The 112,283-nt window shown below is 60.6% G+C and carries 106 protein-coding genes and 16 pseudogenes (1 of these 122 only partly in view); 75 read left to right on the top strand and 47 right to left on the bottom strand.

What is annotated here, in order from left to right:
• Positions 1-46: 46 nt before the first annotated feature.
• The 5 genes from ACVWW6_RS43260 (at position 47) to ACVWW6_RS43240 (ending at position 5,242) form a co-directional block, all read left to right on the top strand.
• A protein-coding gene (locus tag ACVWW6_RS43260; protein ID WP_456682935.1) for an IS3 family transposase occupies positions 47-1,242 on the top strand; the annotation gives its coding sequence in 2 pieces (ribosomal slippage) (positions 47-299 and positions 299-1,242; 1,197 coding nt in all).
• Positions 1,243-1,287: 45 nt separating this feature from the next.
• A protein-coding gene (locus ACVWW6_RS43255; protein ID WP_172645944.1) for an IS3 family transposase occupies positions 1,288-2,390 on the top strand; the annotation gives its coding sequence in 2 pieces (ribosomal slippage) (positions 1,288-1,549 and positions 1,549-2,390; 1,104 coding nt in all).
• 913 nt (positions 2,391-3,303) lie between these two features.
• Complete coding sequence (locus ACVWW6_RS43250; protein ID WP_245570233.1) at positions 3,304-3,492, top strand: hypothetical protein; 189 nt, start codon at positions 3,304-3,306, stop codon at positions 3,490-3,492.
• 182 nt (positions 3,493-3,674) lie between these two features.
• Complete coding sequence (locus ACVWW6_RS43245) at positions 3,675-3,917, top strand: hypothetical protein (RefSeq protein ID WP_161536434.1); 243 nt, start codon at positions 3,675-3,677, stop codon at positions 3,915-3,917.
• A gap of 521 nt (positions 3,918-4,438) precedes the next feature.
• Positions 4,439-5,242: an effector protein NopP gene (locus ACVWW6_RS43240; RefSeq protein WP_271553145.1), complete on the top strand. Its 804-nt coding sequence runs from the start codon at positions 4,439-4,441 to the stop codon at positions 5,240-5,242.
• Between the two features lie 634 nt (positions 5,243-5,876).
• Here the strand turns inward: ACVWW6_RS43240 and istB are convergent.
• Entirely contained in the window at positions 5,877-6,686 is an 810-nt protein-coding gene (gene istB, locus ACVWW6_RS43235; RefSeq protein ID WP_456682934.1) for an IS21-like element ISBj11 family helper ATPase IstB, read from the bottom strand.
• Positions 6,683-8,197, bottom strand: coding sequence for an IS21-like element ISBj11 family transposase (gene istA / locus ACVWW6_RS43230; protein WP_039228609.1), 1,515 nt, complete (start codon positions 8,195-8,197; stop codon positions 6,683-6,685). The genes istB and istA overlap by 4 nt, the downstream gene beginning before the upstream one ends.
• Positions 8,198-8,935: 738 nt before the next feature.
• On the opposite strand from istA, the gene ACVWW6_RS43225 reads away from it, so the two are divergent.
• A complete protein-coding gene (locus ACVWW6_RS43225) occupies positions 8,936-9,769 on the top strand; it encodes a reverse transcriptase domain-containing protein (protein ID WP_442868780.1) in 834 nt (277 codons plus the stop codon).
• Complete coding sequence (locus ACVWW6_RS43220) at positions 9,739-10,257, top strand: maturase (protein ID WP_246740368.1); 519 nt, start codon at positions 9,739-9,741, stop codon at positions 10,255-10,257. Before ACVWW6_RS43225 ends, ACVWW6_RS43220 begins: the two co-directional genes overlap by 31 nt.
• Positions 10,258-10,355: 98 nt before the next feature.
• On the opposite strand, the gene ACVWW6_RS43215 is transcribed toward ACVWW6_RS43220, so the two are convergent.
• Positions 10,356-11,321: an IS481 family transposase gene (locus ACVWW6_RS43215; RefSeq protein WP_456682933.1), complete on the bottom strand. Its 966-nt coding sequence runs from the start codon at positions 11,319-11,321 to the stop codon at positions 10,356-10,358.
• A 1,188-nt stretch (positions 11,322-12,509) separates the two neighbouring features.
• On the opposite strand from ACVWW6_RS43215, the gene ACVWW6_RS43210 reads away from it, so the two are divergent.
• From ACVWW6_RS43210 to ACVWW6_RS43185, 6 genes are all read left to right on the top strand, one after another.
• Positions 12,510-14,921: a 2-aminoethylphosphonate--pyruvate transaminase gene (locus ACVWW6_RS43210; protein ID WP_456682932.1), complete on the top strand. Its 2,412-nt coding sequence runs from the start codon at positions 12,510-12,512 to the stop codon at positions 14,919-14,921.
• A 31-nt stretch (positions 14,922-14,952) separates the two neighbouring features.
• On the top strand, positions 14,953-16,011 hold the full coding sequence (gene rtxC / locus ACVWW6_RS43205) for a dhydrorhizobitoxine desaturase (protein WP_097669827.1): 1,059 nt from the start codon (positions 14,953-14,955) through the stop codon (positions 16,009-16,011).
• Positions 16,008-16,826, top strand: a complete 819-nt coding sequence (locus tag ACVWW6_RS43200; RefSeq protein WP_456682931.1) for a gamma-glutamyl-gamma-aminobutyrate hydrolase family protein — start codon at positions 16,008-16,010, stop codon at positions 16,824-16,826. Before rtxC ends, ACVWW6_RS43200 begins: the two co-directional genes overlap by 4 nt.
• Positions 16,827-16,955: 129 nt before the next feature.
• Entirely contained in the window at positions 16,956-17,858 is a 903-nt protein-coding gene (locus ACVWW6_RS43195; protein ID WP_456682930.1) for an EamA family transporter, read from the top strand.
• Positions 17,855-19,135, top strand: coding sequence for an ATP-grasp domain-containing protein (locus tag ACVWW6_RS43190; RefSeq protein WP_456682929.1), 1,281 nt, complete (start codon positions 17,855-17,857; stop codon positions 19,133-19,135). Before ACVWW6_RS43195 ends, ACVWW6_RS43190 begins: the two co-directional genes overlap by 4 nt.
• Positions 19,135-20,472 carry a glutamine synthetase family protein gene (locus ACVWW6_RS43185; protein ID WP_161536427.1) on the top strand — a complete coding sequence of 446 codons (1,338 nt, stop codon included), beginning with the start codon at positions 19,135-19,137 and terminating at the stop codon, positions 20,470-20,472. The genes ACVWW6_RS43190 and ACVWW6_RS43185 overlap by 1 nt, the downstream gene beginning before the upstream one ends.
• A gap of 304 nt (positions 20,473-20,776) precedes the next feature.
• On the opposite strand, the gene ACVWW6_RS43180 is transcribed toward ACVWW6_RS43185, so the two are convergent.
• Positions 20,777-21,406, bottom strand: coding sequence for a hypothetical protein (locus ACVWW6_RS43180; RefSeq protein WP_456682928.1), 630 nt, complete (start codon positions 21,404-21,406; stop codon positions 20,777-20,779).
• 244 nt (positions 21,407-21,650) lie between these two features.
• Here ACVWW6_RS43180 and ACVWW6_RS43175 point away from each other — a divergent pair, with 244 nt between their 5' ends.
• The 4 genes and pseudogenes from ACVWW6_RS43175 (at position 21,651) to ACVWW6_RS43160 (ending at position 24,282) form a co-directional block, all read left to right on the top strand.
• Positions 21,651-22,028, top strand: a complete 378-nt coding sequence (locus ACVWW6_RS43175; RefSeq protein WP_456682927.1) for a helix-turn-helix transcriptional regulator — start codon at positions 21,651-21,653, stop codon at positions 22,026-22,028.
• Complete coding sequence (locus tag ACVWW6_RS43170) at positions 22,015-23,298, top strand: type II toxin-antitoxin system HipA family toxin (RefSeq protein ID WP_456682926.1); 1,284 nt, start codon at positions 22,015-22,017, stop codon at positions 23,296-23,298. Before ACVWW6_RS43175 ends, ACVWW6_RS43170 begins: the two co-directional genes overlap by 14 nt.
• A 13-nt stretch (positions 23,299-23,311) precedes the next feature.
• A pseudogene (locus ACVWW6_RS43165) lies at positions 23,312-23,938 on the top strand (transposase); the annotation flags it as partial.
• Positions 23,938-24,282: a hypothetical protein gene (locus tag ACVWW6_RS43160; protein ID WP_456680068.1), complete on the top strand. Its 345-nt coding sequence runs from the start codon at positions 23,938-23,940 to the stop codon at positions 24,280-24,282. The pseudogene ACVWW6_RS43165 and the gene ACVWW6_RS43160, both read left to right, overlap by 1 nt.
• A 293-nt stretch (positions 24,283-24,575) precedes the next feature.
• On the opposite strand, the pseudogene ACVWW6_RS43155 reads toward ACVWW6_RS43160, so the two are convergent.
• Positions 24,576-24,881, bottom strand: a pseudogene (locus ACVWW6_RS43155) (IS110 family transposase); the annotation flags it as partial.
• Here ACVWW6_RS43155 and ACVWW6_RS43150 point away from each other — a divergent pair.
• Positions 24,861-25,343 (top strand): annotated as a pseudogene (locus tag ACVWW6_RS43150) (transposase); the annotation flags it as partial. The pseudogenes ACVWW6_RS43155 and ACVWW6_RS43150 sit on opposite strands and share 21 nt — an antisense overlap.
• A gap of 224 nt (positions 25,344-25,567) precedes the next feature.
• Here the strand turns inward: ACVWW6_RS43150 and ACVWW6_RS43145 are convergent.
• A complete protein-coding gene (locus ACVWW6_RS43145; RefSeq protein WP_097670001.1) occupies positions 25,568-25,774 on the bottom strand; it encodes a cold-shock protein in 207 nt (68 codons plus the stop codon).
• Between the two features lie 888 nt (positions 25,775-26,662).
• Complete coding sequence (locus ACVWW6_RS43140) at positions 26,663-27,055, bottom strand: avidin/streptavidin family protein (RefSeq protein ID WP_097670005.1); 393 nt, start codon at positions 27,053-27,055, stop codon at positions 26,663-26,665.
• A 425-nt stretch (positions 27,056-27,480) separates the two neighbouring features.
• Between ACVWW6_RS43140 and ACVWW6_RS43135 the strand changes: the two genes are divergently transcribed.
• Positions 27,481-28,098 carry an N-formylglutamate amidohydrolase gene (locus ACVWW6_RS43135; protein WP_456682925.1) on the top strand — a complete coding sequence of 206 codons (618 nt, stop codon included), beginning with the start codon at positions 27,481-27,483 and terminating at the stop codon, positions 28,096-28,098.
• Between the two features lie 185 nt (positions 28,099-28,283).
• Complete coding sequence (locus ACVWW6_RS43130; protein ID WP_456682924.1) at positions 28,284-28,805, top strand: hypothetical protein; 522 nt, start codon at positions 28,284-28,286, stop codon at positions 28,803-28,805.
• A 116-nt stretch (positions 28,806-28,921) separates the two neighbouring features.
• On the opposite strand, the pseudogene ACVWW6_RS43125 reads toward ACVWW6_RS43130, so the two are convergent.
• A pseudogene (locus tag ACVWW6_RS43125) lies at positions 28,922-29,352 on the bottom strand (transposase); the annotation flags it as partial.
• A 527-nt stretch (positions 29,353-29,879) separates the two neighbouring features.
• Here ACVWW6_RS43125 and ACVWW6_RS43120 point away from each other — a divergent pair.
• Positions 29,880-31,015, top strand: a protein-coding gene (locus ACVWW6_RS43120) for an IS3 family transposase (protein WP_456682923.1) whose coding sequence is annotated in 2 segments (ribosomal slippage) — positions 29,880-30,138 and positions 30,138-31,015 — 1,137 coding nt in all. Because the reading frame shifts where the segments join, the coding sequence is not laid out codon by codon here.
• Between the two features lie 63 nt (positions 31,016-31,078).
• Here ACVWW6_RS43120 and ACVWW6_RS43115 read toward each other — a convergent pair.
• Positions 31,079-31,945, bottom strand: a complete 867-nt coding sequence (locus ACVWW6_RS43115; protein WP_456682922.1) for a host specificity protein — start codon at positions 31,943-31,945, stop codon at positions 31,079-31,081.
• Positions 31,946-32,300: 355 nt separating this feature from the next.
• Between ACVWW6_RS43115 and ACVWW6_RS43110 the strand changes: the two genes are divergently transcribed.
• Positions 32,301-33,326: an IS110 family RNA-guided transposase gene (locus ACVWW6_RS43110; protein ID WP_456682921.1), complete on the top strand. Its 1,026-nt coding sequence runs from the start codon at positions 32,301-32,303 to the stop codon at positions 33,324-33,326.
• 627 nt (positions 33,327-33,953) lie between these two features.
• Here ACVWW6_RS43110 and ACVWW6_RS43105 read toward each other — a convergent pair.
• Positions 33,954-35,295: pseudogene (locus tag ACVWW6_RS43105) on the bottom strand (IS1380 family transposase).
• A 1,032-nt stretch (positions 35,296-36,327) separates the two neighbouring features.
• On the opposite strand from ACVWW6_RS43105, the gene ACVWW6_RS43100 reads away from it, so the two are divergent.
• Together ACVWW6_RS43100 and ACVWW6_RS43095 are read left to right on the top strand one after the other, a co-directional pair.
• Complete coding sequence (locus ACVWW6_RS43100; RefSeq protein WP_161536421.1) at positions 36,328-37,110, top strand: hypothetical protein; 783 nt, start codon at positions 36,328-36,330, stop codon at positions 37,108-37,110.
• A gap of 4 nt (positions 37,111-37,114) precedes the next feature.
• Positions 37,115-37,327 (top strand): hypothetical protein, encoded by a 213-nt coding sequence (locus ACVWW6_RS43095; RefSeq protein ID WP_456682920.1) that lies wholly within the window; start codon positions 37,115-37,117, stop codon positions 37,325-37,327.
• Here the strand turns inward: ACVWW6_RS43095 and ACVWW6_RS43090 are convergent.
• On the bottom strand, positions 37,316-38,281 hold the full coding sequence (locus ACVWW6_RS43090) for an IS481 family transposase (protein ID WP_161533310.1): 966 nt from the start codon (positions 38,279-38,281) through the stop codon (positions 37,316-37,318). The genes ACVWW6_RS43095 and ACVWW6_RS43090 overlap by 12 nt on opposite strands.
• A gap of 108 nt (positions 38,282-38,389) precedes the next feature.
• Here ACVWW6_RS43090 and ACVWW6_RS43085 point away from each other — a divergent pair, with 108 nt between their 5' ends.
• The 5 genes and pseudogenes from ACVWW6_RS43085 (at position 38,390) to ACVWW6_RS43065 (ending at position 42,584) form a co-directional block, all read left to right on the top strand.
• Positions 38,390-38,812: a M12 family metallopeptidase gene (locus tag ACVWW6_RS43085; RefSeq protein WP_456682919.1), complete on the top strand. Its 423-nt coding sequence runs from the start codon at positions 38,390-38,392 to the stop codon at positions 38,810-38,812.
• 110 nt (positions 38,813-38,922) lie between these two features.
• Positions 38,923-39,987, top strand: a complete 1,065-nt coding sequence (locus ACVWW6_RS43080; RefSeq protein ID WP_456682918.1) for a S1 family peptidase — start codon at positions 38,923-38,925, stop codon at positions 39,985-39,987.
• A gap of 12 nt (positions 39,988-39,999) precedes the next feature.
• The gene (locus ACVWW6_RS43075; RefSeq protein WP_456682917.1) at positions 40,000-40,917 is read left to right on the top strand and encodes an alpha/beta hydrolase; all 918 of its coding nucleotides are present in this window, start codon (positions 40,000-40,002) and stop codon (positions 40,915-40,917) included.
• A 33-nt stretch (positions 40,918-40,950) separates the two neighbouring features.
• A pseudogene (locus tag ACVWW6_RS43070) lies at positions 40,951-42,046 on the top strand (IS3 family transposase).
• The gene (locus tag ACVWW6_RS43065) at positions 41,985-42,584 is read left to right on the top strand and encodes an alpha/beta hydrolase (RefSeq protein WP_456682916.1); all 600 of its coding nucleotides are present in this window, start codon (positions 41,985-41,987) and stop codon (positions 42,582-42,584) included. The pseudogene ACVWW6_RS43070 and the gene ACVWW6_RS43065 overlap by 62 nt, the downstream one beginning before the upstream one ends.
• A 50-nt stretch (positions 42,585-42,634) precedes the next feature.
• Here the strand turns inward: ACVWW6_RS43065 and ACVWW6_RS43060 are convergent, their stop codons facing one another.
• On the bottom strand, positions 42,635-43,531 hold the full coding sequence (locus ACVWW6_RS43060) for a LysR substrate-binding domain-containing protein (RefSeq protein WP_456682915.1): 897 nt from the start codon (positions 43,529-43,531) through the stop codon (positions 42,635-42,637).
• 108 nt (positions 43,532-43,639) lie between these two features.
• Between ACVWW6_RS43060 and ACVWW6_RS43055 the strand changes: the two genes are divergently transcribed.
• The 5 genes from ACVWW6_RS43055 to ACVWW6_RS43035 all read left to right on the top strand — a co-directional run bounded on the left by ACVWW6_RS43055 (position 43,640) and on the right by ACVWW6_RS43035 (position 49,365).
• Positions 43,640-44,389: an SDR family NAD(P)-dependent oxidoreductase gene (locus ACVWW6_RS43055; protein ID WP_271574918.1), complete on the top strand. Its 750-nt coding sequence runs from the start codon at positions 43,640-43,642 to the stop codon at positions 44,387-44,389.
• A 24-nt stretch (positions 44,390-44,413) separates the two neighbouring features.
• The gene (locus tag ACVWW6_RS43050; RefSeq protein ID WP_456682914.1) at positions 44,414-45,265 is read left to right on the top strand and encodes a transketolase; all 852 of its coding nucleotides are present in this window, start codon (positions 44,414-44,416) and stop codon (positions 45,263-45,265) included.
• Complete coding sequence (locus tag ACVWW6_RS43045; protein WP_456682913.1) at positions 45,262-46,275, top strand: transketolase family protein; 1,014 nt, start codon at positions 45,262-45,264, stop codon at positions 46,273-46,275. Before ACVWW6_RS43050 ends, ACVWW6_RS43045 begins: the two co-directional genes overlap by 4 nt.
• A 136-nt stretch (positions 46,276-46,411) precedes the next feature.
• Positions 46,412-47,476 (top strand): TRAP transporter substrate-binding protein, encoded by a 1,065-nt coding sequence (locus tag ACVWW6_RS43040; RefSeq protein ID WP_456683240.1) that lies wholly within the window; start codon positions 46,412-46,414, stop codon positions 47,474-47,476.
• A gap of 35 nt (positions 47,477-47,511) precedes the next feature.
• On the top strand, positions 47,512-49,365 hold the full coding sequence (locus tag ACVWW6_RS43035) for a TRAP transporter large permease (protein WP_456683239.1): 1,854 nt from the start codon (positions 47,512-47,514) through the stop codon (positions 49,363-49,365).
• A gap of 44 nt (positions 49,366-49,409) precedes the next feature.
• Here the strand turns inward: ACVWW6_RS43035 and ACVWW6_RS43030 are convergent, their stop codons facing one another.
• The 7 genes from ACVWW6_RS43030 to ACVWW6_RS43000 all read right to left on the bottom strand — a co-directional run bounded on the left by ACVWW6_RS43030 (position 49,410) and on the right by ACVWW6_RS43000 (position 56,372).
• The gene (locus tag ACVWW6_RS43030; protein WP_456682912.1) at positions 49,410-50,300 is read right to left on the bottom strand and encodes an SMP-30/gluconolactonase/LRE family protein; all 891 of its coding nucleotides are present in this window, start codon (positions 50,298-50,300) and stop codon (positions 49,410-49,412) included.
• 34 nt (positions 50,301-50,334) lie between these two features.
• Positions 50,335-51,438, bottom strand: a complete 1,104-nt coding sequence (locus ACVWW6_RS43025) for an ABC transporter ATP-binding protein (protein WP_456682911.1) — start codon at positions 51,436-51,438, stop codon at positions 50,335-50,337.
• A 10-nt stretch (positions 51,439-51,448) separates the two neighbouring features.
• Complete coding sequence (locus tag ACVWW6_RS43020) at positions 51,449-52,288, bottom strand: carbohydrate ABC transporter permease (RefSeq protein WP_456682910.1); 840 nt, start codon at positions 52,286-52,288, stop codon at positions 51,449-51,451.
• Positions 52,285-53,148, bottom strand: coding sequence for a carbohydrate ABC transporter permease (locus ACVWW6_RS43015; protein ID WP_456682909.1), 864 nt, complete (start codon positions 53,146-53,148; stop codon positions 52,285-52,287). Before ACVWW6_RS43015 ends, ACVWW6_RS43020 begins: the two co-directional genes overlap by 4 nt.
• 122 nt (positions 53,149-53,270) lie before the next feature.
• Positions 53,271-54,035, bottom strand: a complete 765-nt coding sequence (locus ACVWW6_RS43010) for an extracellular solute-binding protein (protein ID WP_456682908.1) — start codon at positions 54,033-54,035, stop codon at positions 53,271-53,273.
• Complete coding sequence (locus ACVWW6_RS43005; RefSeq protein ID WP_456682907.1) at positions 53,978-54,706, bottom strand: ABC transporter substrate-binding protein; 729 nt, start codon at positions 54,704-54,706, stop codon at positions 53,978-53,980. The genes ACVWW6_RS43010 and ACVWW6_RS43005 overlap by 58 nt, the downstream gene beginning before the upstream one ends.
• Before the next feature lie 853 nt (positions 54,707-55,559).
• A complete protein-coding gene (locus ACVWW6_RS43000; RefSeq protein ID WP_202633059.1) occupies positions 55,560-56,372 on the bottom strand; it encodes a FadR/GntR family transcriptional regulator in 813 nt (270 codons plus the stop codon).
• A gap of 173 nt (positions 56,373-56,545) precedes the next feature.
• Between ACVWW6_RS43000 and ACVWW6_RS42995 the strand changes: the two genes are divergently transcribed.
• The 6 genes from ACVWW6_RS42995 to ACVWW6_RS42970 are packed head-to-tail and all read left to right on the top strand — an operon-like array spanning position 56,546 to position 63,754.
• Positions 56,546-57,511, top strand: a complete 966-nt coding sequence (locus ACVWW6_RS42995; protein ID WP_161536407.1) for a dihydrodipicolinate synthase family protein — start codon at positions 56,546-56,548, stop codon at positions 57,509-57,511.
• Positions 57,512-57,533: 22 nt separating this feature from the next.
• Positions 57,534-58,646: a BMP family ABC transporter substrate-binding protein gene (locus ACVWW6_RS42990; protein ID WP_202633058.1), complete on the top strand. Its 1,113-nt coding sequence runs from the start codon at positions 57,534-57,536 to the stop codon at positions 58,644-58,646.
• Positions 58,647-58,655: 9 nt separating this feature from the next.
• Positions 58,656-59,732, top strand: a complete 1,077-nt coding sequence (locus ACVWW6_RS42985; protein ID WP_456682906.1) for an ABC transporter permease — start codon at positions 58,656-58,658, stop codon at positions 59,730-59,732.
• A gap of 3 nt (positions 59,733-59,735) precedes the next feature.
• Positions 59,736-60,662: an ABC transporter permease gene (locus ACVWW6_RS42980; RefSeq protein WP_161536405.1), complete on the top strand. Its 927-nt coding sequence runs from the start codon at positions 59,736-59,738 to the stop codon at positions 60,660-60,662.
• A 40-nt stretch (positions 60,663-60,702) separates the two neighbouring features.
• On the top strand, positions 60,703-62,217 hold the full coding sequence (locus tag ACVWW6_RS42975) for an ABC transporter ATP-binding protein (protein ID WP_161536404.1): 1,515 nt from the start codon (positions 60,703-60,705) through the stop codon (positions 62,215-62,217).
• A gap of 37 nt (positions 62,218-62,254) precedes the next feature.
• Positions 62,255-63,754, top strand: coding sequence for a CoA-acylating methylmalonate-semialdehyde dehydrogenase (locus ACVWW6_RS42970; protein WP_161536403.1), 1,500 nt, complete (start codon positions 62,255-62,257; stop codon positions 63,752-63,754).
• 232 nt (positions 63,755-63,986) lie between these two features.
• Here ACVWW6_RS42970 and ACVWW6_RS42965 read toward each other — a convergent pair whose 3' ends face one another.
• On the bottom strand, positions 63,987-65,900 hold the full coding sequence (locus ACVWW6_RS42965; protein ID WP_456682905.1) for a diguanylate cyclase domain-containing protein: 1,914 nt from the start codon (positions 65,898-65,900) through the stop codon (positions 63,987-63,989).
• 179 nt (positions 65,901-66,079) lie between these two features.
• Here ACVWW6_RS42965 and ACVWW6_RS42960 point away from each other — a divergent pair, with 179 nt between their 5' ends.
• Positions 66,080-66,232: a hypothetical protein gene (locus tag ACVWW6_RS42960; RefSeq protein ID WP_456682904.1), complete on the top strand. Its 153-nt coding sequence runs from the start codon at positions 66,080-66,082 to the stop codon at positions 66,230-66,232.
• An 846-nt stretch (positions 66,233-67,078) separates the two neighbouring features.
• Here the strand turns inward: ACVWW6_RS42960 and ACVWW6_RS42955 are convergent.
• The 6 genes and pseudogenes from ACVWW6_RS42955 to ACVWW6_RS42930 all read right to left on the bottom strand — a co-directional run.
• Positions 67,079-67,966: an alpha/beta fold hydrolase gene (locus ACVWW6_RS42955; protein ID WP_456682903.1), complete on the bottom strand. Its 888-nt coding sequence runs from the start codon at positions 67,964-67,966 to the stop codon at positions 67,079-67,081.
• 435 nt (positions 67,967-68,401) lie between these two features.
• Positions 68,402-68,989, bottom strand: coding sequence for a DUF2934 domain-containing protein (locus tag ACVWW6_RS42950; RefSeq protein WP_456682902.1), 588 nt, complete (start codon positions 68,987-68,989; stop codon positions 68,402-68,404).
• Positions 68,990-69,693: 704 nt separating this feature from the next.
• On the bottom strand, positions 69,694-70,176 hold the full coding sequence (locus ACVWW6_RS42945) for a response regulator (protein WP_456682901.1): 483 nt from the start codon (positions 70,174-70,176) through the stop codon (positions 69,694-69,696).
• Positions 70,173-70,715 (bottom strand): sensor histidine kinase, encoded by a 543-nt coding sequence (locus ACVWW6_RS42940; RefSeq protein ID WP_456683238.1) that lies wholly within the window; start codon positions 70,713-70,715, stop codon positions 70,173-70,175. The genes ACVWW6_RS42945 and ACVWW6_RS42940 overlap by 4 nt, the downstream gene beginning before the upstream one ends.
• 36 nt (positions 70,716-70,751) lie before the next feature.
• Positions 70,752-71,528: pseudogene (locus ACVWW6_RS42935) on the bottom strand (PAS domain-containing protein); the annotation flags it as partial.
• A gap of 48 nt (positions 71,529-71,576) precedes the next feature.
• A pseudogene (locus ACVWW6_RS42930) lies at positions 71,577-72,464 on the bottom strand (PAS domain S-box protein); the annotation flags it as partial.
• 181 nt (positions 72,465-72,645) lie between these two features.
• Between ACVWW6_RS42930 and ACVWW6_RS42925 the strand changes: the two are divergent.
• On the top strand, positions 72,646-74,097 hold the full coding sequence (locus ACVWW6_RS42925; RefSeq protein WP_456682900.1) for a carbohydrate porin: 1,452 nt from the start codon (positions 72,646-72,648) through the stop codon (positions 74,095-74,097).
• On the opposite strand, the gene ACVWW6_RS42920 is transcribed toward ACVWW6_RS42925, so the two are convergent.
• The 3 genes and pseudogenes from ACVWW6_RS42920 to ACVWW6_RS42910 all read right to left on the bottom strand — a co-directional run bounded on the left by ACVWW6_RS42920 (position 74,094) and on the right by ACVWW6_RS42910 (position 76,190).
• Positions 74,094-74,531, bottom strand: a complete 438-nt coding sequence (locus ACVWW6_RS42920) for a DUF3147 family protein (RefSeq protein ID WP_456682899.1) — start codon at positions 74,529-74,531, stop codon at positions 74,094-74,096. The genes ACVWW6_RS42925 and ACVWW6_RS42920 overlap by 4 nt on opposite strands.
• A gap of 5 nt (positions 74,532-74,536) precedes the next feature.
• Positions 74,537-74,878, bottom strand: a complete 342-nt coding sequence (locus ACVWW6_RS42915) for a DUF3147 family protein (protein ID WP_456682898.1) — start codon at positions 74,876-74,878, stop codon at positions 74,537-74,539.
• Between the two features lie 20 nt (positions 74,879-74,898).
• Positions 74,899-76,190, bottom strand: a pseudogene (locus ACVWW6_RS42910) (NRAMP family divalent metal transporter).
• A 380-nt stretch (positions 76,191-76,570) separates the two neighbouring features.
• Here ACVWW6_RS42910 and ACVWW6_RS42905 point away from each other — a divergent pair.
• On the top strand, positions 76,571-77,221 hold the full coding sequence (locus tag ACVWW6_RS42905) for a phosphatase PAP2 family protein (protein WP_456682897.1): 651 nt from the start codon (positions 76,571-76,573) through the stop codon (positions 77,219-77,221).
• A gap of 2 nt (positions 77,222-77,223) precedes the next feature.
• Positions 77,224-77,832: a cysteine hydrolase gene (locus ACVWW6_RS42900; RefSeq protein WP_456682896.1), complete on the top strand. Its 609-nt coding sequence runs from the start codon at positions 77,224-77,226 to the stop codon at positions 77,830-77,832.
• A gap of 264 nt (positions 77,833-78,096) precedes the next feature.
• Here the strand turns inward: ACVWW6_RS42900 and ACVWW6_RS42895 are convergent, their stop codons facing one another.
• Together ACVWW6_RS42895 and ACVWW6_RS42890 are read right to left on the bottom strand one after the other, a co-directional pair.
• Positions 78,097-78,591 carry an inorganic diphosphatase gene (locus tag ACVWW6_RS42895; RefSeq protein ID WP_456682895.1) on the bottom strand — a complete coding sequence of 165 codons (495 nt, stop codon included), beginning with the start codon at positions 78,589-78,591 and terminating at the stop codon, positions 78,097-78,099.
• A 59-nt stretch (positions 78,592-78,650) separates the two neighbouring features.
• Positions 78,651-79,166 carry a YciE/YciF ferroxidase family protein gene (locus ACVWW6_RS42890; RefSeq protein ID WP_038958320.1) on the bottom strand — a complete coding sequence of 172 codons (516 nt, stop codon included), beginning with the start codon at positions 79,164-79,166 and terminating at the stop codon, positions 78,651-78,653.
• A gap of 205 nt (positions 79,167-79,371) precedes the next feature.
• On the opposite strand from ACVWW6_RS42890, the gene ACVWW6_RS42885 reads away from it, so the two are divergent.
• Positions 79,372-80,877, top strand: coding sequence for an FAD-dependent oxidoreductase (locus ACVWW6_RS42885; RefSeq protein ID WP_456682894.1), 1,506 nt, complete (start codon positions 79,372-79,374; stop codon positions 80,875-80,877).
• Between the two features lie 184 nt (positions 80,878-81,061).
• Positions 81,062-82,147 (top strand): NAD(P)/FAD-dependent oxidoreductase, encoded by a 1,086-nt coding sequence (locus ACVWW6_RS42880; protein WP_456683237.1) that lies wholly within the window; start codon positions 81,062-81,064, stop codon positions 82,145-82,147.
• On the opposite strand, the gene ACVWW6_RS42875 is transcribed toward ACVWW6_RS42880, so the two are convergent.
• Both ACVWW6_RS42875 and ACVWW6_RS42870 read right to left on the bottom strand, forming a co-directional pair.
• Positions 82,144-82,344, bottom strand: coding sequence for a hypothetical protein (locus ACVWW6_RS42875; RefSeq protein ID WP_161536401.1), 201 nt, complete (start codon positions 82,342-82,344; stop codon positions 82,144-82,146). The two genes, ACVWW6_RS42880 and ACVWW6_RS42875, sit on opposite strands and share 4 nt — an antisense overlap.
• Before the next feature lie 471 nt (positions 82,345-82,815).
• Complete coding sequence (locus ACVWW6_RS42870) at positions 82,816-83,043, bottom strand: hypothetical protein (RefSeq protein ID WP_071910996.1); 228 nt, start codon at positions 83,041-83,043, stop codon at positions 82,816-82,818.
• A 213-nt stretch (positions 83,044-83,256) separates the two neighbouring features.
• Here ACVWW6_RS42870 and ACVWW6_RS42865 point away from each other — a divergent pair, with 213 nt between their 5' ends.
• The 3 genes from ACVWW6_RS42865 (at position 83,257) to ACVWW6_RS42855 (ending at position 84,937) form a co-directional block, all read left to right on the top strand.
• Positions 83,257-84,363: a DUF1236 domain-containing protein gene (locus tag ACVWW6_RS42865; protein ID WP_161536400.1), complete on the top strand. Its 1,107-nt coding sequence runs from the start codon at positions 83,257-83,259 to the stop codon at positions 84,361-84,363.
• A gap of 24 nt (positions 84,364-84,387) precedes the next feature.
• Entirely contained in the window at positions 84,388-84,705 is a 318-nt protein-coding gene (locus ACVWW6_RS42860) for a hypothetical protein (protein ID WP_071911000.1), read from the top strand.
• Between the two features lie 61 nt (positions 84,706-84,766).
• Positions 84,767-84,937 (top strand): hypothetical protein, encoded by a 171-nt coding sequence (locus ACVWW6_RS42855; protein ID WP_202633057.1) that lies wholly within the window; start codon positions 84,767-84,769, stop codon positions 84,935-84,937.
• Positions 84,938-85,331: 394 nt separating this feature from the next.
• Here ACVWW6_RS42855 and ACVWW6_RS42850 read toward each other — a convergent pair.
• A pseudogene (locus ACVWW6_RS42850) lies at positions 85,332-85,763 on the bottom strand (ATP dependent DNA ligase); the annotation flags it as partial.
• 100 nt (positions 85,764-85,863) lie between these two features.
• On the opposite strand from ACVWW6_RS42850, the gene ACVWW6_RS42845 reads away from it, so the two are divergent.
• From ACVWW6_RS42845 to ACVWW6_RS42825, 5 genes are all read left to right on the top strand, one after another.
• A complete protein-coding gene (locus ACVWW6_RS42845; protein ID WP_161536399.1) occupies positions 85,864-86,073 on the top strand; it encodes an SH3 domain-containing protein in 210 nt (69 codons plus the stop codon).
• Positions 86,067-86,201: a hypothetical protein gene (locus tag ACVWW6_RS42840; protein ID WP_256380432.1), complete on the top strand. Its 135-nt coding sequence runs from the start codon at positions 86,067-86,069 to the stop codon at positions 86,199-86,201. Before ACVWW6_RS42845 ends, ACVWW6_RS42840 begins: the two co-directional genes overlap by 7 nt.
• A gap of 13 nt (positions 86,202-86,214) precedes the next feature.
• Entirely contained in the window at positions 86,215-87,330 is a 1,116-nt protein-coding gene (locus ACVWW6_RS42835; RefSeq protein WP_161537157.1) for a glycosyltransferase family 4 protein, read from the top strand.
• 90 nt (positions 87,331-87,420) lie between these two features.
• On the top strand, positions 87,421-87,840 hold the full coding sequence (locus ACVWW6_RS42830; RefSeq protein WP_271573382.1) for a CopG family transcriptional regulator: 420 nt from the start codon (positions 87,421-87,423) through the stop codon (positions 87,838-87,840).
• Positions 87,841-87,845: 5 nt separating this feature from the next.
• Positions 87,846-89,018 (top strand): extracellular catalytic domain type 1 short-chain-length polyhydroxyalkanoate depolymerase, encoded by a 1,173-nt coding sequence (locus tag ACVWW6_RS42825; protein WP_456682893.1) that lies wholly within the window; start codon positions 87,846-87,848, stop codon positions 89,016-89,018.
• Between the two features lie 109 nt (positions 89,019-89,127).
• Here the strand turns inward: ACVWW6_RS42825 and ACVWW6_RS42820 are convergent, their stop codons facing one another.
• The 5 genes and pseudogenes from ACVWW6_RS42820 to ACVWW6_RS42800 form a co-directional block, all read right to left on the bottom strand.
• Positions 89,128-89,481, bottom strand: a complete 354-nt coding sequence (locus tag ACVWW6_RS42820) for a response regulator (protein ID WP_161536397.1) — start codon at positions 89,479-89,481, stop codon at positions 89,128-89,130.
• A gap of 101 nt (positions 89,482-89,582) precedes the next feature.
• On the bottom strand, positions 89,583-89,939 hold the full coding sequence (locus ACVWW6_RS42815; RefSeq protein ID WP_038958306.1) for a PRC-barrel domain-containing protein: 357 nt from the start codon (positions 89,937-89,939) through the stop codon (positions 89,583-89,585).
• 382 nt (positions 89,940-90,321) lie between these two features.
• Entirely contained in the window at positions 90,322-90,642 is a 321-nt protein-coding gene (locus tag ACVWW6_RS42810; RefSeq protein ID WP_456682892.1) for a hypothetical protein, read from the bottom strand.
• Positions 90,643-90,714: 72 nt separating this feature from the next.
• Entirely contained in the window at positions 90,715-91,206 is a 492-nt protein-coding gene (locus tag ACVWW6_RS42805; protein WP_161536395.1) for an Hsp20/alpha crystallin family protein, read from the bottom strand.
• Positions 91,207-91,289: 83 nt separating this feature from the next.
• Positions 91,290-91,750, bottom strand: a pseudogene (locus ACVWW6_RS42800) (Hsp20 family protein).
• A 367-nt stretch (positions 91,751-92,117) separates the two neighbouring features.
• Here ACVWW6_RS42800 and ACVWW6_RS42795 point away from each other — a divergent pair.
• The 5 genes and pseudogenes from ACVWW6_RS42795 to ACVWW6_RS42775 all read left to right on the top strand — a co-directional run bounded on the left by ACVWW6_RS42795 (position 92,118) and on the right by ACVWW6_RS42775 (position 93,921).
• The gene (locus tag ACVWW6_RS42795) at positions 92,118-92,357 is read left to right on the top strand and encodes a hypothetical protein (RefSeq protein ID WP_161536393.1); all 240 of its coding nucleotides are present in this window, start codon (positions 92,118-92,120) and stop codon (positions 92,355-92,357) included.
• A 199-nt stretch (positions 92,358-92,556) separates the two neighbouring features.
• Positions 92,557-92,821 (top strand): annotated as a pseudogene (locus ACVWW6_RS42790) (hypothetical protein).
• Positions 92,787-93,158, top strand: coding sequence for a hypothetical protein (locus ACVWW6_RS42785; RefSeq protein WP_456683260.1), 372 nt, complete (start codon positions 92,787-92,789; stop codon positions 93,156-93,158). The pseudogene ACVWW6_RS42790 and the gene ACVWW6_RS42785 overlap by 35 nt, the downstream one beginning before the upstream one ends.
• 101 nt (positions 93,159-93,259) lie before the next feature.
• Entirely contained in the window at positions 93,260-93,445 is a 186-nt protein-coding gene (locus ACVWW6_RS42780; RefSeq protein ID WP_246740360.1) for a hypothetical protein, read from the top strand.
• Positions 93,446-93,618: 173 nt separating this feature from the next.
• Complete coding sequence (locus tag ACVWW6_RS42775; protein ID WP_028154436.1) at positions 93,619-93,921, top strand: hypothetical protein; 303 nt, start codon at positions 93,619-93,621, stop codon at positions 93,919-93,921.
• Positions 93,922-94,155: 234 nt separating this feature from the next.
• On the opposite strand, the pseudogene ACVWW6_RS42770 reads toward ACVWW6_RS42775, so the two are convergent.
• Together ACVWW6_RS42770 and ACVWW6_RS42765 are read right to left on the bottom strand one after the other, a co-directional pair.
• A pseudogene (locus tag ACVWW6_RS42770) lies at positions 94,156-94,581 on the bottom strand (PPC domain-containing DNA-binding protein); the annotation flags it as partial.
• Positions 94,582-94,586: 5 nt separating this feature from the next.
• A complete protein-coding gene (locus ACVWW6_RS42765; protein ID WP_148770279.1) occupies positions 94,587-95,147 on the bottom strand; it encodes a type 1 glutamine amidotransferase domain-containing protein in 561 nt (186 codons plus the stop codon).
• Between the two features lie 142 nt (positions 95,148-95,289).
• Between ACVWW6_RS42765 and ACVWW6_RS42760 the strand changes: the two genes are divergently transcribed.
• The 9 genes from ACVWW6_RS42760 (at position 95,290) to ACVWW6_RS42720 (ending at position 102,889) form a co-directional block, all read left to right on the top strand.
• On the top strand, positions 95,290-96,057 hold the full coding sequence (locus tag ACVWW6_RS42760; protein ID WP_161536391.1) for a meso-2,3-butanediol dehydrogenase: 768 nt from the start codon (positions 95,290-95,292) through the stop codon (positions 96,055-96,057).
• Between the two features lie 136 nt (positions 96,058-96,193).
• Positions 96,194-96,658 (top strand): PPC domain-containing DNA-binding protein, encoded by a 465-nt coding sequence (locus tag ACVWW6_RS42755; protein ID WP_161536390.1) that lies wholly within the window; start codon positions 96,194-96,196, stop codon positions 96,656-96,658.
• Between the two features lie 184 nt (positions 96,659-96,842).
• The gene (locus ACVWW6_RS42750) at positions 96,843-97,919 is read left to right on the top strand and encodes a flavodoxin family protein (protein ID WP_161536389.1); all 1,077 of its coding nucleotides are present in this window, start codon (positions 96,843-96,845) and stop codon (positions 97,917-97,919) included.
• A gap of 68 nt (positions 97,920-97,987) precedes the next feature.
• Entirely contained in the window at positions 97,988-98,947 is a 960-nt protein-coding gene (locus tag ACVWW6_RS42745; RefSeq protein ID WP_161536388.1) for a cation diffusion facilitator family transporter, read from the top strand.
• Positions 98,948-99,349: 402 nt separating this feature from the next.
• Positions 99,350-100,234, top strand: a complete 885-nt coding sequence (locus ACVWW6_RS42740; RefSeq protein WP_161536387.1) for a hypothetical protein — start codon at positions 99,350-99,352, stop codon at positions 100,232-100,234.
• Between the two features lie 323 nt (positions 100,235-100,557).
• Positions 100,558-100,782: a hypothetical protein gene (locus ACVWW6_RS42735; RefSeq protein ID WP_456682891.1), complete on the top strand. Its 225-nt coding sequence runs from the start codon at positions 100,558-100,560 to the stop codon at positions 100,780-100,782.
• Positions 100,783-100,865: 83 nt separating this feature from the next.
• The gene (locus tag ACVWW6_RS42730) at positions 100,866-101,417 is read left to right on the top strand and encodes a DUF4142 domain-containing protein (protein WP_456682890.1); all 552 of its coding nucleotides are present in this window, start codon (positions 100,866-100,868) and stop codon (positions 101,415-101,417) included.
• 220 nt (positions 101,418-101,637) lie between these two features.
• Positions 101,638-102,528: an SDR family oxidoreductase gene (locus ACVWW6_RS42725; protein ID WP_202633224.1), complete on the top strand. Its 891-nt coding sequence runs from the start codon at positions 101,638-101,640 to the stop codon at positions 102,526-102,528.
• 112 nt (positions 102,529-102,640) lie between these two features.
• Positions 102,641-102,889 (top strand): hypothetical protein, encoded by a 249-nt coding sequence (locus ACVWW6_RS42720; RefSeq protein WP_456682889.1) that lies wholly within the window; start codon positions 102,641-102,643, stop codon positions 102,887-102,889.
• A gap of 481 nt (positions 102,890-103,370) precedes the next feature.
• Here ACVWW6_RS42720 and ACVWW6_RS42715 read toward each other — a convergent pair whose 3' ends face one another.
• Positions 103,371-103,610 carry a hypothetical protein gene (locus ACVWW6_RS42715; protein WP_161536383.1) on the bottom strand — a complete coding sequence of 80 codons (240 nt, stop codon included), beginning with the start codon at positions 103,608-103,610 and terminating at the stop codon, positions 103,371-103,373.
• Positions 103,611-104,389: 779 nt separating this feature from the next.
• Positions 104,390-104,614, bottom strand: a complete 225-nt coding sequence (locus ACVWW6_RS42710) for a hypothetical protein (RefSeq protein WP_371740556.1) — start codon at positions 104,612-104,614, stop codon at positions 104,390-104,392.
• A 144-nt stretch (positions 104,615-104,758) separates the two neighbouring features.
• Here ACVWW6_RS42710 and ACVWW6_RS42705 point away from each other — a divergent pair, with 144 nt between their 5' ends.
• Together ACVWW6_RS42705 and ACVWW6_RS42700 are read left to right on the top strand one after the other, a co-directional pair.
• Positions 104,759-104,935, top strand: coding sequence for a DUF2934 domain-containing protein (locus ACVWW6_RS42705; protein WP_161536382.1), 177 nt, complete (start codon positions 104,759-104,761; stop codon positions 104,933-104,935).
• A gap of 60 nt (positions 104,936-104,995) precedes the next feature.
• Positions 104,996-105,079, top strand: a pseudogene (locus ACVWW6_RS42700) (PLP-dependent transferase); the annotation flags it as partial.
• A gap of 174 nt (positions 105,080-105,253) precedes the next feature.
• Here the strand turns inward: ACVWW6_RS42700 and ACVWW6_RS42695 are convergent.
• Positions 105,254-105,658 (bottom strand): hypothetical protein, encoded by a 405-nt coding sequence (locus tag ACVWW6_RS42695; protein WP_161536381.1) that lies wholly within the window; start codon positions 105,656-105,658, stop codon positions 105,254-105,256.
• 15 nt (positions 105,659-105,673) lie between these two features.
• Positions 105,674-105,874: a hypothetical protein gene (locus tag ACVWW6_RS42690; protein WP_161536380.1), complete on the bottom strand. Its 201-nt coding sequence runs from the start codon at positions 105,872-105,874 to the stop codon at positions 105,674-105,676.
• A gap of 176 nt (positions 105,875-106,050) precedes the next feature.
• Between ACVWW6_RS42690 and ACVWW6_RS42685 the strand changes: the two genes are divergently transcribed.
• The 5 genes and pseudogenes from ACVWW6_RS42685 (at position 106,051) to ACVWW6_RS42665 (ending at position 110,325) form a co-directional block, all read left to right on the top strand.
• Positions 106,051-106,293, top strand: a complete 243-nt coding sequence (locus ACVWW6_RS42685; RefSeq protein WP_161536379.1) for a hypothetical protein — start codon at positions 106,051-106,053, stop codon at positions 106,291-106,293.
• 367 nt (positions 106,294-106,660) lie between these two features.
• A protein-coding gene (locus tag ACVWW6_RS42680; protein WP_456682888.1) for an IS3 family transposase occupies positions 106,661-107,826 on the top strand; the annotation gives its coding sequence in 2 pieces (ribosomal slippage) (positions 106,661-106,915 and positions 106,918-107,826; 1,164 coding nt in all).
• Positions 107,827-107,900: 74 nt separating this feature from the next.
• Positions 107,901-109,003 (top strand): IS3 family transposase gene (locus ACVWW6_RS42675; RefSeq protein ID WP_172645944.1). Its coding sequence is split into 2 segments (ribosomal slippage): positions 107,901-108,162 and positions 108,162-109,003, totalling 1,104 coding nucleotides; the frame shifts between segments, so codons are not numbered across the junction.
• Positions 109,004-109,699: 696 nt separating this feature from the next.
• A pseudogene (locus ACVWW6_RS42670) lies at positions 109,700-109,901 on the top strand (hypothetical protein).
• Positions 109,902-109,920: 19 nt separating this feature from the next.
• Complete coding sequence (locus ACVWW6_RS42665; RefSeq protein WP_456682887.1) at positions 109,921-110,325, top strand: hypothetical protein; 405 nt, start codon at positions 109,921-109,923, stop codon at positions 110,323-110,325.
• 48 nt (positions 110,326-110,373) lie between these two features.
• Here the strand turns inward: ACVWW6_RS42665 and ACVWW6_RS42660 are convergent, their stop codons facing one another.
• Both ACVWW6_RS42660 and ACVWW6_RS42655 read right to left on the bottom strand, forming a co-directional pair.
• Positions 110,374-110,562 carry a hypothetical protein gene (locus ACVWW6_RS42660; protein ID WP_161536377.1) on the bottom strand — a complete coding sequence of 63 codons (189 nt, stop codon included), beginning with the start codon at positions 110,560-110,562 and terminating at the stop codon, positions 110,374-110,376.
• 922 nt (positions 110,563-111,484) lie between these two features.
• Positions 111,485-112,283: pseudogene (locus ACVWW6_RS42655) on the bottom strand (IS701 family transposase) (its annotated part continues 325 nt past the right edge of the window); the annotation flags it as partial.

The following is a 112,283-nucleotide window of genomic DNA, read 5'->3' as shown; positions in this document are numbered from 1 at the left end:
TTTCCTCCAGAAGGAGTTAGAGTCCGGCCTGAAGAAGGACGGACAGATGAAGCGAGCAAGGTTTACGGAAGAGCAGATTATCGCGGTGTTGAAGGAGCATGAGGCCGGGGCGAAGACGGCCGATCTGGCTCGCAGGCACGGGATCTCTGAAGCGACGATCTACAATTGGAAGGCCAAATTCGGCGGCATGGATGTCTCCGAGGCCAAGCGGCTGAGGGCCCTGGAGGAGGAGAACGCGAAGCTGAAGAAGCTTCTTGCCGAGCAGATGCTCGATGCAGCCGCCCTTCGCGAGCTCCTTTCAAAAAAATGGTAGGGCCCGCCGCCAAGCGCGCTGCTGTCGCGCATCTGCAGGCCGTCATGAGCCTGTCGGAACGGCGGGCCTGCTCGATCGTGGGCGCGGATCGGAAGATGGTCCGTTACCGCTCCAGCCGTCCGCCGGACGCTGCTCTACGCGGCCGGCTGCGTGACCTCGCCAACGAGCGGCGACGTTTTGGCTACCGCCGGCTGTTCGTCCTGCTGCGGCGAGAGGGAGAGCCCTCGGGGATCAACCGGATCTACCGGCTTTATCGGGAAGAAGGGCTCACCGTCCGCAAGCGGCGGGCTCGCCGCAAGGCCGTGGGGACCCGTGCCCCGATCCTGGTCGAGGCGAGGCCCAATGCGCGCTGGTCGCTGGATTTCGTCCACGACCAGTTCGCCAACGGTCGGCGCTTCCGCATCCTCAACATCGTCGACGACGTCACCAAGGAATGCCTGGGCGCCATTCCGGACACATCGATCTCGGGGCGGCGCGTGGCCCGCGAACTGACGGCGATCGTCGAGCGGCGCGGCAAGCCAGGAATGATCGTGTCCGACCATGGCACCGAGTTCACCTGCAACGCCATGCTCGCCTGGTGCAAGGACGCAGCCATCGACTGGCACTTCATCGCACCAGGAAAGCCGATGCAGAACGGCTTTGTCGAGAGCTTCAACGGCCGGATGCGCGACGAACTGCTCAACGAGACCTTGTTCTTCGAACTCGACGATGCTCGCGCCAAGATCGCCAACTGGGTTGCCGACTACAATCTCCAGCGGCCTCACTCGTCGCTGAAATACCTGACCCCCGCGGCCTATGCCGCCCACCTCACCGCAACGGACGACCGGCTGCGCAACCCCGACCAGCTCCGCCGATCGTCCGTTGCTCCACCCGCGCCACTTGGCGTACAAAATGATCTGAGGCCGGAAAACTGGACCAATTTTGGCTAGAGTCTGCGCTGCGTAAATCCCCTCGGCTGGGAGGAGCGGACGACGATGAAGGCCTCGAAGTTTTCGGACGCCCAGAAGGCGTTTATTTTGAAGCAGGGCAATGACGGGGTCCCGGTTGCAGACATCTGCCGCAAGGCCGGGATCAGCCAAGCGACCTATTTTAATTGGAAGAAGAAGTATGACGGGCTGTTGCCGACCGAGATGCGCCGGCTGAAGCAGCTCGAGGACGAGAACGCCAAGCTGAAGAAGCTGGTGGCGGATCTGTCACTCGACAAGGAGATGCTGCAGGACGTGATCCGCCGAAAGCTGTGAAGCCTGGCCGGAAGCGCAAGCTCGTCGATGAGGTTTGCGGTGAGTGGCAGGTGTCGATCCGCAAGGCCTGTGCGGCCCTCGAGTTCGACCGTTCGACCTACCACTACAAATCTCGTCGCTCCGGCCAGGCGACCCTCGAAGCTCGGATCAAGGAGATCTGCCATGTGCGCGTTCGCTACGGCTATCGCCGTGTCCACGTGTTGCTACGCCGCGAGGGATGGCGTCACGGGCAGAACAAGACCCGTCGCATCTATCGCGAATTGGGCCTGCAATTGCGCAACAAATCGCCCAAGCGCCGGGTCAAGGCCAAGCTGCGCGACGACCGACGGCCCGCGACGCGCGTCAACGAGATCTGGGCGATGGACTTCGTTCATGACCAGCTGGCCACCGGCGGCAAGCTCCGGGTGCTCACGATCGTCGATATCTTCTCACGCTTCTCGCCCGCACTGGAGCCGCGGCTCACCTTCCGCGGCACCGACGTCGTGGAGGTGCTGGAAAGGGTTTGCAATGAAGTGGGACTCCCGGCGACGATCCGGGTCGATCAAGGCAGCGAGTTTGTGTCGCGCGATCTTGACCTCTGGGCCTACCAGCGCGGCGTCACGCTGGACTTCTCACGACCCGGCAAGCCGACCGACAACGCCTTCATCGAAGCCTTCAACGGCCGCTTCCGGGCCGAATGCCTCAACGCCCACTGGTTCCTGTCCCTTGCGGATGCCCGGCAAAAGGTGGAGAGTTGGCGCAGATACTATAACGAAGAACGGCCCCACGGGGCGATCGGCAATCGGCCGCCGATTTTGCTGCAAAATCACGTCGGCGACACCAGCCCGCCAACGTGATCAGAGGCGCAAAACTCTAGTTCCGGGTGGTCCAAAGTTCGGTCTCGCTGCAAAAACCCCGAGACTCTAACCGCCACCGGATGAAAACTCAGTGGCAGGTCAAAATCCGGAAAAAACTCGCGTAGAGTCTTTAAACGACTGTTGCTTCGATGTCACCAAATGGATGAGCCGGCGATCTACGCTCGTGTCAAACGAGGGACGGCATGTTCGATATTTATTTGAACGGAAGACACGATCTTTTGGTCGTTCCGCGAGGCTTTGCGATCCCCGCGGGATTGGACGGCAATTGGAAGCGAAAGAAGCGGGCGGTGCGCTCAGTGAGCGATCTCATTCGCCAAGATGTCCAACAGCGCGGTTACCACCGACGTAGTTTGATCTCAAATAGGTCGAAGGCGGCAGTTGAGACCTCGTCACACGCGTAGCCAACGCGGCGATCTACGCTGATCCATTCTTCGAAACACTCTGGGCAGGATGCCGTCGAGAACCTTGCTTACCGCGTCGACGGCAACGGGTATCTCCCTTCATTAGGGTTAAGGAGCAAGGTTTCTTTTGAAAAGCGGCCGCACGGCGCTGCGGCTTCCTCAGGATAAGTATTGGAGCTTTTCCTTGGGTCGATTGCCCCGAGTTGGAGCTGTTCAGGTTCATCGCGCTTGGCTCGCTCATTCCAGAACATGTTCGTTTACGTGCTCAGCTTCGAATAGAAAGGCGTCGATTGGGGGCCGCATTCAAGAAGCCTCTCAACACGGCGTCTGTACGAAGTTTACAATTCCACAGCTGCACTAGTCCAGACTCCTTGTCTTCGGAAAACATGACCGAGCTTATATCCTGGCGCGAGTTCCTATGATTGCCTCTTTTTTGCGGTGTCGCTCAGAAAAAACTATGTTACAAGCCGCTCCTCTCAAAAGGAACATTCATCGTGAAAAAAGCAACCAAGAATCGCGTTAAGCGGCGCGAGTGGACGAAGGCAGATATCAAAGAGCTCAAAGTCCACTCGAAGGCTCGGACCCCGGTCATAAAAATAGCAAAAATGACCAAACGCAGTGTCGGTGCGCTACGCCAGAAGGCCTTAAATCTCGGAATCGGACTCGGACATCAGCGGTAATTTTCAGCAGCGCTGGCTACTGGCGCGGTAGGGCGGCTCGCGGGCCGCCCTCTATGGCCATAGAAATTTTGTCGCACATCAGCTTTGCCGATCCGCGCTGAGACGTTTTTCACGCACGTGCTGGATGGCCTCCCAATGTCGCGGAACGGGCTCCAGCGCCTCCTCATCTTTGATGAAGTTTCTTGGAAGACGGTTTCGACGGCGAAGACCGCTTGCGATTTATGATCGCGAGTGAAGACATCGTCTTAGCCACAGCCCTGTCTCGAAGATTTCCCGGCTGGAAATTGTCTCGCAGGGCGCTCGGCGCCGTTGATTGTTCAAGAAAAACTTTTAATTGCGGTTTGTTGTCAAGCTTTCCTTTTGATCTCGCCAACGGCACGACGGTAGCGCTCGTGCCGATGGAGCCACGGCGCCGGCGCGGCTGAGGTATGATGGTTAGTCAGGCATCGGACCGGTCTATAGTTGAACCTTTGATGCCAGCTGGGGTCATGGTTCTTTCCGAGGTCGCGTAGCGCCTCATGATGATGTCCGGGTCGGGCGCCTCAACGTATGCAGCGGGACCAGCCGCCAACAGCCGAATGACCGAGGTACTTGCGCTCCGTCAGCCACGGCACGCTCACCGCGGCGATGATTGATCCGTGAGACTTTTTCTCCGCCAAGCGGCGTGCAGAACCGAGAGATGCTGCCAGCCGAACGATCGCGCTCACAGAGGCACACGTGCCACTATCTGGAATCGGCTCGACGTGGACTAGGGTCTGTTTGGATTCAGGATTGAACTTCCAAGCCGGAACGATTCAAACTCAATCCGCTGCAGAAATGCCGGGGCCAAACACCTAGTTTTCCGTTAATTTCTCGGCGTCAGCTTACGGACAGCTAAGCTGCTTATCTGCGGAGTCCGGTCTAACGACCTGAAACACAATGCAATCGCCATAGGAGTGTGGTCGTCATGGACGATCGAGTTAACAATACGTCGCATGTTCCATCCTACGATGAGTATCATTACGCTAGCTCCCCGGAGCACAGGAATGCCGACGATTTTGCGGACGCGTTCCGTAGAATGGGATTGCAGGACTCGGGTGCCAGCTCATCCTCGCAGCCGAGTTATTACCTCAACTCAAGACCTCCCGTTATTGAGATCAACCGGGCCGAATTCCGGGAGCGGGTGAGGAGCTTTCATGGTGAAGAAATCGATCGTATCGCCAACAATCCGCAGGAATACTCAGAATTTGTATCCGAAAGAGCTAATCGCACCGCGGATACCGCCAGAAGTTTCGCGATCCGAAGGGATTCCGATGCCGCGCGATATTACAGCTACCAACTAGGAAATACGAGCGTCGGCCTCCAAAGAACGGAAGCCGGATTTCCTATGGCGACTGAGTTCACCAGCCAGCGGTGGCGAGAACTGTTTCCCGGACGGACTGATGTCACATCAATCGTGGATTTTCAGGTTGCACATCCGCTCGTCGGTAACGCCGGCGATATTCTGCTCGAGCACCAACTACGGCAAGACGGCGAACGGCCGCTAGTGAACTGGCGTCCTGCCAATGACGAAGCGAGAGCCCGTGCAGAACAACTGGGCTTCGTTCATGTGGATCCCGATGATATGGTACTTGATCCCACCCAGTCCAGCCAGTGGAGATATAGGGATGGTGAATGGCAGCGCGCAACCAATTCTTCGATGTATCTCTCCAAAGCGTCGAGCGATGATGAACCTTCATCAGAATCCGACTCGGATGGAGACTTCATGTGACGTGAGATCTCTACCAATCCATTTGAGGTGGAGCAGGAGCGCAGACCAACCGACACCTGCGGCTTACGATCGAGCCTTGGACGGAACGAAGCCCAAGCCAATTCGGCTCAAGCCGTGAGGTGCACTGTACTGGCGGCGGTTTACGAGAGCTGGTGCCTATAATAGCACAAAGAAAACTCCGGCTTCCAGCCGGAGTTTTCGACTCCCGCCCGGGCGGGAGGAGCGGATTGCCTATGGCAGGCGCCAGCGTCATTGTGTCCTCGCCATCAGAATGGCTCGGGATCTTTCCGGGTTGCCTGGGTGAGGAGGGTCTTCGTTGGCCGTTTTCTTCGTAGGCGGTAATCTCGAGAAGTGTCGGGCCAACTCATCGAGTAACGAGACCATCCACCCGGGCTCGCCGGCATTGGATGCGAAGATCAAAATGGAGCAGATGTCAGGACAACTACCTTGCCTTCGTTCAACTCGTGTCAGTCAGGCTATGGCTGCGCCTTAATGAATCCGCTATAGCGCGACGATCTGGGTCGGAAGAGCGCGGCGATCAGGATGGCGAGTCAGTGTCGCGGCGCGATGATGATCGCCGCGATGATTGTCGCGCGCAAGAGTTTTGTTTGCTTTGATTGTCGCGGAGCGTCAATCAAGCGAGCGTTTTTTGTGTCGCGTGCTCCGGTGGCCGCCCTGGACCACGCTTTCGCTCGAGGGCAGTCCGCCTGCGATAGCTCTCGACGTTCATCTCGACGATGGTGGCGTGGTGAACAAGGCGATCGATCGCCGCGAGGGTCATAGCTGGGTCCGGAAAGACCTTGTTCCATTCTCCAAAGGGCTGATTGGCGGTGATCAGCAAAGAGCGTCGCTCGTAGCGTGCGCTGATGAGCTCGAACAGCACACTGGTCTCGGCCTGGTCCTTGGTGACATAGGCAAGATCGTCCAAGATGACGAGATCGAAGCGATCGAGGCGGTTGATGGCGCCCTCGAGGTTGAGCTCGCGGCGAGCCACCTGGAGCTTCTGCACGAGATCGGTGGTGCGGGTGAACAGGACGCGCCATCCGTTCTCGATGAGGGCCAAGCCGATTGCTGCCGCCAAGTGGCTCTTGCCTCCACCGGGCGGACCAAACAGCAGCAGATTGGCGCCCTTGCCGAGCCAGCCGTCGCCGGCGGCGAGTGCGGTCATTTGCGCCTTGGAGATCATCGGCACGGCCTCGAAGTCGAAGCTGTCAAAGGTCTTTCCGGTAGGCAGCCGCGCCTCGACGAGATGGCGCTCGATGCGGCGGCGGCCGCGCTCAGCGATCTCGTGCTCGGCAATGGTGGCGAGGAAGCGCGCCGCCGGCCAGCCTTCTTTATCGGATCGCTCGGCAAATTGCGGCCACAGCGCCTTGATGGCGGGCAGCCGCAGCTCGTTGAGCAACAGATTGAGGCGCGCGGTGTCGACTACGTTGGTTGTGCTCATGCGGCGCCTCCGATCTCGGCGGTACCGATGAGGCATTCATAGGTGGCGAGCGGTGCGAGGCGTACCACGACGTTCGGCACCTGGGCGGGATCCGGGGCGAAGTGAGTACGTAGCCGGTTGAGGTCGGGCAGCCGGCCGTCGTTCAGGTCGGCCGTGAGCTGATTGGCGAGTTCGGCCTCGCAACCGCGCTCATGGGCGAGTGCGAGGAGATCGACCATGATCCGGCAGGCCTTCTTGTCCGGTAAGCGTTTGCGCAAGACGTCGAAGGCTCGGCGGTAAGCTTCCCGGGGGAACAGCTGGTCGCGGTAGACCAGGTTGAGGAGCGCCATCGGCTTGCGCCGCAAGGAATGGATCACGTGCCGATAATCGACGACCTGATCGTGCTTGCCATTGGGATGCGGCCGCCCGCGCGGCAAGGTGAGGAGATGCGTGCCGCCGACAAACACGTCGAGGTGATCGTCATACAGGCGCACCCGCAGCCGATGGCCGATCAAGCGCGACGGCACCGTGTAGAACACCTTGCGCAAGGTGAAGCCGCCGGACGATGTCACGTGGACGATCACCTCTTCATAGTCCGACGTGCGGCGGTCCGGCAGATCCTGAAGTGCGCTACGTTCACTGTCGATCCGCTTGGCGTTGCGGGCATTGCGGCGGCTGGCGATCTCATCGATGAAGCCACGATAGGCAGCCAGATCGTCGAAGTCGGCGGTGCCACGCAGCAACAGCGCGTCGCCGATCGCTCGCTTGAGATGACCATGCGAACTCTCGATCGCCCCGTTCTCGTGGGCGATGCCACGATTGTTGCGGGAAGGCCGCATGCCGTAATGGGCACAGAGGTCTTCGTATCGCCGCGTCAGATCGTCTTTGGCGTCGCGGTCGAGATTGCAAAAGGCGGCCGACAGGCTGTCGGTGCGATGCTCCCGTGGCGCCCCACCGAGTGACCACAAGGCATTCTGCAGGCCTTCGGCCAGAGCGACGAAGCTCTCACCGCCGAGCACGACATGGGCGTGCTCAAACCCGGAATAGGCCAGCCGGAAGTGATAGAGACGATGGTCGAGCGGTACGCCCGCGATCGTGACACCCAATTCGCCCATGTCGGTGAAGTCGGACAGGCCGCGCTGACCGGGTTCGTGGGTCTGGCGGAAGATGACCTCCTGCTCCTCGCCGTGGATCGCCCGCCAGGCCCGGATCCGGCGCTCCAGCGTGCGACGGATGCCGGCGCCGAGCTCGGGATGGCGTCGGAGCAACTCCTCGAAGATCGTGACCGGCCGCACACCGGGGGCGGCCTTCAGCATCGGCGCGATATCTGTCTCAAATACGCGGGCCAAGGGATCTGGCCGGCGACGGCCGCGGGGAGCCTTCTTCTGCGACGGAAGGCGTCGATCCTTCTCGATCCGGTAAGCGGTCGAGGTGCTGAACGACGCCTTGGCGGCGGCCACGGGTGGGCTATCGGTCTGACGGTACTTCATGTAGAGCCTCATTTGGTGATCGGTAATGTGTCGGCCTGGCACGCGAGTGATTCCTCTTGGCGGAAGAACCACTTGCATAACCAGCCGGCCGCGATCACCAGTCGGCGCGGTCCGCTGTGGATCGCGCCGACGCCGGGCTCGTAACTCCGGTCGGGCTACGCCCTCCCTGCGTCACGAGCCCGGCGTAGCCCTCTCATCATGGTCGACGCTCCACTTCCATCCTGTTCGCCGCGCGGCAGAATCCGCGCCCTAACACTACTTTGGGTGCGCCGGGAGACCGGCAAGGAATAGATGGTGGAAGTCCATTGCGATGAAGGTGTAGCGAACCACATCGGCCCCGAGCCGTGCGCAGGCGTCCGCGAGGGTGTCGGCGAAGCGTCGGTAGGGGAGCATGCAGGCCAGCCATTGAGCCGCGAAACAGTGTTATCTCGGGAGCCGACGCTGTCCAAAGAGCGGAAGGCAATATGGGCGAGTGCGCAAACGCGAGCACCCGTCCAACCCGGCGTGGTCGTAGACCCTGGCATGTATGGAAGCTCCTTGTACGGGAACCGGGATATCTCCGGGTCGGCCATCTTCCTTCTCGGAGGAGATGGTCCGCAGCGGGAAGGCGAGGAGCTGTAGCCGCTGATGCACGACACGGAGAAGTCTGACTCTGGCATAGTAGCTGAGAAGCCAACGAACAAAGCCGGATTACTGGCGGCGGAGTGGGCGGAGCCAAGGCCGAGGACCAAGGGAAACGCGGAACAGCAGCGCATGCACCGGACACAGGGCCGGGCTCGCATGACCCAGTCGCTGGACCGCGTACGGACAGCCGCAAGGCTGAGGAAGAAGGACCGGTTCACCGCGCTCTTTCACCACATCAATGTCGATACACTGCGGGCGGCGTTCTTTGCGCTCAGGCGTAAGGCTGCTCCCGGAGTGGATGGCATGACGTGGGAGGACTACGAGGAAGATCTCGAGCCCCGGCTCGCCGATCTGCACAAACGGGTCCAACGAGGAGCGTATCGCCCGCAACCGTCTCGCCGGACGTACATACCAAAGGCAGACGGCAAGCAGCGCCCGTTAGCGATCGCGGCTCTCGAAGACAAAATCGTCCAGGGCGCCACCGTCATCGTGCTCAACGCCATCTACGAAGGAGACTTCTGTGGCTTTTCCTACGGGTTTCGGCCCGGCAGAGGACCACATGATGCGTTGGACGCGCTCTGCACAGCGATCGAGACGCGGCACGTGAACTGGATCATTGACGCCGACATCCAAAACTTCTTTGGCGCAGTCAGTCAACCTTGGCTGGTTCGCTTCTTGGAACATAGGATCGGCGACAAGCGCATCATCCGCCTCATTCAGAAATGGCTGAAGGCGGGTGTTCTCGAAGACGGCGTCGTAGCCGCTGATGACAGGGGAACGGGTCAAGGTTCGGTGATTTCACCGCTTCTCGGCAACATCTACCTGCACTACGCTCTCGACCTGTGGGCCAAACGCTGGCGACAGCGCGAGGTCTCCGGCGGCATGATCATCGTGCGTTACGCGGACGATGTAGTAGTCGGCTTTGAGCGCGAGGATGACGCACGTCGTTTCCTGACGCGATGCGCGCGAGACTGGAGGAGTTCGAGCTGACGCTCCACCCGGCCAAGACCCGCCTGATTGAGTTTGGTCGCCATGCGGCGGCTCAACGCAAGCAGCGCGGACTCGGAAAGCCGGAAACCTTTGCGTTCATGGGGTTCACGTTTATCTGCGGCAAATCACGCCAAGGGCGCTTCCAGCTTCAACGGAAGACCCGTAGCGACCGCTTGCGAACCAAACTCCGCGAAATCAAGGAGGAGCTAAGGCGCCGAATGCACTGGCCGATCCCTGCACAAGGGAAATGGCTGAGGCAGGTCTTGACCGGCCACTTTGCGTACTTTGCTGTCCCGACGAATGGCCGAGCGCTCAATGCGTTTCGGTTCTATCTGACCGATCTCTGGAGGCGGACGCTTCGGCGGCGCAGTCAGCGGACCTGTCTGACCTGGGATCGCATAACGCAGATCACCGATGACTGGCTCCCCAAGGCTCGCATCCTTCATCCATGGCCGAAGCTGCGCTTCGCCGTCAAACACCCGAGGTAGGAGCCCGGTGCCTTAATTGGGCTCGCCGGGATCTGCGCGGGGGGCGCCCAGTGATGGGTGTCCCTACCGCGAACAGATTGTTAGAATTTGGCTTTTTATTAGGTGTTTAGTCCCGGCATTTGCTGGAGCGGATTAAGTTTGAATCGTTCTGGCTGGGAAGTCCAGCATTTGCAGATGTATTCGTAGGGCGTGAGGCCCTTCAGGGTCTTCAGCCGTCGAGCGTAGTTGTAGGCGTTAATGAAGTCGGCAAGGTGTGCTTCGAGCTGATCGTGTCGATCGTAATGGTAGCGTTGGACGGTCGCTTCCTTGATCGTGCGGTTCATGCGCTCGACCTGGCCATTGGTCCAGGGATGCTTGATCTTGGTCAGCCGATGTTCGATGCCATTCTCTTGGCAGCGGATATCGAACATATGTGTCGTATATCTTGCCGTCGGGCCGTCCGCGTAGCGCGGCGGGAAAGTGAACTGGATCCCATTGTCGGTGAGAACCGTGTGGATCTTGTAGGGGACAGCCGCGATCAGGGCTTCGAGGAAGGCCGAGGCGGAGGTCCTTCCCGTCTTCCTGACCAGTTGCACAAAGGCGAACTTGCTGGTGCGATCGATGGCGACGTAGAGGTAGAGCTTGCCTTCAGCGGTCTGCAGCTCGGCGATGTCGATGTGGAAGTAGCCGATCGGGTAAGCCTTGAACTTTTTCTTCGCAGGCTTGCTGCCTTCGACCTCCGGCAATCGGCTGATGCCGTGGCGCTGGAGACAGCGATGCAGGGATGATCGCGTCAGATGCGGGATGGTCGGTTGGAGCGCATAGAGGCAATCGTCGAGCGGCAATAGCGTATGCCGCCGGAAAGCGACGATGATCGCCTCCTCCTCGATGGAAAGCACTGTCGACTTGGCGTCCCTGGGGCCTGTCGGGATATCGGCGACCGTCTCGCGATCCTTCCACTTCGCGACAGTCTTCTGGTTGATCCCGTAGCGCTTGGCGAGCGCCCTCAGGCTCTCTTGACTATTTTGTATTGCTCGACGGACTGCCTCCGTCGTGGTGGCGCAGCCGTGTAAAACTTGTCCCATAGCGCATCCTTCGAATCGTGCGATAAGAATGCACCATCAAAGCCTGGGACTAAACACCTAGCAAAGCAGGACGACATGTTCTGCTTCACGGCGACTCGCCGAAAGGTATGGAACTGATCGTTGCTAAAGGGTCAGCAATCGCAAGGTCGCTCAGATTGCCTTCGAGCCGGACTCGACCAAGGCCGCTCCATTCAAGCGCAACGACGTGATGCCGGCAGTCATGTGCGACGAGGGCGTACACTTTCCAGGCATGAGCCTCCAGGCGGATCTCGCCGGCACGGCGGAGAAGCTCGGTACCTCCATCTGGGGGTATGGCGAGGATCGTACGTGAACGGGAAGATTGGGCCATCACTTACCTGCAGATATCGCGCTCGCAGGCGGAATGCCGACGGTCCTGATATCGAACTATCAAATTCTTCTAGCTCGCTGTGAATCTCCGCACTCTGCCGCCCACGTCGGCTTGTCGCCGCCAGATGGGAGGACGTGTCAGGAAAAATTCACGCAAGAAAATCCTGGAGAGGGTTGAAACGCCCCTAACGTCAAGTTGTACGATCTTGAAATGGACAACGGCAGTCATCAGCGTCCCAAACCCTCCAACGAGCGACGGTGTGCGAATGCATCAAGTCTCAAGCCCACGCATCAGACTCCCGCTGCCAACGACGATTATCAAGTGTGCCATGCCTTGATCTGCATCCGGGCGCGATGATTTGCATCGATTTCCAAACGTCAAGTTTGCCTGAATGGCGCAGGTTCACACGTAAGTCGGTCGGCCGACCTGCCGCTTCGCGACGCAAGAAGGCGACCACGCTAAAACCTGCGCATGCGTGATGGCTGGGTGAGAGCGCGCGTCGGCGCCAATTGCGTTCGAGGGCGCGGTCGCAAAGCCAATTTCTAGGAGGTCTGAATGGCATCGGTGAGGAGCTTTGAAGATCGCTCTGCATCTGCGATGAGATATGGAGGTTGTCATCCGGCAGGCTTTTCGGACGCCGACCAGAAACGCGCCCGCGATCTATGACGTTCCTAAGCTGTTGACCGAGGAAGTCGACGCTCGCCACAGGGGCTCCCCTGTTGGGGTGGGCGTACTTCAGATCCATTGACGAATACAACTTGAGGAGGAATGGTTTGACAAGACAGCGCTCTTTGCTGACGCCTGGTCCATTGTCGTTATCGCTGGCGGTCAGGAGCCAGATGCAGCTTGATCTCGCATCGCGCGATTGCGAGTTCAAGGAAGTGACCGCCTGCATGAGGCGGCTGATGCTCAACTTGCTGGGAAATGCTGGCGACCATTCGGTGGTGCCTATTCAGGGAGGCGGCTCCTTTGCAATGGAAGCCGCTCTCTCTTCATTTGTGTCCCGAGCCCACAGGCCGCTCGTTTGCATAAACGGCATCTATGGCGAGCGCATTTTAGAAATTTTGCGGCTGTGGGGCGTCGAAGCACTGAAGCTTGTCAAGCGAGCGACCGATCCTTTGGATCCTCAAGAAATTGGCGAGCATCTGAGCCGAAACCCTGGCGTTACGCACCTGTGTCTCGTGCACTGTGAGACGACCACCGGGATCGTCAATCCGCTGGACGCGATCGTGGAGGAGGCGAGGCGACGTGGCGTAAAGACCATCATCGATGGGATGAGTTCTTTCGGCGCCCTTAATATCGACCTGAGCCAGCGTGGACCTGACGTCCTGGTTACGTCGAGCAACAAGTGCATAGAAGGGCCGCCGGGAGTAGCGTTTGTCATCGCGTCTCGCGAGCTGCTGGAGAATGCGGTTCAAGAACCGAGGTCGTTTGTGCTCGACGTGAGAGATCAATGGCTCTCACTCGAGCGCACCGGCGAGTGGCGATCGACCCCTCCCACCCACGTCGTTCAGGCAACGACAAAGGCCTTGAAGATTCTGCACGAGGAGGGCATTGATGCCAGGCGCTGCAGATACGAGAAGGTCAGGGACGATCTCGTCAAAGAACTCGAAGGAGTAGTGTCTCCGCTGCTGTCCGCGGACTTGCAGTCGCCGGTCTGCGTCGCGTTCAGTGCGCCGTCCGGAATCGTGGACCAGGCAGGATTCGATGGGCTGTATCGCCACTTGGCGGCCCACAACCTTTACATCTACTCGAAGCTGCATCTTGCGACGCGGAGTTTTCGAGTCGGTTGCATCGGGGAAATCCAATCCAGCTGGATCGAGCAGTTGGGGTGCGCTTTTCGTACATATTTCCTGTCCGGTCAGGCTCGGTCAGCGGGCCCGATATCGGGCCAAGAGACATGCGGGGCTCGCGTAAAGATGCCGGCTCGAGCGGCTGCGGACCCGCAGCTGTCGTTCTCTGCCGAGACTGCTGTTTTGCATGCGGGCTATCGAAGCGACCCGGTGACGAAAGCCGTCGCAGTGCCGATTTACCAGAATACGGCTTATGAACTCGATGGCGATCTAAACCACATTGCTGACGTCTACAACGTTAAGGCTGATGGGTTCACCTATACGAGGATCATCAATCCGACGACCCGCGCGCTGGAAAGACGCTACGCCGCCGTCGATATGGGAAGCGACTCGCTCGCCGTTGCGTCAGGTCAAGCGGCGACGTTCCTTGCTATTGTCAACCTGTCAAGTGGCGATGTGGGGGACAATGTCGTCGCCTCTCCGTATCTATATGGCAATACCTGGAACCTGCTCCACAACACATTAAAGCGTCTTGGGATCAGCGTGAGGACGGCAGATCCTCGAAGGCCCGAGACGTTCGAACGTGCCATTGATGATCGCACGATATGCCTGTTCGGAGAGGTGATTTCGAATCCCTGTCTGATTCCGCTCCCCGTCAAACAGCTGGTGGAGATCGGCCGAAAGTACGGCGTGCCTTTGGTCGTGGACAATACGACGACGCCACTGGTATGCCGGCCATCAGATCTTGGCGCTGCGATTACGACGTACTCCGCAACGAAATATATATCCGGCCATGGCACGACGCTCGGCGGACTGATCGTTGACAACGGCGAGTTTAGCTACCGGGGAGCCTCTCGCTTTCCCTTGTTCAACCGTCCCGACGATGCGCATGGCGGAATTGTCTGGCATAACGCGGTGCGCGATGTCGACGATCTTGGAAAGAGCGAGTTTCTCCTCAAGGCTCGCATGACCTGGTTGCGCGATACCGGCGCGGCGATCGCCCCGTTTGCGAGCTTTCAACTGATCCAAGGGCTTGAAACGCTGCCCCTTCGCATGAAGCAGCACTGCGCGAATGCCAGGATCGTGGCCGACGTTCTCAAGGAGCATCCTAAAGTGCGCCGTGTCTTCTACCCGGGGCTCTTTGAAGGCGCCGATCGGGAAACCGTCGACCAGACACTCAATGCCGCATACGGGCACGGGGCGATGGTCATGTTCGAAGTGGAGGATGAACAGGCTGGGCGCAAGTTCATCCAGAACGTCGACTTGATGTATCACGTTTCGAATGTAGGGGATGCCCGCACGCTCGTGACCCATCCTGTCTCGACGACCCACACCACCGTCCCGCGGGAAAAGCGCGAAGCCGCCGGCATATTTGGCGGCTCGATCCGACTTTGCGTCGGCATAGAAGATGTCAGCGACATCGTACGCGATCTGGACAAGGCGCTTTCCGCAATCTGACAACCCGCAAGGCGATCAGGAAGAGGTTCTCATGAATCAGGCAGAGGCTTGGAAATTGAGGTCATCACGCTATGAGGCCGTTCAATTCAGCCGAGAGATCAATAGGCAGCTCTCCGAGTTGAGGCCCGACAACATAACGGGAGCCGCTTATATTGCTAAAGATTACGCTGTGATCACAGCGTGCACGCTCGCGACTGTGTCCGTCTCATGGTGGCTCTACCCGCTGGCCGTTCTTCTGATTGGTGCCTATCAGCGCGGATTGACAACTATCGCTCATGATGCGGCTCACCGCACGCTCGCAAAGAACACGACCTGGAATTATGTGCTCGGCATTCTGTTCGCGGCCTATCCCTTGTTCCAGCGCCACTGGGCCTACCGGATCTCGCACGTCTATTTGCATCATCCCTATCTCGGCGACCCGGACAAGGATCCCGACCTGAAGTTCTTCCTGGCCAGCGGCGTTTACGACGTGCAGTCTCCGGAGCGGTACGCTTTCAACATCATCTGGAAGCCGATCTTCGGCGGCGCAACAGTGACGTATCTGAAATATCTTTGGACGAATCGGTTTTCGATCACAAATGCCGAGGATCAGAGCCGCTCAGCCATACTTGTCGACAAGTATGGCTTCTATCTCTTCTGGATCAGCATCCTGGCCGGGTCATATGCTCTTGGGCTGCTCCATATCGTCGTCCTGTTTTGGATCGTGCCCTATCTTACCACGTTTCAGGTCCTCGGCTGGTTTATCGAGCTCGCTGAGCACTCACCTATGTGCGAAACCGAGACGCAAAACGTCTATCTCACCAGGAATCGGAAAGGAAGTTTCCTCGAGCGGGCCATCCTTGGACAGAATCTGGATGAATACCATCTTGAGCATCACCTTTCGCCGGGTATCCCGTTTTGGCTGTTGCGCAAAGCTCAGAAAATCCGAATGCAGGATCCGAACTACGCGAAGGTTGCCGCTACCTGGGGCGGGCTCTTTGTCAAGGGACCTCAAGGTCAACCTAGCGTCATAGCTCAGTTGAAAGAGCGAAATCGACGGTTGTATGAGCAGTCCGTTGCCGACGTTCGCACGCGAGGGCAGGGGGCGTGACGTTGTTTCGGCCAGAGCGCGCCCGAGCCGTGGTCGGCGTCACCTCGAACCGTCTTTTGGTCGATGGTGTGCATCGCGACTGGTTGCGGCGCAAGTACGTGCAGGCACTCCATCGGCATGCGGGAGTGGCTTGCGTCATATTGCCGACGGTCGACGCCGAAGACGCGCGGGAGGAGATCGCCCCGGCGATCATGCGCCGGCTCGACGGCCTGGTGTTGACTGGTGATGAATCGAACATCGACCCCGCCGTCCTGAGAGCGCCTGCGTCCTTGACGGAGGCTGATCCGCAGGACGTTGAGGTTGGGATCCTTGACCGCCCGCGGGACAGGCTCTCTGCCGTAACCATAGAGAGCGCCATCGCGCTCGGAATGCCTATTCTGGGCATCTGCCGTGGGCTTCAGGAACTCAACGTCTATTTCGGCGGCACACTCCGCCCATCGCTTGCGGAGTGGAGGCCGGAAAGTGGCGCGATGCATGCCGAGAAGTCAGATCGTCCTAGAGACCGTCAGTACGACGCCGCGCACAGCGTCAGCATATGTTCCGATGGCGCGCTCTTTCCAGTCGCGCGGGCGATCGAAGCGCAAGTCAACTCGCTGCACAATCAAGGCATCGAGGCGCTTGCCCCGGCGCTGAGGCGGGAGGCGTGGGCGCCTGACGGTCTGGTCGAGGCGGCCTCGGTCATTGGCGCGCCGACGCTGCAAATCGGTGTGCAATGGCACCCCGAATGGCACGTCTCAACCGATCTCCTCAGCAAGCAACTGTTCAAGGCATTTGGAGAGGCGTGTGTTGGGTACTGCCGAACTAAGAAGCACTAGAGGCGGATTGTGACATTTCAAACCAAACGTGGTCCGTGCAGGTCGAAACGAGAATCCGTCGGAGCCGATGTACGCGTCTGGTCCTGCGAGGGCCGTGCGCCGCCGCGCGGGCACAGGAAGAGTGCGCGATTGACGAATCGCTTCGCTCCAGGAGTTTTCTTTGTGGCGCTTTATGTCGTCGTGAGCGCGGCAGGCGAGGTTTATGCGGCATCGTATTTTCAGCAAGCAGATGTGTTCGTCGCGCTCCTGCTGTCCTTCGCTGTGATTTGTCTGACGTTCAATCTCCTGGCTCACCACGAGGGAGGCGAAGCAAGGGTGGCGAAATGGTCGCTCCTGATCTTCGTCGCGCTCAATGCCGTGACAGCGATCAGCTGGATCGGCCTGTTTATCGGCCTGAAATACGCTGAACCTGCGATCGTCGTCGCCTTTATGGTGGCGTTGGGGCCCACTGCAACAGTGTGGTTAAACGCACTGATCAGGCGCCAGGGCGCCCCTCCAGCATCCGATATTGTCGTGAGCGTTACGATCGCGACGATCGGGAGCTACATGATTTGGATCTCGGCCAGCGGCAACGCGGGCGTGGAGTGGGGGGCTCGATCGTCCTTTGGCATCGTCTTGGCCATCGTGGCCGGCCTATCGCTGGCCGTTACAAATATACTTGTTAAACTGCTGTTCGACCGTGGCTTTTCTGGCCGACAAGTGCTGGCGCATCGCTTTTATGGAACGATTCTCTTGCTGCTGGGACTGGTCGACCATTCATCTATGGTGATCGAGATCTCGCAGCATTGGTTTGCGATCGCAACAACTGGGCTGTCGACGATCATTGTTCCTTTGCTCTTGATCCAGCAGGGCATTCGCCGCCTAGAGCCCTTCACCGTCAACATGGTCCTGTCCACCGCCCCTATCATCACCTTCCTGTTCCAGTACTTCGATTCTCGCATCGTGCCTTCGTCACATACGTTCGTTGGAAATGTTCTCATTACGGCTGTCTCTGTCGGCAGCATCTACTTGCAGTATCGGAGATCCGCATGAAAGAACGGAACTGTGTAATCGTAGACGCATACTCTACCGGCCGCTACCTACCGGAAGAATTCAAGCGCTATGGAATTGGAACGGTGCATGCGATGTCGGCTGCACAGATTCCACCCATATTCCAATCGCATTTCAATGCGGATCTGTATGATGAAGTCATTCGCCCCAGCGAGCACATGGGGTATGACGACATCGTTGAATATCATCTTCAGGCTCTCCATGGTAGGGAATTGGATTTCGTTATCGCGGGCTGCGAGACCGGAGTTGAGCTCGCCGATTCTTTGTCGGAGCGGCTGGGCTTACCTTCGAATGGCACCGCGCTATCGGCTGCTCGGCGTGACAAAGCGCGGTTGTCTTGCGCGCTGACCTCTGCAGGCGTGCGATCGATCAGACAAGTCGTGTCCGACAGTGCTGTAGAGTTCGCAAGTTGGAAGCATGAAGCGAAGTTCGACGAGATCGTGATCAAGCCTCTGAACAGTACTGGTACCGAGGATGTATTCTTTTGCTCGACAGATGCTGATATTCAGCGGGCTCTAAGCGCAATTGTCGGGAAGACGAACCGTGTCGGAGCGTTGAATCGCTTTGCCCTTGGGCAGGAAAAAATAAACGGCCAGCAATACACCGTAAATGCCGTCTCGATCGACGGGGAAGCCTTCGTTACGGAGGCCTGGACCTATGACACCGTTCCTATTCAGGGGGCATCATCGGTCTGCTCACTTGAGAGGTTGTTGGGGGGCAGCGAACCACTCGTTCAGGAGTTGTCCGACTACTTGGTGCGTGCGTTGCAGGCGCTTCAGATCGTCGACGGACCAGCTCATGCTGAGATCATTGTCGATCGTCGGGGGCCGGTTCTGGTGGACTTCGGAGCGAGGCTTCAAGGGACCATGTCGGCAAAAGCACGAACCATGGCGTTGGGGCACAACCATATGACGCTGACGGCCTGGCGCTACGCAGATCCCAAGAGCTTTGGTGAGTACATGAGGCTGCGCGGGCCATACAAGCGGCAAGCTCACGCACTATGCGTCTCGCTGATCTCCGATATGGGCGGTGTCGTTGTCGGTTACCCGGGACTCGAAGCTATCCGCAAGCTCCCGAGCTTCGCGGATGCCATTGCATTCGTTCCGATTGGTCAAGAGCTGGTTCCGACGATCGACTTGGCGTCGACACCAGGCATCGTTTATCTCGTGAATAGCGACTTGACGCAGCTTGAGGATGACTATGACAAGTTGCGAGCAATGCGGATGGATCAGGTGTTCGATTTAGTGGATCGCGACTAATGCCAACTAATGCCAGGTTGACCGGGGCGAATCCAGCCCGCGCGGCGATGATCGGCGTAAGCGACTTCGATGGCGTCCTGCGAGGCAAACACGTCTTAGGTGAAGATCTGTCGGATGGCGATAAAGTTATCAAGTTCTCTGAAGCGGTGCTGGCGTGGGATTGCTCGGACCGGGTCATTCCGGCCAGTTTCACGCAAAAGCCGCTATCAGCGTTCGGAGATGCTGATCTGCGTATTCTGTCAGGCACCGGCCGTTCAGTGTCTTATGTCGGCGATCAATATCTCTACCTGGCCGAGTTCACGGGCGCACATGAGAACATCTGCCCGCGCGGTATTCTGCGTAAGGTCCTGAGAAGGGCCGCTGACCACGGATACGGCTGCGCTGCCGGGTTCGAGTTTGAATTTATGCTGTTCAAGGAGAACGCCGACACAATTGAAGATAAGCCGTTCGGCGAATGGGCTCCTTTAACACGGGGCCCGTTCGGCTACTCGATTGCGCGCTCTGTCGCGCAACATGAGCTGTTCGATGAGATCTTGGCGCTTTGTGAGAAGGCTAGAATACCTCTCAGCGGACTGCACTTTGAAACGGGGCCTGGCGTGGTCGAAGCGTCACTTCGTCATTGTGATGCGCTGGAAGCTGCCGATCGAGCAACCATATTCAAGTCGATGATAAAAGCCTGGGCGCAAACGCGAGGCATGATGGCTACATTCATGGCCAAGGTTTCCGAGAAATGGCCTGGCCAGTCCGGCCATATTCACATCTCGATGTCCGCGGATGGTCAGAATGCGTTTTACGACAGCGATGCGTTCGGCAACGTCTCGAAGCTTATGAGGCAATTCATCGCCGGACAACTGGAATACATGAATGATTTCTGTGTGCTCGCAGCGCCGAACTTCAATAGCTACAAGAGATTGGTACCCGGCTGCTGGGCACCAATCTGTCCAAGCTGGGGAGTTGACAACCGCTCCTGCGCGGTTCGTGCGATTCCGGGAGATTCGTCGGCCCATCGCCTGGAGTATAGGCTGGCTGGCGCAGACGCGAACCCATATCTCGCGCTCGCATGTGCCATTGGTTCCGGAATACTGGGCGTCGAGACGGATGTGGCACTACCGGCTTCGATCGTCGGTGATGCAGGCGTGGAGATGTGTCGTCCGTCCGCGAGACTGCCCCAAAGCCTATCAGAGGCAACATCACGGTTTGCACAGTCTCCAGCGGCCAATGATGTCTTCGGAGAAAGGTTTGTTGAAGCCTTTTCTTGCTCCCGCCGTTGGGAATGGGAAGCCGTTCAACATCGGGTCACCGACTTCGAACGTCGGAGGTACTTCGAGATCATTTAGCTTGAGCGCCTCGACAGTCTGCACCTCAGTCCTGTAAATGGCGCCGGAGAGCTGGTGCGACTATCCGTGCTGCCGATGTTAGACTTCAAGCAAATGTGGGTCACTCGTTAACTGTGCGGACCTTGGCGATTGCTCGAAGATGCGGCGCTGAGCAGGACGCTCTTCACCAATTGGCAACTGGCGTCGGTTCCAGGATTCCTGATTGCTGACGATATCGAGCGAGCCATAGCCGCTTGCGACGGCGAAATCCGTTTCCACACGCATCGGCGCTGTTTGGGACGTACACATCCGGTCAAGCTTTCAATTACTCACAATTTCTGCCCAACGACGGCGCCCAACCCGATGTCAGTAAGGCGTGACAGTCCGCGCCACATAACCGTATTGCCGGGCGGGGGATCATTGGAGCGCGCGAGGTACCGCCGAGTCGTGCGATCTTGGTCAGGTAATGAGACAGTGATTTTTGTCGGAACGACCTTTGGCCTTTATCCTTTACAAGATGATCAAGCAGGTCGATCTCGATGTCGGACAGCGCAAGGCTCGGTGGCGCATCTGGAGCCGAGCGGTTGAGCTTCGTCATCCAGAAGACCCGCCAACTCAGGATGCAAAAGACCGAGATCAGATTGGCAAGCCGTTGGGCGGTCCTGAGCTTCGACTCGTCAGCTTTGCAGCCCGATTTGAGGATCTTGTGGAACACATCGATTTTCCACCTCAGCGCATACCATTCGAGCTTCTCAATGGCGTCCTTGCGTGACTGAACGGGCAGGTCGGTGATCAGTTTCCACTCGATTTTCTTTCTGTTCTTCGGTATCCCGCGTTCTTCGGCATGGATCACCGTTAATGTCAGCGCGAAATATCGCTTCTGCTTTCCGATCGGCGGGAGGACTCGAATCTTACGATTCGGATCTCGAGAGACATGAACGTGTAAGCGCTTCATCGTCTGTCGTTTCAGGCTGGGACTTTGGTGTGCTTCAGCCCGGGTTTGCAGGTGGCGGGGGTGCCTGGAGCTGCAGCAGTTTTCGTTCACAAACCCGAGTGGCGAGATCGGCTATACGCAGTCGGTTGATTGCCGCTTCAAACTCGGGCTCCGCAAGGCAAGATGATCCATTAACGAACCATATGAGTGGATTTGGTTCACAGATGGACCAGAACTTGACATGATCCTCGAGATTGGTTTATAAATGAGCCATAATAACCACAATGGTCTATTAATGGATCGTGAGATGCCCAAGAAAACGAGACCATACTCTCGATATGCCAAGGATGCGGCTGCACTTCTGGGGCAGCTCATCCGCAAGGCCCGCATCGATCGCAAGATGACGACCGAAGAGCTCGCCGACCGGGCGGGCCTTTCCCGTGGACTCTTGCGACGTATCGAGAATGGCGATCTTGGCTGCACACTTGGCGCCGTTTTCGAAGCCGCCACCATCGCGGGCGTACCGCTGTTTGAAGCGGATGAACGCACGCTGACCAGCGCTCTCGCATCGAATTCGGCCGTGATGAGGCTATTGCCAAAAGCCGTCCATGCCCCGCGCGTGAGGCCCGATGACGACTTCTGACAAGAAGCCGGCCGAGGCCTTCGTATGGGTCTGGCTACCCGGTAAGACCACGCCGGTCGTGGCCGGCCGCTTGTTTGCCTCTGGCAATCAGTTCCTCTTCAACTACGGACAGACCTATCTCGCGCGCAACAACGCCATTGCGCTCTACGATCCGGAACTGCCGTTACGTCGTGGGGTCCTTCCCCTGACGCCGGGATTGATGATGCCTAATTGCATTCGCGACGCGGCTCCCGACGCCTGGGGACGTCGCGTAATCATCAACCGCAAATTCGGGAAGAGCAGCAAGGAGGTCGACGCTGCGGAGATCGACGAACTGACCTATCTTCTCGAATCTGGCTCCGACCGCATCGGAGCCCTCGATTTCCAGTCGTCGGCAGAAAAGTACGTGCCGCGGGAGGCTTCGGCTGCATCGCTCGAAGAACTTCAAGCCGCGACCGCGCTCGTCGAAAAGGGCCTGCCGCTGACGCAGGACCTCGATCGCGCGCTTCTGCACGGAAGCTCGATTGGCGGTGCCCGGCCCAAGACGATGATCACGTCAGACAGCAAGAAGTACATCACCAAGTTCTCTTCACAGAACGACCTCTACAATGTCGTGAAAGCCGAGTTCGTGGCAATGCGGCTGGCCGCCAAAGCAGGACTTGCCGCCGCTTCCGTCGCTCTCGAGCGCGCCGCCGGCAAAGAGGTGCTGCTGATCGAGCGTTTCGATCGGCAGAAAGTCGATGACGGATGGCAGCGTCGCGTCATGGTATCAGCGCTGACCTTGCTCGGGCTCGACGAGATGATGGCGCGTTACGCAAGCTACGAAGACCTTGCGACTATTATCCGTCACCGGTTCACTTCGCCCAAGGAAACGCTCAAAGAATTGTATGGCCGGATGGTGTTCAATATCCTTTGCGGCAATACAGACGATCATGCCCGCAATCACGCGGGCTTTTGGAATGGAAAAGATCTCGCGCTGACGCCCGCCTATGATATCTGCCCGCAAGTCAGGACGGTCGGCGAGACAACCCAGGCAATGCTCATTGTCGGCGAGCAACGCACAAGCCAAATCTCCGTTTGCCTGAAGGCGGCGCCGCTCTTCCTGCTCGATACCAACGAGGCCACGGATCTCATTGCTCGACAGATCAGGGCGATCAAGACATTCTGGAATGACGTATGCGACGCCGCGTCACTTACAGAGGTCGATCGCAATTTCCTATGGGGGCGGCAGTTCCTGAACCCGTTCGCCTTCGTTGACGCTCCCAAAATACTCGCCAAACTCGTCAAATGACGTCGGGCTTGCGGCAACAATGAAGAGCGTCAAACCCAAGGACGGCTCGGGCGAGCCGCCGGCGCAAGGCGGCGGGCGCAATGCTGATGCGGACTTCCACGGCAAGAAACGCTCGAACGACACCCATGCTTCGACGACTGATCCCGATGCTACGCTCTACCGCAAGGGTAAGGAGACGAAGCTGTGCTTCATCGGGCATGGGCTGATGGAGAACCGCCACGGCCTGCTGGTCGACGCCTGCCTGACGCGGGCCGATGGGCATGCCGAGCGAGTGGCCGCGCTGCACATGATTGAGCCTCGTGCCGACCGGCCGACAGCAATCACGCTTGGCGCCGACAAAGCCTACGACGCAGAGGACTTCGTCAACGAGCTGCGCTCGATGAACGTAACGCCGCATGTTGCGCAGAACACCAGCGGCCGCAGCTCTTCGATCGACGGGAGAACGACCCGGCACAGCGGCTATGCCGTCAGCCAGCGCATCCGCAAGCGCATCGAGGAGGCGTTCGGCTGGATCAAGACGGTCGCCGGTCAAGAGAAGACCAGCTTCCGTGGCCGTGATCGCGTCGCATGGGCCTTCACCTTCGCTGCCAGCGCCTACAATCTGGTGCGGCTGCCCAAGTTGATCGCGGAGACCGGCTGATGGGCAAGGTGCCCGGCTTCGCCAAGGCCTTTGTCGGACGTTGGCGCATCGTCGAGATGGACGTCTGGGACAGCGACTTCCTCGATCTTGTCGAAGAGGCGCATCTCACCTTCCAGGGCAAGTCCGATGGCGAAATCGCCTTTGGGGCTCTTAAGGGCTTCTTGGACGTGCGCTACGGCACCCGCGACGGTTCGCCTTGCGCGGAGTTCTCATGGGAAGGGCACGATGAGAATGATCCATCCTGCGGTCGCGGATGGGCTATGATTGGCACCGCGGGCAGGCTCGTCGGCCACTTCTACATCCACAACGGCGACGATTCCGCCTTCGTTTGCGAACGCGGCTGAGTTTTTCAACACCCTGCTCTCATGTTTGCTGTCAAGCGACTCGATCAAGCGGAGCCGCTTCCGGCTGAGCGCCCGGACGCTGGACTTCGAAGGTGCCCACGGTAGGAGGCAGGGCTAAAGACGACGGTTGATCAAGCTCTCATGCGCGGGTTGGCTACCGCATGACCGTGGTTTCGTCTTGGGGCTGCCTCGGTCTAGAGGGCGAGCGTCGGCAATGCCGGCTCATAACAGGCCACGAGGATTCCCCACCGCGCCCTGCCTCCTGCCCTGGGCACCGATATGGTCGGCGCTCTTCAGGCGGCCGGCCCGAGTTGTACTTGACGAGTGATCGCCCACAGGAAGCCGACCATCTCACGTGCAATGGCGGTGGTGACGATCACCTTGGGTTTGCCGGCCGCCGACAAGCGCCGATAGCGAGCGCATAGCCTGACCTGGGCCTTCCAGGCGATATCGCGGATAACTTGAGGCAGGCGCTCGTTACGGTCATGGAGCTTGCGACTGACGCGGGCTTGCATGCGATAGGTCCATGCCCCCTCGATCAGAGCCCGCCTGGCCAGAGCGTTGCCAGCCTTGGTGATACCGCCGCGTCGGATGGTGCTTGGCGCAAGATCACGTGGCGTGAAGGGACGGCAGAACGCTTATCCTCGCGCTTTGCCCGTGTGCGCATCCGTCCGGCACATCGAGATTACTGGCTTGCCGAAAGCCGGCCGCAGGAATGGCTGCTGATCGAGTGGCCGGAGGGCGCGGAAGCACCCACCAAATATTGGTTCTCGACGCTTCCGGAGAACATTGGATTCCGTCACCTGGTTGACACGGCCAAGCTGCGTTGGCGCATCGAGCGCGACTACCACGAACTCAAACAGGAGATCGGTCTTGGCCACTTCGAGGGACGAGGCTGGCGCGGCTTCCACCATCATGCAACGCTGTGCATCGCGGCCTACGGATTCCTGGTCTCCGAGCGGGAGACGATTCCCCGCTCAGCAACAGGTTCGGCCGGGTTTTTCAAAGAGGTTACAATTCCCGAAACTTATCGCCCGAGGGGTTCCGCCATTGCGGCCTGAACGCCACGTTCCAAATTCGATCTCGACTGTCCGGCGGAAATTGAGCGCCGCTCTCGCGTCCACACTATCTCGATGCCCTTGTTGTATCAGAGCAATCTCAAGACAAAGCAGTCATCGAAATTTATGATGCAGTAAGACTAGCTCTCGACCCCAGGGATGATCGCTTGAGCCGCGCAGGCATTGCTCGGCTTACACAGCGACGGCCGCGAAGCTGATGGCGCAAATCAACCAAAACGCAGATTTTCTGCGGACACCTTACCCGAGCTACCCATCTTGACATCGAAGCTGATCCGCGCCCCCTCCGCAAGAGCGGTGTAGCCGGCCTTCTCGACTGCTCTGATGTGCACGAATACGTCGGCTCCCCCATCATCCGGCCTAATAAAGCCGTAGCCCTTCGTCGCGTTGAACCACTTTACTATACCGGTTGCCACTATAATATCTCCATGCAAATGACCGCGATCTATCTACTGTTCGCAGAATGATCAAGACCCTCCTCGTAGGTCGCGTGCGATGTTGCCCCGCCGCTCACTATTGAGCGACATCGGTCGTCGCTCTGAGCTTCACAGAGCCGTTAGGCCGATCGATCGTCCCGCGTCCTCGGCTGTTTCTGGCCGCGACGCCTGCGGCTGGCGCTGCGGCGTTGCAGCGCGGGTGGAAGCACGGGAAGCTTACTTGCGAGAGGCGTCTCACGCGATCCTTCGAGCGCTCGCTCTTGAGTGGTCGGCATGGCCATCTGTTCCAGCGAACCAAGAAGGGCCCTGCCTTTTTCCGTTATGATCCACTGTCCGGATTCTCGCGCAACCAGCTTCTGTCCGAAAATATTGAGATCCGGGGCCCGCTCTGCCAATCGCTTCATACGAGCCGTCCACTCCGGACCGCTGGTGTAGAATACCGCTAGGTAATCCTTCAGGACAGCGAGACTCGCACGGCCCTCCGGTTGGCCGGCGAGAATCTTAAGTATCGAGAGCTGAAAACTCACATTCGTTAACCAAACGCAGTGGCACGATCGCCGCACACATTAGCGGCCCCTAGCGGACCCCGCGCTGGGCTTCAAAACAAGAACCTGAAAACAAATGCTAACGCACGGATCGTCCGACAAGTTTGGACGCAAGCTTATACTGTCCTTTCGGATCTGGGGAGGCCCTTCGATGCAATTCCTCGGCCGTTCCAACAGGGCTTGCGGGAAGCATCGAACCTGCTGATCGTGGACAGCCCAGAGCATTGCGAAACGGAGCTTACGCGTCTCAAAGAGACGCAGTCCGAAACTCGCGAGAGCGAATTATCGATCTAAGGTCGCCACGTTGCAAGAAGATTGAAAACTACCATACGCGCGTGAATGTATCCGCGCCCTTCAACTTGCCGGGCTTTCCGTTCTTATCAACGTAGAACAGCGTCCATGACGTTGGCATTTGAGCCCCGTTAATTTTTCCAACCCACCGGGTGAACGAATTGCACTGGGCAAAAGTAACAACAAAATACAGTCCGGTTGGACCGACTGCTCCCGATGCAGGATAAGGGATACCCTGGCAAGCAAACCCTTGAGCATGGTTCGTGAAAGTCCCTTGGATTGCCCTGCCATTAGTGGACCAAACATACAGCTCTGAACCCCGTTCATTCTTCCAGTATGAGGGAGCAGGAAGCCCCTGCGCCCTGGCCTCGGCGAAAAGCAAGAAGAACTGAGCGATCAACAAAAATCCCAGAAATCTCTTCATATTGAAGCCCCAAAAGAGTTCGCTTAGAAGTCGCATCTTGGATCACTAATTTGGTGCAACTTGAGGTGACGTTCGCTGCTGTTATCCCGCATTCGGCAACGGAATGCGGCGCAAAAGCGCAAGATCATGCTGGATCGCGGCGAAGGCGGTGTCCCTCGATTGCTTCCCCGCGTCGGTTCGCCTGGGGCGGCCGAGCTCCGAGCTGATGCTCGGTTATTGTGAGTGAGGCGCGCTTCCCATGAGCTCCATCGTCCGCGGACATACGCAGACCAGAGGGCATTGCCCACAGCTGTATCGGGTCGGGCAACCTGCGCCAGGCATATCCATTCCGGTGATTGCTAGTGTCCCCACAGCGGCACCTTCGTTCCGCCGTCGATTGCGGCCGCTTTCACTCAACTTCACCGAACATGGCTAAGAAATAACGAATGGCATCTTCCAGAGGTTGCCAGATCTGGGAATCACGAGCATTGCGGCGACACACAGTCGATACGTGCCGATTTAAATCGCGATCCCGAAGGGCTGCTATTGGTCCTTTCCAGGACGCTGTCATTTCCGTGTCTATGTTCGACGGGACATCGATTTATCAGGAGCGGCCGGACCCAACGACTCTTTCGCAAAGATTGGCCGAGTACCACTTACCTTATCACCAGGCGCTATCTGACATCATCCGCCGTCTCCGAAAACTGTGCGGGCGCGTCCTGCTTCTCGATCTGCACGCGTTTTTACGGACCCATCGAAGACGATGTATGAATCGGCGACTTGCGGGTGCGTCGTGTCAACCGGCCACAACAGCGATCGCCGTGATCGCGTTCGAGCGACGGGGCTTCCGGGCAGTTTCCAATGAACCGTTTGCCGGCGGCAGGAAACACTACAGCGCTTCGACCAAGGCGTTGCAGATCGAATTGCGCTTCACAACCTATATGGATTGCGGTCGTATCGATGATCCTGTCCAGCCAGAGATCGACAACGCGCGGCTCCAATTTTTGAAGCCCCGCCTTCGTGGTGCGCTCACGGAGATGGTTGATCGATGGTGCCGAATCTAGAAGAACGCTTCACCTGCAGCTGCGTGCCGACCTCCAATCGCGACATCGCACCGCGATTGCTGACATGGCGATGGCGAGATTGCCGGGGAAATTGCGGTCAGCACCCGGATCTCGCCGCAGCTCTTGACCGTTGCGAGTTATCCCGTCAACGAGAAAGGCCGATGAATGGGAATGACAGGCTGAGGATGACGGATGTGATTGATCAAGCGAACGCCTCGGAGTTGCCGCCCGTCTCGCGCAAATCGCCAAGGCGCGTTTCTTGGATTCTCGCGCTCGTGGTCATCTCCGTTGGTCTGTGCGCCGGGGCAGCCTACTATTGGAGTAACATCGAGACAGTTTTCGCGACGTCATCGGCGCATGAGCCTGTCCCGATTACAGGCTTGTCACCTGAGGATAGGGAAGCTCTCCTCCAGATTCGATCAGGACAACAGAAGGCGAGCGATGAGATCGCAGAGCTCAATCGCAACATCGGTGCCCAGCAAACCGATTTGAAGCGGATGGCGGACCAGATCGAGGCGCTCACGGCGAAGATCGAATCTTTGCAGAAATTGCCCGTTCCCGCCCCTACGCCCCCTGTTCCTTCTCCGCCGGCCGCCCATTCCGCTTTGAAGCCGGCCAAGCGAGTGGTCCAACCTTCTAAACCAGAAGGGCCAATCTCAATCGGGGGCGCGCCGCTGATCCCGGAGCGAGGTACTGACCAGCGTTGATGCAGACGACGACTTTGTCGTCGACTGCTTTTCGTTGTGGCAACGCTCCCGGCCTTACGAGCCCTTGACCATGGCTCGCTTGATGGATCTCGCGCCTAAAGTCCGCGCGGAGATGAATAGCTATCCATCCATGCGTCGACCAAAATGTAGGTCAGTCGGATCACGTCGCGCAGGCGCGGCCCATTCTCTAGGCGTGACAGTGTCGGTTGGGAACAAAGATCGCGACCGCTGTCCGGCAGCCGTCCGCAGGCCAGCTTGAATGCGGGATCGGACCGCAGATGATCGAGGTCGTCGGCGTCCTCGTAGCCGCAGCAGATCGCGAACATGCGCGCGCGGAACATATCGACCAGGCTGTGCACGACCCGCGTCGGATCGCGCCGATCCGGGAACACCCGGGCCAAATTGTCGGCCAAACCAAGACGCCGCTCGGCCATCGCCAGAAGCATCACCCCCCCTTTCGAGGTTAGGCGCCCACCATCGAGGCAGCTGTGACTTTCTTGGCGTGAACGGCTGGAAACGAAAAGGGCAGAATCGTATCGTCGGTCATGGCGGACGTGGCGTTCGCGGTTGAAGGTGATGGGTTGCAACCGAATCCTACGCCGCATCAACGCTTTACACCACGCTCGCCAGCCCCTCAGGCGCACGCTTTCGAATAAGACGGGCTAGCTCGACGCTGAAGAAGATGGTCAACGGCGAGTTCGACTTGCGCCGTCTGAACGACGTCACCCAACAGCTTCTCGAGTCCAAGCAGATCGAGCAGCGGTTCGCCTCGACCAAGACCGGCGGTCGCCCCTCGCATCGGTGGTTCGCACTGTGACGGAGCGGAGTGCCTTTTTACATTACTTTCTGAATAGGATAGGCAGGCGAATGGGGCGCACGCTGCTAACGTACGCCCCCCTCGTTTAACGCTAGGACCTTCGCGGCGCCGCGTCCATTCACGAAACAGCCGTTATTTCCTGCCCAGGTCTCTCTTTATTGCGGCTGTTCAGAGCTGGCTCCGGAAATCTGGACAGGGCGATGAGTGGAGTTTCTGCCTGACGGCGGGCAAGATTGTCCCGCGAATCAGGAGAGACGATGAGCAGACGAGCCCGCCGGCAGCACGCACCGGCATTCAAGGCCAAGGTGGCGTTAGCGGCGATCAAGGGCGAGATGACGCTGGCCGAGCTGGCTGAGCATTTCGACGTGCATCCGAACCAGATCACGCAGTGGAAGTCCCAGCTTCAGGAAGCGGCGGCCGAGGTATTTGGTCCTGGCGGTGGCAACAGAACGAGCGAGCCCGCGGTGGACGTGAAAACGCTGCACGCCAAGATCGGGGAGCTGACGCTTGAGAACGATTTTTTAGAAGGCGCGCTCAGCAAAGCCGGCCTGCTGAGCGCAAAGCGATGATTGACCGTGAGCACGACCTGCCGATCACGAAACAGGCGGAAATTTTGAAGATCAGCCGTGGCAGTGTCTATTATCTACCACGTCCGGTGTCGCCCGCCGACCTCGCGATCATGCAACGGCTTGACCGGCTGCATTTGGAGTTTCCTTTCGCCGGTTCGCGAATGTTGCGAGACCTGCTGGCTGCCGAGGGATGCAAGATCGGCCGCCGGCATGCCAAAACGCTGATGCGGCGGATGGGGATAGAGGCGCTCTACCGCCGGCCGCGTACCACCAAGCCCGAACCCGGGCACAAGATCTATCCGTATCTGCTGCGCGGGATGGAGATCACACGCTCGAACCAGGTCTGGGCGATGGACATCACCTACATCCCGATGGCGCGCGGCTTCGTCTATCTCGCGGTGGTGCTCGACTGGTTCAGCCGCCGGGTGCTGTCGTGGCGCGTCTCGATTACGATGGAAGCCGCATTCTGCGTCGAGACGCTGGAGGACGCTCTCGCTCGCCACGGCAAGCCGGACATCTTCAACACCGACCAAGGCTCGCAGTTCACGGGCGCCGCGTTCTCCGGCGTGCTCGCCAGTCATGGCATCGCAATCAGCATGGACGGCCGGGGCGCCTGGCGCGACAACGTGTTCGTCGAGCGGCTGTGGCGCAGCGTCAAATACGAAGAGGTCTATCTGCGCGCCTACGACACCGTGTCCGACGCCCGCGCCTCGATCGGCCGATACCTCGCCTTTTATAATGGCCGGCGTCCCCACTCGAGCCTTGACGGGGGCACCCCGGATCAAGCTTACTTCAGCCCGCTGCCGTTCCGCGCGACAGCTTAACTCCGGCAGAAGCTCCACTTATCGACGCGGAATTGCTGTTCAGACAACCGAGGCCAGCTCTTTCTACTCCATGCGCAATCGTGCGAAGTGCTGGTCCAAGAGGGATGCCGGATCACCACCTGAAGAGGTCGTTTCGGCACTTTCGACACTTGCTTCAGAAGCGGTGTCACTAGAAGCGGTGTCACTATCCTCGACCTTAGTAAGATACTTCGTAGGTTTGTCTACTCGCTGCCACTCGTTGCTCTCGTTCTTCGTCCACACTTCGGGATGCTGGTTAGGATCAAGCGCCCAATCATTACCACCCATGTGGACAAAACCCATTTTTTTCAGACGGGGTTCCATGCCCTCCATGCCAGGACGTGACAAGACCAAGGGATGGTCGCCGTCCAGTCGCAGTTGATGCTCCAGCAGAATATCGCCCGCGTTATCGACCAACGGATGAGTAACCCGAAGCTCAACCACGGACGTGATATCGTTGCGTCCAAACTGTTGCCAAAACTGCTCCCCCTCGATTTGAGTCGGCCCACCTGCTTTTAAAAGCCCGACGGTTTCGTCACCTAACTGATAGCTGTAGAATCGTCCTGGCTTGATTGAATATTCGGGAGTGTTGAGGTAGCTTCCAGCAACCGCTCCTGTGCGCCAAGCCTTCTCGGACACGTGATCCGAGTACTCTTCTGGGTTACCGGCGACGTGCCTGATGTCGCCGCCCAAAAATCTCCTCAGTCCGTTTTCGAAGGAATTTTGATCGATCTCTATGATCGGCGGCTTGGAAGCCAGAGAGTATGGCGTCGTTGTCACCGACGACGACGTACTGGGCTCCATGCCCGCAACTGTGTCCGCAAATCGGGGACTCTCTCCCTCATCTCCAGATTCATCAACATGGCTGGCGCTTCCAGGCTGGCTGGACGATCCGACGATTCTACCATACATCAGATTCGCTCTCCTCTCGGCACAATTGCACGCTGGAGCTCGTGCCGCGCAAGCTCCGTGCGGAGGAGGATATACAGCTTGGCTGACCACAACCTGACGCATAGGCGGCCAATTTAGGCTCATTCCCAATCCTCAAGGGAGCAGTGCAAACAAATAAATAAAGAGTGCTCCGTGAAAAACGCGGACGAGCGATGATTTAAGCAATCTTTTGAGCCGGGACAGTTTCGGCGAAGGCACGGATGATGGCACGTCTGCGGGCCATCGCAGGAGCAGGCCGAAGTTGATGGGGTGGACGCCCCCCGACGGCATCGATGTGCCAAAGTGGAGACGTTGAAACCACTTGAAGGAGGCGTCCATGGTAACTGTTAGCACAATTGGCTTGGATTTGGCCAAGAACGTATTTCAGGCGCACGGTGCGGATGCGAGTGGCGCGGTCGTTTTCAGAAAGAAGTTGCGGCGAGATCAGGTGCTTAGGTTTTTCGCCGTTCAACCGGCTTGTATAGTTGCGATGGAGGCCTGTGCCAGTGCCCACTACTGGGCGCGCGGAATCGCAAAGCTCGGTCACACTACAAGGCTGATTGCGGCTCATTACGTGAAGCCGTTCATTAAACGCCAGAAGAATGATGCAGCTGACGCGGAAGCGATCTGCGAAGCTGCGCAACGCCCGACTATGCGCTTTGTGACAATCAAGAGCGAGGAGAAGCAAGCATCCGCGGTCGTGTTCCGAACTCGCGATCTGCTGGTGCGCCAGCGTACCCAGGTCATCAATGCGCTACGCGGTCATCTCGCCGAGTATGGCGACGTCGTGCGACACGGCCCGGCACATGTCGCCAAACTGATCGCACTTGTGCAAGATACCCGATGCGATTTGCCGGAGGCGGCGCGCGCGATTCTTACGATCTTGGTCGAGACCCTGCAGGCGCTCGAGGCCAAGCTTAAAGTACTTGATGCCGAGATCGCAAGGCGGGCCAAGCAGGACGACGTTGCCAGGAGACTGATGGCGATCCCGGGTGTAGGCGCCGTGGTTGCGACAGCGATTGAGGCTCTCGCGCCGCCAATGGAGGTATTTAGAGCGGGGCGCGACTTTGCCGCGTGGTTAGGCTTGACGCCATTGCAGCGCTCTACCGGTGGCAAACAGCGCCTCGGCAAGATGTCGAAGATGGGCGAGCGGACGCTACGGAGGCTTCTAATTATTGGAGCCAGCAGCGTAGTCCGCCAAGCGGTCAGCCGCGGCGCCCTGGCTGGCTCGTGGCTCACGCGCATGCTCGCCAAGAAACCGAGAATGCTTGTGATTGTCGCACTCGCCAACAAGATGGCGCGTGTCGTCTGGGCGCTGATGGTGAAGGGTGGAATTTATCGAACTCCGACCGCAGCCGCGTGAGCGAGATTGCGGATCTGAGGCGGTCGAAGATGTGAGAAGGTCAATGGAGGTATGGCGCAACGGTCGGTGAGACGAGGTCGGGAAAACCAGTCCAGGCTATATGTGCCTTGAGCACGGGAAGTTGATTTGGACCCGATCCGCTTACTCCCATACGGGCCCGCGGCATGTGAAAGGCCGCATCAGAGGTCGGACACATGTCAGCACCCGATCACACGCCGCACCATCCAAAAGATTCTTCTTGCATCGAAGGGGGCGTCCACACATGTAGCCGGCCGACTCGCTCTTCAAGTCGCTCCCGCAAAAACATGGCGAGCCAAAGCACCTAAGCCGTACAATATCGCGCACGGTACGCTACTGCCGACCACCATGATGACCAAATAGACCACGCCGCGCTCTTTAAGGCCAACGCCCGCAGCGCGTGGATTGACCAAGAAGAAAAGGACGGTCGCTGCCGCGCCTAGCCCGTCCTATTCGTGAGAGTGCGGCTTTTTAGTCCGATTGATGCGGCCGCACATCTTGTCTGACGAGGCGCACAGGATTTCCTTCGGCTATTCACCGCCTGACGACCCGTACTTTGCAACGCGCTTGAGGGATGGGGTGGGCGAACGGGGGCGCACGCCCCGCCGGTCAAGGACCGAGTGGCAGCAGCGCGCCTGGCAAGCCGCGGATCAGGTCGGCTTCGGGACATGCCGCGGCGAACGCAAGGCGAATGCGGCTCGTGGTCTCGACGACACGGGCAGCGATTTTCAAGAGCCGAAGACGCAGCGTCGCGAACTCGGCAGCGGCCAATTCCCGGACTTTGGGAATCGCCTCGCGCACGGTCAGCATCAGCCAATAAGCGGCCGTATGGAGCACGAGACGGACCTGGTTGGCGAGCGCCGAACGGCAGCTGGTGCGGTGAGGCGAGCTGCGTCTTATGCAGCTTGATCAGATTCTCGGCTTGGCCGCCCGCGCAATACAGGCTGTCGTAGATCCACTCGGCCGAACCGACATCGAGGCTGGTGACGACGAAGCGGATGTCGAGGCCGAGCATCGTCGCCTCGATACGGGCGACCATGCGCCGTTCGCGATCCGAGGACTTTGCCTTGTGGCGCGTCTCGGTATAGCCACGCAGAACCGGCAGGTTCTCGATGGCGCGTCGCGTGCGGATGTCGTCGGCGACCTCGTCGACTTTTCTGGCGAGCGGCTTGGTGCCGGACAGACCGAGGATGTAGTCGATGCCGTTGGTCTCGCACCACGCCATTGCCTCCGGCCGGGCATAGTGCCCGTCGCCACGGAACGTAATTCGCGTGTCGTGCCATCGCGTGCGGATGTGCCGTACCAGGCGGCGCAGATGGGCACACACCTCGACGCCGCCCGGCGTCTTGCCGGGCCGCAGCACGACTGCCACGGGCCGGCTCTTCTCCGTGTCGTAGACGTGGATCGGCAGAAAGCAGCGCTCGTCATAATGAGCGTTGAACAGCGAGAGCTGCTGATGGCCGTGGACGACGTCGCAGGTATCATCGATGTCCAGCGTGACGGATGCCGGCTGGTGGGGGTAGCTATCCATCCATGCATCGACCAAAATGCAGGTCAGTCGGATCACGTCGCGCTGGCGCGGAGCATTCTCCAGGCGCGACAGCGTCGGTTGGGAACACAGATCGCGACCGCTGTCCGGCAGCCGTCCGCAGGCCAGCTTGAATGCGGGATCGGACCTCAGATGATCGAGGTCGTCGGCGTCCTCGTAGCCGCAGCAGATCGCGAACATGCGCGCGCGGAACATATCGACAAGGCTGTGCACGACCCGCGTCGGATCGCGCCGATCCGGGAACACCCGGGCCAAATTGTCGGCCAAACCGAGACGCCGCTCGGCCATCGCCAGAAGCATCACGCCCCCATTCGAGATTAGGCGCCCACCATCGAAGGCAGCTGTGACTTTCTTGGCGTGAACGGCCGGAAACGAGAAGGGGGGAATCGTATCGTCGGTCATGGCGGACGTGGCGTTCGCGGTTGAAGGTGATGGGTTGCAACCGAATCCTACGCCGTATCAGCGCTTTACACCACGCTCGCCAACCCCTCAGGCGCACTCTTGCGAATAAGACGGGCTAGCTCGACGCGGATACGGGGCGGTCATATGTGGAATTTCAGTCGAGCCGCGGCTTGCGTTGGTATTTGCCTCGCCATGGGCGGGTGTACCAGTCTGTATTATATTCATGAACCGCAGACAGGCGTGATTACGGCCGGTGGGCTGCCGTATTTCCTCAAGTCGATCCGATGTGAGGTCGTGACTTTCTACCAGATCGAACGGGAGCGGCGGAAGGAATACCTCAAAATCTAGAAGTCACGCCCTGAAGAGGCGTTCGACAGGTACGCTCATTTCGACATTGATCCGTTCCTGTATGGCACTTTCTTCCTGGAGTTGAAGGTGACCGATACCGGCGGGCTCGGCTCCGGTACAGCGTTTGATTACAAACGGATTCTGAGCGCGACCAGTAGTGAAATCACCCATGGGGTCCCACTGCTTCAGCCCAGGATACCTATGACCTGATCTGGTCATTCCTGATGAAACAGAACGCACAACTTGCGTCCGATACGACGCCAGCGGCCGCGGGACCGGCAACGTATGAGCGCGGCTGCTATCATGGAACGCCGGCGGACCTGATCGAGCTCGAGGGGCGTGCTGAGAACAAGTACCCGGACCGAGCCGCCTATAAGCGCATCATTGTCGACGCGTCCAAGCCACAGGCAGCCTGGTGCGGGACAATGCTATTCTCATCGCCGCTAACAATCTCACGCCGGCGATGCCTACCGAGAGCGCGGAGCCGGCGCAAATGACATACACTTTTCTCCATCCAGGCTTGGATCAAAGGATAATCCGATTTACACGGCTCCCTCGCCGGGAGGAGAGAAGCGGAAGGAATACCTGAAGATCTACAAGGCCAGGCCTGAAGAGGCCTTCGACAGGTACGCTCATCTCGACATAGACCCGTTCCTGTATGGCACCTTTTTCCTGGAGTTGAAGGTGACCGATACGGGCGGGCTCGGATCCGGTACAGCGTTCGATTACAAGCGGATTCTGAGCGCGACCAGTAGTGAGATCACCCATGTGGGTCCCACTGCTTCAGCCCAGGACACCTATGACCTGATCTGGTCATTCCTGATGAAGCAGAACGCCCAGCTTGCGTCCGACTCGACGCCGGCTGCCGCGGGACCCGCAACGTACGAGCGTGGCTGCTATCGAGGAACGCCTACGGACCTGATCGAGCTCGAGGGACTCGCCGAGAACAAGTACCCGGACCGCGCCGCCTATAAGCGCATCATTGTCGATGCGTCCAAGCCACTGGCGGCTTGGTTGCGGGACAATGCTATTCTCATCGCCGCTAACAATCTCACGCCGGCCATGCCTTCGGAGAGCGCGGAGCCGGCGCAGATGACGTACACCTTTTCGATCCAGGTTACCGGCGGCGTCGAGGCAAAGTACTCCCTCACGTCGTCGCGTTGGACGCCTGCTGCAGTTCAGGCCTCTGCCTCCGCTCAGCAGTTCAGCAATCTCGGTATCTACATTAACGGTCCGAACGCGGTGCTTGCCAACGGAGCCAAATCCGGGTCCGCCGGCTACGCGGCAAAAACGCCGCCGCTTGGATCAAAGGACAATCCAATTTACACCGCTCCCTCGCCGGGAGGAGAGAAGTCGCAGGAATTCCCGGGAGGCGCCGGACGCCGTACGGGCGGCGGACCCCGGACAAATGGTTTCATCGTGGCGCCGGTGCCTGTGTTCCCGCCGACCCCAACCCCGACGCATTAGGACAATGATTCGCCTCTGGTTACCCAGACTCGTTCTGCTGCTCGCGCTCTTGATCTCTTGGGGCGCGAATGCTCAGCCCGCGCTTCCTTCGGGCGTGTCCGAAATGGAGCTGTACGGCACGGTCATTCGCGGATCGAAATGGGAGATTAAGGAAATCCCCGTCTGCTGGGAGAATCTGCAGCCGAAGGATCAAAAGTATGCCGACCTAGGTGTTTAGTCCCGGCATTTGCTGGAGCGGATTAAGTTTGAATCGTTCTGGCTGGGAAGTCGAGCATTTGCAGATGTATTCGTAGGGCGTGAGGCCCTTCAGGGTCTTCAGCCGTCGAGCGTAGTTGTAGGCGTTAATGAAGTCGGCAAGGTGTGCTTCGAGCTGATCGTGTCGATCGTAATGGTAGCGTTGGACGGTCGCTTCCTTGATCGTGCGGTTCATGCGCTCGACCTGGCCATTGGTCCAGGGATGCTTGATCTTGGTCAGCCGATGTTCGATGCCATTCTCTTGGCAGCGGATATCGAACATATGTGTCGTATATCTTGCCGTCGGGCCGTCCGCGTAGCGCGGCGGGAAAGTGAACTGGATCCCATTGTCGGTGAGAACCGTGTGGATCTTGTAGGGGACAGCCGCGATCAGGGCTTCGAGGAAGGCCGAGGCGGAGGTCCTTCCCGTCTTCCTGACCAGTTGCACGAAGGCGAACTTGCTGGTGCGATCGATGGCGACGTAGAGGTAGAGCTTGCCTTCAGCGGTCTGCAGCTCGGCGATGTCGATGTGGAAATAGCCGATCGGGTAAGCCTTGAACTTTTTCTTCGCAGGCTTGCTGCCTTCGACCTCTGGCAATCGGCTGATGCCGTGGCGCTGGAGACAGCGATGCAGGGATGATCGCGTCAGATGCGGGATGGTCGGTTGGAGCGCATAGAGGCAATCGTCGAGCGGCAATAGCGTATGCCGCCGGAAAGCGACGATGATCGCCTCCTCCTCGATGGAAAGCACTGTCGACTTGGCGTCCCTGGGGCCTGTCGGGATATCGGCGACAGTCTCGCGCTCCTTCCACTTCGCGACAGTCTTCTGGTTGATCCCGTAGCGCTTGGCGAGCGCCCTCAGGCTCTCTTGACTATTTTGTATTGCTCGACGGACTGCCTCCGTCGTGGTGGCGCAGCCGTGTAAAACTTGTCCCATAGCGCATCCTTCGAATCGTGCGATAAGAATGCACCATCAAAGCCTGGGACTAAACACCTAGTTCGAAAAGCGGTTGCGGAGACTTGGCAGACTGCGGCGCAAGGCGGAGTGTGGTTTTCGAAGACCTGGTCGTTGTGTACCGACGGCGCGCCCGGTGTGCACGTGCGGGTCGCTGATGAGGGCGCTCACACCGATGTCGTCGGAAAATACCTTGACCGCAAGCCATCGGGCATGACTCTCAATTTCAGTTTCAATCATTGGAGCAAAGGCTGTCGAGATAGACGCGAGTTCTGCATTCGTGCGGTTGCGGTCCACGAATTCGGACATGCGCTTGGTTTCACGCATGAACAGAACCGCGACGATGCGCCGGAGCAGTGCCGCAACGAGAAAGCGTCTGGCTCGGTCGGCGATTATAAAGTCACCAAATACGACCCCAATTCCATCATGAACTATTGTAATCCAGCATGGAACGGAAACGGACAACTCAGCCCGCTCGACATCGCCGCTGTCAGAACATTCTATCCTTCCTGACATTTGGCCTGTCTCTATTCTTCTGCCCGCCGGCGCAAGCGGACCGCGCGGCGGTGCAGGTTGCTGCGCGGTACAATGTCAGGACGGTTCACGTCCAGTATGTTGGCGTCATGTACAACGACAAGCAGGAGGTCGGCGGCGGCTCCGGGCTGCTGATCGGCGACAACCTCGTGCTGACCAACAGCCATGTGATCGGACGCGAGGAGAACTACAAGAGCTTCGAAGTCAATGCTCGTCTCGGATCGCGCAATGCGAACCCGATCAAAGTCACCGCGATTCATCGCGATGATGCCAGGGACCTGGCGCTCCTCGAATTGTCTCAGCCCGTCAACAACAGCGGTGGCGCATCGCGTTGCCCGATGCCGGTGATCGACGACAACCAGCAAGCCCCGATGGGGACTCAGCTGTATCTGCTCGGATATCCCCTCGATCTGGATCTCAGCATATCGAGCGGTCTGATAAGCAACCAGACTAGCCCGAATGGTCGCTGGCAGACCGACACGGTCATGAACGTCGGCAACAGCGGGGGACCCGCATTCAACGAGTTCGGCGCACTGCTGGGGATTGCGGTCGGTGGCATTATTAAGTGGAACGATGCGCAGGTTTCTGGCGTCAACTTCATCATTCCAGCCACTGTGATTACCGCCAGCCCGCTCTACAGCATGATCACGGCCATTCCCCAGCCCTCTGTTTGCTGGACGAAGTGGGTCGACACGACGATCTCGTTTGAGAACTGGAGCAGGCTGAATTCTACGCATGTGCAGACGCAAGCCAATGCCGGCGTGAAAATTCCCGAAATTCTTGCCGGAGCGATCCACACTCTTCTGCCGGAGGACCGGCGACTGATAGTGAACGTTCCGGTATCGCAACTCGTCGAGCCAAAGCAGATCGAGCGGTCGTTTACGGTGGACAAGACCAAGGACGATCACCCGGTCGTATTTGCGGAGCACTCGGCTGATTACGCTGAGACCTTCGCGGCTGAACCTGGGTACCGAATCACGGGGTGCTCCTGGCACGTGGAGACCGCCAATGGTGCCGGCAATATTGCTTGCGCGATAAACGGCAGCGGGGCACAGGCTCGTTTCACCTACAGGCTCACCAGCGGACCTGCCGTCGACAGGTATCGCGGATGGCTGGGCGCGACCGTCAATCTTTCCCAGATTCTAGCGAAGTAGGTAACGGACCGGATGGTTATGCTCGCCCTGCCAACCCACGCTTCGAACCGGTTACATTGGCTCCGCCACGCGTTCCAGCACGTTCGGACAGGGCTCGTTATCTTGTTCTGCGCGCTCGCCACCGGTTGCGCCCACCAAGGTCCGGTCTCACAGCCTGCCAAGCCGCATGTTCACAAAGCTCCGCAGAAACATGGGAGCGCGTTCAAGAGATTCTGCTATGGCCCCGGGTATTACCATCATGTCCGTCACTATCATGGCTATCGGCCGTGGCGACCGACAACCGGTGAGGCGAGCCAGGAGGCGCCGCCTGACAAGAGCACCACCGGTGCCGAGGTTGTGGTCAACAAGTCGGCTATCAAGGGTCTGGTGCCGGTCCACTTCGCCACGAATCGCATGGTGACGGGCGGGCCTGGTCTCGAATTGAGCCAGATCTCCTATGCTCGTTCTGCCACCAACACTTTTGGTTACGTGACCGTCAGTATTCCCGTCGTTCACAAGATGGGCGAAGTTGAGACGCCGAAGACGAGCTGGTTTGGGCTACGCAAGGAGGCGGAAGACGACAGAAAGCATTTCCGAATCCAGAAGCTATATCGTCTGTCTCGCGAAGAGTTCGCTTCCGCTATCGCAAATCCCGCCGACAGCATGATGCTCTTTGTGCATGGCTACAACGTCGGTTTTTCCGACGCTGCATTTAAGGCAGCGCAGATTGCTTTCGATGCGAACTACAAAGGTCGCGTCATGATGTATTCCTGGCCGTCCAAGGGCGGGCTGCTCGATTATGACTACGATCGCGAAAGCGCACTCTATGCGCCGGACGGCTTGTTCGATCTCCTTCAGCTCATCAAGAAGGAAGCGAAAGTTTCCAGGATTATCGTGATCAGAGCCGGCTCCACAAATTTGGACAGGACGATAAGTGGAATTTCTGCCTGACAGCGGCGATAATCGCCGTGAACAGGAGAAACCATGAGCAGACGACCGCGCCGGAACCACTCACCGGCCTTCAAGGCGAAGGTGGCGCTGGCCGCCGTCAAGGGCGATCGCACGATAGCCCAGTTGGCGGAGCATTTCGACGTTCATCCCAATCAGATTACGGCCTGGAAATCCCAGCTTGAGGGCGGCGCCTCCGATATTTTCGGACCGGGAGGCGGGACACCGGCCACGCCCGCGGTCGATGTGAAGTCGCTGCACGCCAAGATCGGAGAGCTGACGCTGGAGAACGATTTTTTAGAAGGCGCGCTCACCAAGGCGGGATGGCTGAGCGCAAAGCGATGATCGATTGTGAACACGATCTACCGATCACCAAGCAAGCAGAGATTTTGAAGGTCAGCCGCAGCAGCGTGTACTATCTGCCGCGTCCAGTCTCTTCAGCCGACCTCGAGATCATGCAGCGTCTCGATCGGCTGCATCTGGAGTATCCCTTCGCCGGTTCGCGTATGTTGCGAGGCCTGCTGGCTTTGCAGGGGTGCAAGATCGGCCGCCGGCATGTGAAGACGCTCATGCGGCGGATGGGGATAGAGGCGCTCTATCGCCGCCCGCGCACCACCAAGCCCGAGCCCAGTCACAAGATCTATCCGTATCTGCTGCGCGGCATCGAGATCACGCGGCCGAACCAGGTCTGGGCCATGGACATCACCTACATTCCAATGGCGCACGGCTTCGTTTATCTCGCCGTGGTGCTGGACTGGGCGACACGCCGTGTTCTGTCGTGGCGGCTGTCGATCACGATGGAGGCGGCCTTCTGCGTCGGGACGTTGGAGGATGCTCTCGCTCGTCATGGCAGGCCGGAAATCTTCAACACCGACCAGGGTTCGCAGTTCACGGGCGCGGCGTTCACCAGTCTGCTTGCCAGCTACGGCATCGCCATCAGCATGGATGGCAAGGGGGCATGGCGGGACAACGTGTTCGTCGAACGGCTGTGGCGCAGCGTCAAATACGAGGAGGTCTATCTGCGAGCCTATGAAAACGTCAGCGAGGCCCGTAACTCGATCGGCCGAGCCTTGACGACCGCACCCCGGATCAAGCCTACTTCGATCTTCCTCCGCTCCGCGCGGCGGCCTAACCCCGGCAGACGCTCCACTTATCGACGCGGAAGTTTTGTTCAGACAACCGGGACCAGTTCAATCGCACACAGCTTGGGCAGCGAGGTGGTATTGGGAGCTTTGCAGCAAGCCGCGCTGAGCCAGACGACGCTAGGCATTACCGAGCTGATTTTTGCGGCGCCGGATGTTGATCGCGACCTCTATCTGGAAAGAGCTAACCAGATCAAATCAGCAGCAGGCGCGGTCACCCTATACGCCTCCTCAACGGATCTCGCCTTGCTCGCCTCCATGAAGAAGGCGCAATCCACCTCGCGAATGGGGTTCGTATCCAAGAGTGGGCCGACTCTCGTGCCCGGGATCGAAACGATTGATGTTTCCGCGGTGGGGAGCGAAATGTTTGCTCTAAATCACAGTACGTACTCAACCAGCCGCGCGGTTCTCGATGATATAGGCCGGATCATCTCTTCTTCGACGCATCTTAAACCCCCGCAGCGGACCCCGACCTTGCGATCGATGCCCGACGATTCCACCACGACTTATTGGATGTATCCCTATTAAAATTGGCTCTTCGGCTGTGCTTAAGCCAAGAGGCTGGGCCATGGTTGCAGTCACTCTGAGGAGCGCGTGTTTTGCCCCTCAAGTTGCGACACGAGCCAATCTGCAAACGCTCGCACGGCTGTTCGCTGTCGGCTGGCGCGCGGGTAGATCAGGCGGTGACCGATGTAGCGGATATCGTTAGCGCGTCCTGCCAGTGGAGCTACCAAGCGCCCGCTCGCCAGTTCGCGTTCGGCCAGAAGCGTTGATTCCAAGGCCACGCCCAATCCCTCCGCAGCCGTCGCAATCGCAAGAAAGCTCCGGTCGAATCTCATGCCGTGAAGCGCAGGTGCTTCCAACCCATTCGCGGTGAACCATTGGTGCCACTGCACCCGCTTCACGTCGGAGCGGATGAGTGTCTGATCGAGGAGATCGGCAGGCTTCCTTATCGATTTTGCGAGGGCAGGGGAGCAGAGTGGAGTGACCGTCTCCTCCGGCAGAGGGACAATTTCGACACCTTCCGCGCGCGGCGGACCGTAGACGATGTCGATATCGAAATCATCGTTGCTGAAGCGCGCATAGTCCGTGCTTGCAGCCAGTCGAACCTCGAGCTTCGGGTAAGCAGCGAGAAACTGTGCGAGCCTTGGCGCCAGCCATTGCGCAGCAAAGCTGGGTGCGGAATGGACGCGCACCAATTGTGGTCCGCGCGCGGCAACTTCCTCAAGGCCACGGCGGAGCTGATCGAATGCCGCTCCCGTGTGACGCATGAGGTTCTCGCCGGCCGGCGTGAGCCGCACGGACCGCGCGCTGCGCTCGAACAGAACGGTCCGAAGCGTGCCCTCCAGCTTGCGGATTGCGTGACTGACGGCGCTCGGCGTCAGGTGAAGCTCATTCGCCGCATCGCGAAACGATCCGGTGCGGGCAGCGGCTTCAAAGGCACGAATTGCCGATATGGGGATATTCGACAGCATGCCATAAGTGAACCAGATTCATCGATCCGTGACAACTGCGCGTTTGTCCGTTGGCCGTCGGCGGGTCATTCCTAAGCGCCAAGGAAGAACAATTTGCGGGAGGAACTGATGCTGCTCAGCGGTAAGACGGCCATCATTTCGGGCGCGGCCTCGCCGCGCGGGATCGGGCTTGCCACCGCCCGGCGGTTCGCCGCCGAGGAAGCTCGGGTCGCGATTCTCGATATTGACGCCGGCGCTGCGGCGGATGCTGCGGCATCGCTCGGAAACTCCCACATCGGACTAGGGTGCGACGTCGCCGACAAGGCGTCCTGCGAGCAGGCGGTGGCCCGCGTGATCGAATCCTTCGGCGCCATCGATGTCCTGATCAACAATGCCGGCATCACCCAACCCGTCAAGTTCCTGGACATTTCGGCGGCCGATTGGGATCGCATTCAGGACGTCAATCTCAAGGGCATCCTGTTCCTCTCCCAGGCCGTGATCCCGCATATGCGCGCACGGAGGTCCGGATCGATTGCATGCATGTCGTCCGTCTCGGCCCAACGCGGCGGAGGAATTTTTGGCGGCCCCCACTACTCCGCGGCGAAAGCCGGCGTGCTTGGTCTCGCCAAGGCGATGGCCCGTGAGTTCGGCCCGGACGGCATCCGCGTCAATTGCGTCACGCCCGGCCTGATCGGCACCGATATCACCGCGGGCAAGCTGACCGATGAGATGAGGGCGAAGATCCTGGAAGGCATTCCGCTCAATCGTCTCGGCACGGCGGAAGACGTCGCCGGCATCTACACCTTCCTGGCCTCGGATCTCTCCGCCTACGTGACCGGCGCCGTGATCGACGTCAACGGCGGCATGCTCATCCACTGAGCCAGCGAGACAAGGGCCAGATCGATGGAAACCTCGACCAAGACGCTTACGAACACGCCCAAGCTGGCGGACCGCGCCTACAATATTCGCCGCAATGCCCTGCGCATGGGTGAGGTCCAGGGCCAGGGCTATATCGCACAGGCGCTGGACATCTCCGACGTTCTCGCCGTGGCCTATTTTCATGCGATGCGCTATCGGCCCGAAGATCCCTCTTGGGAGGAGCGCGACCGCTTTTTGCTCTCCAACGGGCACTATGCCATCGCGCTCTACGCGGCCTTGATAGAGGCGGGGATTGTCCCCGAGGAAGAGCTCGAAACTTATGGCAGCGACGAGAGCCGCCTGCCGATGTCGGGCATGGCCTCCTACACACCCGGCATGGAAATGTCGGGCGGCTCGCTCGGGCTCGGACTCAGCATCGCGGTCGGCATGGGCCTGGGACTCAAACGCAAGAAATCCGAGGCGCGGGTGTACACCTTGTTCTCCGATGGCGAGCTTGACGAAGGCTCGGTCTGGGAGGCCATCCAGTCGGCGGGTCACTACAAGCTCGACAATGTGATCGGCATTGTCGACGTCAACAATCAGCAGGCGGACGGCCCTTCCACGCAGATGATGGCATTCGAGCCGCTGGTGGACAAGCTTCAGGCCTTTGGCTGGTTCGTGCAGCGCGTCAACGGCAACGATCTCGATGCCGTGATTGCCGCCTTCGACGCCGCCAAGTCCCATCCCGAGCCCAAGCCGCGGATGATCGTCGCCGACACGCTGATGGGGAAGGGTGTTCCCTTCCTCGAGCAGCGCGAGAAGAGCCATTTCATCCGCGTCGAGCAGCACGAATGGCAGCTCGCGCTTGCCGCGCTGGAAGCCGGGAGGCAGGCATGAAGACCGTCAGATCAGCACCGCAGCCGGGCAAGCCGCGCCTGACCACCTCAGCGATGATCGCATCGATCGCGGCCGAGGGGCAGAAGACGAAGCCTGCGCCCTTTGGACACGCGCTCGTCGAACTCGCACGCCACCGCCCTGAGGTGGTCGGCATGACGGCCGATCTCGGCAAATACACCGATCTGCACATCTTTGCGAAGGAATTTCCGGACCGTTATTACCAGATGGGCATGGCCGAGCAGCTTCTGTTCGGCGCAGCCTCCGGCCTCGCCGCCGAAGGTTTCATGCCATTCGCGACAACCTACGCGGTGTTCGCGTCTCGGCGGGCTTACGATTTCATTCACCAGACGATCGCGGAGGAAGACCGCAACGTGAAGATCGTCTGCGCATTGCCCGGCCTGACCTCGGGCTACGGCCCGAGTCACCAGGCCGCGGAGGATCTCGCGCTGTTTCGCGCCATGCCGAACATGACGGTCATCGATCCCTGCGATGCCCACGAGATCGAGCAGTTGGTGCCTGCTATCGCGGCGCATCACGGGCCGGTCTACATGCGCCTGCTGCGCGGCCAGGTGCCGGTCGTGCTGGACGAATATGACTACAAATTCGAGCTCGGCAAGGCCAAGCTGATCCGTGACGGGAAGGACGCCCTGGTCATCTCGTCCGGCATCATGACCATGCGCGCGCTCGAAGCCGCGCAGACTTTGAAGGACGACAGCGTCGATATTGCGGTGCTACATGTTCCAACCATCAAGCCGCTCGATACTGAGACGATCTTGCGTGAAGCCGGCAAGTCGGGCCGCCTTGTCGTCGTTGCCGAGAACCATACAACGATTGGCGGTCTCGGCGAGGCGGTTGCCGCACTTCTGATGCGTTCAGGCGTCCATCCGTCTTTCCGTCAGATTGCATTGCCGGACGAATTTCTTGACGCCGGCGCACTTCCGACCCTGCACGACCGCTACGGGATTTCAACCGCAGAGGTCGCACGGCAGATCAAGCAGTGGCTTCGCTAAGCGCCAATCGAGCCAAGCCCAGGTGAGGAGCTACGCCCGTCGCATGTTGCGGCGGCGAGTGATCGCTCCTGCTCAAATGCCGGTGGTCGAGAGCCGGCAACAAAAAAACCGGAAAGCTGCACGCCAGCGTGCGCTGATGCAGCGGGCAGCAACGTCAATGAAGGACCAGGAGGAAAACATGACATCTAAGCCCGGAAGCATCAGCCGCCGTTCGCTGTTGATGGCGGCCACGACTGTACCTCTCTGCGGGATTCTGACCCGTCCGGTGTCTGCCGCCGAGTTCGTGTACAAGTTCGCGACCGGACAGGATCCGACGCATCCGGTGAATGTCCGAGCCCAGGAGGCCATCGACCGCATTCGCGAAGCGACAAGCGGCCGCCTGGAGATCAGGCTTTTCCCGGCCAACCAGCTCGGCTCCGACACCGAGCTTTTGACCCAGGTTCGCAGCGGCGGCGTCGAGTTCTTCAACCAATCGTCTTCGATCCTTGCCACCCTGGTCCCAAGTGCGGGCATCGTGAACACCGGCTTCGCATTCGCCGACTACGACAGCGTATGGAAGGCGATGGACGGCGACCTCGGCACCTACATCCGGGCGCAGATCGCCAAGACGCCGATCATGGCGGTGTCGAAGGCCTGGGACAACGGCTTCCGTCAGGTGACCTCGTCCGGCCGCGAGGTGCGAACGCCGGATGATCTCAAGAACTTCCAGATCCGCGTGCCGCCCGCGCCATTACTGACCTCGCTGTTCAAGGCGCTCGGAGCCGGGCCGACGCCGATCAACTTCAACGAGGTCTATTCCGCGCTGCAGACCAAGGTCGTCGACGGCCAGGAGAATCCGTTGCCGATCATCGCGACCGCGCGTCTTTATGAAGTGCAAAGCACGTGCAGCCTGACCGGGCACGTCTGGGACGGTTACTGGGTCCTGGGTAACAAGCGCGCCTTTGAGCGCCTGCCCAAGGACCTGCAGGAGATCGTGACGCGCGAGCTCGATCGCTCCGCGGTCGATCAGCGGGCAGACATCGCAAAGCTCAGCGAGTCCCTGCGCGCCGATCTGTCGGCCAAAGGGCTCAAGTTCATCGGCGTCGATCGTGCCGCTTTTCGCCAGGCGCTGTCTAAGACCAGCTTTTACGCCGACTGGAAGGGCAAGTTTGGCGAGGAGGCATGGTCTCACCTTGAAAGAGCCGCGGGCCAGCTATCATGACCAGCGTGAGCCATACGCCGCATGTCGATGCCGGGATGGCGGCCGGTACGTCTCAAGCGACCCCGCGCAGATGGGTGGTGCGGGCCAACACATTACTGGGCCACGTCGTCGCAGTCCCGGCGGCATTGCTCGTGCTGGCAGAGATCGCGGTCCTGTCCGCGGGCATTGTGGGCAGATACGTGTTCCGCTCGCCGATCGTCTGGTCCGACGAGCTCGCCAGCATTCTCTTTCTCTGGCTTGCCATGCTAGGATCCGTGATTGCGTTCCAGCGCGGTGAGCATATGCGCATGACCGCCATTGTCGGCGTTCTCAGTGCGGAGCTCCGCGCGTTCCTGGATGTCATAGCGGCCGCGGCGTCGCTGGCATTTCTCGTGCTCGTCGTTTGGCCGGCCTATGAATTCGCCGCCGACGAGGCATTCGTCACGACCCCGGCGCTCGAGATCGTCAACACCTGGCGTGCGGCGGCGCTGCCGGTCGGCATCGGGCTGATGCTGATCGCAGCCGTCCTCCGGCTCATCCGCATCGCGAGCCTGCGCAGCTTGCTGGCTTCGCTCGCGATCGTCGCAGGCATCATCGGGACGTTCATTCTGCTGGCGCCGGTCTTGAAGCCGCTTGGCAATCTGAATCTTCTGATCTTCTTCGTTTTCGTGGTCGGCGCGATGGTCTTTGCGGCCGTGCCGATCGCGTTCGCATTCGGCCTCGCCACGGTCGGCTATCTCGCCCTGACAACCAACACGCCCGACGTGGTGATGATCGGACGAATGGATGAGGGCATGAGCCACCTGATCTTGCTCGCCGTGCCTCTCTTCGTCTTTCTCGGCCTTCTGATCGAGATGACGGGCATGGCGCGGGCCATGGTCAGCTTCCTTGCAAGCCTTCTGGGCCACGTGCGCGGCGGACTGCACTACGTGCTCGTCGGGGCGATGTATCTGGTCTCGGGCATTTCCGGCTCCAAGGCGGCGGACATGGCTGCGGTGGCGCCGGTGTTGTTTCCCGAGATGCGGCAGCGGGGGGCCAAGCCCGGCGATCTCGTTGCGCTCCTGGCCGCGACGGGGGCGCAGACCGAGACGATTCCCCCGTCACTGGTTCTGATCACGATCGGCTCAGTGACCGGTGTATCGATCTCGGCGCTGTTCACCGGCGGGTTGCTTCCGGGCGTGGTGCTCGCGGTCATGCTCGCGGCCGTGGTGTGGTGGCGATACCGCCGCGAGGACCTGTCTCACGTCAAACGAGCGACGGGGCGGCAGATCGGCCGCGCCTTCGTGATCGCGATACCGGCGATCGCGCTGCCATTCGTGATCCGGACCGCCGTCGTCGAAGGCGTTGCGACGGCAACGGAAGTCTCGACCATCGGGATCCTGTACTCGGCCTGTGCGGGACTCTTCATCTATCGGCAGTTCGACTGGCGCCGTATTTATCCGATGCTGGTCGAGACGGCTTCGCTGTCGGGGGCTATCCTGCTCATCATTGGCGCCGCGACGGGCATGGCCTGGGCGCTGACCCAGTCGGGATTTTCTGCCTCTCTTGCAAGGTTCATGACCAGCCTTCCCGGCGGAGTTCCTGTCTTCCTGGCGGTGACAATCGTGACCTTCGTGATCCTGGGCAGCGTTCTGGAAGGGATCCCGGCCATCGTCTTGTTCGGCCCACTCCTGTTTCCGATCGCGCGGCAGGTCGGGGTGCACGATGTCCACTACGCAATGGTGGTCGTTCTCGCCATGGGCATCGGCCTGTTCGCGCCACCGTTCGGCGTCGGCTACTACGCGGCTTGCGCCATCAGCCGCATCAACCCGGACGAGGGCATGAAGCCGATCGTGGGCTACATGATCGCGCTATTGATCGGCACACTGATCGTCGCGGCCGTGCCCTGGCTATCGATCGGCTTCCTTTGACGCTTCTGCGGGCGCCTCGCGGGACAAAACCGCGAGGCACCTCGTCAGGCGAACTTCGGCAGATGCAGCGGCAGGCCCTCGCAGGGCAGATCGATCTCTTCGACCTGCCCCTTGCCGACTTCAGTCACGCGTAGCTTCTTGCCCTCGAGCGTGAAGGCGCAATTCGTCGGCTGCGGCCCATCCAGGATCAGCCGGTCGACGACTTCACCCCGTCGGTCCAGCACCGTGACGTTCTTCTGGTTGTAGACCGTGCAATAGAGGCGGCCATCCGTGCCGAAGGCCATCCCGTCCGGACCTTTGAAATCGGGATTGGCATCCGGTTGCAGGACGTTGCCGAAGACCTCGCGTCTAGGCGAGGCTTCGCCGAGCACGTCATATCGGTAGATCTCGCCGGTGAAGGACGCGTTGGCATAGAGGTGATTGTCGGGACCGAAAGCAATGCCGTTGGTGAAGCGGATCTTGCGATCGAGCACGCGTAGCACCTTCATGGCCGCCGGATCGATCTCATACACACGGCCGTCCCAATCAAGGTCCATATAGCCGTCGACGAAGGCCTGGCCGTTGATGAAATCTTCGGCCGCCATGCCGGAGTCGGTCAGGTAGAGGAGTCCGTTCGGGCCGAAGCAAAGATCGTTCGGAAATAGAAAGCGGTCCGTACCTTCGCCCTGCATGCGCCGGATCTCGTTTCCGCCGTCGTCGATGCAGATCAGCGCCCGGAGGCCTGCTTCCGCGATCCAGATCCGGCCGTGGCCATCAGTCGTCAACCCGTTCGGACGCGCGCCAGTCGTCCGGATCACCCTGCGATTGCCGCGAGAGTCAAGCCGTGTGATGCAAAGGGTCGACGCGGACATTTCGGTCACATACATCGATCCATCGGGCAGGCACACCGGCCCCTCCGGAGCTCCAATTCCGGTGGCAAACAGTCTCGACGCCATTTTTTCCTCCCGTTCTCCAGATTGCCGGCGCTCGTTACGAGATGACCAGGCCGCTGGTCGGATCGATCAGCACCACGCGATTGAGGTCGATGGCGAGGTCGATCCGCTCGCCATGGCTGCCGACGTCATGAGCCTGGAGCTCCGCGACCGCATCGACGCCGCCGATCTTGATGGTGGTGAATGTACGGGTTCCCGTCGGCTGAATGAGATCGGCAACGGCCGAATAGGCGACCACCCCGTCGCGCAGAGGTCCGCCGCCAGCCCGGCTGAAGTGCTGGGGTCGAATGCCGACGAGAACTTCTTGGCCATCCGCACCTGTCAGCAATTTGGCTCTTGCGCTCGGAAGCGTCAGCGCACCGCCGGACTGAAACACAACTGCTGCGCAGCCGCCGTTCGTCTTGAGGGTCGCCGGGACGAGATTGATCGACGGAGACCCGAGGAAGCCGGCCACAAAGCCCGTACGGGGCTGCTCGAAAAGTTCAAGCGGGGCCCCTTGCTGCTCGATCTTTCCATCGCGGAGCAGCACGATGCGGTCAGCGAGCGTCATCGCCTCGACCTGATCGTGGGTGACGTAGATCATCGTCGTCGTGATCTCGTGATGCAGACGCTTGATCTCGGTCCGCATCTCATCGCGCAATTGAGCGTCGAGATTCGACAGCGGTTCGTCGAACAGGAACAGGTCCGCCTTGCGGACGATGGCGCGTCCGATGGCGACCCGCTGACGCTGTCCGCCGGAGAGCTGACGCGGATAGCGCTGCAAGAGATTTCCGATGCCGAGCATGTCCGCGGCTTCGCTGACCCGCTTCCTGATCTCCATTTCTGGAGTCTTGCGGGCGCGCAGACCGAACGCGATGTTCGCGTTGACCGTCAAATAGGGGTAGAGCGCGTAGTTCTGAAACACCATCGCGATGTTGCGCTCGCGCGGGCGCAGATCGTTGACCACCGCGCCGCCGATGGTGATCGTTCCGTCGTCCGGGTCTTCAAGACCGGCTATCGTTCGTAAGAGCGTGCTCTTGCCGCAGCCGGACGGCCCTACAAGCACTGCGAATTCGCCATCGGCGATGCTGAGATCCACACCTCGAACCGCGTGCACGTTGCCGTAGTATTTATGCACCCCGGACAGTTTGACATCGGCCACTCCGCTCTCCCTAACCCTTGACTGCGCCCAAGGAGATGCCGCGCACGAGATAGCGCTGCATCACCGAGACTGCGACGAAGATCGGCAAGGTCCCCAATACGGACATCGCCGCGATCTTTGCCCAGAAATTCGATTGTCCGCCGAAGTAGTGCGTCAGCATGACGGGAAACGTGATGACTTCAGTGCGCGTGAGCACCAGCGCGAAGAGGAAGTCATTCCAGGCGAAGACGAAGGTGAAGACCGACGTCGCCATGAGCCCCGGACGGACCATCGGAAAGACGACTTTCCAGATCACTTCCCACCGGTTCAGGCCATCGACGAGAGCGCTTTCTTCGAGCTCCAGCGGAACGTCGACGATGTAGCCGCGCATCATCCAGATGACGTATGGGAGATTGAACGCCGTGTAGAGCAGGATCAGCCCGAAGTAGCCGTCGACGAGACCGAAATACACGTAGATCAGGAAGATCGGGAAGACGACCGCGATCGGCGGGATCATGCGCTGGGAAATGATCCACATCGCGAGGTTTTCGCCGCCGGTGCCGAACCGGGCGAGGCTGTAGGCGCAGAGCGTCCCAAGAACGATCGCAATGCCGGAACTGACGCCGGCGACGATCAGACTGTTCAGGATGGCAAGGACGTCACCATCCTTGAACAGCACGTAATAGTTCGAAAAATGGATTTGTCCGGGGACCCATAAGGGCGGGACATGATAGATCTCGTCCGGCGTCTTGAACGAGATCATGAACAGCCAGTAGACCGGAAACAGGAACAGGAGGGTTACGACGCCCGCGCCGAGATAGCGAAGCGCCAGGATGCGGGCTTTTCTCGCTGGAAGTCTGCCGACCTTCATCGCGCAAGCTCCATGCGCTTGAGGACCAGGGTGGTGATAACGGTGAGCAGCGCAATCACCAAAAACGAGATCGCGGCCGTATAGCTGGTCTCGAATTGCGAGAAGCCCTGGACGTAGGTGTAGAGCGAGACGGTCTCGGTCATCGACCCCGGGCCGCCTTCGGTAAGAGCCCAGATGATGTCGAAGATGCGGACGAGGTCCAGGCCCCGGATCAGGCAAGCGACGGCGACCACGGGGGCGATGGCCGGCAGAACGATCGCGCGGAGCACGCGCAGGTATGATGCGCCATCAATCTCCGCAGCTTCGAGCTGCGACTGGTCGACATTTGACAGCGCTGCAAGCAGCAACAGAAACATGAACGGCGACCACTGCCAGACCTCGCAGATGATGATCGCGGGATAGACGTAGGCGGGATTGACCGTCCACAAAATCCGGACCGGCTCGCCGGCGATGAAGCTCAGGATCTCGCCGATCGGACCGAAGCGGACGTCGAACATCAGACGCCAGGTCGCTCCCGCGACAATCGGAGAAATCACCGTGGGGAGGACCAGCAGCGCGACGAAGATCTGGCGACCGGGCATACGATCAATGAAGAGCTGCGCCATCAGGAAGCCGATCAGCAGCTCAAGCGGCAGGGCGATTGCCGTGATGATGGCTGTGTGGCCGAGCGAAGCCGAGAGGCGAGCATCCCGGAAGAGCTCCGCATAGTTCAAGAGGCCGACAAAGGATGTGTCGTTCTCGGTCATCGTGATGCGCTGGAAGCTCACGATCAGCGAGTAGATGAGGGGGAACAAGCCGACCAGGAGAAGGATCAGAATGGCCGGTGCGACGATGAGATAGGGGAGGCGGTCCTCGAGCATGCGCCCGAGGCGTCTCGGGCGGCGTTGCTCGGCACCATTGAGACTTGCGGAAAGCGTCATCATCAGTCCAGGAAACGACGCCGCACGGGAGGGCGACGCCTCCCGTGTGGTGTCCAGGGCAGCTATTGCGGATAGGCGCCGGGCTTAGCCGCCCAGACCTTGTAGACGGCCTTTTGATTTTCAATGCCAACCTTCTCGGTGATGGCGTCGAATTGTTGCGCCATGCGGTCGAGGATGGCCTTGGGATCTTCGCTAGCCCAGAGGATCGAAATCGCCTTGGTCATCGCCTCGTCGTATTTGTCCTGCTGCAGCAGGGAGAGATCGAGCAGGCCCTTCTCACCGGATGTCTTGATCGTATCGAGATAGGCAGGAGCCTCAGGCCAGAGCGCACGGTATTTCTCGCTCGCGTAGTGCGACAGGCGGAACGGATCGCGGAGCGTATAGGGGAGCTGGACGCGCTCGAGGCTGGTCTTCTTGCTGTTCAGCCACTGGATGAAGAGATAAGCGGCCTCCTTGTTCTTGCTGGTGGCCGACACCGACAAGTCGAAGCCGACGCCGAGTTCGGGGCGGCCGAGAGGCGTGAGCGCGTAGCCGACCTTGCCGGCGACTTGGGATTTGGGAACCCACTTCAACGCTTCCTCGCCCGAACCGTAGCCGGCGGCCCAACGTCCGTAAGGCGGCCACGAGATCGTCATCGCGGTTGTGCCCTGAAGAAATGCCGCGAGGTTGTCGACGAAATTCCACTGCTCCACGCCCGGCGGCATGAACTTGTTTTCCGCCAGCATTTGTTTGAACACCTTGAGGCCGACGTCGCCATTCACCGTCGTCTTCATGGTGTCCGCATTGAAGAACTTGCCGCCCTCCATGCGGAAGCGCTCCTGGAACATGTATTGCGGATAGGGCGCTGTGCGGAAGAAGCCGGCGCCGTAAACCTTGGGTGCATCTTGTCGGTGATGAACTGGCCGATCTGGTCGAACTGTTTCCAGTCCTTTGGCGGAGCGAGTTCGTAGCCGAACTTGGCCTTGAATTCGTCCTTCATCTTCGGATCATCGAAGATGTCTTTCCGGTAGTAAAGCAGCATCACGTCGCCGTCGTCCGGAAAGCCTAAAATCTTCCCGTCATACTGCATCTGGTTGTCGCGGTAAGCGGCCGCGATGTCCTGCAACTCGTCGCGATAGCTGAACTTGTCGACGTACTTGTCGAGAGGCTCGAGCGCGCCGGCGCGCGCAAGATCAGGCATCCAAGACGGAATGACGTTCAGCGCGTCGTAGGCTCCGGCGCCCGATTTGAAATCCTGCATGATCTTGGTGAACATCTGGTCGGTGGGCACTTCGACAACCTTCACCTTGATGCCGGTCAGCTTCTCCCACTTGGGGCCCGAGTAATTCAGTGGGTCGAGCGATTGGAGGCCGGCCTCCCAGACAATGCTGATCGTCGTGCCCGCGTACTTCTTTGCTGCTTCGACCGCAATGTCGGCGGCATCTTTATCGGCCGCTGGCGCCGAAGCACCGGTGAGCGCTAGGACAACGACCGCGCCGAGAAACGTCCTGAACTTCATCCCCTTTTTCCTCCTCTTCTGGGCGTCCGCAGACCGCCAAGGCGGCTTTGGAGCGCTTCTCACGTGACTTTTTCTGATCAGCAGGTTGGGGATATCGCCTCGCGGCGCGAGCACGGTCGGGCGGTACCGATGCCGCGGGCAAATCGATTCATCTGTGGCGAGAATTGCCACTCATCTTTCGGCCAGGTCTGCATCAGCCAGACTGGGCTTCCCGAATGAACGCGATTTGGCTTCCTTGAAGCACGCATCCTTCCCAAAACGCTGTTAAGGTCTGATTTTGCGGCTAGTCTGCGTTGTCGCAGAACTCTTCGACAAATGAGAACTTTGCATGCATGCGTGAGCTGTATTCACCTGTCTAGCCTGCGGCTCTCAGAAGCAAGAACGGATGCGCTCTTCCCGCCTAGCTCTATCTGCGAGCGGCGGTTGAAACAGGAGCAGCTCCTGCGCACATCGTATGCTGAGCATGCGTGATACGGACCAAGTGTTGCTGCCACCGGCCGTCAAGCTCAGCGCCGTTGCCGTGTGCAGACCGCGGGCATCATCGACCCCACTGCAATGTCGGCGGCGCAGTGCGGGCTCAGTCCACCACCGCGCCTGTGGCGATCACCGCGCATTGATGTTGGTCAAACGCTCGAAGATGATAGCTGTTGATCGTACGTCGCAGTCGACTCGTCAATTGCTTGCGCGCAGTGCCAGCGCACAGATCGAGATCGCCGCCGAGCATAAAGATCCGCCCGCGGCAATCACGATACTGCCGACGTACGGGCGTTCGCATTTGTCGCCATTACAGAGACAGGTGGCTAACGTCGCAAAAGCGCGACCTCATCGGGTGGTGCTGCGTCGGCAAACCTCGTTAGGAGAGCGGTCGCAGGCGCGGCGCCATCTCCGAGTCGAGGATCAGTCGTCCATCGAGTCGGCCATCCAGACGCTTCACGTACTCAGAAGCCTCTTCCATATGCGCCTTCATGAGCGCTCGCACGCGCTCGCTGTCTCGCGCACGGGCGGCTTTCGCGATCTCCGCGTGAATCTTGACGTTGGCGCACCCGAATTTGGTGTGTTCTTCCGGAGGTGTCTGCGTGCTGAAGACAACCAGACGACGGAGCATCTCGTTGATCAGCTCGCATGCGAAGCGCAGGAAGGGATTGGGATTCGCAGCAGCCAGGATGTCGTGAAAATCCAGATCTGCCTGGCGTTGACGGACCAGAAGAGCAGGTTCTTGCGAGGTCGGTTGGCAGGTCTCGATGTTGTGCTCCAGAGCGTCGAGCTGCTCGTCGGAAAGGAATGGCACTGAGCCGGCAGCCAGTTCCGGCTCGAGCAATCGGCGCGCTGCATAGATGTCCTCCATGCTGACTTCCTTGAAGAACAGATAGTTCTGTAGCAGTTGAAACGTCCGCGCGAGCGGCACCTCGATAATGGTTGCGCCGCCGGTCGGACCGGTGCTGACCGTGATCAGTCCTTGCACCTCAAGCGATTTTAGCGCCTCGCGGATGGTGCTCTTGCTGACCGAAAACAGCCGCTGAAGCTCCTTTTCCATCGGGAGCTTGGCGCCGGGGCGCAGGTTCTTCTGTGTGATCAATTGCTTGATCTCTTCGGTAACGAGATCCGCCCGCTTTTGAATTTTCAGCCGCCCGGGCTGCTTCGGCATTTTTTCCAGTTCCACCGTCATCTGAATTCTCCAGAGCCATCAATGGGTTCCTGTGCATGCTCCGGGCGGATCAAGCGCGGGCCCGCGAAAAAGAACCGACTCGTCGATTGACACTTCTCCCACAACGGGCATATTCATGCAAATCCGGTTTATCATGATAAATAGAATGAACCGGTCAATAAGCGGAAACGGGCATGGTGATTGGGCAGAACATCCCTGAAATCTGGGCGGCGATTCACACGCCTTTCGACAATTCCGGAGCTATCGACGAGGCCGGGGTTCGCCGGAATGTCCGCCACTACATCGCAACTGGCCTTGCGGGAGTGTTCTGCAATGGACTGATCGGCGAGGTCTGGTCGCTCACGTTGCAGGAGAGGAAGCGCGTTATCGAAGTGATCGCCGATGAGGCCGGAGGCCGTCTCGGGATCTCAGTGGTGATCTCGGGTCCTTCGGTTGAAGAGACCATCGAGCTTGGCGAGCACGCGCGTCGACTCGGCGTCAGTCACGCCGTGCTGATGGTCCCGACCTCAGGGCCGCGATCCCCTGCGCAGCAGTTCGAGTATCTGCACCACATCTGCACACGTCTGGAGATGCCGATCGTCATCTTCAACGCCCGAACCGCTGCAGCCAGCCCGTTGGATCCTGCCGTTTTCACGCAGCTTTGTTCGCTGCCCAATCTCAAGCTGCTGAAGACGACCGGCACTACAGCCGAGAACGCTGCGCTTCGCCAAGCCGCGCGCAATGGCGTGCTCGTCTCCGATCCTTTGGAAGAAAACTTCTTCGTCAACATGCAGGGCGAAGGTCAGTCGATCCTGTATGCCGACCCTGAGCCGTATCTTTACCAACGCGGGGACTTTCGTCCGATCGCGAACTACGTGACGCTGCTGGCGTCCGGACAAACGGATGAGGCGGCGCGCATCTGCGCCTCACTCGCACCGCAGCGGGTCGTCTTCAACAAGTGGATCATGGACCCGCTGAAGAGCGGTCATATGCCGAACGCGGCGGTCAAGCACTGGTGCGATCTGATCGGCATTGCCGGTGGCGCCGTGCGCTCGCCCGTCACGCCTCTGTCCGCCGCCGAGCGGAGAGAACTGGAAGCAGATCTCGTCGCATGTCATGCGCCAGGCCTGCTCTCTGCTGCCGAACGATTCTCGTCATAGCCTGATCATCCAGGAGAGAAAAATGACCTTGAAACCCTTCGACCGTCGCTCGTTCCTTCAGATGCTTGCCGCTGCCGGCTCCGCACCATTCGTTCTCGATATTCCGGCTGCGCACGCTGAAACACCCCTTACGGTTGGGATCCTCTACTCCGGCTCCAAGCAGGATTACGGCTTCAACCAGTCCCACGCGCAGGCCGCCGCCGCGCTCAAGAAGCTGCCTGGCATCAAGGTCGTCGAAGAGGAGCGCGTGCCGGAAACAATCGCGGCCCAGCGCAGCATGGAAGGGATGATCCGCCAGGATGGCGCTCAGCTCATCCTGGCGACGTCCTTCGGCTACTTCAAGCCTCACGTTCTGGAGATGGCGGCCAAATATCCGGATGTCACCTTCGCTCACACCGGCGGCGTCTGGACGGCAGGCATGCCCGAAAACATCGGCACATTCTACGCCTACATTTTCGAGGCGCAGTACATTTCGGGAATCGTCGCGGGCCACATGACAAAGAGCAAGAAGCTCGGCCTCGTCGCTGCGAAGCCGACGCCCAATCTTCTTCGCAGCATCAATGCGTTCGCAATCGGCGCACGTTCGGTCGATCCGGCCATTCAAGTGCAGGTCATCTTCACGGGCGATTGGGTGCTTCCCGTGCGCGAAGCAGAGGCGACGAATACGCTCGTCGACCAGGGCGCCGACGTCATCGCGGCCCAGGTGGACAGCCCGAAGGTGGTGATCGAGACGGCCGAGAAGCGCGGCGTCATGTCGTGCGGCTACCATTCGAGCCAGGCGGATGTCGCTCCCAACGGCTATCTCACGGGAGCCGAATGGAATTGGATCACGCCTTATCTTGTGTATGCCGGAAGCGTGCGTGGCGGCAAAAAGCCGGAGCACTACCTGCGTGCCGGCATCTCCGACCATTTCGTCAAGAACAGCCCTTTCGGAAAGCTCGTCACGCCCGAGGCCCGCGCGGCGGCCGATAAGGCAAGAGCAGACCTTATCGGCGGCACGCTCGTGATCTACAGCGGCCCGCTCAAGGACAATAAGGGCAACGTCATTGTTCCTGCCGGCGTCATGCAGAACAGCAACGACCGTGTCCTCGACGGCATCAACTACCTCGTCGAGGGAATCATCGGCCAAGTCTAGGAGGCGATCTTGTCTTCGATCTCGGGAATCGAGTCCGTGCCTTCGAGACAGCCGCGAACCGCAGCCCAGCTCAGCGTGGCTTTGCCCGTCCTGGCGGTGCTGCTTGCATCGGCGGTCTTTGCAGCCTTCGTCGCCTTGTATGGTCAGAACCCTTTCACGGTATTCGGCCTGATCGTTCAAGGCGGCTTCGGCAGCAGCTTCGCCTGGCAGGATACCTTGTCGCGGGCCGCACCGTTGATCTTGGTTGGCTTGGCCGTTGCCATACCCGCACAGGCAGGGCTGGTGATCATCGGCGGCGAGGGCGCTCTGGTGCTCGGAGGACTTGCAGGGGCCGTCGTGACGTTGCCGTTTGCGGGGGCGCACGCACTTCCGATGCAAGTCATCATGTTAGCTGCAGGCGCTCTCGCCGGAGGACTCTGGTTCGGTTTGGCCGCTGTGCTCCGGCAATATCGCGGTGTGAATGAAACGATCTCGAGCCTGCTCCTGTCCTACATCGGGATCGCGATTTTTCACCATCTGACGGAAGGACTGCTCCGGGATCCGGCGAGCCTGGACAAGCCGTCGACCCATCCGATCGATCCGTCCTACATGTTGCCCATGCTGCCGGGCGTTGGCGTTCATGCCGGGCTTGCGGTCAGCCTGGCGCTGGCCATCATCGCCCACGTCGTGCTGCGCTACACACGATGGGGCTTTGCGCTGCGCGTGGTCGGCGGTAGCGCCAGGGTCGCGAAGATGGTCGGCCTGGCCGTGAACCGCTGGGTCATCGGTGCGACATTTGTGGCGGGCGGAATGGCAGGAGTTGCCGGCGCTATCGAAGTGGCGGCCGTGCAGGGGACGGCCAACTCCTCACTCATCGTTGGCTATGGCTACAGTGGAATCCTGGTCGCGTTCCTGGCGCGCCACCAGCCGCTTGCGATTGTCGCAGTCGCGCTCTTGATCGGCGGCATGCAGGCGAGCGCCAGCCTGCTGCAACGGCGCCTCGAGCTTCCCGACGCGACGATGCTGGTGTTTCAGGGCTTGATCTTCGTTTGCGTCCTCGTCGCGGATGCAATTGCGCAACAACTCCGAGAAAACACACGGAGGTAAGGCATGGACGTGACATCAATCGGCTGGCTCACGCTGCCACTCGCAATTCTGGGAGGAGCGATCCGTGTTTCCACGCCCTTCATCTTCGTCAGCATCGGCGAGCTCATCACCGAAAAATCGGGGCGCATTAATCTGGGTCTCGAAGGCACGCTCATGCTGGGCGCCATGGCGGGATACGGGGTCTCCTATCTTTCTGGTTCGCCCTGGCTCGGCGTGCTCGCAGCGGGACTGGCCGGAACCGCTTTCGGCCTGCTGCACGGTCTCCTGTGCAGCGTGAAACGCGTCAACGATACGGCGATCGGTATCAGCCTCATCGTGCTCGGCACAGGCCTGGCGTTTTTCTTCGGCAAACCCTTGATCGAACCCAAGGCGCCAGCGCTTCCTTCGATATCTCTAGGATTCTGGTCGAGCGTGCCGCAAGTGCGAGCAGCTTTGGACGTGAACGCGCTGTTCTTTGTCGGAATTTTACTGGCCTTTGCCGTCTATGTCTTCCTGAACAGGACTGGCTGGGGACTGATGCTGCGCACCGTCGGGGACAGCGAGGATGCGGCACGCGCGCTTGGCTTTCCGGTATTGCGGGTGCGCATCCTGGCGACGATGGCCGGCGGCTTCCTCGCAGGCATCGGTGGCAGCTTCCTGTCGCTCTCATATCCTGGGAGCTGGAGCGAGGGGCTGTCCAGCGGGCAGGGCATCATGGCGGTGGCGCTCGTCATCTTTGCGCGTTGGCGTTCCATCAACGCCCTCGGCGCATCACTTCTGTTCGGCGGTGCAGGCGCCCTCGGGCCGGCGCTGCAGGGTGTTGGCGTCACCGGCTATTACTACCTGTTCAACGCGGCTCCCTACATCCTGACCCTGGCGATCATGGTGGCCTCGACGTCGCGCGCGGCGCCGTTCGCCGATGCGCCCGGCGAACTCAAGCTGCACCGATGAGAAGCGCTGTGACGGGAATACATCCTCTGAGGATCGTCCGATGACCGCTCCGCAAGTCGAACTCAAGAACATGACGAAGCGTTTCGGAGCGAATCTCGCTCTGAACAACGTGTCGCTGCTGATCCGGTCGGGCACCGTCCATGCGCTGCTCGGGGAGAACGGAGCCGGGAAGAGCACGTTGGTCAAATGCCTCGTCGGCTTTTACCATCCGGACGACGGCCACATCCAAGTGGATGGGCACGAGCACCGGCTGAACTCGCCCAAGGATGCCGACGCGCTCGGCATCGGTATGGTGTACCAGCATTTCACGCTGGTTCCGTCCATGACGGTCGCGCAGAACCTCGTTGTCAGCGGCGCGAGACTGCCGGCCTACATCAACTGGCAAAGCGAGCTGAAGCGGCTGGCCGAAGTCACCAAGAAGCTTCCGTTCCACGTCCCGCTCGACGTGCGAGTCTCGCAGCTCTCTGCGGGCGAGAAGCAGAAAGCCGAGATCGTCAAGCAGCTCTATCTCGGGCGCAAGCTTCTCATCCTGGACGAGCCGACGTCCGTACTCACGCCGGCAGAAGCCGATGAGGTGCTCGGCTATGTTCGCAGCCTGACGCGGGCGGGCGAGCTCAGCGCCGTTCTGATCAGCCACAAGTTTCACGAAGTGCGCCGATACGCCGACGACGTCACGGTACTGCGGCGTGGCGCGTCAGTTCGAACCGGAGCGGTCGCGAATCTGTCAGACGATGCCCTGGCCGAAGCAATGATCGGAGAACCCGTCAGCAAGGCCGTGCAGCACGCACCGAAATTGCCGCCGAAGAGCAATATTGTCCTTTCCATGAAACAGGTGTCCGTGAACGGGGACAACGGACTACCAGCCGTGAAGGATCTCTCACTGGAGGTTCGCGAAGGTGAAATTGTGGGAATTGCTGGGGTGTCCGGGAACGGACAGTTGGAGTTGGTCGAGACCTTGATGGGCCAGCGCGATCGCAGCGGTACGATCGCCGTATCCGGCGCCGCGTTCAACGGCACGCGGAAGGAAATTGCCCGCCTCGGCGTCTACGGGTTGCCGCAGGAGCCGCTCAAGAACGCCTGCATCGATCGGATGTCGCTGGCGGAGAACCTTGCCTTGCGCAACTTCGATCGGGCGCCGCTCTGTCGCGGTATTGCAATGAATTATGGAGCGCTCACGGAGCAGGCCAAGAAGCTCGTGAAGCAATTTCGTGTCAAATCCCCTGGCTTGACGGCGAGCATGAGCGCGCTGTCCGGAGGCAACGTGCAACGGGCGGTTCTGGCGCGAGAACTCACTCAAGATGTCCGATTGCTGATCGCGTCCAATCCGACCTTCGGACTCGATTTCGTTGCCTGCGAAGAGACCTACCGCCGGATCGTCGAGGCACGGAACGGCGGCGCTGCTGTGCTGCTCATCTCTGAAGACCTCGACGAACTGCTTGGCCTGGTCGACAGGATCCTCGTCATGAGCGGGGGGCGCATTGTCCATGAGGTTTCGGCTGACGGCGCCGACAAGCGCGTGATCGGAAAATATATGGCGGGAATGAAAGCGGCCTAACTTAAGGCGCGTATCGGAACGTACAAGGAGGCTGCTCGTGGTTACGCAGATAAATCATTTCATCAATGGCAGGCGAGTGCCAGGCGGTACGGAACGCAGGTTGCCTGTCTTCAACCCGGCAACCGGCGAGCAGACGGGATCTGTCGCGGCCGCCAACGCGACCGATGTGGCGGACGCCGTGGCTGCAGCCAGCCGGGCAGCGCAGGGCTGGGCCGATACGACGCCCTTGCGACGGGCGCGGGTATTGAATCGCTTTCTACGGATCCTTGAAGACCGCGCAGGACAGCTCGCCGACGTGATCGTATCAGAGCACGGCAAGGTTCATTCCGATGCCCTCGGGGAAGTTCAGCGCGGGATGGAAGTGGTCGAGTTTGCGACGGCTGCCCCGCAGTTGCTCAAGGGCGAGCTCACCGAGAATGTCGGGACCCGCGTCGACAGCTATTCCACGCGTCAGCCGCTCGGGGTAGTCGCCGGAATCACGCCTTTCAATTTTCCGATCATGGTCCCGATGTGGATGTTTCCGGTCGCGCTCGCCTGCGGAAACACCTTCATCCTGAAGCCGTCGGAGCGCGTTCCCTCGGCATCCCTCGTCATGGCGGAATGGCTGAAGGAAGCGGGCCTGCCGGATGGCGTCTTCAACGTCGTGCAGGGCGACAAGGAGGCCGTGGATGCACTGCTGCATCACCCTGATGTCTCGGCGGTCAGCTTCGTAGGGTCCACGCCCATCGCGCAGTACATCTATTCGACCGCCGCGAACACCGGGAAGCGTTGCCAGGCGCTCGGCGGCGCCAAGAACCACATGATCGTCATGCCCGATGCCGACATGGATCAGGCGGTCGATGCGCTGATGGGCGCCGCCTATGGCTCCGCCGGTGAGCGCTGCATGGCGATCTCGGTTGCCGTGCCGGTCGGCGAGGGGACCGCGGACAGGCTGATCTCCGCGCTCGAGCCCAAGGTTCGAGGCCTGAAGGTCGGGCCGGGTACCGATCCCGAAGCCGAGATGGGTCCTCTCGTCACGAAGCAGCATCTGGAGAGGGTCCGAAGCTACATCGATGCGGGCGTCGCGGACGGTGCAAGACTGCTGGTCGACGGACGCAGGTTCAGGATGCAGGGTTATGAGCGTGGCTATTACCTCGGTGGGACCTTGTTCGATCATGTCAAGCCGAGCATGAAGATCTACATGGAGGAGATCTTCGGGCCGGTGCTGTCCGTCGTTCGTGCGCCGGACTACGCGACAGCCGCGAGGCTCATCAATGAGCACGCGTTCGGCAATGGCACGTCGATCTTCACGCGCGACGGCGATGCCGCGCGTGAATTCGCTCACCAGATCAAAGTCGGCATGGTCGGCATCAACGTTCCGATTCCGGTCCCGATGGCGTTCCATTCGTTCGGCGGCTGGAAGGCTTCCATCTTTGGCGATCACCACATGCATGGACCTGAAGGCGTTCGCTTCTACACGCGAATGAAAACGGTCACCAGCCGCTGGCCAACCGGAATACGAGCCGGGGCGGAATTCGTCATGCCAACCATGTCATGATGGCGCCCGGATACTGCCGTCGGCGCAAACCGGACCGCTGCCTGCACCACGTGATCGGCGGCGTCCTAGGATCTGTTTTGACGCAGATGGCCCGAGATGCCGTTTTCTCCGTCGGGATGGCTTGTGGAATTCGGGAGCAGTCGCGGTCGGGCCAGGTAGGTCGCGCGCTCTCGCTGCTAGGGAGCCGGGTTCTATCGGCTTCATTTCAAAACTGCCGGAGGCCGCGGCAGTCTCAGGCGCTTCTGGCGCCGGGCCAGGCGACCACCTGTCCCGACATCACGAGGCGATCACGGCCGCTGTCCTTGGCGGCATAGAGCGCGCGATCGGCCGCTGCCACCAGGGAGCCGCAGTCCATCGCGCCCTGAGAGGGCATGTTGGCCGCGCCACCGAGACTCACCGTGACGATCTTGGACGGGGGGTTCAGCGCGTGCAGCATGCCGAGGTCGCCGAGCGCCCGGCGCACATTCTCACCGACTAGCTCGCAGCCCTCTGCGTCGGTGTTCGGCAGGAGCAGCGCGAACTCCTCGCCGCCGTACCGGGCCGCTAGATCGGCCGGCCTGCGCACCTGCGCAGCAAGGATCCGCGCCAGCGCACACAGGCAGGCGTCGCCGGCCTGATGGCCATACTGATCGTTGAATTTCTTGAAGTGATCGACGTCCACCAGCAGCAATGAGAGGGGCGTGCCGTCGCGCTTGGCCCGCGCCCATTCCTCGGCGAGGCGGTCGTCGAAGTGGCGGCGGTTGGCGATGCCGGTGAGGCCGTCGGACGTGGCGAGCGCGGCGAGCTTGTCCTGCAGGTCCTTGTGCTCGGTCATGTCGCGCGAGATCGCCACCACGCCGTCGATCTCATGGGTTTCCGACGACCGGGTGACCCGCAACGCCGTCTCGACCCAGATATCCTTCTTCTGGCGATGATTGGCGCGATAGATGATGCGCGCCTCTTCGGCCTCTCCGGCCTTCAGTGCCGCAACGACCTGCTCCAAGCGCGGTCGATCCTCCGGATTGACGCCGTCGAGCGCCGAGGTCCCCAGCAGCCTGGCGGGGTCCCAGCCGAGGATGCGGGCACATGACGGGGACGCGTAGAGAATACGCTCGTCCAGCCCGACCCGCATCACCACGTCACTACACTGTTCGGCGATCAGGCGAAAATCCCCCTCCTTGGCGACGAGGGCCGCGGCCATGCGCTGCCCCTTCGAAAGGTAACGCACCAAGAAGAAGCCGATCAGGGCGATCGACAGGGTCAGACCGGTGACGATGCCAAAGCGCGTGAACGCTTCCTGCCACCATGGAGAGAGGACGTCGCTCTGCGCCTTGGTCGCCAAAACCAGGATCGGATACCGGCTGCTCTTCTGGTAGAAGCTCAGTCGCTCCTGTCCGTCCAACGGAGACTTGAAGTAGTAGGCGCCGGCATCGGGCCGCCGGCCCATGGTCCGGAACAACGGCGAGCCCGACATGTCGCGCCCGACGTAGGCGCCGTCGTCGTCGCGGCTCCTGGCCAGCATGATGCCGTCGGCGGTCAGCAGCGAGACCGCACCGTTCGGTCCGATGTCGAAGCGGCGGTAGAACTCGGTGAAGTAGCCCACGTCGACGCTCGTCAGCACCACGCCGGCGAAACTGCCGTCGGGGTGATTGAAGCGGCGGGACGCGGTGATGATCCACTGTCCGCCGGACCGGCTCTTGACCGGCCGACCTAGCAATGTCCCGCGATCAGCCGTGGCGCGATGACGCTGAAAGTAGTCGCGGTCACTGTTGTTGAGGCCGGCGAAGTCGATCTCCTCGGTCGTAGCGAGCCAGTGACCTGTTTCGTCGTAGACAAAGATTCCGCGGACGCGTTGCCTGTTGTACTTGCGGGCTTGCAGGAAGTTTTGGATCTTCGCGACCGCGGCCGGGCTCGTTCCGCCGACCTCCATCCGGTCGACCATTCCGGCAAGAATGGTGTCCGCGAGCTCGAATGTGTCTTCGGCGTGCTGGGTCAGCGACTGGGCCAGATTGGCCATGTCGACTTCCGCATTGCGCAGCTCGACCTGGCGGGACTCCCACTCGCGCCATCCGCTCAGCGCCAGAATGGCCACGCAAGCCAACGCGACGAAGGCCGCGGCCCACAACGGGAAGCGAGCTTTCTCGACCTCGCGGCGGCTGCTTGGCATCGGACCGTGGCTCCTTTTCGCGCAAGGTCCCACCCAGGCCTTAATGGTCGATTGCGACCGCGGCAGGATGCGGCCATCGGGTAAGGGTTGCCTCATCATGGTGTCCGGGATCTTACGCGTTACGGTGAGCGTCCATTAACCAGGGAGCAACCGGACCGCCAGCAGCGGGTTGGATGCCTATGGAAGACGAGAAGACCCGATTGCTCGCGGAGGCCCAAAGGTGCCAGCGCCTGGCGGCTTCGATCAACGATCCGGAGACCGCCGAGCGCCTCAATGCGCTGGCTGATGAATACGAACGGCGCGCTCAAGCCGCCAAGGACGAGGAGGGGTGAGGTCCCGCAAGCCTTGCCCGATCCGGGTAGGGCGGTGGCCGGCGGAACGGTGCGCAACGGCAACGCATTCCAGCGCCATGGCGAGTCACCCCACCAACGCTACCGACGGATGAAGTTGATAACATCGGCGGCGCAAGCGGCATCGTTCGCTGTGGCGTGCTTCGCGATTTCCCTTGAGCGAGCGCTCGTTGCGGCACTAAGCTGGGCGTGGCAGGAAAATTCAGATGTCCGAGCTGCACCGCACCCGGAAGCGGTGTCCGCAATGCGGGAAGGCGATGAAGCTCGTCCCCGACGAGACGGGCCGAGGCGGCGAGCGATACGTCTGTCCCGCCTGCGAGGAGGATCCGCTGTACGACCCCGCCGCCCCAAAAATGGGCGGACGGCCCGCTGCGCCCGCCGGCTAAGTAGCTTCCGAAGAATCCGGCGCCGAGGCCGGTTGTCCATCCGTCTTCCATTCAGGGTTTGTGGCCGTCCAACCCGCGGTGGGTCATCCGTGCCGGCAACAGGACTGGCGGGATCGTCGCCGGCGCACCAACTTATTTGAATGGTGCCGCTGCAGAACATCGGGAGGGCGCCGCTATGTCGACCTTCGCGAAATTGCTTGCGAGGAAGGAACGGCTCCTGGCGCAACTGGCGAGCGATCCCGGGCCGAATGAGCGAGGAAATCGAAAGGTTGCTCGCGCAGATCGAGACCGCACTGAACTTGTTCGAGCCGAGAGATGTCGTCGGTCAGTGCGACGAGTGACCCGGATTTGCCGGCGGTCAGAGTGCGCTCAGATCGTCCGGCACGTCCCCAAACTTCCAAGCGGCAGTCCGCCGGAACACGTCGGCGAGCGCGCCGCCAGTTCAGGACAAGAGAAACGCTCGCAACCGATTGGCGGTATCCTCAGGATTCTCCTCCGGGAAGAAGTGACCACCGGCAACGGGACCACCCTCTACGTTGTCAGCCAACGCCCTCCAGATCGCGAGCGGGCCCCCCTCGTCCAGATACCAGTTATTTAATCCTCCCATTTCGCTCCACAACGCGAGCAGCGGGCAAGCGATTCGTCTGCGGGCTTTCATATCCTCTCGGTCGTGGTCCCGGTCGATCGATGCTGCCGCACGATATTCCTCACATATCGCGTGAATGTGGGCGGGGTCGCTCAGTGCCTCGACATAGGCGGTTCTTATGTCCGGTGGGAAGACGTGGGGCGGCGATCCCCAGTTGGCGAGCGCATTGTCGATCACCGCTTCTGGGCAGGAGCCGATCAGCCGCTCTGGCAATGGCTCTGGCTGGGCCAGAAGCGAGAAAGGCCAAAAACTGAGCGTCAGGCGCGCATCGGCTCGGTCCCACAGCATCCCTGTCGGGATCACGTCAAGGACGACGAGTTTGCTTACGACATACTTGCGGTCGAGCGCCATCCGATACGCGACACGACCACCACGATCATGTCCCACGACCGCAAAGCGATCGTGGCCAAGTGTAGCCATTGCCTCGACCAGCGCCTGGGCCATCGAGCGCTTGGAGTATCGCGTACGCGGCTCGTCGGGCAGACAAGCACTCCGTCCATAGCCCGGAAGATCGGCGCAGATCACTGAAAAGTCGACAGCGAGCAGCGGGGCAATGGTGCGCCACATCATGTGTGTTTCGGGGAAACCGTGAAGCAGAAGCACTGGAGGTCCCGCTCCGCCTCGGAAGACGAAAATGTCGCCAGTCCGACTTTCGATCAGATGTGAACTGAATCCCAGGAACATTACTTACCCTCCGCCGGGAGACATGTCAGATAGTTCCCCTGCCATAGGCTATGGCGCAAGTGTCGGAAATCGGGCGACCTTCGACCTTCCCTTACGCCGAACTGCGGGGCGGTAATGTCGACTAGTCACGTTATTGCCTCCGTGGATGGCGGCCCCGTCTACTATCAGTCATTCCCAAGGACGATGGCGGCCCGCACTTCCCGACATGCCTTCATTTTTTTGGCCCTTATTTGACCTAATCGGTCAACTGGAGGGTCTGGCCTTTCCATCAACGCCACGTTGATTTTGCGCAAATCTAACGCACTTCAGTCTTCTCGCGCGGGCGCCTAGCTCCTTCAGCGCAGACAATTGCTCACTTGCACGTGCGAGCGCATTGGAGAAAGTGCGGAGCGTCGAACCGCAGATGCGCGAGACAATCGCGCCCGGGCGACGGAATCAGAGAGTATCGGGCGTCTTCAATTCGTGCCGGACCTGCTCTTCCTTGAACTGGCGTTCGGCCTCATGCCAGAACTCGTCGATGCGCCCTTCAGGGTGGCCCGCATCTTCCCAGAGCTTGTAGGCGCGTGCGCGGATACCGTCCTCGTAAACTTCAGGCATGCGGACCTCCCGACCAAGCACGGCCTCGCCTTGGGGGGCATTTGGGGATAGAGGCAAGGGCCGTGCAGACCGGCAATCGGCGGGAAAACCGGCCCGCGGATTCAAGTCGTCGGCCCGCGAGCGGTTCCAAACGGGCGCTGTCGCGTCCCATAGATTGCGGCTCTCGCCCGGCCCCTCGCTTTCAGCGCGCAGCCAGAATTCCAGATCACGTCCTTCCGGCCGGCCGGCTTCCTGCCATAGCGCATGGGCGCGTCTGCTGATTTTCCCCCGCGCCACTGCCGCCCGCAAATCCGCGAGCCTCTCTCTGATCTCGCGGGCGAACGTTTCCAGTCGCTCCACGGTTTCCCGGTCGCCAATCAACGCGATCGCTCGATTGGCCAATCCAAGCTGATGCTGCAATCTTTCAAGTTCGGCAAGGTGGTCCATCACGCCGCTCCGCAATGGAAGACGCCGGACGTCGAGGATTGTTCGCTTTAGGGGTCCTTGTCTGGACCGCCCGCAAGACTCAGGAAGCATGCGGAATGAACCTCAAGGCTCGCGAGCGACGGAGCGTTCAGGCGCAGAACGTCAGCGCTGCTCATATCGTTCAGATCGGGCGTGGGATTGGAGCGACAGCTTCGGTGTGAATGACCCTCGCTATAACGAGCGGCCCTACAATGACCACGCCAAATGAAGGTGCAGGGGGCAGTATTCTCCCAAGCAAGATGAAGATGAAAGCCGCGCAATCAAAGCTGACAATCATGCCTGACCTTGATCGGGACAACCGGGCGCCTGTTTCCTCAATTATCCAATGAATTTGGCTGTGGCGTGGGTCTGAGTTATGTGCAAAAGTGCACGGAACTCGACCGGGAATGCGCGCGTTAACGAACCATCACCGTCCGGGCCGCGGCTTCCATCGGTGACGAGATCGCCGGTTGCGCTCCCGCCAGTAACCCAAACTGGAGCAGCGCCACGCAGCGACGCCGTTTCAAGAACTTCCTTTCTTTTCCAGATCGTCTCGACCAAGAAGCAGAGCGCCTTCGAGCTGAGGCTAAAAAAAGGTACCGCAAGGTCACGAGCGCGAGTTGCTTATGCGTCGGCTGGAGACGACCTGAACTGTTCAGCACGCGGAGGCAGACGCCGCAGAGACATCACCTTGAACTCGATTTCGCGATGGCTTCGCGAACCTGATTGATCAGCGACATCATAGTGTAGGGCTTCGACAGCCAGCCGAGTGGCGAAAATGGCGTGGCTTTCTCCCGCGTCTGCTGATCGTCATGGGCCGTTGCAAACAGGCAGCGCACGCCGACTTCGCGATAGAGATCGCCGGCAGCATCAATGCCGTCGCGGCGGCCGGCCAGGCGGATATCCATGATGGCGATCGCGGGTTTATGCGCCCGCGCAAGCGAAATGGCTTCTTCGGCCGTGGCGGCGATGCCGCTGATCTGAAATCCGGCCGCGATCAACGCGCTCTCTGCCTCCATCGCAATCAGGAAATCATCCTCGACAATAAGGATCGCGGGCCTTTGCTGCGCCGCTTTCGCTACCTTCCCGGTCTCCGAAGCCACCGGCTGATCACCGGCCGCGCCAGACGTGGTCGCGTTGACCTGTTTCTCGGATTCCGAAGGCGTCATGAGCTGGTGATCGCGAAGCGCAGGCGAGCGCGCGAAGGCGCGCGGGTCACCTCGAATTCCCCGCGCAGCTGGCGGGCTAAACCCTGCACAAGACGTAAGCCTGAGGAGTTCTGTTGAACGGCGCTCAACTCAAAACCAGGGCCGTCATCCTCCACTTCAAGCTCGTACTCTCCATCCCGTTCATTCAGCGTCACCCGGATGCGATCCCGTTTCGGATCCTTCATGCCGTGCTTGGCAGCGTTCGTCAGCAGTTCGTTGAGGATGAGAGCGAGCGGCATGGCGATATCGTTGGACAGCACGCCCGTCGCCGGAGAGCGCTCGATCTTCACATTGTTCGGCAATGTCTGCTGTACCGTTTCCACTACCGCTCCGAGAAACTGCTCGGCGGAGAAGCGGGTCGCATCCGTCGTGCCATAAAGCACGCGTTGAGCCGCGGCCATCGCGGCGATGCGGCGGGAGGCTTCCTCGAGAACCTGGCGCGCTTCCTCACTGCGTGCGCTCCGCGCAGCACCCTGCAATAGACCTTGCAGCACCTGCATGTTGTTCTTGGTACGGTGATTGAGCTCATTCAGCAACAGCCTCTGCTGTGTCTCGGCCTGCTTGCGCTCGCTCAAATCCACCAGCATGTTGATGGCGCCGGTGACGTTTCCGAAGGCATCGCGCAAGGGGGTCGGAAACGGGATGAAGGGAACTCGCGTCCCGTCCGGTTTCTCGGCAACCGCTTCGACGCCCCGTACAGATCGGCCTTCCTTCAAGGCAATGGCCATCGGACATTGGTCGTGAGGCAACGGTGTTCCGTCCGGCCAGTAAAGTTTCCAGGTGACACACCATTCATCGGTGCCGAGCTCCGGCGTGCGGCCTGCGAGCTCGACCGCCGCCTGATTGAAGTAAGTGATCTTGCCGGCCGCGTCTGTTGTATAGATTGCCGCCGGTATCGCCGCGAGCAGCTCCTGCAATCGCCGTTCGCTTTCCCGGAGGCGCTCTTCCGCGAGTTTCCGTCCGCTGATATCGCGTGCGATTTTCGAGGCCCCCACAATGCGACCGTTGCGATCGCGTATCGGCGATATTGTCAGCGAGATATCGACCATGCCTCCATCTTTGCGACGGCGCACGGTTTCATAGTGGTGAATGGGTTCGCCACGCCTGATCCGAGCGAGAATGTCGGCCTCTTCACCCTCGCGATCTTTGGGTATCAGCAGCATGATCGACCGCCCGATCACCTCCTCCTTGCGATACCCGAACAGCCGTTCAGCGCCTTCGTTCCAGGTCTGTATAATTCCGTCGAGATTTTTGCTGACGATCGCATCGTCGGAAGACTCGACAATCGCCGCGAGTTGCCGCGCATCGCGTTCAGCCACGCGTCGCGCTTCCTCGCCGGCGAGGCGAGCAAGGCTGAAGCCCAGCAGTCGCGCAAGGACCAGTGCGACATCGATCTCGCCCTCGCTGAAGGAATGAGGAAACCTGTGATAAGCCATGAATTTTCCGGTGAGGCGGCCATCCTGCAGTATGGGAATAAAGGCGGCTGCCTGAATGCCTTCTTCAAGGATGGTCCGCTTTAACGCGTCCGGCAGATCTGCTTTCGCGACATCCTCGATGCCTATGGGGTGCGGATCATGCGCGTCCGGCGTCCAAGGCGAATGCCCCTCGACCGCCTGTCGGTAGCTTTGCGAAAGACCGCGCCAGGCCGCAAACCGCATTATCTGCGCCTCGTCAAACAAGAGGATTGATGCCCGCTCGCAAGCCAGGGCCCGTGTGATGGCATTAAGGGCGGCCTCGTAACAATCGGTGGACGAGGTGCAATGCTGCAATCGCTCTGAAAAGGCAAACAGCGCTGCCTGTTCTTCCATGCGACGTGCGAGTGCCTCTTCAGCTCGCTTGCGATCGGTGATGTCGTGCTGAACGCGAACCGCATAAAGAAAGCGCCCGTCAGCATCGCGGACGCTCGACGACGTCACCTGGGCCCAGAAATGGCCGCCATCCTTGCGGGCAATGCGCTTTTCGATGCTGTAACGCTCGAACTCGCCCGCGAGCTGTCGCTGGAATTGATCGCGATCCTCCGACACATCTTCCGGATGCGTCTCCCCGAAAATTGTTCGGCCCAGCAGTTGGGCCGCCGAATAACCTGTGAGTTCGCAGAGCTGCTGATTGACCCGCAACATGCGGCCATTCTCGTCCACTTCAACGATGCCGGCGCCGACATGCTCGTAGGTCGCGGCAAGACGTGCATCGAGGGGGGGCAATGGCTCCAGATCGTCACGGCCGGACGGCGCCCGATTTTGGATGTTCATTGGCCTCGTCCCTCCCGCGCCGCGGCATGTCGCCTGACTTCCTCGCCGCCTCGGCCTGCCGAGGCCGGGCAAAGCGTTATGAAACGCACTTTTGGAACAAGAGTTCCTTTGGAGGGCACCGCGACGCACAAAACAACCGTTGGCGAATCAGTGTGGGGCGACTTGAAACCAGCCTCCGAACATGCCCATCCTCGAAAAGGGTCTCCTTGGCTGGGCTTACCAAGTGTCGGCATTACTTCAAATCCGTCACCTCTGCAGTCTGACGCTGGTTGCCGCGTGCCTTCTTGCAGCCGGGAATGTCTTCGCACAAGAGGACAAAAAGACGGATGACGACAAGCCGGCGGACCCAGACACGGGCGAGAGCACCGTTGAGGAAAAAACACTCGGCTTATTGCCGAACCCTCTTCAGAAATGCGGCGTCAAGTTTGCCGCGACCTATATCGGGGAAGGCCTCGGCAACTCGTCCGGCGGGCTGAAGCAAGGAGCGATCTACGAAGGCCGGTTGAACCTTGCCGTCGATGTCGATCTTGAGAAGCTCGCCGGCATCGACAAGCTCACCTTCCACGCCAACATGTTCCAGATTCACGGCGACGGGCTATCGCGCAGCAATCTGCAGAACTTCTTCGTGGTTAGCGGCATCGAAGCTCTGCCCTCGACGCGGTTGTACGAGGCTTACTTCGAGAAGCAGTGGGGCAACAAGAAAGTCTCGCTGAAGTTCGGCCAGCTGGCAGCCGACAGCGAGTTCTTCAACACAAAATACACGGATGTCTTCACCAATGCCTCGATGGGGTGGCCGGCAATTACCTCGCTTGATTTGCCCAGCGGCGGCCCGTCGCCTCCGTTGGCGGCTATGGGTGCGAGGCTGCTCGTAAATGTCACGGACCAACTGTCGGTCCTCGGCGGCATATTCGACGGCGATCAGGCTGGTCCCGGGCCGGGCGATCCACAAGAGCGTAACCGCTACGGCGTGAACTTCCGCATCAACGATCCGCCCCTGCTGCTCGGACAGATCCAGTACGCCTGGAATAACAAAAAGGGCGATGAAAACCCTGCCGGCCAAATCAAATTTGGCGCCTGGCGTCATTTGGGTAGCTTTGCCGACCAGCGTTTCGCATCGAACGGCGCTTCACTGGCATCGCCCGCCAGCAACGGCGAGCCCCTGCTGCTGTCCGGTGACATCGGTGGCTGGATGGTCTTCGAGCAGAAGCTCTATCGCATACCGAAGAGCGACGATCGTGGCATCGGCTTTTTTACCCGTATCGCCGGCGCACCAGCTGATCGCAACTTGATTGATCTCTATGCGGACACCGGTATCGAGTTTATCGGCCTCAGCGATGCACGGCTGGACGACAAGTTCGGCATTGCGGCCGGCTATGCACATGTCTCAAAGCGCGCGCAAGCGCTCGACGCTGATTATCGTGCTCTCGTCAATCCCGACTGGCCCATGCGAAACTTCGAAGGCCTTCTAACCGCCGTCTATCAGTACCAGATCAGGGACGGGTGGACGCTGCAGCCCAATTTTCAGTACGTCATTCACCCCGGTGGAGGAGCAACGAACCCTTCAGGACCTCTAGCCGGAACGCCACTCAAGAATGCTTCCGTGTTCGGCTTGCGGACGACCCTTAAATTTTAGGAGGGACTTCCGAAACGTAGTTCGCGCCGTAGGGGCCACATGAGGACGGCGACCGCGAACCAGACGAGCGAAGCCGCTGCCAGGCAGAGCGCGGGCTGTAAAGCGCGTCCCTGCCACCAGATGAAGAGCGCGAAGCAGGCAAGGCCCAGACTTCCCCATCCGGCCCCGGCGGCATCAAGTGCGGCGGCAGCCTTTCCACGTCGCTGCCCGCGCAGGCCGTTTTTCTCCTTGCGCTCGCGCTCATGCTTTTCGATCAAGGTCGCACTGGCACAGAAGATCGCGGGAAAGGCCAGCATCAGCCCGCCGGCCTCCGGCCCTGCCCAGTTAGCGACAAGCCCCGCCACCACGGTTGCCAACCCGCCCAATGCAAAACGCACAATATACTCGTAAGGTCGTCCCTGCTTGAGTGCGGAAAATTTGAAATGGACAACCATGGCGCTCAGCCTATCAAAAGTTGCTTGAGGCCTATCGCGGCCACAAGCCAGACCGCGAGAGCGGCGAGGGTGGCGTTGCGCGCAGACCATTCGGCCCGCATCAGCAATTGACAAACAACAAAGCTGTAAGCCGCCAGCGCGATCGAACCGAGGATCATCGAGCGTGCTTCGATCGCAACGTAGTCGCCGCCATGTTTTGAGAAGGCGAGGCCGAGCGTTGCCAGAGCAACGGATGGCGCGGCGCCAAACAATCCCGCGAAACTCTTAGGCCGCAGTACGTCGCCTATGACCGCAAACATCGAGACGACCAAGCCGCCAATCAGAAAGCGCAATGCGTAGTCGACCATTTCTCCTTGCCTTGCCGTTTCTAGGACGATCCCGGCATCAGCATGCTGACCGCCATGCCGACGATGCAAAGAGCCATCGCCGCCGTCGATGCCCAGCCAAGCCAGTACAGCCAACCTTCGACCACGAGCTTGCCCATCACGTTAGGCCGTCTGACGAGCAGCATCAAAACAGCCATTACCGGTGCTGCCAGCACCCCGTTAATGACCGCGCTCCAGTAAAGCGCCTTGATCGGATCAATCGGCGTGAAATTGAGCGCCACACCGAGGCCGATCGAGAGGGCAAGCACCGAATAAAACGCCGCGGCCTGCCGCGGTTTGCGGGCGAGGCCAACGGGCCATCTGCGGCCTTCGCCAATGGCATAGGCCGTCGAGCCGGCCAGCACCGGAACGGCGAGCAAACCCGTGCCAATGATGCCGAGCGCAAAAACCAGCTCGGCGAGTGGCCCAGCAATCGGCTTCAAGGCCGCCGCGGCCTGCGCCGATGACTGCACGTCGGTCACCCCCTGCTGATGCAAGGTGGCGGCCGTCGTGATGATGATCGCGATCGCGATGAGGTTTGAGAAGGCCATGCCGATAATCGTATCGAGGCGAATGCGCCAGAGTTCGCGTCCTTGAGAACGCACATCCTCCTTAAGCGGATTCTTCTTGGGATTGATGCGCTGCTCCTCAGCTTCCTGCGAGGATTGCCAGATGAACAGGTAGGGCGAAATCGTTGTCCCGAGAATGGCGACCAACGTCGTCAGAAAGGCGCCGCTCCATTCGATCTTCGGGATGAATAGTCCCTTAAGGGCGTCAGCCCAGGGCACTTTGACGACCGCCAGAGCGCATAGGCAAAAAGCACCAGCGTCAGCCATTTAAGGATCGCGACATAGCGCTTGTAAGCAATGAAGATCTGCGCCAGCACCGAGATGACCGCAAAGACAACGACGTACACGACCGCCGATCCGCCAATCACCAGCTTTGCGGCATCCGCCATGGCTCCGAGATCGGCTGCAACATTGATTGTGTTGGCGATAAAAAGAAAACTGACTAGCGCCCAGATCACCCAGCCGGGATAGTTGCGGCAGACATTGCCTGCGATCCCGTGCCCCGTCACCCGACCGATCCGGCCCGAAATCTCCTGGATCGCCACCATCGGGGGGTAGCTCAGGAGCATCGTCCAGCCGATGCCAAAACCAAGTTGCGCGCCCGCTTGGCTGTAAGTGCCAATCCCAGACGGATCGTCATCCGATGCGCCCGTGATCAGGCCGGGTCCGAGCCGCTTCAAAAGGCCCGTCCTTCGATCCGGCTTTTTGGCGTCGGCCCTTGCCATGTGCTTCCTCGGGGTTAGGACTGGTGCCGAGCGTCCCGTTTGCAACGTCAAGAAGCAATGAGGGCTTCATCGGTCGGGCTCAACGCCTGATGCGGGACGCCCGCACACGCAAGGTACGGCACTAATATTTACGCTAAGCCGGTTGCTCAGGGCACTTCGACAGTCCCTTTGGCCGACAGGCTCGCCTGACCTGTGCCGCCGGTTTAATGGTGCCAGAAGATCGCGAGCAGCAGAATGATCGGCAGCGGTATGCCCAGCAGCCACAACAATGCGCCTCGTCCAAAGCCCATGGCTCTCTCCTCCATTGATCTGTCCCTCGCATCCAACGCGTCCGTTCGGCGCACAGTTCCTCGCCGGGGAACGGTTTTCGAGGCGGTTGATTGAAAGAGCAGGACGACTTGTTCTGCTTTCCAATTGCGTTTTTACGGTTTGCTGCAGGACGTAAGGACATCTGCGAGAGAAGGCAGTCGATGACGATACGAGTGCATCCTTTGTCCGCCGATATTGAACTTGCGCGTGCCATTGCGCGGCACACCCGTCCGCTGCCGGAGCGGATTTCGGGCGCGATGACTTGGGGAGCGGATGAGCATATTCTGACCGCGCTTGCTGTCGGATGGTGGCTCTGGTGTCGCGCCAAGCCACTGCCGCAGCGGCACGCGAGCGATCATGTGCTGCTGACGACGCTCGCCTCCGTCCTGCTGCCACACCTTCTCAAAACACAATTTGACCAGGTGCGGCCGGACCGGCGCACCGTGCGCGGCCATCTGCATGGCATCCCGCTCTCCGGCCGCGCGCTGGATGCGTTCCCCTCGGGGCACGCCGTGCATGTCGGCGCCCTCGCATCTGCCGCCGCGGTCCTGCCGCCCGCCAAACGCAATCTTGCGTGGAGTCTCGGCGCCGTTCTGGTGTCGACGCGCATTCTCCTGCTGGCCCACTGGGCAAGCGATGTGCTTGCGGGTCTGGCGATCGGTGCAGTGCTCGAGCGCGTCATAAGACGACTGACGGGATTTGGTCGTCAGGGCTCGGCCTAGTCATGGGCCAGCTTCTTGCACCCCCCGGTCCGCATGCTGTCCACTTCTGCATCGACATGCAAAGGTTATTCGCGCCGGGTGCCCCCTGGGCAACGCCCTGGCTGGAAAGTGCGCTACCTGAGGCAGTGAGGCTGATTGCGCACGCGCCGCAACGTACCGTCTTTACGCGCTTCATTCCGGTCCGCAACAAAGTCGAGGCGCGCGGCGTCTGGAAAGCCTATTATGAGAAATGGGAATGCGTGACACGCGACAAGGTCGATCCGGCGTTGCTTGAACTGATACCGGACCTGACACGCTTTGTGCCGCCTGCCACAGTCATCGACCGCCAAACTTACTGCGCATTCACTAATAGCCGGCTGCAGGCCTTTCTGGATGAGCATCAGGTGGATACGCTGATCGTGTCCGGCGGTGAGACCGATGTCTGTGTGCTCGCAACGGTGCTGGCTGCCGTCGATATCGGATACCGTGTCATCCTGGCCGAAGATGCGCTCTGCAGCTCGTCTGATGAAAGCCACGATGCGCTCATCAATCTTTACAGCAAGCGGTTCAGCTTGCAGATCGAGGTGGCTCCCGTTGCCAGCATCCTTGCGAGCTGGAGCGTCGACGATTGACGGCCGGTCAATTGCCTTCCTGCGTAGTCTGGCGGGGAAACTGATTAACCGCTTAATTGAGGAGGCGTCGCGATGTCGACGTTTGGCTGCTTCCATCAATGATCGAGAAGCGGCTTCGAAAATCGAGGCGTTGGCTGTCGACTATGAGCGACGTGCGGCGGCGCTCAGTGCTTCCAGAGAAGCGAAGCAGGCAAAGGATGACGGCGAACCCTGATGGGAAACATCAAGCCGTGTTCAGCAAGTCCGATGTCGTCCCGGGGCCGACTAGCGGGCGAGGCGCTTGATGGTCTTGATCGCACGGTTCGGGCCATGCCAGCCGAGGAATTTTAGCTCCTTGTTTTCCAGCGCGTTCGTCGCCCGAAAGAACTGTTCCAGATCGTCGCGCGCATGGGCGGGGAGATTACGGATATCCTTGAGATCCGTTTCGAGCGGTGACCGGTCAGGCACTGCAAACACGCGATCGTTTCGCTCCTTCTTGCCTTTGCTCCTTTGTTCGACCTCGAGAATGCCGGCCGGGCGGCAGCGCAACACGACGCCCGGGTAGGTCTGCGCATCATGCAGGATCAGCACATCCAGCGGATCGCCGTCCTTGGCCTTGGTCGAGGGAATGAAGCCCCAATCGTAAGGATAGGTCAGACCCGCCAATCGAAGTCGAGCTTGCACGAGCTTCCGCGTGGCGTCTCGACAACGGCGAAGATGTTGTCGTCGTCGGCCCAGCTCGGCAGCTTTGTCAGATTGGTCATGGCGACAGTTGATCACGCATTGGCATCGATAAATGGGTGCGGGCCTGGCGAAATCATCCGCCGGGCCCGCGGCGATCAGGCGGCGGTGGAAGCCTTCTTGTTGACGCCCTTGCGCAGCGCAACCGTGTTGAGCTTGGTATTCGCGGCCTTCTCCTCGTTCAGGTTCGTGGTCAGGAAACGCACGATATCGTCATGGCCGAGCTCTTCTGCCCAGGCGATCAGCGTGCCGTAACGACATATCTCGTAATGTTCGACCGCCTGCGCATTAGCGACGATTGCCGCATCGAGTACCGTCTTGTCTTCGATCTCGCCGGCCGTTTCGTCCGCTTCCTTGATGATGCCGTCGATAGCGGGACATTGCGTGCCGCTCGGCGACTTGCCCAGTTTCTCGAAGACCTTCTCGAGACGCTCGACCTGCTTGTTCGTCTCTTCGAGATGGTTCTTAAGGCCCGTGACCAGATCCCGGTTGGTGGCCTTGTCGATCATTTTCGGCAATGCCTTGAGGATCTGTTGCTCGGCATAATAGATGTCCTGTAAGCCGTGCAGCAGCAGGTCGTCCATCGTCTTGATGTCTTTTGAGAATAGTCCCATGGCGTCGCTCCTCGATCTTAAAGCGATGGAACGGCGCGGACTAGGCTTTGTTCCTCACCGCCCTACCGCAGCCGGCTGCGCAGGTCCTCGGCCCGTCTTCCGAATTGGCGAATTCGCGTCGCGAGAATCAGCTCGCGAAGCCTGCTGACTGGGCGGGAGGAACCGTGGCATCAAGCCGGCGTTTTGCCTTCCTACGGAGTTTTGCATGGTCAGCACCTCGCTCTGGATGGAGACGGAGATATTGCCGGAAGCGGGTGCGCTCAAAGGCGATGCGCATTGCGATGTGGCAGTGGTCGGCTCCGGAATCGCTGGCCTGTCGACCGCCTACGAACTCTCCAAGCGGGGCCAGTCGGTGATCGTCATCGACCGCAAGGGTATCGCGAGCGGCCTGACGGCGCGCACCTCAGCGCACCTTGCGCCGCTCTGCGACGATCTGATGAGCGAATTCAAGAAACTGCGCGGCGCTGAAATCGCCAAGCTATTCTATGAAAGCCAGGCCGCCGCCGTCGACCGGATCGAAGAGATCCAGGCGAGCGAAAAGATCGCCTGCGACTTCCGGCGGCTGGATGGGTACCTCTTTCAGGGCAACGGCATGCCGGCCGACATCATCGACCAGGAATTGGAAGCAGTGCAGGAAGTCGGCGCGCCGGTGCATCGACTGGTAGGTGTTCCGCTCAAGGGATGTGAAAGCCGCCACGTGCTTCGTTATCCCCGGCAGGCGACCTTCCATCCGCTGAAGTACCTTGCTGGAGTTGCCGCGGTTTGTGAGGCGAACGGCGTCCGTTTCTTCGCCAACAGTCCTGTCGAAGAGGTTGCGGAACGGGACGGCGCCGTCACGCTGCGAACAGCACAAGGGCAGGTCACGGCCGGTCACGCCGTGATCGCGACCAACGCCTCGATTGCCGAGCGCTTCCAGTTGCATTCCAAGGTTGCGCCCTACCGTACTTATGTGCTCGCTTTTGCGATCGCGCGGGGTGAACTTCCGGACGCGCTCTACTGGGACACCGAGGATCCCTACCACTATGTGCGGCTGCAAACGGGTCCAGACGATCATGATTTCGTTCTTGTCGGCGGCGAAGACCACAAAAGCGGCGAGGCGAATGACGCCGACCAGCGCTTAGCCCGGCTGGAGAGCTGGGCGCGTGAATTGATCCCGGCTGTTGGCAAGGTCACGCACCGCTGGTCGGGGCAGGTTCTCGATACTATTGACTATGCCGGCTTCATCGGCCGCGAGCCCGGCAGCGAGCGCGTTTATCTTGCGATGGGCGATTCTGGTCAAGGGCTGACCCATGGTGTGATGGGTGCTATGCTGAATACCGCGCTCATTCTCGGCGAAGAGAGCTCGTGGCAGCCGGTCTATGCGCCCGATCGCAAACCTCTAGCTGCCGCTCGAAACTTCCTGCGCGAGAATCTGACCGTCCTGCAAAATCTCGCCGAATATGTAGCGCCCGGCGAAATCGGCTCCCTTGAGGAGCTTGCGCCGGGCGAGGGTGCCGTCCTGCGTCGCGGTCTCGAGAAGATCGCTGCCTACAGGGACAAAGCGAGCAAGCTGCATTTGCATTCGGCAAGCTGCACCCATATCGGCTGCCATCTTCACTGGAACAGCTTCGAGACCTGCTGGGACTGTCCCTGCCACGGCTCGATCTTCGCGCCCAATGGCCAGCCGATCAATGCGCCGGCCGTTTCGGCCTTGCGACCCGTTCAAAGATAAGGCTGCGTGACGAAATCACTTCACCTTTTGGGAGCGTTCCATCTTCAAAGACGAAGATATCGAACAGGACGACCTGCGCAGCGCCCGTACACCATGGGCGGTTCTGCCGCCGCCGTCCATAGAGCCGATCACCGACAGCTTTCGCTGCGAAGTCCTGGTCGTAGGTGCCGGTATCACGGGTGCCCTGGTGGCCGAGCGTCTCAGCCGGCAGGGGCGGCAGGTCGTCATCATCGATCGCGAGGTTCCAAGCCTCGGCAGCACGGTCGCCAGCACCGCAATGCTACTTTGGGAAATCGACCGTCCGCTCTTCCAACTCACCGAGCTTTACGGCTTCGAGAAGGCAGTCCGCTGCTACCGCGCCAGTCACCAGGCCGCTCGGGGATTACGGGCGTTGATTGCGCAGTACGGAATCGCGTGCCACATGCGGCCACGTCTTTCGCTCTATCTTGCCGCCGATGACAGCCCGAAGCTCATCCAGGACGAATATAGCCTCAGAAGCCGCGTTGATCTGCCATCCCTCTTACTGGGCCACGCCGAACTTCTCCAACGCTTCGCGATCGCCCGGGCGGGCGCCATCCTGTCGAGGGACGCAGCCGACGCGGATCCCGTTCTGCTCACGCGCGGTCTGCTTGATCTGTCTCTCAAGCGCGGCGCCCGCCTTCTGAAGGCCAACGCGGTCGCTTATGACGGCGCCGCCTCGACCGTGACCGTCGGCCTTGAAAACGGGTTTTCGATCGAGGCGCGCCATGTGGTGCTTGCGACAGGCTATGTCATGCCGGACATCGTGCGGCCCACGGCTCAGCAACCGGCCTCCAGTTGGGCGATCGCAACTGCGCCGCAGGCGGATAATCTATGGCCGGGGCAGGCGCTCATCTGGGAAGCGACCCAGAACTACCACTATGCCCGTACGACATCCGATGGACGCATCATCTTCGGCGGTGAGGATGATCAGGGGCTTATTCAACCTGACGCTCGTGACGCGGCGACCCCGACAAAGGTGAGGGTGCTCAAGGAACGCCTGAGAGCTCTCTGGCCCCGCACCTCCAGCCACGTTGCATTCGCCTGGTCAGGAGCCATCGACACCACCCGCGACGGGCTGCCCCTCATCGGCGCAGTGCCCGGCTCCAAGAATATCTTTGCGGCCTTTGGCTATGGAGGTAACGGAGTCACCTTCAGCCTCCTCGCCGCGGAGCTCATCGGCTCGCTTCTTTCGGGAGGATCGTCGCCCCTGCTCGATGACTTTGCGATCGACCGTGACATTTGCGGCTAGCGGCGGGCGACAAGGCAGCCAAGCATGAAAGCGACGAGCAATGAGGGAAGCGGAGCCTCACGAACCACGTCGCGGAGAAAGCCGAGCGCTTGGCCAGGGGCCTGACCCTCTTCGAGACTCTGCCGCACAGTGCGGGCAGTCTCCCGCACGCCTTCCGACACTTCTTTCATTTTCGCCATGGCGTCTTCGTTGTCCATTTGATCCTCCTGCAGGCCTGCCGCACAACAAATGTCTCGGCAGCTATCCGTTCCTGCAACCCACGGGGCGCGGATGCGGATCGTTGCCTCCCATGACTTGAGGAGCGAGATGAGAGGTCGCCAGCCAGACGGGTGAGAGCCGCATCTGAAGCAGTGACAGGCAACGCGCAATATGTCGGCCTTCACTTCGCTTTTCCGATCGCCGGAGGCGGTCGCCTTGTACGACGTCTCCGAAAATATTCGAATGCCTTGAGAGCAGGGACGCGGGTCCTTTGGACAGCAGCGCTTGACGGAGAAGTGGCCCATCCGAGGGGATTGGACGGGCCACTTTCGAAGCGAACCTCCATTTACTCAATGCATGTGAATTTACCAATAGCCGGCGCCGCCGATGACGATCGCCGGGGCGACGACCCACAACAGGAATACTGGCAACTGTATTTGCCTGGGCCGATGCCGGTCCGTCCGAAGTTCTTACTGCTCGGTGCAGACCTTGGTGGTCTTGACTGCGGACTCCGCTTCCGTCTTGGTCTTGTAGACACCGTCGCCCACGACTGTCGTGGTAGTCGTCGTCGGCTTGGTGTCGACCACGGTGCACTTCTTCGTGGTGGCATCGCGGATGATGTAGAACTCGGCGGCGCTGGCCGCCTGGGTACCCAGAGCGAACGCGGCGAGCGCGCCGCAAACGATCAGCTTCTTCATTTCTGTCTCCTCCAGTGGCTTCAAAGTAGTCACTGCCAACGACGGGTTCAGTTGCAAGTTCCACTTGTTCCCGAAAGATGCCGTAGCGCGCTGCTGCGGTGTCGCAGCAATCTTCCTCTCGCTGAGACAAATGCAATTTTGATTGCCGAGTTTTCCCGATTTGGAACTCGGCCCGCCATCGCGTGTTAAGCGACCGCATTCAGGAGGTCTCACATGAATAAGCGTTTATTTTTGGCTACGACGGCTGCAGTCGCGATTGCGACTTCGGCATTTGCGCAGTCGTCCCCCAACACTTCGAACTCGAATTCGCCGACCGCGCAACGACCGCAGGATTCCACTTCCACGACGACGCCGTCCTCCACGGCCACTACACCGTCGTCCAACTCGTCCGGGCAGGCCAGCAATCCGTCGACGAACTCGGCCCAGACGCAGCAACCTTCTTCGACCGGTCAGAACGCTGCGAACCAGTCGTCCAATTCCGGGACCGGGTCCAACACCACGCAGGCGCCGACCTCCGGCAACTCGACCAATCAGGCCCAGACCAGCCAGCCTTCCAACCAGACCACTACGCCCTCGAACCAGGCGCAGACCAATTCGCCCTCGACCGGCCAGACCCAGAGCGCGAATCCGCCGGCCTCGACCAGCAATCAGGCGCAGTCTCCGACCGGAAGCAACTCGACCAACACGGCCCAGCAGCCGAACAACCAGCAGAACACGGCCGATCGCTCGTCGAACACCAACATGAATGCGTCGGTGAACATCAACGATCTGCAGCGGACGCGGATCAGCACGTCGATTTCGCACCTGAACGTGCAGCCCCTCAACAACGTGAACTTCTCGCTGTCGGTCGGCACGGTCGTGCCGCGCGACGTCCGCGTGCGGCCGCTGCCGGCGGAGGTGGTCGAGATCGTGCCCCAGTACCGAGGCTACGACTTCGTTCTGGTGAAAGACGAGATCGTCATCGTGGAGCCCTCCAGCTACAAGATCGTCGCCTTGATGCCGTACTCGGGCCGCTCGACGGCGGCAGCGCCGGCGCGCTCCGAGCAACGCAATGTCACCTTCAGCGATCGTGACCGCGAGGTGATCCGCAAGCACGCCAAGGCGCGTCCCGTCGAGCGCGAACGACAAACGACCGGCAGTACGGTGCGAACCGAGATCCGCCGAGGCGAGCGAGTGCCGGAGGGCGTGGAGATCGATGCTTTCCCGGACGAGGTCTATCGCGAGGCGCCGAGTCTGCGGGAGTACCGATACATTCACCGGGATAGCCGCACCTACATCGTAGAACCGCAGGAACGTCGTGTCATCGAAGAGATCGACTGATCTCGCCAAGGAAGGAGAACGCTCATGAAGACAATTGCACTTGGAGCTTTCGCGACGGCCTTGTTGGCGTCGGCTGCCCCCGCCGCTCCGCTCAATCCGACCGCGGTCGGTTCACCCGAGTTATCGGGCATCGATCAGGTCCGGCTCGTTTGCAACGAGTACGGCCGCTGCTTCCGGACCGGCGGTCCCCGCTATGTCCAGCGCTATTACGGCGACGATGACGGTTACGTCGTGCGCCGGAGCTACGGCTACTACGGCGGACCAGGATACTACGATCGCGGCTACGGCTACTACGGCGGTGGCCCGAGCATCGGCTTCAGCTTCGGCACCGGCCGTTGGTGACCAAAGAAAGGGCCGCTCCCGAGCGGCCCTTTCTTACGGATATCGACGTTGCGGTGATCGGATGGCCGCTCTTGCCAGATTGCTAGGACAGAAAGAGCAACTGCTGGCGCGGCTTGAAGCCGGACCCGGCCCGAACGAGCGTGCCGAAATCCAGGCGCTTCTCGCCAAGATCGATACCGCGCTGAAGCTTCTCGGGGCTGAAGAGTCTCCCGGAGCAGAGCCGACGGACTAAAGACTGAGGGGCCGTTAACTCACCAGCCCCCTGGCGGGCTCGCAGACAACCGAAAGCCCCAGCTCGGGGGCTTGGGGGGCGGTGAGCTGGGGCCAGTTCGGGGTTGCCCCTTGGGGCAGGGGCTTTGGGAAAACTTGGCAGCCGAGCTATCGTTCCTCTGGGTCGTTAGGAAGTTTTGGAGGGCGGTACCCGCCTAGCCGTACCGAGCCGGTCAATCCAAGTCCGGCGGCCTCATGGGCTGCAGTCCCGGTAAAGGCGCTTGCGAGCAAATGAAGATTCCGGCCACGTTGAACGCGATGTGGCGTTTAGGTTCAGGGTCGCCGTTGCAAGTCGAGGCATTTGCGGGCGGGGACAATGCAGCGGCGTCCCGGTCGAGCGGCGAGGCGCCTACCGATCACAGATTCTCCTGCAAGCCCTTGAAGTAGGGATGCCGGACCTTGCCCTCCGCAGACATGGCCCGGGATCTCCGCTAACAACTTCGGCTCGACCCAGATGCCCTTGTGGCCGACGCGCTTCGCGTAGGGCTGCGTCTCCCGGATCAGCGGCTTCAGCCGCTTCTGCAGGTCGGCGGCGGAGGCCTTGTCGAAGCCATGGTCGACCTTGCCGGCGTAGATCAGCTCGCCGTCTTTGCGTCAGCCGAGGTAGATACCGTCTCGTTTACCCTCGTCGAGCGCGAAGCCGCCGATGGTCAGGGTCTACCGCTCCGCGCAGGTCTTCTTCACCCTATTGTTGCCGCTGCCGCTCACGTAGGCGCAGTCACGGACCTTCGATACCACGCTCTCGAGTCCGAGCTTACAGGCTGCGCGAACATCTCGCGCCCGTCGATTGACTCGACTCGACGGGACACGATTTTTCGGGAAAAGTAGAAACTTCATCTTCCGAGACGAGTTGGCATCCAGCGATATCTCTTCTCGTCGGAGCCGAACATGGTCGATGACGTCCCGCTGCGCACGGCGGTACATACGGTCTGGTCTCTCTACCTGACGAAGCATCGCAATGTCGATGCTTCCGACACCCGCCGCTGTCTGCTGGAGCGTCATCTGCAAGGGAGATGGGAAGCGCATGTGAGCGATGCCGAAGAACTCACGGGATTCGGCGTGGCTTACCTTGAGCGCCTTCCCGAAAACGAATGTTGAGGCTGGTGGAGGCGCTCGTCAGGCGAGCTGCGGTCGACAGCGCCAGGCCGGATTGGACGTTGCTGGCCGTCTCAGAACTTGCCTCCGCGGCCATCGTCCTGTTCTTCCGCTCGATGTTTTCGGTCTAGAGGATCGGCATCGATGCGCATCGCTCAACTCGCTCCCCTGGCCGAAAGCGTCCCCCCGAAGCTGTACGGAGGCACGGAAAGGGTCGTGGCATGGCTGGTGGATGAACTGGTCGAGCTCGGCCACGACGTCACGCTGTTCGCGAGCGGCGACTCCCGGACGAAAGGCGAGCTTCATTCCGTGTGGCCCCGCGCGCTGCGTCTCGGACGGAAGGGCGCCGATCCAAATGCCGCCTGCGCCGTGCTGCTGGAGGCGATCGCAAAGCGCGCGAAAGACTTCGACGTGATCCACGCGCACATCGACTGGCTGCCCCTTCCGCTGCTCAGTCGGCTCGGCGTGCCCTTCGTGACCACCATGCATGGCCGGCTCGACCTGCCGGGCCTTTCCGAGGTGCTGCGGCAGTTTCCCGGCGCGGGCTTCGTGTCGATATCGGACCATCAGCGTCTGCCGTTGCCGGAGGCGAATTGGATCGCCACGATCCAGCACGGACTGCCATCGAACAACTTTCGCCCGTCTTTCGATCAAGGATCCTATTTGGCGTTCCTCGGCCGCCTGACCGCGGAAAAGGGCCCCCAGGACGCCATCCGCATCGCGCGCGCCGCCGGAATGCCCTTGCGCATCGCCGCCAAGATTCCGCGCGGCGAGACGGCCTACTTCAAGAAGCAACTTGAGCCCCACATCGACGGTCGGGCGGTCCAGCTCGTCGGCGAGGTCGACGAGGTGAAGAAGCAGCCGTTCCTCGCAAAGGCCGCGGCCCTGCTGTTTCCGATCGATTGGCCGGAGCCTTTCGGCCTCGTCATGATCGAGGCGATGGCCTGTGGGACGCCAGTGATCGCCTACCGCTCCGGCTCCGTGCCCGAGGTCGTCGAGGACGGCGTGACCGGCTTCATCGTCGAGAACGAGGAGCAGGCTGTCAGAGCCGTGGGCGATCTGGGCCGGCTCGACAGACGAAAAATACGCGCCCGCTTCGAGGAACGCTTCTCCGCGGACCGAATGGCGCGAGAGTATGAAAGCGCGTATCGCGGATTAATGTCTGCCGCGGTGGGGCACTCGGCTGCGGCATTCGCGGCGCCAAACGCTGAACATCGGCGCGCAACGATGCCGACCGACGAACAACCGGCGCCCAGCTAACCGATTTTTCGCCGCCCCTTGAACGCCGCCTCCGGACATCCATATGACATCCATGTACCATCCCATTGGATGGTTCAAATGGATGCTTTCATGGCCGACAATGTGCGCGAGCTGCGACCCCGGATCCCCGATACCGAGAAGATCACGATCAACCTTGGCTATGTCGATCTGGGTCAGGTCGATCTGATGGTGCAGGAAGGGTTCTATTCGAACCGCACGGACTTCATCCGGACGGCCATCCGCAACCAGCTCGAACGCCACGCGGACGTCGTGAAGCAGTCGACGGTTCGAAAGAGCTTGGACTTGGGCTTGCGGAACTACAGTCGCGAGGATCTCGAAGCGGCGCGGCGCGCCGGCGAGATGCTGCACATCAACGTGCTGGGTCTCGCGACCATCGCCCAGGACGTCACCCCCGAGCTGGCCCGCGCCACCATTGCTTCGGTCTCGGTGCTCGGTGCCCTTCACGCCACTCCCGCGGTCAAGGCCGCCCTCTCCGACAGAACAAGGTGAATGCGATGCTGAGCCAGAACTTGATTTCCGAGGCCACGCACCTCACGCGTGCGGGCCACCTGGTCGAGGCCACCGCGCTCCTGCAGCGCATGCTCCGCGGCGAGAGCGCCTCCGAGCCGTCGGCCAGCACCGCCCGTGGCGCGCCAGCTCGGCTCGAGCCGCCGACCATCGACGTGACGGCCAGCGTCGTCGAGGAGAAGGAAAGCCGACGAGCCACCCGGGTTTCTCCCGCTCCTTTGCAACGCTTCGATCGCTTGAAAGACTTCCCCGGACTCAACCTGCGTGGTCAGATGACCCGCGCTCCGCCTGCCACGACGGATATCGCACCCGAAGGCACGAGGTTCATCGCAGGCACCTTCCGCAGCGCGAATGGAAGCCGGAGCTACAAGCTGTTCGTCCCAAGCCGCTCGCAGGAAAAACCGCTTCCCCTCGTGGTCATGCTTCACGGCTGCACCCAGTCGCCAGACGACTTCGCGGCAGGCACCCGGATGAACTTCCTGGCGGAAGAGCGGAATTGCTTCGTGGTCTATCCGGAGCAGCCCAGCGGAGCCAACCAGGCGAAATGCTGGAATTGGTTTCGCACGGGCGACCAGCAGCGGTACGGCGGGGAGCCTTCGTTGATCGCAGGCATCACTCGCCAGGTCATGCGGGACTATCCGATCGATCCGAAGCGGGTCTACGTTGCAGGTCTGTCGGCCGGCGGGGCGGCCGCCGCCATCATGGCAGCGACCTACGCCGATCTGTACGCGGCCGTCGGGATCCATTCAGGCCTCGCCTGCGGGGCGGCTAGCGATCTTCCCTCCGCGTTCGTCGCCATGCGGCAAGGAGGCGGATCTAAAAATGCCGATGGCGGACCGCCGGTGCCGGCCATCGTTTTCCATGGCGACCGCGACGCCACGGTGCACCCGAACAACGGCGACAGGATTGTCGAGCAGTCCGTCAAGGCGGCAGGTTTGAAAGTGAAGGTGAGCGGCGGACGAGTGCCCCATGGGCACGCCTACACCCGCACGAACCTTGCCGACGCGGACGGGCGCGTCGTCTCCGAGCATTGGAACGTTCACGGCGCCGGCCACGCCTGGTCGGGCGGCAGTCCCGCCGGGTCCTACACCGATCCGCGCGGGCCGGATGCGACGAGGGAGATGCTGCGTTTCTTCCTCGGGCATTCGCTCCCGGGTTAGTCGAGCTTCGCAACGCACTCCGGTCGCCCGCGCGTCGCCGAATTTCCGGATCGGCTGGCGTCGCCGAAATTCGCCGTTCGCGGAATTCCCGCTGCGGCGTTGGCGGCGCCTACGCCTGATCCGGAGCTACCCGCCTGACGGCCCTGACGATGTCCTCCGGACGATAGGGCTTCTGCAACATCAGACTTCCGGGCACCGGACGGGGCGCGACGGGCGAGAAGCCGGTCGCATAGATCACCGGGAGTCCGGGATCATGCTCACGGCAGCGTTCGGCGATCTGCCATCCGTCGACGCTTCCGGGCAGTTTGACGTCCGTGATGAGAAGGTCGACGACCCGCCGCCCGCACCACGCCAGCGCCTCCTCGCCATTGGCTGCATGGACGACGTGGTATCCTTCCTCTCGTAGAGTCTCCACCACGAACTCGCGGATGAGAGGGTCGTCCTCGACGAGGAGTATTCGCACCGCCGACACCTTCAAATTCCTGACAGAGCGTTTCTGCCGACCGCTGACGCCTTGATCGCCGCCGGCAAGCCCGCTCTCAGCGGCGGGCTTGCCGGCAGGTGTCAGAACCCGGAATAGTAATCATTTACTGCTCTTGCTCGTCCGGGGTCATTCCAATCCCAGGCGTTGTCGTTGCCATACTTCGGCGCACCCTGGAGCCTGTCTGCGGTGAGATTGGTTCGGTACCCGCCAAGGCCCGTGTCGTACTTCAACGACTGCCATGGCAGCGGGTAGTGATCGTCTCCGATGCCCAGGAAGCCGCCGAAGCCGAGAACCGCGTACGATACTTGGCCGCTAACCTTGTCGATCATCACGCGCTCGATCGAGCCGATCTTCTGGGCGTCGGTGCCATAGACGGCAGTGCCTTCGACCTTGTCGCTACCGATCAACGTTCCTGTTTCACGCCTTTCCGTTTCCATCGTCATCCTCCTCCTAAAAACGATGATGCAGGACAACTGCGATCGGTAGGTGCTCGTTCCTCCGCTTTCTCGATCGCTAAGACCGACGCGTAAGTGAGGCGCCGGATTTGCGAAGCGCCTCGCGCTCCTCGCGGAGGTCGTCGACCTTCGCTCTCATCCGCGACAGCAGAAGCTCGGCGGCTGCCGTCGGAACGCCGGCTCGCTGCAGCATCCGGATCGGCCGTCCTGCGCCGGGCGCGAGATTAGCGTCAGAGTGTCGCCTACGTTCGCTGCACGGGCCGGTCACCCAACTCGCTCATGAATGCAATGAACGGGACGGCCCACGTCGCCGAAGCATGCCCCAGCAGGACTATCGTCACGACAACCTGTGTGAGCATCCCGCTTACCTCCGCAAGGCGGCGGCCCAGGGCCGCCGCAGCCGCATCGGCACGCCCCCGAGCGGCGGGGGATCGTCGTCGCCGTCAAGCCGCCTCAGCGCGGCGAGGATGTCCGCGAGCCGGATCGTGTGGCCCATGCCGGGAATTTCGCGTAGCGCGGGACAGGATTCGACCGCGAACATGTCGGACGCCCATGACGACAGGATGATCCGCTTCTCCGGTCCGGAGAGTTCGTCGTCGTTCAGGACGTCCTCCGGAGACGCATAGTGCGCTGCCGGATGGAAGAATGGATCGAGATTGCCGGTGTTCGTGTTGGCGTTGGTCATCGATTGCCTCCCTTTACGCTCCTTTCGTCGGGACGGGTTACGGGGGGCGACGACCGCCGCCCGTGATGGTGTTTACTGCGAGTTGATAGCGATGCGCTTGACGCCGGCCCGCGGGTTCTCGGACTTCGGCAGCGAGATCGTCAGGACGCCGTTCTTGAACGAAGCTTCGGCCTTGTCCTCCGCGACGTCCTCGAGCGCGATCTGCCGCTGGAACGAGCCGTAGTAGCGCTCGGTGAAGTATCTGCCTTCGTCCTTGCGCTCGCTCTTCTTCTCGCCGCAGATGGTCAGCACCCCGTTGGCGATTTCGATCTGGACGTCGTTCTCGGTCATGCCGGGAAGCTCGGCCGAGATCGTCAGTGCCTTCTCGGTCTCGCTGAGCTCGATCTTTGGCCAACCGAATTGCCCTTCCATGAGCGGCGACAGGCTTGTGCCGCCGAAGCCGCGGAAGACATCGTCGAACAGCCGATTCATTTCGCGATGCAGCGTCATGAACGGATCGTGGCTGGCGCGCGCCGGCGCGAGCTCCTGGTTTCTGGACCAGGGAATGAGATCACGAACTGCCATGGTTTTTCTCCTTTGTTGCATGAGGCAGGGAGCGCGGCCGCGCTTGCGCGCGCCGCGTTCCGCTGTCGAACCTCGATCAGGCGTCAGGCCGCCTTCTTCTGCTCGATCTGCGAAGCGGGAGAGGCGCCGCTTCCGATCTGGATCCGGCGGGGCTTCATGGCTTCCGGCACCTCGCGGACGAGATCGATGATCAGGAGTCCGTCGCGGAAGGAGGCCTCCTTCACCTGAACGTAGTCGGCGAGGTTGAACACGCGCCGGAAAGGACGCGCGGCGATGCCCCGGTAGAGGTATTCGCCGGCCGCTTCCTCGGGCTTCCTGCCCTCGATCGTGAGCGCATTCTGCTCAGCCGTTACGGCGACATCGTCGGCTCCGAAGCCAGCGACGGCGACCGAGATCCGGTAGTGGTCCTCGCTGGTGCGTTCGATGTTGTACGGGGATAGTGGTCTTCGCTCGCCTGGCGGAGCGTGCTGTCGACGAGGTCGGCCAGGTGGTCGAAGCCGATGGTGGAGCGCCACAGGGGCGCGAAATCAAAGGTGGTCCTCATAACCAAGTCCTCCAAAGAGCAAGATGGATACAAGGAGCGCAAGGCTGGAATCAGAGCGGGTCTGGTGTCCGGCCCGGCGCCCGCGCCGGACCCGTGAAGGCGCCCGGCACACCGCTCTCGCGGCGAAAAATGAATTAGAAAATCGAGAAGTCGTTTCAAGGGGCGGATCGAAAAAAATTTATGCGCGCTCGGTCGCGGTGCAGAACTGTCGGCCATCGCGGCACCGCAAACGCCGGCCAAGATTTGGGCGTTCGACCGCCGCCGAATCTTGACTCAGGTATCGCCCCGAATATCTTTGCGTCGGGAAATTCCCTTTCCCAGTTTTCTAAGCACCGAAGGACCGTGACGACCGTCAGGAGTGACGACGATGCTCGACGAAGACTTTGCCCGCATTCGTGCGCACCGCAACAACATCCACCGCTATCGACGCCTGCTAGGGACGAGGCTGTCGGACATCGAACGCCAATTTATCGAGAGACGCCTCGCCGAGGAGGAGACAGCGCTAAAGGCGCTGGCCGCCCAAACGTTCCCGGTCGCATTTACCCCTCCAAAAGGTCAGCCGGCTTCCTCGTTCTTTGGGGGCGGCGGTCGTCCTTCGCCTGCTTAGCGCTACTGGTGACGACCAAGATCGCTGTGCATGATCCCGGCGCGCAACCTTAATGTCATTCGTATCGCCGGTCGGCCTGGGCTTGTGCGCAGTCGGGCCGAACAGGTAGCGATCTGCGGCCGTGCCGATTCTGAATTCTGTGCGACCGCCCCGGAACGAATTCAGGGTCGGAAGGATTCGCTCCGCGGAGAGAGTAACATTGATGCCGACGAAGGAGCCACGACCAGCGATCCAAACGCTCCGCGGCTGGGCGCTGGCCGTGCTGCGGGAGGTCGGCGTCATTCACGAACGTGAAGAGCATGGCTGGGCGAAGGACCGGCCGATCCTCATGCCCGAGAACGCGCCTTCGGCATAGCCCGCCAAGACCCGCCGTCCGGCGTATCGCGGGAGGAAGCCGCCATAGAGCTCGACGAGGCGTTGGGGCTATCGGTGACACTTGCCCCGAATGTCCGCCGCGACACTGAACGCGCAAGTGGCCGCAAAGAAAGGTTTTTGCAGCGCGGCAACGTGTTTGGTTCCAGAAATTGTGAAGCCGCTCACGCCGTTTTTCTTGTTGGCGGCTTCGACCGCCGGGGCCTAAATTTAATCCGTCGCCGAACGGCCGGAGGCAACTATCGGCGGCGAGAACACCGTTGTGATCCCGCCCGAGGAGGAAGCAACGCCATGTCGAAACGGCGTCGTTTCAAGCAATCAATTTCCCTCAAAGACCGGCTCGCCAATTTCGCCGAGGAAGCCCTCAAGAAGGCATCGAATCTTCCGCCCGGCAGCGACCGCGAAGGGATGCTCAAAAAAGTCCGCTAAGCAGACATCGCGTCCCACCTGGATGAATGGGCCCACTCGCGCGGACCGCAGCCGCCGACCCGGAGCATCGACGATCCATGAAAGCTCTAGACGACCGGACGATGGCCAATCTCGATGTCGCCCTCGAAGAAGCTTGTCGATCACTCCCTCACGGGGGCGATCACGAAATCAGACGGGAAATCGCACAAAAGCTGCTCGACAGCGCCGTCCAGGGCAACAAGACGTTATCCGGATTGACGGAGATCGCGCGGGCGGCACTCGCGGAAGCAACAAAGAGGTCCGCCTAACAGCACGACTCCATCGATGCTACGCCTCCTGATCCGCCGGCGAGCAGCGGGGCGCATGATCGGTTTGCATGCCCACACCTCGCATCGCTTCCGCGTTGAGAGACGTCCTTAGATTGGAACTGGCGGCCCTTCCGAGTCTTAAAACGAATATTCCAACCGACGGGAGCAACGACATGCCTCGTGGCGACAAGTCAAGTTACACGGACAAGCAGAAGCGACAGGCCGAGCATATCGAAGAAGGCTATGAACACCGTGGCGTCCCGGAGAAAGAAGCCGAACGACGCGCGTGGGCGACCGTGAACAAGGAGACCCACGGCGGGAAGAAGAGCGGATCCGGCCGCGGCACTGAGGAAGATCATTCGCCATCTCGAAAAGGTGGCCGATTGGGCGGTGCGGCCTCGGCCAAGCGGCCGGCATCGGAGCGTTCGAGGTCCGCCAAGAAGGCTGCCAAGACGAGAAAACGACGCGCGGCGTAAGTCATCGAAAGGAGAGCAAGATGGGTCTCGAAGCCGTCTTTTTCCTTGGAGCGCTTGTACTACTCACGGCGCTGATCTACGGCGTCCTTAGCTATCGCTATCGAAACCGGGCGTTGGATCGCCTAGCCGAAGACGTCACGCGCGAGAGATATCGGAAGAACGAAACTTAGTGCGACGCAGTCTGTCTAGTCGACGTCGACCATACCGACCCGTCACGTCTTTCCCTTTGCGATACAGCGCTATGCCCAGATCTGGCTCCTTCTTCCGTCTGAGGTGAGCTGGCGTGTCCGCGATGACAATCTCGAGCGTCGGTCTAACCTTTCCTTCGAGAAGATGCCCGCCCCGGGTTGTACCGTCGGCCAGACCCAGGACCACATGCACGTGGAGGCTCGCCTTTCCGTCGTCGCCAACCGCAATATCGCCAATCGCGCTCAACACCTCACACTGCTCCGCGACCTCGATTTTCTTGTAGGTCTTCTTCTCGAAATCGAACCAGCCAACGGTTGCCCTTTCGAAGGCGCCGATGGCTGTGAGCGACGCCGCCGTGATGGCGGCGTCGTTCGCGAACTTGGTGAGCGTCGTGAACGCTTCCTCGCCGGAGTCGAGGATGACGACGCGGGTTTCAAGACCCGCCTTGCCCGATATCTTGACACTCTCCATCGTCGTCAGGCCGCGCTGCGCTGGGTGTGTCGACCTTCCTTGACCTCTTCCACGATCTTGGCGCAGAAGGCCTCGAGATCGCCCGGGTTGCGGGAAGTGATGACGCCCTGATCGACGACGACCTCAGCGTCCTCCCACTTCGCTCCTGCGTTCGCTACATCCGTCTTGATCGACTTGAAGGAGGTCATCTTGCGACCTTTCGCGATCCCGGTCTCGATGAGAAGCCAAGGGGCGTGGCACACGGCCGCGACGATCTTCTTGGCATCGAAAATATCCTTGATGAACTTCAGCGCCTTGGGCTCAACCCGGAGAAGATCCGGATTGATCTGCCCGCCGGGCAATACGATTGCGTCGTAGTCGGCGGCCGATGCCTCGTCGAGCGTCTTGTCGACCTTTACCGGCCGACCCCAATCCTTCTTGTTCCAGCCCTTGATCTCGCCTGCGGCGAGCGAGACGACATCGACCGTCGCGCCGGCCTTCTTCAAGCGCTCCTGCGGCACTTCCAGCTCGGCCTGCTCGAAGCCGTTTGTGGCGAGAATGGCGATCTTTTTGCCGGTCAGATCCATGGGTCCAATCCTTCGTTTTGGGGTTTTGTCCAACAATCGATCTTCTCGAACATCGTTCCTGAAAAGGCCAGATCGGTCGGCGATTAGGACCCGACCGCCGCGACGACGGTTATGAGGATTGAAAGCAGCAGGAGAGTTTCGCATGGTCGACAGGTTCCACGGCAAGGTCGTCATCGTCACGGGAGCAGCTTCCGGTATTGGAGAAGCGACGGCGCGCCGCTTCGTTACGGAGGGCGCGAAAGTGGCGCTGGTCGATCGCGATAAAGCCTCACTGGAAGAGGTCGCCAAGAGTCTGCCCGCCGACCAGGTAATGATGCAAGCCACCGACGTGTCGGATTCGAGTGCCGTCGATGGAATGGTTGCGGCTGTCGTCGGCCGCTTCGGACGGTTGGACGTCATCGTGAACAACGCCGGCGTCCATGAAGGCGGAGACCCGGCTTCAATCACTGACGAGAAATGGCGGAAGGTAATGTCGACCGACATCGACGGCGTGTTCTATGGTTGCCGCGCGGCACTGCCCCATATTGAAAAGACCAAGGGCTCGATCGTGAACACGGCGTCAGTCTCCGGGACCGGTGGCGATTGGGGCATGAGCCCCTACAACGCGGCGAAGGGCGCCGTGGTCAATCTGACGCGTGCCCTTGCCCTGGATCTCGGCAAGAAGGGCATCCGCGTGAACGCGGTCTGTCCCAGTCTCACCCGTACGGGCATGACGGAGGACATGATGAACGATAAGAAGCTGCTGGCGAAGTTCGCCGGGCGGATCCCGTTAAGCCGGGTCTGCGAACCGGAGGAAGTCGCCGCCGTGATCGCGTTTCTCGCAAGCGACGATGCGAGCTTCATGACTGGCGCCAACGTAGCGGTGGACGGGGGTGTATCCGCCTCCAATGGACAACCGCCGCAAGAGTAGCCGCGCAGCGCCGGTCGTCGTCCTACTTTGCGAGCGCCGTGTCGTCGAAGCGTGAGAGATCCCGATCTCGGCCACTTAACCGGACCGAGGATCGCACGGCGGATATCACAACAGCGGCGTCGAGTGGGTCTTTGTCTTGATTCTGGATCAGGGCGCGGAGGTCTTCAAATCCATCACCGAGTTCGCCGATCGCGAGAATACTACCGGCGCCTCGGTCTCGGCGATCGGCGCCCTCTCACCAGCGAAGGTCGGCTGGTTCGATTTCGCGGCCAAGACGTACAAGCCGATCGAAATCAACCAGCAATGCGAGGGGCTGAGCGTGCTCGGCGACGTCGCGCAAGGCGATGACGGCAACGCCAGCCTGCATCTTCACGCTGTGCTCGGCCTGCAGGATGGCACGCTGCGCAGAGGCCACCTTCTGTCGGGATCAGTGCAGCCAACGCTGGAGGTGACGATCACGGAGTCCGTGCTTCATCTGCACCCCGCCTTGATCGAGGGCTTGTCACAGATGTTCCAGTCGCAGACGAGGAAGGCGGCCAGCTCCTGCCGGCCGGCTATCACGTCCGACAGGTCGACTAACGGGCGCACCCGCGTGGGATGAAAGGGCGCTCCTGATGGGGCGCGCGATCAGGCGGTCAGGAACCTGCAAATCTGCCGCTCTATCATTCTTCATAGCCGGCGCCTGAGGGAACAGTCGACAGCGAGACTGCCTCCTCCACACCGCCTAGGAACCGTGTCCCGAGCCCTGGGTTGGTCGGCTTGGACCAATCCATCGAGGCGCCAGCATGACGGAACCGGACGTTCGCAAGGGAATGCCGCCCGTCAATTTGTCGCGTGAGGAATTCGAAAGCCGTTACAGGAGCCAGTTCGTCGATCCTGCCTTCGCCCCGCTCAAGCGGGAACTCGATGCGATCGTCGGGGCTGCTTGGGATGCCTACAGCCATTCGCGCAAATCGCCAGAGACGCGGAAGGCGGGTGTGGGGTTCGCCGATCCTGACTACGATCTCGCCGTCGACTGGCTGGCGGCGCGTACCGCCATCCTTGAGGCACAGCGCCGGCACGACGACGCTGGCGCGCCGCCGCGTATCCTCGTCATCAACGGCTCGGCGCGCAGCGAGCACACCTGTCCAGGCGAGATGTCCAAGACCTGGCGCATGGTCAAACTCGCCGAGCCCGTCTTCGTCGAGAAGGGCTTTGCCGTCGACATCCTAGATCTCTCTCGCCTGACCTCGGAGTTCGGCAAGAATATTCATCCCTGCAAGTCGTGCGTCTCCACCGCCATGCCGCTCTGCCACTGGCCGTGCAGCTGCTATCCCAACTATTCGCTCGGCCAGACCAGCGACTGGATGAACGAAATCTATCCGCTCTGGGTGGCCGCCCACGGCATCCTGATCGTGACGCCGGTGAACTGGTACCACGTGCCGGGCGGCCTCAAGGCGATGATGGATCGCCTGGTCTGCGCCGACGGCGGCAACCCGGATCCGACATCGACGCATGGCAAGAAGGTCGCCGAAGCCAAGGCGCTCGAGCTGAAGGGTTGGCCGTATCCGCGTCATCTCGCCGGCCGCCATTTCGGCCTCATCGTTCACGGCGACAGCGTCGGCGCCGAGAGCGTGCGCCGAACCCTATCCGACTGGCTGACCGACATGCACCTGATTTCGGCCGGCCGCTTCGGTGAGACGGACGGCTACGTCGGCTACATGGAACAATATGCGACCTCTCACCGGGAGCTGGACGAAGACCGCGCATTTCAGCAGGAGGTGCTGAATACAGCCAAGGCGCTGGGCCGTGCTGTGAAGCTCGCCCGCAGCGGTCGGTTTGAGGATCCGGGGGCCGAACTCTCGGATCCGGATCCGAAATGAAGTGCGACCTGCCTGTCGCTGCCGATCGCCGCGGGTTGATCGCGGTCGTCAATTGAGGATGTCGTCGGGTGAGCAAGACGGCGGAAGGATCGTCGAAGACCATCGTCTATGCCGCGCTCGTCGGCAACTTCCTCGTTGCCGTCACCAAGATCGGAGCTGCGGTCTGGACCGGAAGCTCGGCGATGATGAGCGAAGCCGTGCACTCGGTGGTCGATACCACCAATGAGGTGCTGCTGCTTTACGGTTACCATCGCGCGAGCCGTCCGCCTGATGAATCCCATCCGCTTGGCAACGGGCGCGAGCTATACTTCTGGAGCTTCATTGTCGCTCTGTTGATCTTCGCGCTCGGGGCGGGCGTCTCGCTCTATCAGGGCGTCCTCCACGTCACCGCGCCAGAGCCGATCGAAGATCCGATCGTCAGCTTCATCGTGCTCGGCATGTCCTTTGTATTCGAGGGTATCTCGTGGCTCTTCGCCTGGCGGCGTTTCCGGTCCGAGACCTCGCGCCTCGGGTGGTATGAGGCCTTCGTGCGCAGCAAGGACCCGCCCGCTTTCATGGTGCTGTTCGAGGACAGCGCGGCGCTGATCGGCATCGTCATTGCGGTTGCCGCGACCGCGGCGGCAGAGTGGTTCGCTCAGCCGGTCTGGGATGGCGTCGGCTCGATCCTGATCGGCATTCTGTTGGGCATCACCTCCATCGGCCTCGCCAGGGAAAGCAAGAGCCTGCTCATCGGCGAACCCGCTCATTCCGATCTGTCACGATCCATCCTCGACATCGCGCGACGGTCACCCGGCGTGCTCCGGGCCAACGGGCTGCTGACGGTGCAACTGTCGCCGGCCGAGGTCGTCGCGGCGCTGAGCGTCGAGTTCGCGGACGACAAGCGCGCCGATGATATCGAGCAGTGCGTCATCTCGATCGAGACCGAGATACGCAGACAGCATCCGAGCGTCGCGGCTCTGTTCATCAAGCCGCAAACAAATGCGCGGTATCACGCCGTTCGCGCTAGGCGCTGGGGTACGGGCGCCTGAAACACCGTGGCCAGGAACCAAGCGCGCCGCGCTGAGTCGACTGAGGTTGATGGCTGTTGCCTTTCCAGCGATCGTCCTGCGAAAAAGCGCCTCGGCGTAGCATCAACGGCACGGGCTCGTGGTTTCTTTCCAGGCCCGATGAAGCCTGATCCGGGGCGCCCCGTCCGGACGGGAGCGACAGCTGAAGCAACCCGGCAGTCCTCCGGTGCTTACCCGGTTATCGGGAAACGCGGCTTTCCTTGATTACAGGCGGTACATTGTGGGCCAGCAAGGAACCTGCTCGCGTGTCTCGCATTGAAGTCGCGAAGAGGAGGACTTCACATGAATGGGATCATCTATCTCGTGGGCCTGATCGTAGTCGTCATGTTCATCCTGTCGCTGCTCGGTCTTCGGTAAGACGCCATGACCATTGAACCGCTCTCCGGGATCGAAACCGAAACTCTCCCAGCCACCGGCCTGACCAGGCCATGGGGGTTGCAGTGGACGTCCGTCATTGTCGGAGCCTTCGTCGCGACGGCGTTGTCGCTGATCCTGATCTCCTTTGGAACAGCGCTCGGCCTAGGCATGGCCTCCGCTGCGCCGACCTGGAGGGATGCCTCCGTTGCGCTATGGCTGTTGTCGGGTGTCTACCTGATCTTCCAATCCCTTATCAGTTTTGGCTGCGGAGGCTATTTTGCCGGGCGCGTCCGGCCACCCTACGCCTCGGCGACCGACGACATCGAGACGCGCGACGGACTGCATGGCGTTGCTGCCTGGGCGCTGGCGGTCTTGATCGGAGCCGTTCTGACCGCGTTGATAGCGGGTGCTGCAAACCGTCCGTCCGCAACTACGCAGCCGCCGTCGGCTACCGAACCTTCTGTCCTAAGTTTCGAGCTCGACCATCTTTTCCGTGCCCCTCGGCGGCCGCCGAACGTTGATCTGACGGGTGAGCGCGCTGAAGCCGCGCGAATTCTGGCAACCGCTTCGAGCCACAGCGGGGTCCTTCCCGAGGATCGCGCCTATCTTGTTCAGCAGGTCACGGCGTTGACCGGGCTGGCAGCGCCGGAGGCCGAAAGGCGGGTAGATACAACGTTGGCCAATGCCAAGAGCGCGATCTCAAGGGCTCGTGCGGCGAGCATTATCATTGCCTTCTCGACGGCTGCAGCATTGCTGTTCGGGGCTGTCGCGGCTTGGGCCGGTGCGGAGGCCGGAGGCCGGCATCGCGATGGCGAGCCGATTGCCGAGTGGATGGCCCATTCTAATCGCTGGCATAAGAGTCGTGTGGCGGATCCCCGACCTCTGCCGTAATGCCAACGCTACGTATTGATAGCAGGCAATGGGGCCTGCTACCAACGATCAACTCAGTCGCACTCGACAGAACGCCACCGCCATAACAAAATTTCGGATTTGCCGTGGGGTAAAGTACCGAGAAATGCTACCCGAGTAAATCGATCGCAAGCATCTCAGTAAAGGTGGCTCCTGCGGCAGGCGTCGCCGCACATCACTTTGCAGCAGGCCAAGAACTTCTCGCTTGCCCTGATGAGGGGTGACCCCAACCAAAGCGGCGTGATCAAGGGGGCGGCACGGCAGATGCTTGAAAAAATCCTGCCGGGAAAGGAATGAGGTGAACCATGAGCGACTTCCGCGACATTCAGCACGGCGTCAACGACCCCGACGGCGTCGACGTGAAGCACCAGATCAATACCAACCAGACGCCGCATGAGCGGGCGCAGCATCATGCCGATGTACGTGCTGCCCCGTCGGCCTCGCCGTCCGAACCGTTCCTGCCGGAACGGCTGCGGCGGAAGCCAACTGATCCGATCAATCCCCGCACCGGTCGCCATCCGACGGATTAGGAACATCGGTCCCGGCGCCGTGTTGATCGGCGCAAAGATCCGCGCGGCTCGTAGCCGCGTGTCCAATCAGAGGGACCCGCACCATGAAACGTACCATCATCGCCGCAGCCTGCGTGCTTCTTGCAGGACCAGCGCTCGCCCAGTCGCTCGGCGAGAAGACCGGCGTCAACTCGGCGCTCGGTGTCGCGCCGACGACTGCCGATTTTGTCAAGGAGGTTGCCGTCAGCGACATGTTCGAGATGCAGTCGAGCAAGCTCGCAGAGCAGAAGGGCAACGCGCAGGAGAAGAGCTTCGCGCACCAGATGGTGACCGACCACACCAAGACCAGCAGCGAACTCAAGTCCCTCGTCGGCGCCGGCAAGGTGCAGGCGACACTGCCGACGGCGCTCGACAGCTCGCACCAGAGCAAGCTCGACAAGCTCAACGATGCCACGGGCAAGGATTTCAGCCCGGACTACGACTCCTACCAGGTCAGCGCGCACAAGGACGCGGTAGCGCTGTTCGAGCGTTACGCCAACGGTGGCGACAATGCCGCGCTGAAGGACTGGGCCGGCAAGACGCTTCCGGCGTTGCGCCATCACCTCGACATGGCGGAGGAGCTCGGCAAGGCACCGAGCGTCGGACAGTCGAAATAGGTCTCTCCGGGGACGCCGGCCGCCCCGCGTCCTCCATTGGCAACGATGCTCCTCTCCACGGACGAGACGGCAGGTCCCACGGACGAGACGGCAAGTCGCGGAAACCCTCATGACCGCTCAAGGCAAGAATTCTATATCCCGCCGGCACCTCGTGCATGCGGCGAGCGCAACGCTCGTTGCGGCCTCGCTGGCATCTTCGACCGCGAAAGGAAACACTGATATGGCCGAGCAGGACCTGATCGATCCCGTTACCCGCTATCCGAAACCGCCGTTCAAGAAGCAGTCGCAGCCTTGGCCTGGCCTCGCCGGCAAGATGGAGCCGCGACCAGACCATGGCGAGACCAGCTACAAGGGCTCTGGACGGCTCGCTGGCCGCAAGGCACTGATCACCGGCGGCGATTCCGGCATGGGCCGCGCGGCTGCGATTGCCTATGCGCGCGAAGGCGCCGACGTCGCCATCAACTATCTGCCCGCGGAAGAGCCCGACGCGCAGGAGGTGATCGCGCTGATCAAGAAGGAAGGCCGTACCGCCCTCGCGATCACCGGCGACCTCAAGGAGGAAGCCTTCTGCAAGAAGCTGGTCGAGCAGGCCATGGAAGGTCTCGGCGGACTCGACATCATCGTCTGCAACGCGGCACGTCAGCAGACCCGCGCGTCCATCCCCGACGTCTCGTCGGAAGATTTCGACGCGACCATGAAGACCAACATCTACGCGCCGTTCTGGATCATCAAGGCCGCGCTGCCGCACCTCAAGCCCGGCTCTTGTATTGTCGGCACGACATCCGAGCAGGCCTACGATCCCTCGCCCGACCTCTACGACTACGCACAGACCAAGGCGGCGACGATGAATTACGTGAAATCCCTGGCGAAGCAGCTCGCCTCCAAGGGCATCCGCGTCAATGGCGTTGCGCCGGGACCGATCTGGACACCGCTCCAGGTTTCGGGCGGCGCCACGATGGAAAAGCTCGAGAAGTTTGGCGGCATGACGCCGCTCGGCCGTCCCGGCCAGCCCGCGGAGCTCGCCTCGATCTATGTGCAACTCGCAGCGGCCGACGCAAGCTATGCGACCGGGCAAGTCTATGGCTCGGCAGGCGGATCGGGACAACCGTAGGCACTGGCAGCCGAACTCAGGAACCAGCCGTCATGGAGAATATCTCGCCGGCTGGAACCCGAAGCACGTCGCGACATTGAGTCGGAAATGGTCACTGACTCGTGGAGCTTGCATGATTACGGCCGCCAGATGCAAAGAGCTCTCAAATCACTACAAAGCCCTTTCTTCGAGTCCCGGCATTTCCGAAAGCCGAGCCTTCCTGTTGAGAAATATCGCCAGGAGCCTTGTTGGTTTAGCTGGTCAACTGGAAAGACTGGACATGGCGACGAAAGAGGAAGGGGCTGTGACGAAGCAGACCGCCGCGTCACTTCGTATTTCGATAGCCCATGCCACCGATCGGCCCTCTAGCCGTTCCAGTTGAAGTCCGGCCTGACCTCGGCACCGCGCCGGCCGCAGGCGGTGCAGACGAGGCGCAAGTCGACATCAAACAGCCGCACCTCATCAGGCCAGCGATCCGCGCTCAAGGCAATGTGGTGGCCGCAGGAGCAGCAATAGATCAGGACCCCGGACGCCCATCTCGCGCATCTCGCCAAGGGTGTAATCTTGACTGGGCGGCCACCGGGGCTGGTCGGGGTGATGCGTCTCGGGCGAGGTATCCCGCTAAGAATGTCCGAGTTGGTGGCCGAGTCAAATCGTCAACTCGCGGCGGGTCGGAACGGAAGGCCACTGCGGATAGGGATGTGGATAGCCATATCGAATGAAAGGAGTCGGAGGCGCCGTAGTGCAGCGAACGCTCCGAGTGCTTAAGGAGCCGCAGTCCAATGAGGGACATGAGCGGATCGTAGAAGGCTCTTGCGCACTTAACGTCATTGCTACCGAGAGAAACGTGATGGATCATCTGGTCACCACTTGAGGCAATACCGGCGTTTCAATCTCTCAGTTGTGGTCTTCGCGGCATAGTTGATACGGCCGAGCTCGGCTTCATCCTTGGCGATCACATGAAGTCGCCAGCCCATGTCGCTGTCCTCTTCTGCGCTGCATTCGATCTCGACGGACACAACATGCTCCCCACCTGGAAAGCTGCGGATCTCCTGAAGCGCGACAAGCTCAAGATCTTTCCTCAAGATCGCTGTTCTGGCCACCGCAGTACTCCTTTCGCCGCATTAAGCGACGCTCTGCGACGATCATCGGCCCAACAAGAGTCGGACGGAGATGTTCCTAAGCTCCATAGCGTGCAAACCACTACCCAATCGTCTCAATCGCAATTGCGCGTTGACAACCAAGCGCTCGCCCGCGCGTTAGCAGTGATGACCGACGAGCAATTTGCAGACCATTGCCGCAAGGAAGCTAGGGATTGTGAACGCGAGGCGGAGAGAACCATCAGCCCGCTCGATAAGGAAGCATGGCTTCGCCTTAGCAGGGAATGGGCCAAACTCGCGGGCCTCGCCTCACCGCCGCGGGTGAACCGTCGGACGTAAGCCAGGAACAATATTTCGACGCGCTCATTGTTCGGCCAGAGGAGAATGCGCCATGATCGGCCTGCCGCGGTGCTGTTAGCGTTGCCTGTTGTCGGAATTGGTATTCGTGCTGGAGCTTCAGTCGACGGAGCTGCCGTTACGAATTCGCCGCGCCCCTGCGCCGGTGCCGGACGGAACAGTTGCGGCTGAGCCTCCCGCGCCCGCGGAGGAAGCGGCCCCACCAAGGCCGCCACCAGCGGAACTGCCGGCGCCACCACCGCTACCGCCACCGCCGCCTCCGCTCTGGGCAGGGGGCGAGGATAGCCAAGACAAGTGCAATGCTCGAAATTCTCACGGCGCAACTCCTTTAGCGACCAAGCCACGCTCCTGCGTTTCGTTCCTGAGCGACGGAAGAGGCCCCACACCGTTGCCGATGCGGGGCGCATAACGTTGCACGTTGCAAGTCATCGCTTTGCGGGCGGACCGCTCTTGTTTCCTGGCAGTCCCTTTACGTTCGCCGGATCCTGTTCCTGCACGGAGAGGTTCTGCGACGCCGAGCCAACCGTGCCCTGTTGCGAGGGACCGTTCTTGCCGCCAGGCGCTCCGCTAATCCCCGCCCCAGAATTCTGGGCGCTCGGAGCTGTCGAAACCGTGCCGGATGTGTCCGCCCGATTCGCGTCGCCTGGCATATGAGAGGCCGAGCCGGGCTTGTCCCCAATTATATAAAGGATTTCTAAGCGAGTTCGCGGTGTGGTCCGAAGGACGACCGATGCTGCCACAAGGAACTCCCGTTCCATTGGCGGCTTGGGCCTTATGCAACTGGGGAGTTTGAGATGTCAGACTTAAGCGAAGAAGATATCCGCAAACGCGCCTATGAGCTTTGGAAAGGTGCAGGCGAACCGTGCGGGAAGATGGATACGTTCTGGTATGAAGCCGAGAAGCAGCTCCTTGCCGAGCGATCAACGCAAGGCGAGCTACCGCCCGGCATGACCGACAACCTCCCGGTTTAAGCCACGACCCCGCCTTGCACCTAGAAGACGTCGCGGACTTGTGGTTTGGCCGCAAATAGAGAAGGGTATGTCAGGCTTTCGCTCGGCATCGAACATATCGATGACATCATCGCCGACTTGGACCAGGCGTTGACAGCAACGTAGTGTCAGGGCTGTGACGATGCGGGCCGGGCGCCTGCTGCGCACCGACGCCAGCTTTCATTGCGAATGCAACTCTGTAATGCTTCGCATGAGGCCGCTTCGACCGCTTACGCCTCCTTCGTCGAATCCTCATCAGGCGTGGAGGTGCGTCCTGTTGCTTCTGACGCGCTTGCGGCTTCAGGAGGCGTTCGATCGAGCGCGCTCGCGTCCTTCACGGCGGCGCTCACGTCGTTCACGGCGTCGCTTCGCCCGGTCCGCGAGCGGCGGCAGAGGGGGCACGGGTGCATCGACCGTCTCGGACTGAGCCGTCTCGACCGATTGATTGAGTACGGTGCGCGCCTCCATGAATTCGAGCACGGCCCGACCTTTTTCCGTGATCTTCCACCCACCGCTTTCGCGATCGACCAATCCTTGCGAAAATATATTGAGGTCCGGTACGCGCGCAGCCAGCCGCTTGGTCCGGTCGGCCCAGTCCCGGCCGCTGGTCGCCAAGATCGCCATGTCGCGTTTGATGTCGTCCATCACAGCGAATCCGTCCGGGTAGGAAACCAGGACCTTCAACACCGTGACCTGAATATTCACCGCCGCGTCTCGCTTTCAGCGCCACATGGTCGGCGCCCCGGAAAGGGCTTCGCGGCCGACCCGTCTAAGGTCTTCGGGCGAGACGTCTCCACGGGTCGCGGCTTCCAGGATCTTTGACGCGACGTGCGTGCGCGCTCCGGTTTCGCGCGCCGAAACGCTCTCGCAAACCTCGTCGAGAACCGCGCGCAAAAGCGCGGTGGTGGCTGCGTCGAACATGAGGCGCCCCCGTGCGGGAAAGCATTAGACTAGCCAAGTTTTCCCGATATGCGAGTCGTTTATGAGGCCAGCAAATCTGACCTTCGATGCCAGCCTCGCGCCTCGCGAGCAAGCGCCGACACTGCCGCTCGACCGAGGACGCAGGAACGGAGGCATTCGACGCAGGTTCTATTTTGATGAGCGAACCTATTCCGTGGCTGATCGAGAATGCGATACAGATTGCCTGGCACTACCTCGAGTCGACGGGCCAGATCATCGATTCTGCCGAAGCGAGCAGGTTTCTTCTGAAGACGGTCGATGAGATGGTCCTCAAAGGCGAGCACCGGAAGTTGATGCTCGCTAACCGCGCGATCGACGCCTATCGCGTTCCTACGCCAAGGTCGGTGGCTTTTTCTGTCTGGAGATCAATGGAGCACTGACCCAGAGTCAAGGTTGCTTCGCGCAAAACGCACGAAGGCCGCAGCAAGGATGCTGCTGCGGCCCGCGCTTGTCAAAAATTCCGGGTAAAAAGAACTAAGTGAAGTATGCGGCCAGCCCCGGTACGCGCGATCAGAACACTGCATTATTTCAGCAGTATTTCGTCGTTCGAAGAAAATGCTGTTCCTTTCTAGGAACTTAGACGGTGTGGCAATCGTGCGCTGACTGGTGAGGGAACGCCCGCCGGGCTGGCTGCCGACGGTCCTTCACAAGAGCTCGATGGCTCTTTTGGGTTAGCCATAGACAGGACCTGCCACTGAGTATTTCCTCCAGAAGGAGTTAGAGTCCGGCCTGAAGAAGGACGGACAGATGAAGCGAGCAAGGTTTACGGAAGAGCAGATTATCGCAGTGTTGAAGGAGCATGAGGCCGGGGCGAAGACGGCCGATCTGGCTCGCAGGCACGGGATCTCTGAAGCGACGATCTACAATTGGAAGGCCAAATTCGGCGGCATGGATGTCTCCGAGGCCAAGCGGCTGAGGGCCCTGGAGGAGGAGAACGCGAAGCTGAAGAAGCTTCTTGCCGAGCAGATGCTCGATGCAGCCGCCCTTCGCGAGCTCCTTTCAAAAAAATGGTAGGGCCCGCCGCCAAGCGCGCTGCTGTCGCGCATCTGCAGGCCGTCATGAGCCTGTCGGAACGGCGGGCCTGCTCGATCGTGGGCGCGGATCGGAAGATGGTCCGTTACCGCTCCAGCCGTCCGCCGGACGCTGCTCTACGCGGCCGGCTGCGTGACCTCGCCAACGAGCGGCGACGTTTTGGCTACCGCCGGCTGTTCGTCCTGCTGCGGCGAGAGGGAGAGCCCTCGGGGATCAACCGGATCTACCGGCTTTATCGGGAAGAAGGGCTCACCGTCCGCAAGCGGCGGGCTCGCCGCAAGGCCGTGGGGACCCGTGCCCCGATCCTGGTCGAGGCGAGGCCCAATGCGCGCTGGTCGCTGGATTTCGTCCACGACCAGTTCGCCAACGGTCGGCGCTTCCGCATCCTCAACATCGTCGACGACGTCACCAAGGAATGCCTGGGCGCCATTCCGGACACATCGATCTCGGGGCGGCGCGTGGCCCGCGAACTGACGGCGATCGTCGAGCGGCGCGGCAAGCCAGGAATGATCGTGTCCGACCATGGCACCGAGTTCACCTGCAACGCCATGCTCGCCTGGTGCAAGGACGCAGCCATCGACTGGCACTTCATCGCACCAGGAAAGCCGATGCAGAACGGCTTTGTCGAGAGCTTCAACGGCCGGATGCGCGACGAACTGCTCAACGAGACCTTGTTCTTCGAACTCGACGATGCTCGCGCCAAGATCGCCAACTGGGTTGCCGACTACAATCTCCAGCGGCCTCACTCGTCGCTGAAATACCTGACCCCCGCGGCCTATGCCGCCCACCTCACCGCAACGGACGACCGGCTGCGCAACCCCGACCAGCTCCGCCGATCGTCCGTTGCTCCACCCGCGCCACTTGGCGTACAAATGATCTGAGGCCGGAAAACTGGACCAATTTTGGCTAGAGTCTGCGCTGCGTAAATCCCCTCGGCTGGGAGGAGCGGACGACGATGAAGGCCTCGAAGTTTTCGGACGCCCAGAAGGCGTTTATTTTGAAGCAGGGCAATGACGGGGTCCCGGTTGCAGACATCTGCCGCAAGGCCGGGATCAGCCAAGCGACCTATTTTAATTGGAAGAAGAAGTATGACGGGCTGTTGCCGACCGAGATGCGCCGGCTGAAGCAGCTCGAGGACGAGAACGCCAAGCTGAAGAAGCTGGTGGCGGATCTGTCACTCGACAAGGAGATGCTGCAGGACGTGATCCGCCGAAAGCTGTGAAGCCTGGCCGGAAGCGCAAGCTCGTCGATGAGGTTTGCGGTGAGTGGCAGGTGTCGATCCGCAAGGCCTGTGCGGCCCTCGAGTTCGACCGTTCGACCTACCACTACAAATCTCGTCGCTCCGGCCAGGCGACCCTCGAAGCTCGGATCAAGGAGATCTGCCATGTGCGCGTTCGCTACGGCTATCGCCGTGTCCACGTGTTGCTACGCCGCGAGGGATGGCGTCACGGGCAGAACAAGACCCGTCGCATCTATCGCGAATTGGGCCTGCAATTGCGCAACAAATCGCCCAAGCGCCGGGTCAAGGCCAAGCTGCGCGACGACCGACGGCCCGCGACGCGCGTCAACGAGATCTGGGCGATGGACTTCGTTCATGACCAGCTGGCCACCGGCGGCAAGCTCCGGGTGCTCACGATCGTCGATATCTTCTCACGCTTCTCGCCCGCACTGGAGCCGCGGCTCACCTTCCGCGGCACCGACGTCGTGGAGGTGCTGGAAAGGGTTTGCAATGAAGTGGGACTCCCGGCGACGATCCGGGTCGATCAAGGCAGCGAGTTTGTGTCGCGCGATCTTGACCTCTGGGCCTACCAGCGCGGCGTCACGCTGGACTTCTCACGACCCGGCAAGCCGACCGACAACGCCTTCATCGAAGCCTTCAACGGCCGCTTCCGGGCCGAATGCCTCAACGCCCACTGGTTCCTGTCCCTTGCGGATGCCCGGCAAAAGGTGGAGAGTTGGCGCAGATACTATAACGAAGAACGGCCCCACGGGGCGATCGGCAATCGGCCGCCGATTTTGCTGCAAAATCACGTCGGCGACACCAGCCCGCCAACGTGATCAGAGGCGCAAAACTCTAGTTCCGGGTGGTCCAAAGTTCGGTCTCGCTGCAGTCCAAAGTTCGGTCTCGCTGCAAAAACCCCGAGACTCTAACCGCCACCGGATGAAAACTCAGTGGCAGGTCAACAGGAATAGCGAACCACGTGGAACGCTGCTTTCACTTGGAAACGGCTGCCAAGCAATTGAATTTGTTCTAGAGCCGTTTTCCAAATGCGCCTTGAAGTCGTTCAATAATCAAACTGATTTTGATTCCGCCATTCGGAGGGTCAATGCGTTGCGGCCTAAACGAGGCTTAAGGCGCTGAGATCGCTCCGCACAAACTCCGGTAAGCGCTAAATCCTAGCGCGCGTTTGGAAAAGCGGCGCAGTCCAGTCACAGTCGGCTGACTTAACGGCATCGCGCCTCACATATTTTGAACTGCTACAACGACGTTGATCACGCACAAGCGACTGCTTTAGGGCCGGGCGGCGCGTCCCGAGCCAAGCTGGGCTACCTTTCGATAGATGGGAGAATCTTTCAGCTGCCGTCGGCGGCATCATGTCAATGATCCGATCGTTCGTTTCTGTCGGTCGTTTGCTATTGGCGCTGCTGTTGCCAAGTCCAGGCCGCGATGTAGAGTCCTAGGGATTTTAACAAGCTTAAATTCGACGCCCTTGTGGTTGCGTTACGATAGTTCTTTCTTCTGGGGGGTTCCCCATGTTCGATCCTGCCACCACCGCACTTTTGCGCGCGGTCCTGGACGAGGTATGCGAAAACGTCTCCCCGATCCGAGACCGGTGCCCGTACCCACGTGGCTTCGAAAATTCTGGAAGCCGCAAGCCGGGGCGACAAATCTCCGGACCACCTCAAGAAGGTCGGGCGCGAAGCTCTCTCACAAGCGCCCACCATGTGGCGCTGACGGCCGACGGGGGGGCGGGGTGAATTTTCAGGTCACGGTGCTGAAGATCCTGGTGAGCTACCCGGATGGATTTGCCGTGATGGCCGACCTTAAGCGCGACATGGCGATCCTGGCGACCAGCGGTCGAGAGTGGACCGATCGCACCAAGCGGCTGGCTGCGCGCGTTCCGAATCGCGACATCTTTTCGCAAAGACTCGTCGAGCGCGAAAACGGTGGCTGGAAGATCACCGCTAAGGGGCGCACCGTGCTGGAATTCATGGAGGCCCATCCTGGCTCCGTTAAGCCAATGGAGACAGTGTGGACCGAGAGGGTGGATGCGCCGCTGCCTCGGCTACCGCAGCCGACCGAACGGGCGAGGTGGCGACGCGCGCGTCTCGAGCGTCGACGCGAGGCGCGCGAACGGGCGCGGGCGAACGCTTGCTAGTCTGCCCCGCGGCGCCCGCTCAGACGGCTGCCGGATCCGGGCCGTAGCTCATGCGGTGAGGGAGAGCAGCGGTCCGGAGCCGCAGAATATCGCGATGGTCTTGAACTCAGCGACCGCGGCCTTCGAACCGACCGTTAGCATTCTTGCCTCTGCATCCATCTTTTTGATCCCTGCAGCGTAAGGGGGCGCCCGCAGCGCCTCGCGCTGGCGACAGAGGTTATCGGCCTTCGTCAGCATGCGCGCGAGCAGGAGCTGGGCCCAGACGCTCGAGACCCCCGTCTGCGGCAGTATCCGCATCTCACTGGGCGGCGGATCGCGGGTCTACCCGCGCACATGGGAGATCTCGTTCCGGACCGAGCGAATTTTCACCGGTGCTCAGACTGTCAGTTGTTGGCGCAAAAGCGAGCGCACTGACCGATCCTCCCCGACGGCAAGCTGTCCCAATCTCGCAAACGGCGACGGTGGCGCAGCGCATCGTTCGATGGCTTTCAAGACCAGGTAGCCAGACTCGCCATACCCACCCGTTAAGGCGTGCATCCAGCGAGGCGAACTGTTGGGCTCCGAGGAATCGCGGCGATGTTCACCGTTCTCGCTCCAGACCGCCGCAACGAAATCGCAACGAATTGGGTGAAACGAGCGTGAACAAAACGGGACGGAAGGATCCGCCACAGCAAGAAAATCAATAGCTTAGAAGATGCTCACTGCGTTCGGGAGGCAGGGGCGGCAGGTCGACTTCCTGATGGTCGGTCCCACTGCGGCTAGCTCTAAGTCAAACGGCCTCCAACAGCGAATGTCGGTACTGGTGGTTGCGAGTCTCCGATTGTTTCAGAATCATTCTCCCGATGCGGCCAACGGCGCGAAGGTCGTCGAGCGCATTCGCTCTCACCTCATTGACCTACTTTAAAGATGGAAAGGAGACTGCCGGTGTGAACCGTCGGCGCCACGTACCTCTGACTCCTCGAAGACTGCTTCACGCGCGGACCGAACTAGCATTACAGTTGCTTTTTTGATTTGAAGTGGGCGCGTTGAGCGGCAGCCTGGTGAGCTCTGCGCCAGAAAGACCATGCGATGATGTGTGCGGGTTGAATCCGCTTTCGAGCAAGTCTGATGGCAATGCGGCGTATTTCCTGGATTGACCAACGGATCAGTGGTGGGGTGGTTATGCTTTGGCTTTTGCCGGGGGGCGCCGTTTCGTTTTTTTGGGCGGTGGCGGATTAGCGCGATGTCGGATCGCGGCCATCATGGCGAAGGCGAGCATCACCAGGGACACATGACGGTGCCAGCCATGCCAGGACCTGCTTTCGTTGTGATCAAGCCCGAACTCGTTTTTCGCGGTTTCAAAGCTGTCCTCGATCGCCCATCGATGGCCTTCGACCGCGACCAGCGTTTCAATGGCTGTTCCCGCTGGGCACCAGGTGGTGAAGAAGGCGAGGTCATCATCGGCGATGCGACGACGGATCAGTAGACCGCGTGTCCACAAACCGTCATTTGCACTGTTGGACTGCTCGGCCTCGAGATCGGCCAATTCGAGATAACACCAATCGTGCAGCCGCGGCCCCTTGGTTCCGGCTCCCGCCGACAGGCGCTTCCAGTCGGATGAGCGCCGCGTCCGGGCGAGGTCTGCAGCCGTACCGGCGACCGGCGGTCGCTGCCCCAGGATCGAAACACATGAGCGCTGCTGACCCCAAGCACGTAGCCTTTGCCTGCCCGACGTAGTTGCTGTTCGATGTTGCCAACACCGTAGACGGTATCACCGGCAATCCACTTGAATGGTATAGACGCGGCTATCGCGCGCGCGATCATTCTCGTCGCCAGCTTTGGTTTGGTCGCAAAGCCGACATCGGCAGGCACATATGTGGCTTCCAGACGATCTGGATCGTCGGTCCACTCCTTCGGAAGATACAACGCGCGATCGATGAACGCATGGCCATGACGCGAAACATAGGCAGCGAAGACGC

The organism is Bradyrhizobium sp. USDA 3311 (assembly GCF_054062495.1).
The sequence above is the reverse complement of the archived record's forward strand: the minus strand, read 5'-3'. Positions and strand labels throughout refer to the sequence as shown.

Excerpts from the sequence above, each read along its gene's own strand:
- ACVWW6_RS43140 (WP_097670005.1), bottom strand. The coding sequence starts at position 27,055 with ATGAAGAGATTTCTGGGATTTTTGTTGATCGCTCAGTTCTTCTTGCTT.
- ACVWW6_RS43240 (WP_271553145.1), top strand. The coding sequence starts at position 4,439 with ATGGACGATCGAGTTAACAATACGTCGCATGTTCCATCCTACGATGAG.
- ACVWW6_RS43095 (WP_456682920.1), top strand. The coding sequence starts at position 37,115 with ATGATTCGCCTCTGGTTACCCAGACTCGTTCTGCTGCTCGCGCTCTTG.
- ACVWW6_RS43005 (WP_456682907.1), bottom strand. The coding sequence starts at position 54,706 with ATGAAGTTCAGGACGTTTCTCGGCGCGGTCGTTGTCCTAGCGCTCACC.
- ACVWW6_RS42975 (WP_161536404.1), top strand. The coding sequence starts at position 60,703 with ATGACCGCTCCGCAAGTCGAACTCAAGAACATGACGAAGCGTTTCGGA.
- ACVWW6_RS43110 (WP_456682921.1), top strand. The coding sequence starts at position 32,301 with ATGGTAACTGTTAGCACAATTGGCTTGGATTTGGCCAAGAACGTATTT.
- ACVWW6_RS43075 (WP_456682917.1), top strand. The coding sequence starts at position 40,000 with ATGGTTATGCTCGCCCTGCCAACCCACGCTTCGAACCGGTTACATTGG.
- ACVWW6_RS42965 (WP_456682905.1), bottom strand. The coding sequence starts at position 65,900 with ATGCCAAGCAGCCGCCGCGAGGTCGAGAAAGCTCGCTTCCCGTTGTGG.
- ACVWW6_RS42990 (WP_202633058.1), top strand. The coding sequence starts at position 57,534 with ATGACCTTGAAACCCTTCGACCGTCGCTCGTTCCTTCAGATGCTTGCC.
- ACVWW6_RS42865 (WP_161536400.1), top strand. The coding sequence starts at position 83,257 with ATGAATAAGCGTTTATTTTTGGCTACGACGGCTGCAGTCGCGATTGCG.
- ACVWW6_RS43080 (WP_456682918.1), top strand. The coding sequence starts at position 38,923 with ATGTACAACGACAAGCAGGAGGTCGGCGGCGGCTCCGGGCTGCTGATC.
- ACVWW6_RS43030 (WP_456682912.1), bottom strand. The coding sequence starts at position 50,300 with ATGGCGTCGAGACTGTTTGCCACCGGAATTGGAGCTCCGGAGGGGCCG.
- ACVWW6_RS43220 (WP_246740368.1), top strand. The coding sequence starts at position 9,739 with ATGCGCGCGAGACTGGAGGAGTTCGAGCTGACGCTCCACCCGGCCAAG.
- ACVWW6_RS42720 (WP_456682889.1), top strand. The coding sequence starts at position 102,641 with ATGATTACGGCCGCCAGATGCAAAGAGCTCTCAAATCACTACAAAGCC.
- ACVWW6_RS42920 (WP_456682899.1), bottom strand. The coding sequence starts at position 74,531 with ATGGTTGTCCATTTCAAATTTTCCGCACTCAAGCAGGGACGACCTTAC.
- ACVWW6_RS43020 (WP_456682910.1), bottom strand. The coding sequence starts at position 52,288 with ATGAAGGTCGGCAGACTTCCAGCGAGAAAAGCCCGCATCCTGGCGCTT.
- ACVWW6_RS42845 (WP_161536399.1), top strand. The coding sequence starts at position 85,864 with ATGGTCGATGACGTCCCGCTGCGCACGGCGGTACATACGGTCTGGTCT.
- ACVWW6_RS43055 (WP_271574918.1), top strand. The coding sequence starts at position 43,640 with ATGCTGCTCAGCGGTAAGACGGCCATCATTTCGGGCGCGGCCTCGCCG.
- ACVWW6_RS43040 (WP_456683240.1), top strand. The coding sequence starts at position 46,412 with ATGCAGCGGGCAGCAACGTCAATGAAGGACCAGGAGGAAAACATGACA.
- ACVWW6_RS42960 (WP_456682904.1), top strand. The coding sequence starts at position 66,080 with ATGGAAGACGAGAAGACCCGATTGCTCGCGGAGGCCCAAAGGTGCCAG.
- ACVWW6_RS42870 (WP_071910996.1), bottom strand. The coding sequence starts at position 83,043 with ATGAAGAAGCTGATCGTTTGCGGCGCGCTCGCCGCGTTCGCTCTGGGT.
- ACVWW6_RS42735 (WP_456682891.1), top strand. The coding sequence starts at position 100,558 with ATGAGCGACTTCCGCGACATTCAGCACGGCGTCAACGACCCCGACGGC.
- ACVWW6_RS43045 (WP_456682913.1), top strand. The coding sequence starts at position 45,262 with ATGAAGACCGTCAGATCAGCACCGCAGCCGGGCAAGCCGCGCCTGACC.
- ACVWW6_RS42710 (WP_371740556.1), bottom strand. The coding sequence starts at position 104,614 with ATGCCAGGCGACGCGAATCGGGCGGACACATCCGGCACGGTTTCGACA.
- ACVWW6_RS42860 (WP_071911000.1), top strand. The coding sequence starts at position 84,388 with ATGAAGACAATTGCACTTGGAGCTTTCGCGACGGCCTTGTTGGCGTCG.
- ACVWW6_RS42875 (WP_161536401.1), bottom strand. The coding sequence starts at position 82,344 with ATGGACAACGAAGACGCCATGGCGAAAATGAAAGAAGTGTCGGAAGGC.
- ACVWW6_RS43190 (WP_456682929.1), top strand. The coding sequence starts at position 17,855 with ATGAAAGAACGGAACTGTGTAATCGTAGACGCATACTCTACCGGCCGC.
- ACVWW6_RS42760 (WP_161536391.1), top strand. The coding sequence starts at position 95,290 with ATGGTCGACAGGTTCCACGGCAAGGTCGTCATCGTCACGGGAGCAGCT.
- ACVWW6_RS42775 (WP_028154436.1), top strand. The coding sequence starts at position 93,619 with ATGCCTCGTGGCGACAAGTCAAGTTACACGGACAAGCAGAAGCGACAG.
- ACVWW6_RS42725 (WP_202633224.1), top strand. The coding sequence starts at position 101,638 with ATGGCCGAGCAGGACCTGATCGATCCCGTTACCCGCTATCCGAAACCG.
- ACVWW6_RS43160 (WP_456680068.1), top strand. The coding sequence starts at position 23,938 with ATGGGCAAGGTGCCCGGCTTCGCCAAGGCCTTTGTCGGACGTTGGCGC.
- ACVWW6_RS43210 (WP_456682932.1), top strand. The coding sequence starts at position 12,510 with ATGCAGCTTGATCTCGCATCGCGCGATTGCGAGTTCAAGGAAGTGACC.
- ACVWW6_RS43225 (WP_442868780.1), top strand. The coding sequence starts at position 8,936 with ATGACCCAGTCGCTGGACCGCGTACGGACAGCCGCAAGGCTGAGGAAG.
- ACVWW6_RS43000 (WP_202633059.1), bottom strand. The coding sequence starts at position 56,372 with ATGACGGTGGAACTGGAAAAAATGCCGAAGCAGCCCGGGCGGCTGAAA.
- ACVWW6_RS43010 (WP_456682908.1), bottom strand. The coding sequence starts at position 54,035 with ATGTTCCAGGAGCGCTTCCGCATGGAGGGCGGCAAGTTCTTCAATGCG.
- ACVWW6_RS42705 (WP_161536382.1), top strand. The coding sequence starts at position 104,759 with ATGTCAGACTTAAGCGAAGAAGATATCCGCAAACGCGCCTATGAGCTT.
- ACVWW6_RS42740 (WP_161536387.1), top strand. The coding sequence starts at position 99,350 with ATGACCATTGAACCGCTCTCCGGGATCGAAACCGAAACTCTCCCAGCC.
- ACVWW6_RS43015 (WP_456682909.1), bottom strand. The coding sequence starts at position 53,148 with ATGCTCGAGGACCGCCTCCCCTATCTCATCGTCGCACCGGCCATTCTG.
- ACVWW6_RS42805 (WP_161536395.1), bottom strand. The coding sequence starts at position 91,206 with ATGGCAGTTCGTGATCTCATTCCCTGGTCCAGAAACCAGGAGCTCGCG.
- ACVWW6_RS42855 (WP_202633057.1), top strand. The coding sequence starts at position 84,767 with ATGGCCGCTCTTGCCAGATTGCTAGGACAGAAAGAGCAACTGCTGGCG.
- ACVWW6_RS43035 (WP_456683239.1), top strand. The coding sequence starts at position 47,512 with ATGGCGGCCGGTACGTCTCAAGCGACCCCGCGCAGATGGGTGGTGCGG.
- ACVWW6_RS42980 (WP_161536405.1), top strand. The coding sequence starts at position 59,736 with ATGGACGTGACATCAATCGGCTGGCTCACGCTGCCACTCGCAATTCTG.
- ACVWW6_RS43215 (WP_456682933.1), bottom strand. The coding sequence starts at position 11,321 with ATGGGACAAGTTTTACACGGCTGCGCCACCACGACGGAGGCAGTCCGT.
- ACVWW6_RS43090 (WP_161533310.1), bottom strand. The coding sequence starts at position 38,281 with ATGGGACAAGTTTTACACGGCTGCGCCACCACGACGGAGGCAGTCCGT.
- ACVWW6_RS42835 (WP_161537157.1), top strand. The coding sequence starts at position 86,215 with ATGCGCATCGCTCAACTCGCTCCCCTGGCCGAAAGCGTCCCCCCGAAG.
- ACVWW6_RS42780 (WP_246740360.1), top strand. The coding sequence starts at position 93,260 with ATGGCCAATCTCGATGTCGCCCTCGAAGAAGCTTGTCGATCACTCCCT.
- ACVWW6_RS42750 (WP_161536389.1), top strand. The coding sequence starts at position 96,843 with ATGACGGAACCGGACGTTCGCAAGGGAATGCCGCCCGTCAATTTGTCG.
- ACVWW6_RS42810 (WP_456682892.1), bottom strand. The coding sequence starts at position 90,642 with ATGACCAACGCCAACACGAACACCGGCAATCTCGATCCATTCTTCCAT.
- ACVWW6_RS42660 (WP_161536377.1), bottom strand. The coding sequence starts at position 110,562 with ATGCTGACGAAGGCCGATAACCTCTGTCGCCAGCGCGAGGCGCTGCGG.
- ACVWW6_RS42830 (WP_271573382.1), top strand. The coding sequence starts at position 87,421 with ATGGCCGACAATGTGCGCGAGCTGCGACCCCGGATCCCCGATACCGAG.
- istB (WP_456682934.1), bottom strand. The coding sequence starts at position 6,686 with ATGAGCACAACCAACGTAGTCGACACCGCGCGCCTCAATCTGTTGCTC.
- ACVWW6_RS42940 (WP_456683238.1), bottom strand. The coding sequence starts at position 70,715 with ATGCAGGTGCTGCAAGGTCTATTGCAGGGTGCTGCGCGGAGCGCACGC.
- ACVWW6_RS42840 (WP_256380432.1), top strand. The coding sequence starts at position 86,067 with ATGTTGAGGCTGGTGGAGGCGCTCGTCAGGCGAGCTGCGGTCGACAGC.
- ACVWW6_RS42950 (WP_456682902.1), bottom strand. The coding sequence starts at position 68,989 with ATGGACCACCTTGCCGAACTTGAAAGATTGCAGCATCAGCTTGGATTG.
- rtxC (WP_097669827.1), top strand. The coding sequence starts at position 14,953 with ATGAATCAGGCAGAGGCTTGGAAATTGAGGTCATCACGCTATGAGGCC.
- ACVWW6_RS42885 (WP_456682894.1), top strand. The coding sequence starts at position 79,372 with ATGGTCAGCACCTCGCTCTGGATGGAGACGGAGATATTGCCGGAAGCG.
- ACVWW6_RS43185 (WP_161536427.1), top strand. The coding sequence starts at position 19,135 with ATGCCAACTAATGCCAGGTTGACCGGGGCGAATCCAGCCCGCGCGGCG.
- ACVWW6_RS42730 (WP_456682890.1), top strand. The coding sequence starts at position 100,866 with ATGAAACGTACCATCATCGCCGCAGCCTGCGTGCTTCTTGCAGGACCA.
- ACVWW6_RS43115 (WP_456682922.1), bottom strand. The coding sequence starts at position 31,945 with ATGTATGGTAGAATCGTCGGATCGTCCAGCCAGCCTGGAAGCGCCAGC.
- ACVWW6_RS43135 (WP_456682925.1), top strand. The coding sequence starts at position 27,481 with ATGGCATCTTCCAGAGGTTGCCAGATCTGGGAATCACGAGCATTGCGG.
- ACVWW6_RS42690 (WP_161536380.1), bottom strand. The coding sequence starts at position 105,874 with ATGTTCGACGCAGCCACCACCGCGCTTTTGCGCGCGGTTCTCGACGAG.
- ACVWW6_RS42925 (WP_456682900.1), top strand. The coding sequence starts at position 72,646 with ATGCCCATCCTCGAAAAGGGTCTCCTTGGCTGGGCTTACCAAGTGTCG.
- ACVWW6_RS43130 (WP_456682924.1), top strand. The coding sequence starts at position 28,284 with ATGACGGATGTGATTGATCAAGCGAACGCCTCGGAGTTGCCGCCCGTC.
- ACVWW6_RS43050 (WP_456682914.1), top strand. The coding sequence starts at position 44,414 with ATGGAAACCTCGACCAAGACGCTTACGAACACGCCCAAGCTGGCGGAC.
- ACVWW6_RS42765 (WP_148770279.1), bottom strand. The coding sequence starts at position 95,147 with ATGGATCTGACCGGCAAAAAGATCGCCATTCTCGCCACAAACGGCTTC.
- ACVWW6_RS43175 (WP_456682927.1), top strand. The coding sequence starts at position 21,651 with ATGAGCCATAATAACCACAATGGTCTATTAATGGATCGTGAGATGCCC.
- ACVWW6_RS42955 (WP_456682903.1), bottom strand. The coding sequence starts at position 67,966 with ATGTTCCTGGGATTCAGTTCACATCTGATCGAAAGTCGGACTGGCGAC.
- ACVWW6_RS42825 (WP_456682893.1), top strand. The coding sequence starts at position 87,846 with ATGCTGAGCCAGAACTTGATTTCCGAGGCCACGCACCTCACGCGTGCG.
- ACVWW6_RS43170 (WP_456682926.1), top strand. The coding sequence starts at position 22,015 with ATGACGACTTCTGACAAGAAGCCGGCCGAGGCCTTCGTATGGGTCTGG.
- ACVWW6_RS42685 (WP_161536379.1), top strand. The coding sequence starts at position 106,051 with ATGAGCGAACCTATTCCGTGGCTGATCGAGAATGCGATACAGATTGCC.
- ACVWW6_RS43180 (WP_456682928.1), bottom strand. The coding sequence starts at position 21,406 with ATGAAGCGCTTACACGTTCATGTCTCTCGAGATCCGAATCGTAAGATT.
- ACVWW6_RS42915 (WP_456682898.1), bottom strand. The coding sequence starts at position 74,878 with ATGGTCGACTACGCATTGCGCTTTCTGATTGGCGGCTTGGTCGTCTCG.
- ACVWW6_RS42795 (WP_161536393.1), top strand. The coding sequence starts at position 92,118 with ATGCTCGACGAAGACTTTGCCCGCATTCGTGCGCACCGCAACAACATC.
- ACVWW6_RS43060 (WP_456682915.1), bottom strand. The coding sequence starts at position 43,531 with ATGCTGTCGAATATCCCCATATCGGCAATTCGTGCCTTTGAAGCCGCT.
- ACVWW6_RS42815 (WP_038958306.1), bottom strand. The coding sequence starts at position 89,939 with ATGGAAACGGAAAGGCGTGAAACAGGAACGTTGATCGGTAGCGACAAG.
- ACVWW6_RS42945 (WP_456682901.1), bottom strand. The coding sequence starts at position 70,176 with ATGACGCCTTCGGAATCCGAGAAACAGGTCAACGCGACCACGTCTGGC.
- ACVWW6_RS42900 (WP_456682896.1), top strand. The coding sequence starts at position 77,224 with ATGGGCCAGCTTCTTGCACCCCCCGGTCCGCATGCTGTCCACTTCTGC.
- ACVWW6_RS42890 (WP_038958320.1), bottom strand. The coding sequence starts at position 79,166 with ATGGGACTATTCTCAAAAGACATCAAGACGATGGACGACCTGCTGCTG.
- ACVWW6_RS42995 (WP_161536407.1), top strand. The coding sequence starts at position 56,546 with ATGGTGATTGGGCAGAACATCCCTGAAATCTGGGCGGCGATTCACACG.